Raw genomic sequence first — 94,669 nt, forward strand, 5'->3', positions numbered from 1 at the left:
CGTGCATTGCCACGGCAAGTTTATACTTCTCAAACTCGCAAAAACTAACCCCAAATAGATCTTCAAGAAAATGGTTTAACTCTTTCACGACACCCAAATAGTCCTGAAAAAAAGGGCTTCTACGATCCAACTCGTGCCCTTCTTCCGGCCACCATTTGGGTATTTTCCTGCCTTTAGATGATTGCATTCGCCTAAGCGTGGCGTTTCGCGAGGAATCCAGTTCGTCAATCATATCATAAAGCCGCTCAGAATTTGGCGAAGCGAACATATCCATTCCAACTCTCCATCAGTTCACGACGTTTGTTCAGCAGGTCCGACCGTGCATAAGCCCGCTCCACCTCTGACCCGACCTTGTGTCCCAAGCTCATTTCCGCCACCTCGCGAGAGTGGTTGCCCACATCAGACGCCCAGTCCCGAAACGCTGATCTAAACCCGTGAACGGTCACCCCTTCGATCTCCATGCGCCGCAGCAGCATCAGCATTGACATGTTCGAGAGCGGCTTATGCCGCCGCTGTCCTTCGAAGACACACTCAGACCGAAGTGCCTTCAGTGGCTCGATGATTTCCAACATTTGGTCCGTCAGCGGAACACGGTGCTCGGCCCCCGTTTTGGTACGCTCGTCGGGGATCGTCCAAATCAGCTCATCGAAATCAAACTCCTCCCAAACGGCTTGCAGAACCTCGCTGGTTCGGCAGCCCGTCAGGCAGGTGAACATCAACGCCTTCGCCGCCATCCCACTTTGCGCCGAGAGCTGCGCGTAGAATGCGGGCACATCCTGCCAGCGCATTGCATTGTGGTGCTTCACCTTGGCCTTCACGCGCGGCAGAACGCGGGCATCCATCACGACTGTCACAGGATTTTCACCCTCGCGGTAACCGTGCGACCGAGCGACATCGAGGACGGCCTTCATTCGCTGTGCGACGCGCCGCGCGGTTTCGTGCTTCGTGGTCCAGATGGGTGACAACACCTGCAATATTTCCGGCTGATCGATATCCGAAACTGGCATTCGACCGATCTTGGGAAAAGCATAGTCTGCGAGCGTATTGATCCACTGCTGTCCGTGTTTAGGATTCTTCCAGGTCGGCAAGCGTTCGATATGGACCTGCCGAGCGACCTCTTCGAAACAAGGCACATCTTGGTCCTTGTGGTATTTTGGATTAAGCCCTTGTTTGGCAAGGCGACGATACTCAAGGGCGCGTTCTCGCGCGACTGTAAGCGTTATGATGTCAGCGCCGCCTAGCCCGAAGTCGGTTCGGTTTGGCTTGCCCTGTCGATTGCGCTGGCCTTTCACAGTTACCCGCACGATCCAGCGCCGAGCGCCGGATGGGTCCACGACAAGGTAGAGACCATTTCCGTCGCCATGCCGCCCTGGGCCAAGGGTTCGGACGAGATTCTTTGTCAATTTTCCTGAGGTGTAGGCCATGGAACGTACCACCTTTCATACCACGCAACGAACAGAACCGAGCGCAATCGAAGTGAAACGAACACAATCAACGAATGAAAATAAGCGCATAAGTCCATATACTTATACGCTAACAAACGCCCCAAGGCCATTCAATGAAAATGGTAGGTGGCGGAGACGAAGGGATTCGAACCCTCGAGACCCTTCCGGGCCTACTCCCTTAGCAGGGGAGCGCCTTCGACCACTCGGCCACGTCTCCGCCGACCCGTGTAATGGAGGCGTTTCAGAGACACAAGATAAAATGACACCCTATGAGCGCATGTTTTTCTGCATGCGATCTGCGTGCCAGGGCGGCGATCACTTGTCGTAATACTGCCGATACCACCCTACGAATTTGGCAACGCCGTCTTTCACTGCAGTTTTCGGCGCGTATCCGGTGAGTTTTTGCAACAGATCGGCATTGGCCCAAGTGGCGGGCACGTCGCCGGCTTGCATCGGCATGAGGTTGCGCGTGGCTTTTTTGCCGGTCGCGGCCTCGATGGCTTCGATGAACTCCACCAATTGCACGGCGTCGGAGTTGCCAATGTTCACCACCCGGAAAGGCGCAACTGGCGACAGGCTGTCGCCCTCCTCCACCACGCCATCCTCGGGCCGCACCGGCACCGTATCGATCAACAGGCGGATGGCATGCACGAGGTCTTCGACATAGGTGAAATCGCGCTTCATATCGCCGAAATTATAGACGTCGATCGGCCTGTCCTCCAAGATCGCCTTGGTGAATTTGAACAGCGCCATATCGGGGCGCCCCCAGGGACCATAAACGGTAAAGAAGCGGAACATGGTGATCGGCAGGTCAAACAAATGCGCGTAGGAATGCGCCATATTTTCCGTGGATTTCTTGGTCGCGGCATAGAACGACATCTGATGGTCGGCCTTGTCGGTCTCGCGGTACGGCATTTCGGTATTGGCACCGTAGGCCGATGAGGTGGAGGCCAAAAGCATGTGTTTGGGGGGAAAGGCGCGCGCCGCTTCCAACAATTCAAACGTGCCGATGAGGTTACTTTCAAGATAGGAGCGCGGATTCTCGATCGAATAACGCACCCCCGCCTGAGCCGCGAGATGGATCACCACATCGGGCTTTTCGTCTTCGAACAGCGACATCAATAGGCCCGGTGTTTCGACCTTATCATGCACCGCGCGGTAGCCATCATAGGCCAACAACGTGTCTTCACGGCGCTCCTTGAGGGCCACGTCATAATAATCGGACAGGCAATCCAGACCGATCACACGAAAGCCGTCCTCCAAAAGAGTGCGGCAGACAAAAGAGCCGATAAATCCGGCCGCGCCGGTGACGAGAGCTGTGGGCATAGGGTCTGTCCTCAATCCGCGCCAAACAGGTCGCGGGTGAAAATTTTCTCAGAAACATCAGAAATGTCATCGGTGACGCGGTTGGCGACGATCACGTCCGCCTCGGCTTTGAACGCGGCCAGATCATTGACCACACGCGAGCCAAAAAACGCGCTCTCCGTCATCACCGGCTCATAGACAATGACCTCGATGCCCTTGGCTTTGATGCGTTTCATGATGCCCTGGATCGAGGATTGGCGGAAATTGTCGGACCCCGCCTTCATCACCAAACGGTACACGCCAACCACTTTTGGACGCTTCGCGATGATCTGATCGGAGAGGAAATCTTTGCGGGTACGATTGGCATCCACAATGGCGCGAATGAGGTTTTGTGGCACTTCCGAATAATTCGCCAAGAGTTGCTTGGTGTCTTTCGGCAGGCAATAACCGCCATAGCCAAAACTCGGATTGTTGTAATGCGACCCGATGCGCGGGTCCAAACCGATGCCCTCGATGATCTGGCGACTGTCCATCCCGCCAGCCATCGCATAGCTGTCCAATTCGTTAAAAAACGCCACCCGCATCGCGAGATAGGTGTTGGCAAACAGTTTGATCGCCTCGGCCTCATCCGCATCGGTGAACAGAACCTCAACGTCCTTTTTGATCGCACCCTCAAGCAGCAAATCCGCAAACACCCGCGCCCGATCCGAACGTTCGCCAACGATGATCCGCGAGGGATACAGGTTGTCATAGAGCGCACGGCCTTCGCGCAAGAACTCAGGGCTGAATATCACCTGATCGGTATCGAATTCCTCTCTGATCCGGTTGACAAAGCCTACGGGAGTGGTCGATTTCACCACGATCGTTGCCGTTTCATTAACGGCGAGCACCTGTAAAATGACTTTCTCCACGCTCGACGTGTCGAAATAATTGGACTTGGCGTCATAGTTCGTTGGCGTCGCCACAATCACAAAATCTGCGTCCGCGTAGGCCGCTTTTCCATCCGTCGTCGCCCGCAATTCAAGAGACTTATGCGCCAGAAACTCTTCAAGTTCGGCATCGGCGATGGGGGATTTGCGCGCGTTGAGCATATCGACACGAGAGGGAGAAATATCCACGGCCACAACATCATGGTTCTGCGCCAACAAAACCGCGTTCGACAACCCAACATACCCAATACCAGCGACTGCGATCTTCATGGGGACCCTTTCGTATGAGAGGACAAACCTCAGACACGAACGTGATAGAGGAAGCGCACGCGCCTATCTAGCCCAGATCGTCAATGCCCTCATATATGAGACAAATCCGGCACGTCATCGGCCGATCACACTCAAAATATTGCGCCTGTAAGCGGGTCGAGGCGGCATAAAACCCCCAAGCGCCTCACTTGGGAAAAGGTGAAATTTCGCCTTCTCCACGCCCGACACTCACGGGCGGTTGATCCACAGGATCGCCCATCGGCACAGCCGCGCGGTTTTTCAGATTTGGAAACGCCGCCAGTGCCACCTGCGGCGCACTCACCGCCATCACACCCAAAAGCATCAGCATCCCAAGGCGCGGACACACCGGGCGTGAGAACAGGCTTTTTCCGATCTTTGACATGTTTTCACCCCACGTGACAAAACTGCGCCCACAGGCACAAAATCGGCCCCCGCCAATCCATGCCGCCACAAAACCACAAAGCTCCTAATGAAACGTTGAAACAGGTGATTTTTTGGGCGCGCCCCTGCCCCATCTGTCACGCAATCGAGACAATTTAGAGGTAACAGGGGCATATGAGAGACAATCAGGCGTAGGAACCTGCAACATGACCGAGATCAGACCTTTCGCATTCGTTTTGGCATGCCTGTTGGAACCGTCGCAAAACGGCATTCGCGCCACAATGCGCCGCCTTTTGGGCCTCTGACGTCACGACACAACGCATCTGCCGCCTTCCTATGGCTCCTGTTTTCTGGCTCAATGCCGAACAGACCGGGGGAGACGACATATGAATACCGAGATGCCATCCGTTTTCGAGGCCATGCGCCGTGCCCATCGCGCGGAACCAGTGGTATCCTATGAGGTGCGCCTCGACCGTCTCACACGGCTGGAGAACGCCCTGACCAAAGCGGAGCCCACGCTGCTCACCGCCATGTCCGACGATTTTTCCCATCGCAGTGCACAGGAAAGCCGGACCTTTGACATCGACGTGAGTTTTGGCGAGATTCGCACCGCCAAACGCCACCTGAAAGCCTGGATGAAAATCCGGCGCATCCGTACGCCGTTGATTTACAAACCTGCTCGCGCTGAAATCCGACCCCAGCCCTTGGGCGTGGTCGGCGTGATCGCACCGTGGAATTTTCCGGTGATGCTGTCGCTTGCGCCCATCGCGGCTGCTCTGGCTGCGGGCAATCGGGTGATGCTGAAACCTTCGGAATTGACGCCGCGCACCTCCGCCGCCTTGCGCGACATGATCACCGATGCCTTTGCCCCCGACGAAATCAGTGTGATCACCGGCGGCCCCGATGTGTCGGCGGCGTTTTCCGACCTGCCCTTTGATCACCTGTTTTTCACCGGCTCCACCGCTGTGGGCCGCAAAGTGGCCGAGGCGGCGGCGCGAAATTTGACGCCGGTGACCTTGGAATTGGGCGGCAAATCCCCCGCCATTCTGATGCCCTCCGCCGATCTGGACCGCGCCGCGCGGCGCATCGCCTGGGGCAAAACCGCCAATGCCGGTCAGGTCTGTGTCGCGCCCGATTATGTCTTGGTGCCGCGTCATAAAATTGGCCCCATGGCCGACGCGGTGATGGGCGCGATGATGCGGTTCTATCCGCAAGGCGCGCAAAGCCCTGATTTTGCCGGGATCATCACGGAGCGTCATCTGGCCCGGCTTGACGCGCTGTTGTCGGAGGCAAAAATGCGCGGGGCCGAGGTGATCCGGCTTGACGGCGGAACCGGGAATGCCCGCAAATTCGCCCCCGCCCTCGTGCTCGACCCGCCTTTGGACATCGCCTTGATGCAGGAGGAAATCTTTGGGCCAATCCTGCCGATCCTGCCCTATGACACGCCGCAAGAGGCGCTTGATTTTGTCGCCGGGCGCGATCATCCGCTCGCACTTTATGTCTTTGCCGAGGACCGCGCCGAGCAGAACCTGTGGCTCGATCACTCCATTTCGGGCGGTGTGACAGTCAATGACACGGTGATCCATGTGGGCTTTGACACACTGCCCTTTGGCGGTGTCGGTGCCTCTGGCATGGGCGCCTATCATGGCCGCGCCGGTTCGAGACGTTTTCCCATCTCAAACCCGTGGTCCGCCAAGTGAAGTGGAACGGGATGGCTTTGGTGGAGCCCCCATTCAAAGGCCTCAAAGCCCGGCTTCTCAAACGTTTGCGCAGCTTTATGTAACATAAAGGACCGCCCAAACGGACGGCCCTCAAAGATTTTAGATCTGCTGGAAACTGCCTCAGCGGCTGAACAAAAAATGCATCACATCGCCATCTTGGACGATGTAGCTCTTGCCCTCAGCGCGCATTTTGCCGGCTTCTTTCGCGCCAGTTTCGCCTTTAAATTGCACAAAGTCTGCAAAAGCGATGGTTTCCGCGCGGATGAAGCCTTTTTCAAAATCGCCGTGGATCACACCCGCAGCTTGCGGTGCGGCGGTGCCTTTTTGAATGGTCCAAGCGCGGGCCTCTTTCGGACCGACGGTGAAATAGGTTTCCAGATGCAGCAACTCGTAGCCTGCGCGGATCAGACGGTCGAGACCGGCTTCTTCCAGTCCCATTTCTCCCAAGAACATCTCGGCTTCTTCCGCCTCAAGCTGAGAAATTTCTTCCTCGATCTTGGCCGAAATCACCACCGCGCCCGCACCCTGCTCCGCAGCCATTTTGGCGACCGCTTCTGAGTGCGCATTGCCCTTGGCGGCGTTTTCTTCCTCAACGTTACAGACATAGAGGATCGGCTTTTGCGTCAAAAGTTGCAGCATCCGCCATTGTTTCAGGTCATCCGGGTCGATCTCGACGGACCGGGCCGGTTTGTCGGCCTCAAGGGCGGCTTGGGCAGCGGCCAGAAGGCGGTCTTGCTGAAGCGCCTCCTTGTCATTGCCTTTGAGTTTGCGCGCCAAATTGGCCCGGCGTTTTTCGATGCTTTCCAAATCGGCCAACATCAATTCCATCTCGATCACTTGCGCATCATCGACCGGGTCAACCCGGCCTTCGACATGGGTCACATCGCCGTCTTCAAAACAACGGACCACATGGGCGATGGCGTCGCATTCGCGGATGTTGGCCAAGAATTGGTTGCCAAGCCCCTCACCCTTTGAGGCACCTTTGACCAGACCCGCGATGTCAACGAATGTCATCCGCGTTGGAATGATCTGCTTTGACCCGGCGATCTCGGCCAAACTGTCCAGACGCGCATCCGGCACTGCAACCTCGCCCACGTTGGGCTCAATCGTGCAGAACGGAAAATTCGCCGCCTGCGCGGCTGCCGTTTTGGTCAGAGCATTAAACAGCGTCGATTTGCCCACGTTCGGCAGCCCGACAATTCCCATTTTAAAGCCCATATCGCGTCCCTTTGTTCAGATTCCACGCGTGTCTAAGGCGCAAAGAGGCCTCGCGCAAGCCTTCGCCATTGCACTTGGCGCAAAGATCGGCCAAACCCGGTGAAGACTTGCAAGCCGGAGGCCCCTATGACCCGCATCGACGCCAAATTCGCAGAGCTCAAAGCTCAGGGCAAAAAAGCCTTTGTCGCCTATGTGATGGCAGGCGATCCCGATGTTGAAAAGTCGCTTGAGATTGTCAAAGCCCTGCCCGGTGCGGGCGTGGATATTATCGAGCTGGGCCTGCCCTTTACCGATCCGATGGCCGATGGTCCGACCATTCAACTGGCCGGTCAGCGCGCGCTGGATCACGGCATGACCTTGCAAAAGACCCTTGATATGGCAGCAGAATTTCGTAAGGGCGATGACACCACCCCGATCGTTTTGATGGGCTATTACAACCCGATCTATTCGCGCGGTGTCGATAAGTTTTTGGTCGATGCGGTTGAGGCCGGGATTGACGGGTTGATCATCGTCGATCTGCCGCCCGAAGAAGATGACGAGCTGTGCATTCCGGCGCAAAAGGCCGGAATGAACTTTATCCGTTTGGCCACGCCGACCACCGATGACAAACGCCTGCCGAAAGTGCTGACCAATACCTCGGGCTTTGTCTATTACGTCTCGATCACCGGGATCACCGGCGCCGCCGCCGCCTCTGGCGCCGACGTCGCCCCGGAAGTGGCGCGGATCAAGGCCAAGACGGACCTGCCAGTGATCGTGGGCTTTGGCGTTCGGACCCCCGAGAAGGCCCAAGAGATCGCAAGCGTGGCTGACGGCACCGTGGTTGGGTCCGCGATTGTCAATGAGATCGCACAGGGCAAGTCGGTGGATGAGATCATCGCCTATGTCGCCGCCTTGGCCGAAGGCGCACATCGCGCCTAACCCGTTCTTTAATACGCCAAAAACGTAGCGCATTTCTGGTCGGGGGAGCGCAATGCTTTACCCGGTCCACCTCCCAATACGGATATGAGAGCAGAGGCGGTACATCCGTATTTTCCTTGCCCTAGAGGATGAATCGCCCTAAGTGCCCCTCACACCGTTCATCCCTTTTGAAACCGTGAGGGGACCCACGATGATCCAGACGCCTTACTACCTCATCGACAAGGCGCGCCTGTTGCCCAACATGGAAAAAATCGCCCGGCTGCGTGAGCGCTCCGGTGCCAAAGCGCTTTTGGCGCTCAAATGTTTTTCCACATGGCCGGCGTTCGATTTCATGCGCGATTATATGGACGGGACGACCTCGTCGTCACTCTATGAGCTGAAACTCGGGGCGGAGAAGTTCGGCAAGGAAACCCATGGCTATTCCGTCGGCTGGGCCGATCACGAGATTGACGAAGCTGTCAGCCATGCTGACAAGCTGATTTTCAACTCTCTCGGGCAGTTGGATCGTTTCGGAGCCAAGGCGACAGGCATTGCCACCGGACTGCGCCTGAACCCACGGTTTTCGACCTCGGGATTTGATCTTGCGGACCCGGCGCGGCCCTTTTCGCGGCTGGGCGAATGGGACATGGATCGGCTTGAGAGCGCATTGGATCGCATCACCGGCGTGATGATCCACTATAATTGTGAAAACCGCGATTTCGATCTGTTTTCCGATCAATTGACCCGGATCGAAGCCGAGTTTGGCACGTTTTTGAAACGTTTGGACTGGGTCTCTTTGGGCGGCGGCATTCATTTTACCGGCGATGACTATCCTTTGGACAAGCTCGCGGATCGCCTCAAAGCCTTCTCGGATGCGATGGGTGTTCAGGTCTATCTTGAACCTGGCGAGGCCTCGATCACCGGCTCGACCACGTTGGAAGTGTCCGTGCTCGACATCATCGACACCAAAAGTGAAGATCGGGGCAAAAAAGTTGCCATCGTCGACAGCTCGATCGAGGCGCATATGCTGGATCTGTTGATCTACCGCGAGACGGCGAAATTGCCGCAAAACGGCACGCATGCCTATCAAATCGCGGGCAAAACCTGTTTGGCCGGGGACATCTTTGGTGACGCCTTGTTCGACAAACCGCTCGAAATTGGCGATAAAATCTCGATTCAGGACGCCGCTGGTTACACAATGGTTAAAAAGAACTGGTTTAACGGTGTGCAAATGCCCTCCATCGCCCTGCGCGAATTGGATGGGTCCATCACCATAGCCCGCTCCTTCGGGTATCCGGATTTCGTCGCGGCGCTCGGCTGAGGCCGCTTTCACTCACCACCCAAACGATAGGGGGTCTCGACCGTTGAAACGGAACGTACTCATCATTGGCGCTGGCGGCGTCGCTCAGGTCGTGGCGCATAAATGCGCTCAAAACAACGATGTGCTGGGGGATATTCATATCGCCAGCCGGACGCTTTCGAAATGCGAATCCATCCTTGAGACCGTGCATGCCAAACGCGCGATGAAACAAGAGGGCGTTCTGGCGGCCCATCAGGTCGATGCGATGGACAGTGCGGCGGTGGCGGCCCTGATCCGCGAGACCGGTGCCCAGATCGTGATCAACGTCGGCTCCGCTTTTGTCAACATGACGGTAATGGATGCCTGCATTGAGACGGGTGCGGCCTATATCGACACGGCGATCCACGAAGATCCGGCGAAAATTTGTGAAATCCCGCCATGGTATGGCAATTATGAATGGAAAAAGCGCGATCTGTGCGCCGAGAAGGGTGTCACCGCAATCCTTGGGGCCGGGTTTGATCCGGGTGTGGTCAACGCCTTTGCCCGCTTTGCCGCCGATCAGATGGACGAGGTCAAATCCATCGACATCGTCGACATCAACGCCGGGTCGCATGGCAAATATTTCGCCACCAATTTCGATCCCGAAATCAACTTTCGCGAATTCACCGGCACGGTCTATTACTGGGAAGACCAGCAATGGAAAGAGACGTCGATGTTCGCCTCCGGCCGCGAATGGGACTTGCCGGTTGTGGGCACGCAAAAGGCCTATCAATCGGGCCATGATGAGGTGCACAGCCTCGCCGCCAATTACCCCAAAGCCGATGTGCGGTTCTGGATGGGCTTTGGCGATCATTACATCAACGTCTTTACCGTTTTGAAAAACCTCGGCCTTTTGTCCGAAAAGCCGGTGATGACCGCGGAAGGCCAAGAGGTTGTGCCGCTCAAAGTCGTCAAAGCCGTGTTGCCCGACCCGTCCTCCTTGGCCCCTGATTACACCGGGAAAACCTGCATCGGCGATCTGGTGAAGGGCGTGAAAGACGGCAAGGACATCGAGATATTTGTCTACAACGTCGCCGATCACAAAGAGGCCTTTGACGAGGTCGGATCGCAAGGCATCTCCTACACGGCAGGCGTACCGCCCGTGGCCGCTGCGATGTTGGTGGCTTCTGGCGAATGGGACGCGAAAACCATGAAAAACGTTGAGGAAATGGATCCGAAACCGTTCTTTACGCTGCTGGACAAAATGGGCCTTCCGACCCGTGTTCAGATCGGCGGCCTTGGCGGCGAAGACAAGGCCTGGGATGCCTAAACCTACCTCTCCGAGCTGAAAAAGCCCGCTGTTTGGCGGGCTTTTTATAGTCTCTGATCGCAATTTAAGAGAATGGAAAGGCGAATCGCACAAGGTCAGCGCAGTAAAACCAGCGAGACGCCCATGCCCTTCATCCGCCTCCTCTTTGTGATTTGTTTAACAGTGGTCGCCAGTATCGGCCCCCTGCACGCCGCGGAGGTAGAGACATCATATGACCAACATGTGCTCTTGATCGGGGAGCAAAGCGCGCTTGGTCACCGTCTTGTCAGAAGTATCTGTTTCGCGCAGGCCGGAATTGATGTCGCACGCAATCGTCGGGTGATCGAACAGACCCGCACGGAGATTTCTCTAGCTCTTGTGGCCCTCACTGAGGGCAACGATGCCATCTCCCCGATCACAAACGGCAACATCCGCACCCAAATTGGCTCTGTTGAGATGGTTTGGAAAGGACTCGACAAAAAAGTGGCGGCCTTTCTCTCGGATACAGGTCTGACAGATGAAGAGGTGCTCAAACTCACGTTTAAATCGCAATCTCTGGAAAAACTCTGGCGCAATGTTTCACAATCTCTGGAACTTCAAACCTCGGTGAACCAAGCGCCGGAAAAACTGGTCCGAACCCGGATCATTGCCACTGCCACAAATCAAAGCCGACTGTTGCAAGAGGCGGGCAAAGAGGCCTGTCTCCTTCATCTCGCGCACGGGGCGCAAGCAGGTGCAGCACAAGTGGAGAAGCTCAAAGACATCCTTGCGACCTTCGATCAGAATATCTTTGATCTGACTTTCGTGCGCCCGGCACAATCCCCTATTGCGCAGCCAGATGTGCTTGAACAGGCGGCGTTCAACACATGGCAGGACTGGGTCGGGCTCGAAACGCTGTTTGAAGGGGTCATCGAGAATCCGAATGGTCAAGACATGATCGACCTGCTGCCAGACATGTCCTTTGGCATTGAGTTTGTGGACACGAAGCTGCACGAAAACATTGCCATTTTTATGAGCCTGTAATCGACCGCGCCCCCTCATAGACATCAGACTTTGGGCAACACAACCATATTGAACCTAGGCTGATCCGATGTGCCACTGTGCCCGCACAAAACGCCGCAGCAATTGGCCTTGGCTTTGGCCTCAATATGTGCAAATTGGTTAAGTTAGAAAACCAATTCCACCATCTAGGATCAGCAATGCCTGTCATCACCAATATTTATGACCTCAAACGGCTGCATAAAATACGTACGCCAAAGATGTTTTATGACTATTGCGAAAGCGGGTCCTGGACCGAGCAGACCTTTCGCGAAAATGTCACCGATTTTGACAAGATCCGCCTGCGCCAACGCATCGCTGTGGACATGACGGGCCGCTCGACCGCCTCTAAAATGATTGGGCAAGATGTGGCCATGCCCGTGGCCCTTGCCCCTGTGGGACTGACCGGGATGCAACGCGCCGATGGCGAGATCAAAGCGGCGAAGGCGGCGGCGAAATTTGGCGTGCCTTTCACCCTGTCGACCATGTCGATCTGTTCCATCGAAGACGTCGCCGAACACACGGACAAACCCTTTTGGTTTCAGGTTTACACCCTCAAAGACGACGACTTCATGCGCCGCCTGATTGCCCGTGCCACAGATGCCAAATGTTCCGCTTTGGTGATCACCGTTGATTTACAAATCATGGGCCAGCGCCACAAAGATCTGAAAAACGGCCTCTCCGCCCCGCCCAAACTCACGCCCAAATCCATCGCCAATATGATGACCAAGGCGCAATGGGGCCTTGAAATGCTCGGCACCAAACGACGCTTTTTTGGCAACATTGTCGGCCATGCCAAGGGCGTCACCAACCCGTCTTCTCTGAGCGCATGGACTGCGGAAGCCTTTGATCAGTCACTCGACTGGAACCGGATCGCAGAGCTGCGCCGGATGTGGGACGGTCCCGTCATCCTCAAAGGCATTTTGGACGCGGAAGATGCCAAACAGGCAGCCAATATCGGCGCGGACGCCATTGTGGTCTCCAACCACGGCGGACGCCAACTTGATGGCGCACTGTCTTCCATTCGGATGCTGCCCGAAATCATGGACGCGGTCGGCGACAAGATCGAAGTGCACCTCGATAGCGGCATTCGCTCGGGGCAAGACGTGCTCAAAGCCTTGGCTCTGGGCGCAAAAGGCACCTATATTGGCCGCGCGTTTGTCCATGGGCTTGGTGCCATGGGCGAAGCTGGCGTGACCAAAGCTCTTGAGGTGATCCAAAAGGAAATGGACACCACCATGGCGCTTTGCGGCCGCAGAACCGTGGATCAGGTCGACCGGGATATGGTTTTGGTACCTGAAGATTTCGCCGGTCGCTGGGCGTAACCCCAGTCAGTTCCGCGCACGGGTCAATGAAAGCACCGCGGGGATGATCAGAGCAAGCATCCCTGCGACGCATAAAAACGCCACGCGCAAGCCAAAATGATCAGACACGAAACCGATGGTTGAGGGGCCGACAAAGAAACCGACAAAGCCCAACATCCACGCGCGGGAAATGGCGAGACTGCGATGGCGACGCGACACGCGTTTGCCCAAAAGAGAGGTCGCGGTTGGCACGATCACCGCCATACCGATTGCGGTGACGGCGATCCCAAACAGCGCGATCGGTTGGGTTTGGGCCTGAGACAGGATCAGCGCCCCGATCACCCCCAAAACGCCTGACCACAGCACCACGCGTGCCTCGCCGAGCCGCTGTGTACCCAAATGCCCCAAAAGACGAAACGTGGCCATGGTAAAGCCAAGGGTGGAGGGACCGAAACCGCCCTGCCCCGCCGCACCGCCAAGCTCGCGTTCAAGAAACAGCGCCGACCAGGATTCGATGGCGTTTTCGCCCACAAAGGACACAAACAACATCAAAGCGACCAACAGGATCGGACGCCATGGCAAACCGGGCGTCTCATGTGCGTCGTCTTCGTCGGTGTCCGGGACAACCGGATCGCGCGCTTCAAATGTGAGAAGACCCAACACCAAGACGACCCCACCCATGAGAGGCAAGACCTGCGCGATGCTCCAGCCGGACTGTCGCAACGTCGCCACAAACAGCGCTGCCGTACCGAAACACAGGGAAAACATCGCGTGATTGAGGTTCATGAGGTGCAGGCCATGGCGCTCTTCAAGTTGCGAAATCCGCAGGTTGGCGTTGATGTCGAGGCTGGCCACGGCCATGCCAAGCGCAACCATCACGGGGAAAAGCAGGGCGGTTGATGCGGCAAAAATCGGCAATTGCAGCACCATCATCGACAGACCTGCCAAAAGGGGCAAGACAAAGCGCCCAAGGGTCTCAGAGAGTTTGGGGGCAATATACATGGCCACCATCCCCCCAGCCGCAGACCCCAAAAGGGCTGCGCCAAAGGCAGCATCACTGGCTTGTGCCTGAATTTTAATGACAGGGACCATCGCGGCGAACGTGCCCCAGACCACGCCGACGGCGCCCAGCGCCAAAATAGGACCGCGCGAAACCGTAAGCGCGCGTAAAAAGGTCTTTGCCATATCAGGCTCCAAAGCTGTACTGAATCGGATTGGATGCGCTTTATTCAAAGCGCTTTGGATAAGGTATATCGCAAGCAGCCCGGGCCACAAGTCGCATTTGCACCCTCGCGTGCCGGGGCAAGCAAGATGGGGCTTTCAATTTGGGAGAATCTCGCCTATACGCGCGACTTCATGCGGGACTACAGCCTTGGAGGAGTCCCGCCCTAACATTTGGAGACTTAAAATGGCTGGTGAGATTCCTGATCTTATTGCCACGGTACGCGCGGGGACAGGCAAGGGCGCCGCTCGCCAAGCTCGTCGTGACGGGTTCGTACCGGGTATCGTTTACGGTGACGACAAAGAACCGATGCCGATCAACCTTCCGTTCAACGTGCTGTTGAAACGCCTGAAAGCGGGCCGTTTCTTGTCCACGCTGTTCAACCTCAAAGTTGAAGGCCAGGACGACGTGCGCGTGATCTGCCGTGGCGTTCAGCGCGACGTGGTGAAAGACCTTCCGACTCACGTCGATTTCATGCGCCTGCACCGCAACTCCCGCATCAACCTGTTCATTCCGGTTGAAATCGTCGGCGAGGAAGTGTCCCCGGGCATCAAAAAAGGTGGTGTTGTCACCCATGTGCGCACCGAGGTTGAACTGATCGTGACTGCGGCGGATATCCCCGATCACATCACGCTCGACATCTCGAAAGGCACCATCGGCGATGTGTACCACATTTCCGACATCGAACTCCCCAAAGGCACCAAAGCCGTGATCGACCGCGATTTCGTCATCGCAAACATCACCGCACCGGCTGGCCTTGGCAGCTCGGATGATGAAGAAACCGAAGAGGCCGCTGCAGAGGAATAATCCTCAGCCGCCCTGTTCAGGCATGGAAACGCGGGTCCTTTGGGGCTCGCGTTTTTCGTTTTGCCCCCCATTTCCACGCCAAACGTCATGCCCCTGTGATCTCGCCCATTTAGCACGGGCGCATGATGACACAGATTGCCTGCCACCGCGGCGCACGCCTCAGCGCGCCTGAGAACACATTTCCCGCCTTCGAGGCTGCCTTGGCGCAGGGCGGGGATGTTCTTGAATTCGACGTGCGCCAAACCCGTGATGGCGTGCTTTATGTGATGCATGACGAGACCGTGGACCGCACCACCAACGGCACCGGCCCGATCGCCGACATGACATCGAAAGAGGTCGATGCCCTGGATGCGGGCGCTTGGTTCGATGCTCGATTTGCGACAACGCCCGTTCCCCGTCTCGATGCGTTTTTGGACGCCTTCAAATCCCGCGCAGCCTTCTACATCGAAGTCAAATGGGCCGATTGCGACGCCATCGCCCAAATCATCCATCGCCTCGACATCGCCGCACAGTGTTACACCTGCTCCTTTTCGGAACAGATGCACCTCGACATGCTGCGCGCGGCCCCCGATGTCGCCCAGATGGTGCATTGGCGGCGCGCAACGCCTGAGACGCTGATCGACAAATTTGACGCCACCATCGTCGAATTCTATGCCTGCGATGACGCCAAGAATGATTTCACCCTTGAAAACGTCCGGGCGGCACAGGCGGCAGGGTTGGCCACGCAGGTCTATTCCGACGCAGTCTCGCCCGCGCTTTTTGCCCAGATCCGGGATTGGGGCGTTGGGTGCCTCAACACCGATCACGTCTCGGCCTTTCATGCCTTTCGCACCTCTCAGGACTCGCCAAAAGCGCCATGACACGCTAGGTCTTCGCCAAAGGAGACTGTCATGCGTTTGTTTGTCGGCCTCGGAAATCCGGGCACGAAATATGCGGGAAACCGCCACAATATCGGCTTTATGGTTGTGGACCGGGTCCAGGAAGATCACGGGTTTGCGCCGTGGCGGTCCAAATTTCAGGGTCAGGTGTCTGAGGGCAAACTTGGGTCCGAAAAGGTGATCCTGATCAAGCCCGAAACCTTTATGAATCTCTCCGGCCAATCGGTGGGCGAGGCGATGCGGTTTTACAAACTCACCCCGGCCGACGTGGTGGTGTTTCATGACGAGTTGGACCTCGCGCCCGGCAAGGTTCGGGTCAAAACCGGCGGTGGCCATGCCGGGCACAACGGGTTGCGCTCTATTCATCAACATATCGGGGCGGACTATGACCGGGTGCGTTTGGGCATTGGCCATCCGGGCCACAAGGACCGCGTTGCCCCCTATGTCTTGTCGGATTTTGCCAAGGCTGATCAGGACTGGCTCGACGATGTGATCCGGGGCTGTTCCGATGGAACGGCCTCTCTGGCGGCTGGTGATACTGCAAAGTTTTCCAATGCCGTCGCCTTGCGCACAAGCCCGCCCCGGCCCTCGACCGGGACCAAAGCCCGCGCTCCCAAAACCGATGCGCCTGCCCCAAAATCAAAAGCGCCTGAGGCACCAAAATCGCCCTTCGACACGCTGCGCGACAAATTCCGCTGATCCTCTCCCCTTGACCACGGCGCCATACCCTCTACCTTGACCCGAAAGGAGATGCGCGATGGTCACCCCCTCCCCTTCGGTCAATGTTTTGGGCGGCATTTTGGCGCCCTGCTCCACCGATCCGATGACGGGCTATTTTCGCGATGGCGCCTGCAACACCTGCCCCCAAGACAGCGGATCTCACACGGTCTGCGCGGTGATGACCGGGGAATTCCTCGCCTATTCGAAATATGTTGGCAATGACCTCTCGACGCCGCGACCGGAGTTTGGCTTTGCCGGCCTCAAACCGGGGGATGCATGGTGCCTCTGTGCCGCACGGTTTTTTCAGGCCCATGATGAAGGCTGTGCGCCCAAAGTCTCTTTGGCCTCGACCCATGTCCGCGCGCTTGAGATTGTGCCTCTTGAGGTGCTCAAAGCCCACGCCATTGAGACGCTCTAGGCGGCTTCATCGTCGCGCAATGTCTCGACCGTGACGCCATCCATCAGATCATCGATGAACAAGCTCAACAGTTGCGCAGCACCACTTACGCCCGCTTTGCGGTAGACTGCGCCCATCTGTGCCTTGACCGTGCCTTCCGATGTGGCACGCACTGCCGCGATATCAGAAATGGACAGGCCCTTGATCAAAAACAACGCCACATCGCGTTCGGCGGGCGTCAGCGACCAGATCGCAAACCGTTCCTCCAACACATCAACAAAGGCCGATGAGGCGCGGCGCAATTTATCCTCGGCCCTTTGCCGGTGACGCAATGAGCGATTCAGAGCAATGCCCCCCAGCCCAAGGCCAAGGAGTAGCCCAACAGCGGCCAAAATTTCAATAAGCTCACGGGTTTGCCATGCGATCGGGCTGGCACGAAGGCCGATCACAGATCCAAGAATGTCCGACACAAAGAAAAACGCGCAGATGGCCTGCACGATGAAAATGGTCAAAATTATGTAGCGTTCTTGCAAACGCATCCCTCCCCTTGCCGCATAAATGGCTGTGCGGCCCCTGCTCAGTCCTCGCTGTCGTCGTCAGACTCGTCGTCGTCTCCACCATCATCCTCTTTGTCGCTCTCGTCGCGACTATCCTCGCGGTCTTCGCGGTCTGAGGAGCTTTTGTCGTCGTCCTGATCGTCGCTGTCCTGATCGTCGTCGTCCTCGGCCTCATTGCCTCATCAGGCGATGTATCGTCCTCCCGCCCGTCACCGGCATCACGCGACCCGGAACTGTCAACAATCCGCGGGGCTTTGTTCCCCACCTCATCCTGCCAGAAATCACGCAAAATTTCGCCAGTGACCGGATTGAGAATGATCTCACGCCTTTGCCCGTTGCCCGTCGCGACAAAGCGCGTCCGCCCCAATAGGGTGCGACCGACTGTGATTTTTTTGAACCCCTGCTGACGCAATTGCGCGAGGATCATATCTTCGGCTGGCTGCGCCAATGCGGCCCCGCCCATGGTGAGCGCCGCAGACAACCCTATGAAAAAGCGTCTTCGATTCATCGTCTATCCTCACCTTGAAAACGTCTCCCGCGCGGTTTCGCGGGGGACGTCATTTTTATCATCTGGCGCGGGGATGCGCCGTGCGACAGGCAGATTGTCTGCGCGGCTTAGCGATCATCCCCTTCGTCATCATCGCTGTCATCGCCACCATCATCGTCACTGTCGTTATCGCTGTCATCGTCGTCACTGTCACTCTCGTCACTGTCACTGTCACTGTCATCATTGTCATCATTGTCATGAGAGCTGCCACGATCATCATCGCTGTCATCATCGGCCTCATCACGATCATGATCTTCGTCAGCGTAAGTATCGCCGTTATGCTGCTCAATGTCATCAAGCTCATCGGCCAAATCATTGTCAGAAAGCCGCTCGGTCTCACGTTTGCGGATTTGGTTCGTGGCATTGTCAAATGTCACTTCGATCTTTTCACCATCCACAAGCACTTCCACTTTGGTGGTGTTGGCACGGCGTTTGATTTCGATTTTTTGCGCGCCGGGGAACATATCGACGATTTCTTCGGTGGTCATCTCGCAAATGCCGTGACGGGTACGCCTGCAGCGAGAAAGGCGATGGAGGTCAAAAGTACTTTATGCATGGTCGTTCCTTTCGGAGGAATCAGGTTTCAATGAACGGGGTACGAGAGCACCCCGGAACGACTGCACTCTCACCGACAAACCTTACCGAGTTCTACCAACCACGGGCCTAAACCCGGCCCCATAAACCCCCGCCCCACGACCCTAAACCTGAGTTTAGGGCATGAAAAAGGGCCGCCCCCATTGGAACGGCCCTCATAGCGCATTGATCTCTTTATCTTATTTAAGATCGCGACCTTCAGAGCCTGCGATATTCACGCCCAGGTGGCGCGCCACAGTAAAGATGTCTTTGTCGCCGCGCCCACACATATTCATCACGATGATATGGTCTTTGGACAGGGTCGGAGCCAATTTCATCACATGCGCCAGCGCATGCGACGGCTCAAGCGCCGGGATGATCCCTTCGGTGCGGCAGGAAAACTGAAACGCTTCCAAAGCCTCTGTGTCGGTGATCGAGACATATTTGGCGCGGCCGATGTCATTGAGCCAGGCGTGCTCTGGCCCGATGCCCGGATAGTCCAAACCGGCAGAAATCGAGAAGCCTTCGAGAATCTGCCCATCGTCGTCCTGCAACAAATAGGTGCGGTTGCCATGCAACACGCCCGGACGCCCGCCCGTCAGCGAGGCGCAATGTTCCATCTTCTCGTTCACGCCTTTGCCACCCGCTTCGACGCCAATGATATTGACGCTCTCGTCATCGAGGAACGGGAAGAACAGCCCCATCGCGTTGGAGCCGCCGCCAATCGCCGCGATCACCGTATCGGGCAAACGGCCTTCGCCCTCTTGCTCGGGCAACTGCCACCGGACCTCTTTGCCGATGATGGATTGGAAATCACGCACCATCGCCGGGTACGGGTGCGGCCCCGCCACCGTGCCGATGCAATAAAACGTGTCGCGCACATTGGTCACCCAATCGCGCAGCGCATCGTTCATCGCATCTTTCAACGTGCCGCGACCGGATTTCACCGGAACCACTTCGGCCCCCAAAAGCTGCATCCGGAACACGTTCGGCATCTGCCGTTCGACATCATGCGCGCCCATATAGACCACGCATTTCAGGCCAAATTTGGCACAGACCGTCGCCGTGGCAACCCCGTGTTGACCCGCGCCAGTTTCGGCGATGATCCGGGTTTTGCCCATGCGCCGTGCCAAAATGATCTGGCCCAGCACGTTGTTGATCTTATGTGCACCAGTGTGGTTGAGCTCGTCACGCTTGAGATAAATCTTCGCGCCGCCCAACTCTTCGGTCATTTTTTGCGCGTAGTAAAGCGGGCTCGGGCGACCGACATAGTGTTTCCACAGATCTTCCATTTCGGCCCAAAATTCGGGATCGACCTTGGCTTTCTCATATTCCTCTTCGAGTGAGAGGATCAGCGGCATCAGTGTCTCAGACACGAACCGCCCGCCGTAATTGCCAAAGCGGCCCTTTTCGTCAGGGCCATTCATGAAGCTGTTGAAAAGATCGTTCATCGCGATGCTCCTTTGCGGATCCACATGGATGTAGCTCACAGGCGCGGGCCGGTAAAGCGCGCCCGTCTTCATTGCAGGGAAAATACTCGAAAAAGCCGGTCAGGCGTCCCGAATGGCGGCCATAAAGGCACGGATTTTGGCGGGATCCTTCACCCCCGGTGCGCTTTCAACACCGGACGAGAGATCAACCTGTTTCGCGCCGGTCGTTTGGATCGCAGAAACCACATTCTCCGCCGTCAGGCACCGGCCAACATCCATGGCGCATTCCAGGCACGTTTGGAAATCAACCGCCAATCAAAGGAAAGACCATTTCCGCCGGGAATAACCGCACCTTTCGGGGCTTTGGTGTCGACCAAAATCTGATCCGCTACCATGCCATAGGCATCCAAGGCGGCCAAATCTTCAGGTCCAGAAACCCCCACAGCCTTCATCACCGGCAAGCCATAGCGCGCACGGATGTCCGACACCCGCTCAAGGCTTTCCGTGCCGTGAAGTTGCAGCATATCGAGCGGCACCTGATCGGTGATCCGGTCCAGTTCCGCATCGGTGGCATTCACCACCAAAGCGACCTTGGCCACGCCCATAGGCACCTCAACCGCCAGCGCGCGCGCTTTGGGGATATCGACATAGCGGGGGGATTTCGGAAAAAACACAAAGCCCAAGTATTGCGCCCCGGCCTCAACAGCCACGTCGACCGTCTCGGGCGTGCTCAGCCCGCAAATTTTGACGCGTGTGTCCATGGACCTGTTCTAGTGCAATCAGTTTTCCAAAAGTGCCAGGACTTCGTCGCCCTCACTCTTGGCTTTGGCTGTTTTCAGCTTGTCGACTTCACGCGCCAGTTTTTCTTTTTCGCGCTTGTGGCCCGAAGCCGCGGAGCGGTGTTTATACTCGCGCATATATTCCCAGACAAACCCGATCAAAAGCCCGGCCACGATCGCGCCAAAGATCACCACAAACATCGGCAAGCTCAAGGTCAGGGACAGGCCTGTGAGGCTGGCCAGATCTGCGGGCAAAAGGTGGAGCACAACGACATCGCGGTTGGCCAAGGCCACAGTCACCAGCACAACGGCAAGCGCCGCGAGAAACGCGTAACGGATGTAGCGCATCAGCGCCCCCTTCCTCTATGTCAAAACTCACTCGCCGTTTAGACGATCGCGCAACAGCTTACCAGTTTTGAAAAACGGCACATGCTTTTCATCAACCGGAACGCTTTCGCCAGTGCGCGGATTGCGCCCCAGTCTTGCATCCCGCTTCTTGACGGAAAAGGCGCCAAATCCGCGCAGCTCGACTCTGTCGCCACGCGCCATCGCTTCGATGATCTCTTCAAAAATCGTGTTCACGATCCGCTCAACGTCGCGTTGATAAAGATGCGGATTCTCATCAGCGATCTTCTGGATCAGTTCAGACCGGATCATGAAGTCCCCCCTTGGTTTGGGCACGTTTCTTTCAAGCGTGACGCCTTTCGTCTGAGATATAGGATCATGCGAAGCGCTGACAACAAACATTGTCATACGGCATTGCACCAAAGCCCAGTTTTCGATTTTTGGCGGAACGCTTTGACGTTCTCATTTGTCCAACGACTATAGGATGGGATCGTTTTGCGGGGAATAGGCTCCGAGACACGGAATGAATTTTTTTACCCCTAATGTGCTGAGATTTAGCCCAAAAATTCGAAAATCTCAGAATTTTTCCCGCCGGGGGCACATCCGGAGGAACGCTGCGCCGCGGCGTGGCCAAGGCGATTCGGGAGAGCTGCCGCAGGGGAAGGCGCCCATCGCGCTCATGCAAAAAGGCCCCGCGATAAAGCAGGGCCTTTTCAAAGTCTTGGTCGCACTTAAGCGATGTGATTATTCGTCGCCGGACTTCAGAGCCGCGCCGAGGATATCGCCCAAGGACGCGCCAGAAGCGGAGGAGCCATATTGTTCGACGGCTTCTTTTTCTTCGGCGATTTCGCGTGCTTTGATCGACAGACCCAAACGACGGGTTTTCTGATCAACGTTGGTCACGCGCACATCGAGGTGATCCCCGATCTGGAAGCGCTCAGGACGCTGATCGGCACGATCACGGGAGAGGTCGGAGCGGCGGATGAAGGATTTCGCGCCTTCATATTCCACTTCGATTCCGCCTTCTTCGATCGCGGTCACAGTCACGGTGATGATCGAGCCGCGTTTCACGCCCTCAACCGCACCGGAGAAGCTGTCGTCGAGACCTTTGATGGAGAGAGAGATACGCTCTTTCTCAACATCGACCTCGGTGACAACGGCTTTGACCATGTCGTTCTTGTGGTAGTTCTGGATGGCGTCTTCGCCACGCTCGTCCCACGAGAGATCGGACAGGTGAACCATGCCGTCGATGTCGCCCGGCAGACCCACGAACAGACCGAATTCGGTGATGTTCTTGACTTCGCCTTCGACAACGGTGCCTTCCGGGTGGGTCTCAGCAAAGAGTTCCCACGGGTTGCGCATGGTTTGTTTGAGACCGAGGGACACGCGACGTTTCGCGGTGTCGATTTCGAGAACCATGACTTCCACTTCTTGGCTTGTGGACACGATTTTGCCCGGATGGACGTTTTTCTTGGTCCAGGACATTTCGGAGACGTGAACAAGGCCTTCGACGCCCGGCTCAAGTTCCACAAATGCGCCGTAATCGGTGATGTTGGTCACGCGGCCCATGTGAACGGTTTCGAGCGCGTATTTGGTCTCAACAGCATCCCACGGATCGTCCTGCAGCTGTTTCATGCCGAGGGAGATACGGTGGGTTTCTTTGTTGATCTTGATCACCTGAACCTTGATCGTTTCGCCAATGGCGAGGATCTCGGACGGGTGGTTCACGCGACGCCATGCCATGTCGGTGACGTGCAACAGGCCGTCAACGCCGCCGAGGTCCACAAACGCACCGTATTCGGTGATGTTTTTGACCACGCCGTCAACTTCCTGACCTTCGGTCAGACCGCCAATGACTTCTGCGCGCTGTTCTGCACGGGATTCTTCAAGGATCGCACGACGCGACACAACGATGTTGCCACGACGACGGTCCATTTTGAGAACCTGGAACGGCTGCTTGAGACCCATGAGCGGGCCAGCGTCGCGCACGGGGCGCACGTCAACCTGGCTGCCCGGAAGGAACGCAACAGCGCCGCCGAGGTCAACCGTGAAGCCGCCTTTGACGCGACCAAAGATAACGCCATCGACGCGCTCTTCGGAAGCATAGGCTTTTTCCAAACGATCCCAGGCTTCTTCGCGGCGGGCTTTGTCACGCGAAATGACAGCTTCGCCACGGGCGTTCTCGACACGGTCGAGGAACACTTCGACCTCGTCACCAACGGCAACGGAGGGAGCTTCACCAGGATTTGCGAATTCTTTAAGATCGATGCGGCCTTCCATTTTGTAGCCGACGTCGATGATGGCTTGGCCTGCTTCAATCGCAAGAACCTTGCCGCGGACAACCGAGCCTTCTGCCGGGGTGTCAATTTCGAAGCTTTCATTCAAGAGGGCTTCGAAGTCCTCCATAGATACGTTCTGAGCCATGTGGTCTCAATTTCCTTTTCAAACGTTTATACGGGCCATGCGGTTGTCTCCGCCGGTCTTCAATTACGATTTGCCTGCTCATTCTTCGAACACGAAACCATCAGGGTGAGTATCGCCCCAACCCCGATTCATTGGCTTTGTGCTACCTGATTGCCTCGTTAACAGTCGCGCGTATAGGAGAGTTTCTCCGGTTTTGCAAGAAAGGATGCCCCGCCATGCGATCTACAGCCTGATGGCACATCCAATCCTCTTGACCCCCGTGCTGAGAATCAATGCCAGATAGACGCTCAGATAAACACATTGGGGATTCACCGTGCGGGTTCACTTCGCCCAAAATGACTATAATAATGCTGAAAATTTATCTCAAAAACAACAAATTGCTTAGATTTATGACCAATCAACAGTTGCGCGCCATAATTTCCAATATGGAAACAACCCAGAGAATACAATTTAACCAATTGTTTTATAATACAATTTAACAGTAATTACATTCGAATCCAGAATCCGACGCTCAAATGCATTTGACTCGCCCAATACGTGTAGTCACAGTGATTGTATTCAGAATGAATTTACCATGGAGCACCCATGCCCAGTTCTACGATTGACGCAGTCGCATATAACGGCTCCCTCCTCTCCTTGGATTTGCTCTCGGGATCGCAAACGCTCGTGCTTTCTAGTTTTGGCGGCACCTCTACAGGAACCTTCACAAACGACGACGCGACCTTCGATTCCAATGATGATGGCGTGGCCACGTTCAACGGTGAAACCGTGACGTATATCGGGTCTGGGACAGCCACCCCAGGCGTTGAAGTGCTGGGCGTGGTCATCCCGCTTGGTACATCCGTGGACGTCGTCGTTTTTGAAGCTGGCGGCCAAATCTATTTCAGCTACCCGGACGGCCCCCCCAACCTGCTTTCTGCTGTGGCAGTCGTCATTGACCTTTCCCCTGCGCCATACTCGGACTTCACCCCGGTATGTTTTGGCGCTGGCACGCTTATTCTCACCCCCAGTGGAGAGCGTGCCGTGGAGACCCTTCAACCCGGTGATTTCGTACTTGATATTGATGGGTCTCCACAAGAAATCAAATGGATCGGTAAAAAAACGATCCCCCTGCGTGAGATCACCTGCCATGAAACGCGCAAGCGTCTGGCTCCGATCTGCATCCACGCAAATGCGTTTGGACCGGGCCGCCCCCATACGGACCTCTACGTCTCGCCACAACACCGTGTCCTCATCGAGGGTCACGCGGTCGAATTGCTTCTCGGGATGGAGGAAACCCTGTGCCCGGCAAAATCCTTCATCGGGCATCAGGCATCCCAACATCTCGACGCAAATGAAGTGACGTATTACCACATCCTCTGCGACGCCCACTGCGTGATCCACTCAAATGGCCTCGCGACCGAGACCCTTCTCTTGGGTCAAGTTGGCCTTCGTAGCCTCACTTCCGAAGACATTGCAGAAATCATTGCCATTTTCCCGGACATCAGAGGCCTTGATGCCAAATATGTGCTCCCAGCCTACGCTCTCGCAACGAATCGCGAGGCCCGTTTGCTCAGCTGTACAGTCATTTAGAAATAGGCGGCATCTCGCCCACACTCGCAAGATGCCGCCGACACGTCGCCACCCTATAGCCAATTTCAAGCTTTACTCTACCCAATCGAGCAAAAAACAACTATAGGTTTATTAGTTGTAGAATATTATAGTGCAGCTATATCAAATACGCACAGAGAGATCTGCCCAGCTAGGAAAAGTGATCAAATGTGTTTTGATCCAAATCAAAGTCGTGATACGCATCTTGACTATATTTTTATAGGCCTAAATTCGAGGCCAGTACATGTCAGATGGTTACTAAGGCTTGTTGGGAATGGATCAGACTATTTTTGCACAGATCGCACAATTGCGAATTTTACTGCACAATATGGAAACGGATTTGGGCCTCAGCACCCTGTCACGGAACGAAAAAGATATTTTTCTTGCGTTCTGTGCCGCATCAAATGCCGGAACATGTACAACCGAACGCGTGCGAGCTCAACCCACAGTGCGGGATGTATCTCAGCCGACATTTCACCGCGCTCTCAAACGGCTGATCGAAAAAGGATTCATCGAAAAGTCCGACGATCTCCCGCACGGAGCTTACCGGATCAAAGGTCAAAACGTACAAAACACATAACGGCCTTTGTAAAAAATCCAATTGTCAGGGGATGCGCATGTTGAGTTCGACCCGCGTCACCTACTTTGCCATTCTGTCCGTATTGCGCCCGGTCGCGGTTCATAGCGGCGCGTTGTTTTTGGCCATGGCGATCACTTGGCTTGTGATCTCGCCACTCCAAAAACTGATCCTGCCTCAAACAAAGGTGCAAAACATCAGCGCCACCTTGATCTACCTCCCCTTCGGGATCAAAATCATCTCGGCCTTTTTCGAGGGGTGGCGTTCGGTTTTATATTTGCTCCCCGGAGCCGTTCTCTCATCGGTCTTGTTCATGGATTTATCGTGGGCTACAAGCTACGCCTATATTTCCTTATGCATCAGCTATGGAACCGCCCCCCTCATCTTTTCAGCCGTAAACTGGGCATCACACTGCGCGCATCATCCGGCCCCAAGCCCGGAACTGAGCTGGCGCAAACTGATCGCTGTGGGGTTTTTGTCCTCCGTCATGATCAGCCTCCTCATCCATATTTTCTACATCTATCCCAACACGCAGTCAGTCGACATTCGGATCAATGCCATCAAGTTCGCGCTGGGTGACATGCTTGGGCTTATTACCGTTCTGCTGCTTCTGCCACCTGTCTTGAATTTCGTGCTGCATCATCGCATAAAATCAAGATAACCCCTCTTAATCAGAGGGCCCCGCACAAAAAGGCCGGGACTGATACCATCAGTCCCGGCCTTGTCGCATCTTGGATTCAATTGATCTCGGTGATCAAATCTTCCGCCAGTTTGCGTACTTTTTTCATCGGAGCCAACCAGTCGCCCTCCTCAGCACGGGTGCCCAGCGGCAGAATCACAACGGTTTTCAGACCCTTGTCTTTCAGCCCGAGAATCTCATCGAATTGCGCCGGGTCAAAGCCTTCCATCGGCGTGCTATCGACGCCCAGTTCGGCGGCAGCGGCCAAGGCAAAGCCCAATGCGATATAGGTCTGACGCGCGGCATGTTCGAAGTTCACATGATCTTCACGCGGCAAATACATGGATTTGAGGTTGTTGTAATAGCCTTCCAACATCTCGCGGGTGCCGGGACGCTCATCCGCATGTTGGTCCACAATGGCGTCGATGCGTGCATCGTTATAGCCATCAAAAGCTGCAAAAACCAAAAGATGCGAGCCATCGGTCAGTTGTTCTTGACCATAGGCCGCGGCTTTGAGTTTTGCACGCAGCTCCGGATTGCGGATCACAAAGAGGTGGAACGGCTGAAGCCCGGAAGAGGTCGGCGCTTTACGGATCGCTTCGACGATCTGGGCAACCTTGTCTTCGGAGACGGGTTTGGACGGGTCCATTTTTTTGGTGGCGTAGCGCCAGTCGAGCTTATCAAGAAACATCAATTCAGTCCTTTGGTGGGTGGAAATGGCACGCGTGCTCTGCATGTCTTACGCTCAAATATGGGCCAAATACCCCATCATACAAGCGCACATCCCTCACAGAGCATCACGTCCAGAAACCCACTAACAAATTGATACCAAAAGAAAAAACCGACAATGGTGCAAGCGCGCTCAGTCGCTGCGCGCCAATGCGCAGGCCGCAAACACCCCTCTCCCCATCTTATCCCCTACGGCGGGCCTCAATCAGCGCCACGACCTGTGCCACCGCCTCGTCAATGCTCATCTCTGAGGTGTCGATCAGCACCGCATCTTTGGCCGCTGTCAGTGGGGCAGTGGCCCGCGCACTGTCACGCGCATCACGTTCGCGCAGGTCCTCAAGCACCTGTTCCAGAGTGACCCTTTCACCCTTCCCCCGCAATTCCGCATGACGTCTTTGCGCACGCACCTCATCGGTGGCCGTGACGAACAGTTTCACTTCCGCGTCCGGGCAAATCACCGTGCCAATGTCGCGCCCGTCCAAAACCGCACCCCCTTCACGCCGCGCAAACGCCTGTTGAAAATCAACCAATGCCGCGCGCACCTCAGGTTCCGCCGCCACGCGGCTTGCCGCCTGCCCCGCGTCGCCTGTGCGCAAATCATCGCGTTTGAGATCCTCGGCGCGCAGGTTTTGCGCCGCCTCAAGCGGTGAGAGACCCTGAAAGGTCTTCACCCCTGTCGCGCGATAGAGCAAGCCGGTGTCCATATGAGCAAAGCCAAAATGATCTGCGACCGCCCTGGCGATCGTGCCTTTTCCAGCGGCGGCGGGTCCATCAATTGCGACGCAAAAACTCATGGCGTTTTCCTTCTAAGGGAGGTTCACGCTGCCCGCTCACGCGGGCAAGGTCAAGGGCCTCAGTTGTTCCGTGTGATCGCAGCACCTAGTCCCGCCATCAGTTTTTCAAACACCGGGAAAGAGGTGGCAATCGGGCTGCCGTCATCCACGGTGACAGCCTGCTCAGAGGCCAGCCCCATGACCAAAAACGACATCGCGATCCGGTGATCGATATGGGTGGCACAGGTCGCGCCACCTTTGACGCCCTTGGCGCCACGCCCATGCACGATCAGCGTGTCGTGATCCTCTTCGATCTCCACACCGCAGGCCTCAAGCCCGCGCGCCATGGCATCAATCCGGTCGCTTTCCTTCACCCGCAATTCCTTGACGCCGCGCATCACCGTCGTGCCTTCGGCAAAGGCCGCAACGACGGAGAGGACCGGGAATTCGTCAATCATCGAGGCGGCGCGGTCGGGCGGGACTTCGATGCCTTTGAGTTTGGAATATTTCACCCGCAGATCGGCAACGGGTTCGCCGCCCTCGGTCCGTGGGTTTTCAAAGCTGATATTCGCGCCCATTTCAACCAATGTGGTGTAAAGCCCGTTGCGGGTCGTGTTCTGGCTGACCCCCGGCACAAACACTTCGGACCCCTCGACGATCAGCGCCGCGCAGACCGGGAAGGCGGCGGAACTTGGATCACGCGGCACCGCGACCTCTTGCGGGGTCAATTCCGGCCGACCCGTCAGAGTGATCTTGTGATAACCCTCCGGTGTGGTCTCGGTGCTAAGTTCTGCGCCAAATCCCACCAACATCCGTTCGGTGTGATCGCGGGTCATTTCCTTTTCGATCACCACGGTCTGCCCCGGCGCGTTCAACCCGGCCAGCAACACCGCCGATTTCACCTGTGCGCTTGGCACCGGCGTTTCATATTCGACCGGCACAGGCTCCGCCGCACCGATCAGCGTCAGCGGCAGCCGCCCCTGCGAACGGCCAACGGAGCGCGCGCCAAACAGCGCCAAAGGATCGGTCACCCGCCCCATCGGACGCTTGCGCAACGATCCATCTCCGGTGAACGTGGTGCAAAAATCATGGGTCGCGACCGCCCCCATGATCAGGCGCACGCCAGTGCCGGAATTGCCGCAATCAATCACATCGCTGGCTCGGTAAAGCCGCCAACGCCGACCCCATGCACGGTCCATTCACCTGCACCTTCGCGGACCACATCCGCACCCAGCGCCTGCATCGCTTTGGCGGTGTCCAACACATCCTCACCCTCCAAAAGCCCGGTGATCTTGGTCTCGCCCACGGCCATCGCGCCAAAAATCAGCGCCCGGTGGGAAATGGATTTATCCCCCGGCACCGCCGCCGTGCCCTTGAGGGGGCCGGATTTGCGCGCGGTCATCGGGATCGGGGTGCCATGGCTCGACATGTGTCTCTCCTCACATTCTTCGCAGACCTGATAGCGCAACCCTGCGGCCCGGTCTACCGCGTCTTCGTCAGGGCAGGCCGCTTGCGCACACCCAAGCGAAACCGGCGCGAAATGACTGCGCCTCAGACCTTGCGAAATGTCATGTAATGTGGCGTGCGACCTTCGCGAATGGCCTTTTGTTCATAGCGCGTTGAGGGCCAATCAGCCCATGGTTTACGCCACTCCTCCGGGCCCTCGGCCAGCCATTCAAACCCGGCTTGCGGCACCTCTTCCATGGTTTGACGCACATAGTCCGGGATGTCGGTCGCGACCCGGAATTCGGCACCGGGTTTGAGAACCCGGTGCAGCGGTTCAAGATGTTCGGCGGTGACGAAACGGCGACGATGGTGACGCTTTTTCGGCCAGGGATCGGGGTAATTCAGGAACGCTTTTTCAATGCAACCATCAGGCAACACGTCAAACAGATCGCGGACATCGCCCGCATGGATTGAGGCGTTTTTGACCTCAGGCGCGCGCCGCAGCCGTCCCAAAAGCGCCGCCACCCCATTCACATAGGGCTCGCAACCGATAAGTTCGACATCGGGATAGGTCTTGGCCATATGCACCAAATGTTCGCCGCCGCCAAAGCCGATCTCAAGCCAGATCGGTTTGCCGCCATAGCGCGCGGCCAAGTCAAGCGGCGTGCGGTCGGGGTTCTCTTCCCAAGTCACTGGGCCGGGCGACAGGCCGTCTAGGTCCTCGACGAGGTAATCCTTTTGCGCCTGATTGAGCGTCTTGCCATGGATGCGACCATAGAAATTGCGCCACGGCGCGCCAGAGTCATGCGTAGCGGAGGCATGTGGATCATCGGACTGTGCCATCGTCGGATCGTCAGACTGGCCGTCAGATTGGACCCCGGATGTGTGTTTGCTCGTATCAGACATGAAAACCCCGCCTCTTTCAGCCGGGCTTTTGCCAAGTTTTCGCCGCGAGAGCAAGCCGGGACACGGCCGTCACCCGCGTCCGCGATAGGGTGGCACGCCTTGTTCGGGGATCCAAACGTCTTTTGGCTCCGGCCCGGTGGCCCAAAACACATCAATCGGAATGCCGCCACGCGGATACCAATAGGCACCGATGCGCAACCATTCCGGGTCCAGAAGCTCGGCCAGACGTTTGCCGATATAGACCGAACAATCCTCATGAAACGCGCCGTGATTGCGAAATGAGCCGAGGAAAAGTTTCAGCGATTTGCTCTCAACCAACCAATTGCCGGGAATGTAGTCGATCATCAGATGACCGAAATCCGGCTGCCCCGTCATCGGGCAGAGCGAGGTGAATTCCGGCGCGGTGAACCGCACCACGTAGCGCTCACCCGCGTGGGTGTGCGGCACCCGCTCCAACACCGCCTCTTCTGGCGAGGCGGGCAATGCGGTTGCGCCGCCAAGTTGAGTCAAATGCGATGTATCGGTTGTGACCATGAGGTGCCTCCCATCAAAAAGGGGCGAGAAATCCCGCCCCGTTGATTTTATATTTCAAAACGTCCCGGCTCTCAAACAGCGTTTGCCAAAGCCTCTGCCAGATCGGTGCGTTCCCATGAAAACCCGCCATCCGCGTCCGGCGCACGGCCGAAATGGCCATAGGCCGCGGTGCGTTGGTAGATCGGCTTGTTCAGATCGAGATGGGTACGGATGCCGCGCGGAGTGAGGTCCATGACCTTTGGGATCGCCGCTTCGATCTGAGACGGCTCGACCTTCCCCGTGCCATGCAAATCGGCGTAAATCGACAAGGGCGCGGCCACACCGATCGCGTAGGAGAGCTGAATCGTGCATTTGTCGGCAAAGCCTGCGGCCACAACGTTTTTCGCCAAATAGCGCGCGGCATAGGCGGCGGAGCGGTCCACTTTGGTTGGATCTTTGCCCGAAAACGCGCCGCCGCCATGCGGCGCGGCACCGCCATAAGTGTCGACAATGATTTTGCGTCCGGTCAGACCCGCATCGCCATCGGGGCCGCCGATGACGAATTTCCCAGTCGGGTTGACGTGCCAGATCGTGTTGGCGGTGAGCCACCCGTCGGGCAGCACCTCTTCGATATAAGGGGCCACAAGCGCGCGCACATCGTCCGAAGTCATGGTCTCGTCCAAATGCTGGGTCGAGAGCACGAGGGAGGCAATTTCCACTGGGAGACCATCGCGATACCGCACTGAAAGCTGGGCCTTGGCGTCAGGGCCAAGCGCGGGTTCGGTGCCGTTTTTGCGCACTTCGGCCAAACGGCGCAGCATCGCGTGGGAATATTGGATCGGCGCGGGCATAAGCGCCTCTGTTTCATTGGTCGCGAAACCAAACATGATGCCCTGATCGCCCGCGCCCTCATCTTTGTTGCCAGAGGCATTGACGCCCTGCGCGATATGAGCGGATTGTTCGTGGAGGTAGTTTTGCACCTCCAGCGTTTGCCAATGGAATTTATCCTGCTCATAGCCGATGTCGCGCACGCAGTCGCGCACAATGCCATCGACCTTTTCCATATACGCGTGGAGTTTATCCTGATCGGACAGGCCCACTTCGCCGCCGATGATCACACGGTTGGTGGTGGCAAAGGTTTCACAGGCGACCCGCGCTTCGGGTTCCTCGGCGATAAACGCATCTAGCACAGCGTCGGAAATACGGTCACAGACCTTATCAGGGTGACCTTCGGACACAGATTCCGAAGTGAAAACGAAGTCTTTACGGGACATGTGGGTGGTGCTCCATTGGTTCATGTGTCCCGCACGCCAGGAAGCCGTTGTGCGGGTCGATACTTAAAATGCGATATAGTTGCCCTACGCAAGGGTCAATCGGTTTTTCGGGTTCTGCGATCACGTTGTCCCTGTCCTGTGCCCAGTCTTGAGACGCTCAGACCTGATACCATCAAAAGAGTTAACAAACCCAAAAGGGCCGTCTCACCATAGCGCATATAGAGCGTTTTTGGTAAAGCCCCCGGTAGGGTGGAAGTTACCGCCCCCGATGTGCCCAATGGGATCGCAACACGGATGTCGCCATGCGCATCAATCACCGCAGAAATTCCGGTGTTGGCGGCACGGACCATCGGCAGGCCGGTCTCAATCGCGCGAAACCGGGCTTGGGCCAAGGCCTGTTGCGGGCCGGAAAACATGCCGAACCACGCGTCATTGGTCATTTGCAGTAGCCAGTCCGGGCGCTCATCCGTGCGCAGATCACGCGGAAAAATCGCCTCATAACAGATCAAAGGCAGCGCCAAACCGGTGCCGCCCGTGTCGATCAGTCGCGGTCCCGGCCCCGCCGAATAACCATAGCCCTCCTGTGCGGTAAAGGCGCGCAGACCGATCCGCTCCAACAGTGCGGGCATCGGCATATATTCCCCGAAGGGCACGAGGTGGTGTTTGTCGTAAATCTCTTGCGGCTGGCCATCATGGCCGACCAGAATGGCGGAATTATAGCCCTGATAGCCCTCGACCCGGTTCAGCCCGACAATGGCGCGTGCGGGAGAAACATTCTGAGCGATTTCAGTAAGATAAGGATCGGCGGCCCAAAGCGGCACAGAAACGGAGGTTTCCGGCCAAATCACCAGATCGGCCCCCTCTGGCGCACTTAATGTCAGGGCGCGTTCATAAAAGGTCCAGACCAGTTCGGGGTCCCATTTCTCCCGTTGTGGCGCATTGGGTTGCACGACGCGGATCGACTGTGGCCGATCCTGTGGCAGCGGCTGTGACAGGCGGGCCCATCCGTATCCATAGGCCAAGATCATCAGGATCAGAGCCGCCCCGCCGGTGAGACCCGAGCGGCGCAGCACCGCACGCGCCACCAGTGCCGCCCAAGCGAAGGTCAATGCAGTCAGAGCATAGGGGCCGATGAGGCTTGCAAGCTGCGCCGGGGCTTGATCAAGCCAGATATAGCCGGGCATTGCCCATGGAAATCCGGTGAACAGATGCCCGCGCGCCAATTCGGCCAGCCCCCAAAATGCCACCAAACCGGGCAAGCCCAGCCTGAGCCTTTTGGCCGCATAAAAAGCCAGCGCCCAAAACAGCGCCAAGCCGCCACACATGAAAAACAGCGCGAAGGGGATCATCCCTGCATGGCGCACGGGATCGACGAGAAAGGGATTCACCAGCCATGTGAGCGACATCAAAAAGGCGCCAAAACCGACCGTCCAGCCGCGCCACGCCGCCTCTCCCGCAGTGAGCGCCTTGGACCACGACAGCACCGCCATGACCAATCCCGTCAGCGCCAATGGCCAGGCGCTTAACGGCGCCTGCCCCAAAGCCACCAAGACCCCCGCCGCCAAGGCAAACAGCCGCTGCGGAGCAACCCGCGCCGCAGCACAGGGATCACGCGCATGGTTTAAGCCTCTGCTTTCGGTTTGACCGCCGAGGGCAAGCGCACGCGAATGCGTTTGATCCGTCGTGGGTCGGCGTCAATGATTTCAAACTCCGCACCAGAGGGATGCGGGATCACCTCGCCACGCGCCGGTACCCGACCGCAGAGCAAAAAGACCAAACCGCCCAAAGTGTCGATCTCTTCTTCGTCCTCTTCCGTCGTCAGGCGCATGTCAATCGCGGCTTCGAATTCATCCAGCGGCGCTTTGGCTTGGGCGACAAACACCCCCGGCGCGGATTGGGTCCAAAACACATCCTCGTCGATGTCATGTTCGTCCTCAATCTCGCCAATGACCTGTTCGACCAGATCTTCGAGCGTGACCAACCCGTCCACCCCACCATATTCGTCAATCACCAAGGCCATATGCATCCGGTCGCTTTGCATTTTCTGCAACAGCACACCGATCGGCATGGAGGGTGGCGCGTAGAGCAGCGGGCGCAGCATCTTTTTGAGGTTGAAACGCTCGCCCTTGCCATTGAAGCCGTGATTAAGGGCAAAATCTTTCAGGTGAACCAAACCCACCGGCGTGTCCAACGTGCCCTTATAGACCGGCAATCGCGTCATCCCGCTCTCGCGGAACACCTCGACCAGATCGTCCTTTTTGATATCAGATGGCACAGCAACGATTTCGGCCTTTGGAATGGCCACGTCATCGACGCGCATCCGGCGCAGGTTCATCATGCCGGGACGCGGGGTCAGTGCCGTTTGGGGCACAGATTTTGCCCCGGCTGCATCCGTTTGTGTGGCGGGTTTGGAAGAAAACGCCTTTGCCATCCGACCCAGCCATTTTGAGCGTTTGCGCGCCGTGGCTCGGGGTGTGGTCTGCGTTCTACTTATGGGGTCCGTCGGCGCGCTCTGCGCTGCCGTAGAAGACCCAGGCTCGGTGTCGCCCATGCGTCCTTTCCAGAAATCAAATCTATCGGTTTGCGGCCCAAATCGACCGTTCGCCTAATATGGGTCTTTGATACCCATGGTTGCAAGTATCTCGGTCTCAATGCCTTCCATAATCGCGGCATCTTCGTCCGTTATGTGATCATAACCCAACAGATGTAACAGTCCATGAACAAGCAAATGGGTCACATGATCGTTAAATGGCGTGCCGCCCGCCTTGGCCTCAGCGGTGCAGGTCTCATAGGCGATGGCAATATCTCCCAGTTCGATTTCCATGCCCGGCATGTCAGGTTCGGGCACATCGGGACGCACGCCGGGGGTGGCGCGCTCCTCAGAGGGCCATGACAAAACATTGGTGGGCGTCGGTTTTTCGCGAAATTCGGCGTTCAATTCGGCAATGCGCGCATCATCACAGGCCAAAACCGCAACCTCGCAGAGATCCGGGTCCAACCCGAGAAAAGCCAAGGTCGCATGTTCTGCGGCCTCGGCCAAATCATCCAACCCCGCCTCTTGCCAGCGCGGGTCTTCATATACGACGTCTATGGTCATCTTTTGCGGTCATCTTGCCCAAACGAGGTGCGCGTTACTGCGCTTCATCTGCCTCATAGGCCTCAATGATCGCGGCGACAAGCGGATGTCGCACCACATCCTTGGAGGTGAAATAATTGAACGACACTTTTTGAATGCCCGCCAGCACCCGCTCGGCATCTCGCAGCCCAGATGGCACACCGCGCGGCAGGTCGACTTGCGAGCGGTCGCCGGTGATCACCATGCGAGAGCCTTCGCCCAGACGGGTGAGGAACATTTTCATCTGCATCGTGGTGGCGTTTTGTGCCTCATCCAAGACCACAAAGGCGCGGCTCAGTGTGCGCCCACGCATAAACGCCAAAGGCGCAATCTCGATGGTCTTTTCTTCGCGCATCTTCGCCACTTGTTTGGCGGGCATGAAATCGTTGAGCGCATCGAACAGCGGCTGCATATAAGGATCGACTTTTTCGTCCTGCGTGCCCGGCAAAAACCCAAGCCGCTCGCCCGCCTCAACCGCAGGGCGCGACAGGATCATTTTATCGACATGGCCGTTGATCAACATGTTCACGCCGACCGCGACCGCCAAATAGGTTTTGCCCGTGCCCGCAGGCCCGATGCCAAAGGCCAACTCATGGTTGAACAGGTTTTGCACATAGGCTTTCTGACCCGGTGTGCGCGGCTCAACCAGTTTTTTGCGGGTCTTGATCTCAACGTCGCTGCCGCGGAACATCTCAATCTGATCGCCCGGCAAACCCTTTTCGACCTCGGCATTGCCCAAGGTGATCATACCGTCGATGTCCCCCGGCTCCACGTCACGCCCGGCTTCCAATTTGCTATAAAGTTCCTGAAGCACCGCCGCCGCGCGACCGCGCGCAGACCCCGTTCCCATCACCGACAACATGTTGCCGCGTCGCACGATCTGCACTTCCAACTTATGCTCGATCTGAGCGAGGTTTCGGTCGAACTCCCCACACAGGTCAATCAACAACCTGTTGTCGTGAAATTCGAGAAGCGTTTCGTGGACTGCGTCCTGCGATTTCGGGGGTGTCAGCGCGCTTAGGCCCAAATAATATCTCCGACTCTAGAGGTCCCTATACCCTCATGGTGCCAAGCGATTGCGGTTCTGGCAAGCGGGGACACAAAATCTTCGCATTAGGCCCGGCGGAACCGCGCCCAAAAAACATGCCTGCGCCCAAAAAACATGCAAAAGAAAAGCGGCCACCCCGTATAGGATGGCCGCCATAGATTTTAAATTTTTAGAGGCTTTAGATCGGGTCGCCAAACTTGGAGCCATCTTTATACGGGCCAACGGCTGTGTTAGGCGACGCAATGCCGGAACAGACCGGTTTGCCGTATTTGTCGACGCGTGCGCTCAAATACCCTTCGACACCATCATCGATGATCCAGTGATCACAGCCCTGCGGGTCGATCCAAATCCCGGCCTGAAGCTGCGACAGGTGTTTGCTGTCAAAGCCGCGGTCGACGGTTTTGTCTTTCTTATGGGATTCGTACCCCATGTTGCCAAGGGCAGCTTCCGTACAGGCGGATGTCGCGCCCAAAAGGCCGAGAAGGGCGATTGCTTTCAGTGCTTTCATCGGTCCACTCCTCACTTGATACAGATGATTTCGACGCGGCGGTTTTTCTGCATCCCGGCAGCCGTCGCATTCGAGGCCGCAGGCATACGCTCGCCGTAGCCACGCACATCCGCGATACGCGCGCCGGTGCTTTGGGCGATTTTTGCCACAGCATTGGCGCGGTTGTAGGAGAGTTTCATATTATACTCATCCGAGGCACGGCTGTCGGTGTGACCAATGATGATATAGGCGGTGGCCCCCGCCTGAGCAAAGAAATCGGTCAGACGTTTGCGGCCCGATGCTGAAATAGTGTAGCGGTCGGTGGCAAACAACTGATCCGAATTCATCACCGCACAGGCCTGAACCGGATGACAGGTTGGAATGCCCTGACGATCGACTTTGAGGTCCATATAGCCCTCAACGCCATCGTCCATGACCCAATGCTCACAGCCATCCGGGTCAATCCAGATTGTCGGCGCATAGCGTTCGCCGTTGACCACACCTGAGATCATTTGCGCCTGAGCGGCAGTGCTGAGCGAGAGCCCGGCGATGGCAGCACAGGCCATCACCGCCCGCCCTTTTTCAAGAAATGCGTTGATCACGTCTTTCGTCCCCCAATGGTCCCGTTTTCGGGCCAATTTAACCCCACCCGAGCGGCACTTTGGTTGCCGCGCGTTATTCACCATAAATATGTCTAAATGATAGCAAACTTCGTTGGTTTGTGAAGGAAAAATACCATATATTGTATCTTCGCCCGCAACGAAGCGTGCATTTTTTGGCGATTGTTGCGCACATGGTGCGCCACGCGCCAAAAAAACTATCGTAACGTCAACGGCTTGGCTTAACCAAGAACAACACCGGACAAAGAATTGGTCCGACTCTCGATGATTCTCACCCGGCGCATCTCACCGATTTGCACCGTTGGGTCGGTGACATGGACCGCGTGAAGATACTCGGATTTGCCGCCCATTTGATCGGCCTGCCGTCCGGTTTTCTCAAACAAAACCGACACATCGCGGCCAATCATCGCGTCTTGGAACGCGCGTTGCTGCTGTGTGATCAGCTCTTGCAGGCGCTGAAGCCGCTCTGAGGCGACATCGAAATCGACCATCTTATCGCCCTTCTCAGCGGCGGGCGTACCGGGGCGCGGCGAGTATTTGAACGAATAGGCAGAGGCGTAATTGACCTCGCGCACCAGATCCATCGTTGCCTCAAAATCCGCATCCGTCTCACCGGGGAAGCCAACGATAAAATCGCCAGACAGCGCGATGTCCGGCCGCGCCGCGCGGATGCGCTCGATCAGGTGTAAATACGACTCTGCCGTGTGCTTGCGGTTCATCGCCTTGAGGATTTTATCCGAACCCGATTGCACCGGCAAATGCAGGTAAGGCATCAATTTTTCGCAATCGCCATGGGCGGCGATCAGGTCGTCTTCCATGTCATTCGGGTGGCTCGTGGTAAACCGAATGCGCTCCAATCCATCGACCTTGGCCAACTCGCGAATGAGCTTGGCCAGCCCCCAAGTCCCGCCCTCGAACGCGCCATGATAGGCGTTCACATTCTGGCCCAAAAGTGTGATCTCGCGCACGCCCCGTTCGACCAGATCGCGCGCCTCGCTCATCACGCGCTCCGCCGGGCGCGACACTTCGGCCCCACGCGTATAGGGCACAACGCAGAAGGCACAGAATTTGTCACAGCCCTCTTGCACCGTCAAAAACGCCGCAGGCGCGCGTTTGGCTTTGGGCCGGGCTTTGAGATGTTCAAACTTGTCCTCTTCGGGGAAATCGGTGTCGAGCGCGGTTTGACCATTCCCGGCTTTCGCCTCCATCTCTGGCAGGCGGTGATAGGATTGCGGCCCCACCACCAGATCGACCATCGGCTGCCGTCGCATGATCTCCGCGCCCTCGGCCTGTGCCACACACCCGGCCACGCCGATTTTCAAATCGGGATTGGCGATCTTGAGGTCTTTGTAGCGCCCCAATTCGGAATAGACTTTTTCCGCCGCCTTCTCGCGAATGTGGCAGGTGTTCAACAGGATCATGTCCGCCTCTTCCGGGCTCGACACTTCGACATAGCCCGAGCCGCCAAGGCTTTCGGCCATGCGTTCGCTGTCATAGACATTCATCTGACAACCATAGGTCTTGATATAGAGCTTTTTGGTGTTGGCTTTTGTGTCAGACATGACCTTGGGTCCAGGATGATTGGGGAATTTAAGTCGCCTCTCTAGCCCATGAGGGGTGCGGGAGCAAACGGGTTTGTGGGTTGTGGGCGTAGGATCATGCGCCTGACAGGTGCGACCGATCTGCCGCCCTGTCGCGACAACCGCCCAAACTGTTTCCTCAATCCTTGCAATCCCCTCTTCTTCATGGCTTTTTTACTGCTATCGGGGACAGTCACACACACCGCCACCCCGAATAGGGACAGTTTATGCGTTACGATAGCCTCGACACTTTTCTTTCCGATGGCAAAGAGGCCCTGATCAAAGGGCCGGTCGCGATGGTCTTTGCCGAAGATCTGGTCGAGGTGGACACGACCCTGCGCCATCATATCACGCTTGGGTTCAAAGCCGTGCTGTTGTTTGCGCCCGATGAGCTGACGCTGCCTGAGGGGCTTGAGCTACAAATTCACCGCATCCGCTACGCCACCCGCGCGCCCAATATGCTGACCCAAGCGGTCAATCGCCTCATCGCGGCGGCGCCGGGGATTTGGATGTATTATTGCTACAACGCCGAATACCTGTTTTTCCCGTTTTGCGAGACCCGCAGTATCACCGACATGCTGACCTTCCACACCGAGGAACGCCGCGGCGGGATGTTGACCTATGTGGTGGATCTTTATGCGGGTGATTTGCATGACGCGCCCAATGCGGTCTCGCTCGAAGATGCCTGTCTCGACAAATCCGGCTATTACGCTTTGGGCCGCATGGACACCGCAGGTCATCCAAAAGAACGCCAACTCGACTTTTTCGGCGGGCTGCGCTGGCGGTTTGAGGAACATATTCCCGCCAACCGCCGTCACATCGACAGGATCGCAATCTTCAAAGCGAAAAAAGGCCTCACCCTGTCGGAAACCCACCTGTTCAGCGAGGAAGAATACAACACCTACGCCTGCCCCTGGCACCATAATCTCACAGCGACCATCGTGTCCTTTCGCACCGCCAAGGCGCTCAAAACCAACTCCGGCTCGACCTATGACATCGACAGTTTTCGTTGGCACAATTCGACCGAATTCGAGTGGCACAGCCAACAGTTGCTTGATCTGGGCCTGATGGAGCCGGGACAGTGGTTTTAATGGGGTTTTAACGGGATTTTAGCCGCTTTGGCGACGGAACCCACCCTTTACATCTGCTTCAAAGCCCTTATCTTGAGCCGCAATCGACGAGCACCCGCGCCCAACAGGACCAAAGCGGCCTCAAAATTCACCCGAAATCGCCCAAAATCCACCCGAAATTAAAAGAGTTTTCTGATGTCCGAAGTCAAATCCGGCGACAAAGTTCGCATTCACTACACAGGCACCCTCAAAGACGGCACCGTGTTCGACAGCTCGGCGGGTCGTGATCCGCTTGAGTTCGAAGTTGGGTCCGGCCAAATCATCCCCGGCATGGACAAGCACCTTCCGGGCATGACCGTGGGCGAGAAAAAAACCATCGTGGCCGTGGCGGACGAGGCCTATGGCCCGCGCCATGACGACGCGCAACAACCGGTGCCGCGCGCCCAAATCCCGGCGGAAATCCCGCTCGAAGTTGGTCTGCAACTTCAGATGCAAAGCCCGCAAGGCCAAGTGATCCCGGTCACCGTGGTCTCCATCACAGACGAAGAGGTCATTCTGGACGCAAACCACCGTTTGGCCGGCGAAGACCTGACCTTTGACATTGAACTGGTCGAAATCGTCTGAAGTCGGCTGAGTATTCTCGCAGCAATGAAGATCAAAGAATGGACAAGGCGGCACCCGCGTGCCGCCTTTTTCGTTGAATTGGCGCGGCTTTAGCGTCAAATGGCGGCATGGGAAAACCGGATCTCTTTTCTGCGGACTGTAGCCGCTGCGCCGCGCTGTGCTGTATGGCCTTGGCCTTTGATCGCGGCGATCATTTTGACCATGACAAAGCGGCAGGTGTGGGCTGTCACAACCTTGCGGGGTTTACCTGTGGCATTCATGGCGATCTGGCGGAGCGCGGCTATTCCGGCTGTATCGCCTTTGATTGCCTAGGCGCAGGGCAGAGGGTCACGGAGCTGTTTGAACACGATTGGCGCAGTGACCCGTCCCTGACCGGGCCGATGATCGAAGCGTTTCGCAGGATGCGCGAGGTGCAGGAATTGCGCCAGCTTTTGGTGGCAGCGGCCACCCTGCCCCTCACGGATGCGATAGATGACAGGCGGCTCGACATTTTGGACCAGCTTGCGGATGCGGCGGGCGATCTGGACCGTCTCGAAGAGGTGGACCCGCGCGCCATCCGAGCATGGCTGCGCGGATTGGCGGAGGTGATTACCCCAGTGACGGAGGCGTAAACGCCGCACGTTTTTGATCCGCGATCTCGCGATGCACACAGCCCGTCGCGTGATCGTTGATCATTCCCATCGCCTGCATGAAGGCAAAACAGGTGGTCGGGCCGACAAAGTTCCAGCCGCGTTTTTTCAAGTCTTTCGAAAGCCGTTTTGAGGTCTCCGAAATCGACGCCGTTTGCGGTGCGCCGTGTTCGTCAGGCATGGGCTCAAAGGACCAAAAATAGGCAGCAAGCGAGCCTTCGTTCGCTACCATCTCGACCGCGCGGGCGGCGTTGTTGATCGTCGCATTGATTTTGCCACGGTGGCGCACGATGCCTGCATCGGCCAAGAGCCGAGTCACATCCGCCTCACCAAACTGCGCGACTTTGTGAAAATCAAACCCGGCGAAAGCGGCGCGAAACCCTTCGCGTTTGCGCAAAATCGTCCACCAAGACAGGCCGGATTGAAACCCCTCAAGGCAAATTTTCTCAAACAAACGGATGTCATCGGAAACCGGATAGCCCCATTCTTCGTCATGATAGCGAATATATTCGGGATCACTGGCGCACCATGCGCAGCGCGATTGACCATCAGGTCCGGTAAAAAGCTGTGTCACATCGGTCTCCTAAAACGAGTTGCCCCCAAGCATAGAGGGGACCGTGAAATGCCGTGCATGGCCGAAACCTGTCCGCGTTTTGGGACAAACTCAAGTCCCAACAGCCCACTGAGACGCTTTATTTTTGCGGATAGGCGTCCCAAAACGTCTGTGGTGCCTGCCCCGGATTGGAGACACAGACCACCTGATCCGCTTCAAAGGCGTAGCGCGCCAGAAACACCGTCAAATCGGCGGAATAGGCGTAATCCTGGACCGAAATCACCGCTGCCTCATAGGCGCTTTCGCAACTGCCGGAAACGAACCAGACTTGATCAGCGGAATATTGGAGGTCGGTGAAATAGATCGTAAATTCGCCGGGTGTGGTGAGCGTTTCGAATTGAATCGGAACCGCACCTTGCGCCCATAGCGCCATTGGCACCACCAGCATACACAACGTCACGACGCCTGCGCAGATCGCAAATAAGCGCACAAAAACAAGCCTATTCAATAGAAACGCCCGATAGCCCGGCACAGCGGTCAGTGCGAACTCTGAGGTTTGGGGCGCAGACGGATCACCACATCGACAGAGGCGATTTCCATGCCTTCGGGAGCTTTGGGCAGGCGCGCGATTTTCAATTCATCGCTGGGCGCATCGGTCAATGCGCCCTGATCTTCCCAAAAGAAATGCGGGTGCTCATTCATATTGGTGTCAAAATAGGAGCGCGACCCATCAACGGTCACCTCCTGCATCAATCCCGCCTGACAAAACGCCCGCAGCGTGTTGTAGACCGTCGCCAAAGACACTTTTTCGCCCGCATCGCGCGCAGCGGCAAACAGGCTTTCGGCGGTGACATGACGATCATGGCCATCGCCGACCAACAATGTTGCCAAAGCCACCCGTTGACGGGTCGGTCGCACCCCCGCCTCACACAGCCACGCCTCACCGCGACGCGGGTCGCGCTTTGTCTTGTCTTGCATTGCCTGGCACGTCGGCTCGGGGGCTGGGGACTGGGTCATCGGGGTCCGTTTCGTTGGTATAAGTGCCAATATAAGGCGATGGCGGGGTTAAATTCAAATGAAAATAGATCGCAACAAGGAACGGCCAGCCGTGATCAGGCGTCGTTTCGGGTCAGCTCGGTTGATTTTCACCCGCTCCCGCCCATCCGACTTTGGCCGCTCTTGCGCCTTGCGTGGTTGGGGGGCGGGGTGATAGAGGGGATGCGACTTTGAAAGATTGCAGGAAGGCAAGGGTTCTATATGGCCGAGTATCCCACGAGTTTCACCAAGGAAGATCTGCTTAAATGTGCGGCGGGCGAATTGTTCGGCCCCGGCAATGCGCAGCTTCCCGCCCCGCCCATGTTGATGATGGACCGGATCACCGAGATTTCGGGTGACGGGGGCGCACATGGCAAAGGTCATGTTGTGGCGGAATTCGACATCACGCCGGACCTTTGGTTCTTTGAATGCCACTTCCCCGGCAACCCGATCATGCCCGGCTGTCTGGGCCTTGATGGTCTGTGGCAACTCACCGGATTTAACCTTGGCTGGCGCGGCTGGCAGGGGCGCGGTTATGCGCTTGGCGTGGGTGAGGTGAAACTCACCGGCATGGTGCGGCCTGATCGCAAGATGTTGACCTATAAAATTGATTTCACCAAAGCGATCCAAACCCGCCGCCTGACCATGGGTGTCGCAGACGGGATCGTCGAGGCCGATGGCGAAGTGATTTACATCGTCAAAGACATGAAAGTCGCGCTCTCCGAGAGCTGATCCCAAAGCGGGTCGAAACGAACACCACAGGGAAGGAACACGCCATGCGTCGCGTCGTCGTCACAGGTCTCGGGGTTGTCTCCTCGATTGGCAACAACTCTGAGGAAGTGCTTGCCTCTCTCAAATCAGGCACCTCCGGCATCACTGCCAATGAAGACATGAAAGAGTATGGGTTCCGTAGCCAAATCGCCGGGAACATCAAACTCGACATCAAAGATCACGTCGAAAAACGTGCTTTGCGGTTCATGGGTCCGGGGGCGGCCTATGCCTCCATCGCCATGGACCAAGCGATCAAGGACTCGGGCCTTGAGGAAAAAGACGTGATCAACGTGCGCACCGGCTTGATTGCCGGTTCGGGTGGCCCGTCCACCTCCGCCATGTTCACCGCGCATCAATCCGTCTTGGCCACAAAAGCCACCAAACGCGTTGGGCCGTTTGCGGTGCCGAAATGCATGGGGTCAACGATTTCCGCCAACTTGGCGACCGCCTATCAGATCAAGGGCATCAACTATTCGATCACCTCGGCCTGTTCGACCTCGCTGCACTGTATTGGTGCGGCGTCTGAACAGATCATGATGGGCAAACAGGACGTGATGTTTGCCGGTGGTGGCGAAGAATTGGATTGGACCCTGTCCTGCCTGTTTGATGCGATGGGCGCGATGTCGTCGAAATTCAACGACACGCCAACCAAAGCCTCGCGCGCCTTTGATGCCAACCGCGATGGATTCGTGATCTCCGGCGGCGGCGCGATTTTGGTGCTCGAAGAGTTGGAACATGCCAAAGCGCGCGGCGCGAAAATCTATGCCGAAGTGACCGGCTTTGCCGCCACCTCGGATGGCGCGGACATGGTGGCCCCCTCTGGTGAGGGCGGTGAACGCGCGATGCGGCTTGCCCTCTCGACCTTGCCTGAGGGTCGCAAAGTCGGCTATATCAACGCCCACGGCACATCGACCCCGGTCGGTGACGTTGGCGAAGTCGAGGCCGTGCGCCGGGTCTTTGGCGAAGGCAACACTCCGGTGATTTCCTCGACCAAATCCATGACCGGCCACTCCCAAGGCGCCACCGGCGCACAGGAAGCGGTCTATTGCCTCTTGGCGCTGCAACATGATTTCATCATTCCGTCGATCAACGTCGAGACGCTTGATCCGGCGATCCACGCCAATGAAATCGCCACAACTCTGGTGGAGAACGCAGGGCTTGATACCGTCATGACCAACTCCTTTGGCTTTGGCGGCACGAACGGGTCTATGTTGTTGTCGAAATACCGCGACTGATCTGGTTTCAGGGTATGATTTTGAACGGCCACGTTTTACGAGCGTGGCCGTTTTGCTTTGTGCGCGGCTGGACCGAGAATTGCCAAGGTCGGCACTGAGTCCAACCTGCCGAACTGGGACTATTCGTTGCGAACCAAAAGGATCACGCCTGCCGGGTCAGACGTCCAATGACCATTCACATCATCCAGCGGTTCCAACTCGTCGCGGACTGGACTTCCCAATGTTTCGATAGCCTTGTCGGGATCGTCAGTGAAGAGTTCCAGCCAGATGTCCACTTGGCTCTGCTGTTCAACTCTATCTATCCATAAAGTCATATTACCAAAAGAAAAGCCGATGCTGTTCTTGAGTTCTTTAGTAACCTTCAGACCAACGCGGTCGCGGTAGTAGGCTACCGTTTCTTCCCACTTATGGAGTGGCACTTTGATTGCAATGTTCTTGCCGGGTTCAATCATAGATCAATCTTTCATGTTGGTCATGCCTTTGGTTTCAGTGTAGCACATCCGATCAGGCTGGGGGTAATCGCAACGATAGCTTCGTGCGCACAGCCGCACTCGGGTCTCATTGCCGAGACGCCTCCATTCCACAAACACCTCAAAAACTTGACCTAGCGTCGCAAAACGGTCAAATACCGGCAAAGCAAAAAGGGCATTTCATCCATGGCAGATCTTCTTAAAGGCAAACGCGGGCTTATCATGGGCGTCGCCAACGAACGTTCCATCGCATGGGGCATCGCCAAAGCCTGTGCCGCCGAGGGCGCGGAGCTTGCGTTTACCTACCAAGGCGAGGCCTTTGGCAAACGGCTGCAACCGCTGGCTGAAAGCGTGGGTTCGGACACGATGGTCGACGTCGACGTCACCAACCCGGAGCAGATGGACGAGGCTTTCGCGGCGCTGAAAGCCAAATGGGGCAGCCTTGATTTTGTCGTGCATGCCATCGCCTATTCCAACAAAGACGAACTCACCGGCCGGTTCCGCGACACCTCTGTCGAAAACTTCAAAAACTCGCTGCATATCTCGTGCTACAGCTTCATCGACGTCGCCAAACGCGCCTCCGAAATGATGCCCAATGGCGGCACTTTGATGACGCTGACCTTTGAAGGCTCCAACAAAGTTGTGCCCAATTACAACGTGATGGGCGTGGCGAAAGCGGCGCTCGAAAGCTCGATCCGCTACCTCGCCAATGACCTCGGCCCCGAGGGCATCCGCGTCAACGGCATCTCGCCGGGTCCGATGAAAACGCTGGCTGGCTCCGCCATCGGTGGCGCGCGCCGCACCTATAAACACGCCGAACAAAACGCGCCGCTGTTGTCGAATGCAACGCTTGAGGCCGTGGGCGGCACCGCCGTCTACCTCGCCTCCGATGTGGGCGCGTATACAACCGGTGAAATCATCCGCGTTGATGGCGGCTATCACATCATGGGCATGCCCCGGATTGAAAATCTCTGATCCGATCCAGATTGCCACAGCTCCAAGCCCCGCCCCCGTGCGGGGCTTTTCTTTAAGTATTTGTATCACGGGTAAAGCCACGGATGTGACGCGACGTCTCACCTGACAGGCCGCACGGCTGATGTAGCCTCTCCTCAAGGGAGAGAGCAGCATGTTTGATTATATCATTGTGGGTGCGGGGTCTGCGGGATGCGTGTTGGCCAATCGCCTGTCGGACGATCCAAGCAAACGGGTTTGTTTGATCGAAGCCGGGGGCAAGGATCGCTCCCCCTTCATTCATGTTCCTTTGGGGCTGGCGGTTTTGGCGCGCCTCAAAGGCTATAATTGGAATGATCACACCGCCCCGGACCCAAACCTGAACCACCGCCGCCTGTTCTGGCCGCGCGGACGGGTTTTGGGCGGGTCGTCTTCGATCAATGCGATGATCTATATGCGTGGCCACCCGGAGGATTACCGGGCTTGGGCGCGGGCGGCAGGTGCAGCGTGGGATTGGCCGCGCGCGTTTGAGCTGTTCAAACGATTGGAAGGCAATGCGCAGATTTCGGATGCGTATCATGGCGTGGATGGCCCTCTGTCCGTCTCCGATCTGCGCAGTCCAAACCCGCTGTCGCATGCCTTTGTGCGGGCCGGTGTTGAGGCGGGATTGACAGAGCGGCGCGACTTTAATGGCGTGGATCAGGAGGGAGTGGGCCTGTTCCAAGTCACTCAGAAAGACGGCAAACGGTTCTCAGCGGCGCGGGCATTTTTGGCCCCGGTGCGCGGTCGGGCCAATTTGACGATTTTGACCGGAGAACAGGTCACGCGGGTGATGTTCAAGGGCGTAGAGACCCATGGCGTTGCGCTGCGGGATCGTGAGATTGTGCTCAATCCCGGTGGCGAGGTGATCCTCAGTGCCGGGGCGATTAAATCTCCACATCTGTTGATGCTCTCGGGCATCGGTCCGGGCGAGATGTTGCGCGCGCAGGGGATCGAGGTGCGGCATAATGCACCTGAGGTGGGCGAAAATCTGGCCGATCATCTCGACATCACGGTGATGTCTGCCGCCCGCAATCGCCTGCCGATTGGTATTGCGCCCACCTACCTGCCCCGCGCCTGCGCGCCGCTTGGGACTTTGGCCGCAAACGACGTGGGGAACTGACCTCCAACGTGGCTGAAGCAGGTGGTTTCGTGCGCTCGGGTCCCGATCAGCCGCGCCCCAATCTGCAATTCCATTTCATCCCGGCCTATCTGCGCGATCATGGGCGCAAGACCTCCTTTGGCTACGGCATGACGTTGCATGTCTGTGACCTTTTGCCAAAATCGCGTGGGCGGATCACTTTGGCCTCCAGTGATCCAAGGGCCGCGCCAGTGATTGACGCCGGCTATCTGAGCCACCCCGAGGATGTGGCAACGCTTTTATCCGGCCTCAAAATCGCCCGTTCGGTGATGGCCGCGCCCGCCCTCGCATGCCATGTCGCATCCGAGGTTCTGCCTGGTGCGTCCCTGCAAAGCGACGAAGCGCTCATAAAGGATATTCGTGCCCGCTCAGAGACGATCTATCACCCGGTCGGCACCTGTCGCATGGGGATGGACGCGGGTTCTGTTGTGGATGCGCAAGCACAGGTGCGCGGCGTGTCGGGGCTGCGCGTGGTGGATGCCTCGATCATGCCGCAGATCATCGCGGGCAACACCAATGCGCCCACCATGATGATCGCGGAGAACGTGGCGGATATGATGCTTCGCCCCTGACGCTTTAGTGACAGCCCCCGCTACAGTCCTCGCAGGCGCGGGCTTTGCCTTTCATTTCAATGAATTTTTCATCCCACGCCTCGCCATCACCGAACTCCAAAAAATTCTGATATTGCTCGTGACGACCGGACAGATGGCTGGCGTGTTTGATCGGACACCAATAATATTCGGTGCGCCCGGCGACTTCTCGGACATAGGCCAAAAGCCCGTTGCCATAGCCGCAATAAACGCAATTGAGCTTTTGCATAAAGTTCAGATAGGTCAGTTTGTGCCGATCCACGGCGATGTATTTTTTGCGTTCAACTTTTGGCAAGCCATAGATCGGGAAACAGATCGCCTGATAGACGGTGACGAAGAGATCAAGGATCACGAAGGGCACGATCAAACTGTAGATGATCGGGGCGGTGATCACCTCCCAAGGGCGGGCGCGACGGATAAATACCGACAAGCGCACCCGCAAAAGCCGACCGCGTTTGCGCGCCTCTTCCTCAAACACTACCCGCCCGTTGGTCAGACGATACTGAAACTTTTCACGCGCCGCCAAGGCATCCCGTTCCAATTGATCCTGAAGTTGCCGCAGGGAGTCGCGGAGTTTCTCAACCGTGCTGTTCATCATTATCTCCAAACAGGGGCACCCAAGCTATAGACTTAGCAGGCGGAACGGACAAATCATCCCCTGTTCTGAAATTTTGCATTTTCATGGATTTTTTGACGAATTTGAAAGCATTTTTAAACGTTTTCATTTCAGAAACACAGTGTTGAACGTTGAGTTATCCCCAACCAAACCTGCCATCTGCCACAGTGTCGCCATATTTCCGCCCCATCAAAAACCCAAAGACCAACGCCAAAGGGCCCGCCTCACATCGCTATGACATTCCTTTTCCTCGCCATCCTTTTGGGGATATTTTCCCTGCCTCTGCTCAAAGGGGTGTCACCCAATCAGGGCCGGATGACCACAAGCGGGTTTGATGGCACGGGCGTTGTGATTGGATTTGCATTCACCGTCGCGGTCGCGGCACTGACCTCGCCTTTGCTTGGCATTGGCTTTGTCTTTGCCGCTCTGTTGCATGAGTTGGGGTCCGCACTGGCCTGTCGGATCATCGGCCATGAGGTGGCGCGGGTGCGGCTGATCCCCCTGCCCTTTGTGGCAGCACCTCGCTCGGATCGCCCCTTTGATCACGCGCTTGAGGAAAGCTTTGCCGCGCTCTATGCCCCTGCCTTGGCGATTGTGCCGATGATCCTCGCCTTTGGCCTGTTTCACAGCTTTGCCTTGGCCGCCCCCCTCTTTGCCGATGTCATGCGCAGCACCGCAATCATGTTGGGCACGTTCAATTTCATCATGCTTTTGCCCTTCCTGCCCTTTGGTGGCGGTCGGGTTGTGCGCGCGGTTTCAGATGCGTTTTGGCCGCGTCTCGGGCGTGTCATCACACTGTTCATGACCGCCGCCTTTGCCTCGGCGGCTCTGCGCGATCACTCGGTGGCGATGATGATTCTCGCCGCCGCGGGCGTGCAAAGCCTGTTCCACATCCGCCGCCCCAACCAAAGCCGCCTGACGCCAAATCAGGCGCTTTTGGTGATGGCAAGCTATGCCTTTACCCTGACCGTGCATTTCACCGGCGGGTTCTGGCTTTTGACCGGATTGCTCTGAAACCCGCACCATCTCCTCTTTCCTCAGGGCACGCTCCGTGACAGTCTGAGCCGACGACAAGGGAGGCTCATGTGACCATCACCACCTGTATTTTCGACGCCTATGGCACGTTGTTCGATGTCACCTCCGCCGCCCAGCGCGCCGCGCATGACCCCGAGTTTTCGCGCCTTGCGCAACTGTGGCCCCAACTGGCGCAGGATTGGCGCGCCAAGCAGTTGGAATACAGTTGGCTGCGCGTAATCATGGGGGATCACACGCCGTTTTGGACCGTCACCATGGATGCGCTCGATTGGGCGCTGGCGCGTGCAGGCCTTGAGGATGATCCGCCGTTGCGGGCGCGATTGTTACAGCTTTATCAGGAACTGAGCGCCTACCCAGAGGTACCCATCATGCTGCAAACTCTGAAAGACAAAGGATTTTCCACCGCGATCCTGTCGAACGGCTCGCATGACATGCTCGATGCCGCGGTGTCATCGGCGGGGCTAGACCGCCTGTTGGACGATGTGCTCTCAGTCGACACGGTCGGCATCTTCAAGCCTTCCGATCAGGTGTATCAAATGGTCCCGGATCGGTTCCAATGCGCCCGCGACGAGGTGTTGTTTGTCTCCTCCAATGGCTGGGACATCGCCGGGGCGGCACGGTTTGGCTTTGTCACCGCCTGGGTGAACCGCGCAGCCCTGCCCGTCGACCGGATGCCCGGACAGCCCGCTCATATCCTCTCTGATCTGACCCAAATCCCGGAGATCGCCGCCCATGCCTGAGACCTTCAAAACCTCCGATGGTCTATCGTTGGCCTATGACGTTCAGGGCAAAGGCCCCGCCCTGTTGTGCCTCGCGGGACTGACCCGCAACATGGATGATTTCGAACCTGTGGTGGCGCATTTTGCAAACCGGGCCACGATCATTCGCGTTGATAGTCGCGGGCGCGGGGCGTCGGAGTATGACCCGAATGTCCTCAATTACACGCTACCGCAAGAGGGTGCGGATGCGCTGACCCTTTTGGATCATCTGGGGCTGGACCGCGCGGCCATTCTGGGCACCTCGCGCGGCGGGTTGATTGCCATGGTCTTGGCGATCAGCGCCAAACATCGGCTCTCAGGCGTGTTGCTTAATGACATCGGGCCAGAGATGGATCCGCGCGGGCTGAGCCACATCATGGACTATCTCGGTCGCCGCCCGGCCTACCGTTCGTTTGAAGATGCCGCCGACAAATTGCCCCGCGCTTTGGGAGATCAATTCCGCAATGTCAGCCGGGATCAATGGCTAAGCTATGCGCGGCGGATTTGGACCGAGGGCGAGGAGCGGCTTGAGTTGCGCTATGACCCCAAGCTCAGGGAGGCAATAGAGGCGCAAAGCGTGACCGGGGCCGTACCCGATCTTTGGCCTTTGTTCGAGGCGCTTGACGGGCTGCCCTTGGCGCTGTTGCGGGGTGAAAACTCCACGCTTTTGCCCCGCGCCTGTATGGACAAGATGTGCGCACGCCGTCCGGATATGATCTGCGCCGAAGTCAAGGATCGCGGCCATGTGCCGTTTTTGGATGAGCCTGAAAGCCTTGATGTGATCGCGCGATTTTTGACCCGCCTCCCCCATTGAGACCCACCGCCCCGCCCTCTATGATCTGCCCGCACCCCTAAAGGAGCGATCAGATGCGGGTTGATCTCGGCGACATTACTCTCAACGTGGAAGACGACGGGCCGCGCAGTGGCCCGCCCATCGTGTTCTGTCATGCCTTGGGCACCCATTTGCACCTGTGGGATGACGTCCTGCCGCTTGTGCCCACAGGTCTGCGGATCATCCGCTATGATCTGCGCGGGCATGGGACCTCTGACGTGCCGAAAGGCCCCTATTCGATGGGCGCTTTGGTGCGCGACGCCGAACGGTTGCTGGATCATTTGGCGGTGCGTGATGCGGTGTTTGTCGGCATTTCCATCGGCGGGTTGATCGCGCAGGGCCTGGCGGTCAAACGGCTGGATCAGATTCGTGCGCTGGTGCTGTCCAACACGGCGGCCAAAATCGGTACCCGCTCGGTCTGGGACAAACGCATCGCCGCGATTGAGGCACATGGGCTTGAAAGCATCGTCGCGCCCACGCTTGAACGATGGTTCGCCCCCGGATTTCGCAAAACCGAGGTGGCCAAACGCTGGGGCCAGTCGATTTTGGACACCTCTGTGGAGGGCTATTTGGGGTGCTGTGCCGCGATCGCGGGCACGGATTTTTATACGCCGACCTCGGGCTTACGTCTGTCGTGTTTGGGCATTGGCGGCGGCTATGACGGATCGACCCCCGCCGATTTGATGCGCGAAACTTTGGATGTCATCCCCGGCGCGCGGTTTGAATTGCTGCGGCGTTCCGGGCATTTGCCGCCCGTGGATGCGCCCGAGGCCTTTGCCGCGCTTTTGACGAGATTCTTACAGGAGATCGGCCATGTCTGAGCTGGGCACGTCTGATCCGGTCTTTCTTTTGGTCCACGGCTCCGCCCATGGCGCATGGTGTTGGCGCGATCTGGTCCCGGCGCTCGGCGCGCGCGGGGCCACGGCTCACGCGATGGACCTGCCCTCTCATGGCGATGATCCCACGCCCTATACCGAGGTGACGCTTGATCTCTACCGCGATGCGATCCTCCATAAGATCTCCGAGATCGGCGCGCCGGTGATCCTAGTCGGCCATTCCGCCGGTGGCTATGCGATCACCGCCGCCGCCGAGGCGGCGCCCGAACGCATCGCGCAGTTGATCTATGTGTGTGCCTATGTGCCCGAGGATGGCAAAAGCTTGGTGACATGCGCCGCAGTGCCCGTGCTCATCCGGTGTTGGCCGCGATTGCAAAAACCCCGGACGGCAAGGCTTTCACCTTTCGCCCTGACACCGTCGAGGCGACGCTGTTTCATGATTGCCCAGCTCAAGCCGTGGCCTATGCCCTGCTGCATCTGGGACCGCAGGCGATCCGCCCGCAAGAAACGCCCCTGACGATCACCGCGCGCTCCACCACCCTGCCGCGCGATTATGTGCTTTGCACGGATGACCGCACCATCCCGCCGGAAGAGCAGGAAAAAATGGTCAAAGACTGGCCTGAGGGCCATGTGCATCGCCTCGCTGCGGGCCATTCCCCCTATTTCTCTCACCCGGACAGCCTGGCGGATCTGCTCATCAAGGCTGTGCGCAAAGACGGATAGACAGCGGCGGCTTTGACGGTCAAAAAGGCGCAGTCTGTGTCAGGGGCCCGTCATGTTGCGTCATCTTCCGATCTTGTTCATCGTGTTCACCGTCTTGATCGACGGCATCGGCATTGGCCTGATCTTTCCGGTCATGCCCGATCTGATCCGTGACGTGACCGGGCGCACCTTGGCCGATGCGGCGCTTTGGGGCGGGGTTTTGGCCACGGGTTATGCCGTCATGCAGTTTCTGTTTGGGCCGATTGTGGGCAATCTGTCGGATCGGTTTGGCCGTAAACCTGTTCTGATCTCAGCGCTGTTCGTGATGATGCTCGATTATCTGGTGATGGCGGTGGCGCATACGATCTGGCTGTTGCTGATCGGGCGGCTGATCGCCGGATTGACTGCGGCGACCCATGCCACGGCCGCCGCCTATATGGCCGATATTTCCGCGCCTGATGAGCGCGAAAAGCGCTTTGGCCTTGTCCATGCGGCGATGGGGGTTGGCTTTGCCGTGGGGCCGATGATTGGCGGGCTTTTGGCCGGAATTGATACGCGCGCGCCGTTTTATGTGGCGGCGGGCATCGCCGGGCTCAACATGGTCTTTGGCCTTTTGGTCATGCCCGAGAGCCTGACCCGCGACAAACGCCGCCCGTTTCATTGGCGCCGCGCCAATCCCTTTGCCGCCTTTCGCGCCATTGGATCACTGTCCGGGGTAAAGCCGCTTTTGCTGGTCTTTGGCCTCTATGAGATGGCCTATTTTGTCTATCCGGCGATCTGGTCGTTTTATGGCGTTAAAAAATTCGGCTTTGACGCGCGGATGATTGGCCTGACGCTGTTTGCCTTTGGCCTCTCCATGGGTCTGGCGCAATCGGTGTTGATCGGACCGCTCGTGAGCCGCTTTGGGGCGTATCGCGTCACCATGGGCGGCATTTTGGCCGACATCGTTGTGTTTGCCACCTTGGGCGTGACCAGTAGCGTGCCGCTGGTGTGGATCGTCACCGTGCTGTCGGGGATTTCCTCGGTCACCATTCCTGCCCTGCAAGGCACGATGAGCCGCGCCACGCCCGACACGCAACAAGGCGAATTACAGGGCGTGATCGGCTCCATCGCCGCCATGGCGACCATCCTCAGCCCCTTGATCATGACCGAAACCTTCGCAGTCTTTTCACGCCCCGGCACGGCACATTACCTGCCCGGCGCGCCGTTTTTGTTGTCGATGGCGATCGTCATCGTGGCCGGGGTCGTGCTGTGGCGCTGGCGGGTGCGGCAAGATGCGGCGTGAGCCAAAGCCCGCTTGGGGATTACTCTCAGCTTGCAAGACCTGACAAAATGCCGATTTTCTGCTAGGCTTTTCGTCCAAGAGGAGGACTTTTGATGACCCACAACACTGTTTTTGACGCCCATCATCGCCACCACGATCCGCTGAAAAACCACCGCCTTGTGCAGTTTGCAAAACTGGATTGCACCGCCCGCAGACATCCGATGTGGGATCAGCTTAGCCGCGCGGACCGGCCAGACACGCAGAGCGCGCACACTGCGTCGCGTGTGGTTCACTTCCTGCGCGTGGCGCGTGGACACCGGGCCTAAAGCGACGGTTGAGCGCGCTCAAAACCGCGCCTAGAAGCTCTGCAAAAGGCATTTGCAAAATCGGTTCAATTGATCGGTTTTGCAAATAAATTATCATATATCTGTGCGAATGTGCATAGCGGGGTTGCATCACAAGAATGTGCTGGACCCTCCTTCCATCGAAGGCGTAGATGCGAGAAACATCGGGCGCTGATGGAGGGAGGGGACCCCATTTGCCGTGATACTCCCACATCACGCCCGGAATCCGTGTAAAATGGAGACCGGCCTTGACCCAGCCCTCGCGCATCGCGCCACAATCGCTTCACTCCAAAATCATGAGCGCCGAAGACGCCGCAAGCCTTGTTCACAATGGCGCGGCGGTGGGCATGAGCGGATTTACCGGCTCGGGGTATCCCAAAGCCGTGCCGCTCGCTCTGGCCGCGTGCATTGAGGCCGAGCATAGCGCAGGCCATCCGTTTCGGATCAAAATCTGGTCTGGCGCATCGACGGGGCCGGAGCTTGACGGTGCTTTGGCCAAGGCCGATGGCATTGATTTCCGCCTGCCCTACAACTCCGATCCCATCGCGCGGCAAAAAATCAACGCGGGTGAGATGAACTATGTCGACATGCATCTGTCGCAAGTCGCGCCGATGGCATGGCAGGGCTTTTTGGGCCCGCTCGACACCGCAATCATCGAGGTGTCCGGCATCACACCCGAAGGCGATTTGATCCCCTCCTCCTCCATTGGCAACAACAAAACATGGCTGGAACGTGCCGACAAAATCATCCTTGAGGTCAACAGTTGGCAAAGCGAAATGCTCAACGGGATGCATGACATTTACTACGGCACAGCCTTGCCGCCGAACCGCGTGCCGATCCCGTTGAACAAGCCCGACGATCGCATCGGTCAGCCGCATTTCAAGGTCGATCCCTCCAAAATCGTCGCCATTGTCGAAACCGACGCCCCCGACCGCAACGCACCGTTTTCCGCCCCCGGCGACACGGCGGAAGCGATTGCCGATCACATCCTTGAATTCCTGATGTGGGAGGCCAAACGCGCGGGCCTGCCGCCCAGCCTGTTGCCATTGCAATCGGGCGTCGGCAACGTGCCCAACGCGGTGATGGCCGGATTGATCAAAGCGCCGTTTGAACAAATGACCGCCTTCACCGAGGTGATACAGGACGGCATGCTTGATATGATCGAGGCGGGCACCTTGCGCGTCGCCTCCGCCACCGCCTTTTCGCTTTCACCCGAAAAGGCCGAGTATTTCAACACCCATGCCAAGCTGTTCCGCGACAAATTGATTCTGCGGCCGCAAGAAATTTCGAACCACCCCGAACTGGTGCGCCGCCTTGGCTGTATCGCGATGAACGGGCTGATCGAGGCAGATATTTACGGCAATGTGAACTCGACCCATGTCATGGGGTCGCGCATTCAAAACGGCATCGGTGGCTCGGGCGATTTTGCCCGCAACGGCTATTTGTCGATTTTCATGACACCCTCGACCGCCAAAAACGGTGCCATTTCCGCGATTGTACCGATGGCGAGCCATGTCGATCACATCAACCAAGACGTGCAGGTGATTGTCACCGAACAAGGCTTGGCCGATTTGCGCGGTTTGGACCCGAAAAAGAAGGCCGCTTTGATCATCGAAAACTGCGCCCATCCGATGTATCGCGATGCGCTGCGGGAGTATTTCGAGCGGGCGAAAAAAAGCTCCTTTGGCGGCCATACGCCGCATGATCTGCGCGAGGCTCTAAGTTGGCATCAAAGGTTTATTGACACTGGCTCAATGCTGTAATCCTCTGCCGTTCCGCTTGTCGCTCTGCTAAGGAGGCCCCTGATGCGCCAGATTGAAATACCCGCCCAATTGGCGCAAAAGCTGGCCATGACGTTGCGCGATGCGCCGGATCTGCACCGGGCGATTGTCGCCTGTCTCGACGGGGTGTCTGTGGCAGGCGTGTTTGTGGCGGAAGATCAGGCAGACAGGCTTTATGATCATGTCCGCGCCGCTCTTGATCCAATTGAGGATGCCGCCCTCATTCAAAGGCTTGAGGCGCTGGACCCGGCGTTCTTAACCGCTGTGATCCGCTATGGGCTGGGCCATGCACCGATCCCCCATGCGGCGGCCATTCGCGCCGATCTTGCGCGCGTGGCGGTGGCTCCGGTGATGCGCCCTGACCCCAATGGCACGGCATTCCTGCCGCTGCCTTCGGATCGCGTCGGGATGCCCGCCTTTTCCGACCGCGCCTTTGATGCGTGGTTCGCCGGGCAACGCGCGCCCGATCTGCCCGCCGACCAACCGCTTTACGGCTATGGCCTCTATGGCGAACAGCGCAGTGTTTATATGGCCGATCAATACCGCGATGCCTCGGGTCCCGAACCACGCAGCCGTCATTTGGGCATCGACATTTTCGCGCCCGCTGGCACGATGATTTGCGCGCCTTTGCCCGGACGGGTGCATCGCCTGGCCTATAATGCCGATCCTTTGGATTACGGCCATACGGTGATTTTGGAACATAGGACGGCGGAGGACCTGCCGTTTTGGACCCTTTATGGGCACCTTGGCGTCCCCCTCCCCGGCCTCGCCGAAGGGGCAGAGATTACCATCGGTCAAGACCTTGCACCGCTCGGGGACTGGCATGAAAACGGCGGTTGGGCACCGCATTTGCATGTTCAGATCATCACCAGCCTCTTGACCCAAACCGGCGGCAATTTCTTTGGCGTTGGCCATGATAGCCTTTGGTCCGTTTGGTCAGACATCAGCCCGGACCCCAACCTGATCCTGCGTCTGCCGGATGCTGTCTTTGGGCGATAATCCCTCCGGTGTGTGCCTGCCTCTGGGCACTGCGCCCCAGTTGGCGGGGGCTTTAGACCCGCATGCGGGCAAAGCTCATGGAAATATGGCCACGGCGGATATGGCCGACAGCATCCAGATCGCCGAGCTCCAGCGCCCCCAACAGGTCTTGGAGTTCGCGGGCGTAAATGTCGATTTCCTGCATCAAATCAATATGCGAACTGGTCACCTGTTGTAGCCAAATGCGGGCAGTGCGAAAATACAGCCGTTCCGCCATTGTCCGCAGCGGGGCATTGGCGGTGAGGTCTAACAAGGTCAGAAACGTGTCTTGGTCCAAAAGCGAAAAGTCGCGTGCCGATGGGGCGGTTTTGAGGGCCTCGGAGCGGGTATACAAGGCCTGAAACCGTTGCAAAAACGCGGCATCGGGTTGAATCGGATCGAGCACGGTTTGCAACAGCACCAATTCTTTGCGCAGGCGATAAACCTGTGACATCTCGCTATAATCGACATTGGTGACCATGGTGCCGACCCCATGAACCGAGGTCACGAGCCCCTCATCCTCAAGCCGCGCCAAAACGCGGCGGATGGGGGTGCGTGAAATGCCAAGTTCGGCGGCCAGCGCCGTTTCCGAAAGTTTCATGCCCGGCGGGTAGTCCAACATGCAGATGCGGCTGCGGATGTCCGCATGGATGCGCTCGGCACGTTCGCGGGCCCGCAACGGTTCGGGCATCATGTCCATCGGTTCAGTCTCTGTCGTGTCTGCCATAGGTCTCCCCAAGTCGATCCAGCACTGCCATGGCTTGGCAAAGCTGATCGCGTTCAACATATTCGTCGGGCTTATGAGCTTGGTCAATGGAGCCGGGACCACAAATCACCGCACTCATGCCGATCTCTTGGAAAAGCCCGGCTTCGGTTCCAAACGGCACAACATCGGCGGTGTTGGCCCCGGTGAGGCGATACAAAAGATCGCGCGCGGCGTTCTCGTCCATGGGTGTGAGGCCCGCAACCTCACCAATCACCTCGGTGGTGATCTCCGCCTGCGGTGCGATCGCCTGCATATCCGGCAACAACACGTCGCCGACATATTGCGCCAGATCTCGCTGCACCAAATCATAATCCGCCAAAGAGGTCGGGCGCATTTCCCATTCTAACGTGGCTTTGCCCGCGATGACATTATGGGCATGACCACCCTTAAGGCCGCCGATGTTGATCGTCGTGTGCGGCGGGTCAAACCGCGATCCCGGCGGGCAGCGGTCGATCAAGGCCTGTCGTAAAACAAGCAGCCGGTTGATGTAGCGCACCGCATATTCGATTGCGTTGACGCCTTTCTCCGGGGCCGATCCATGCCCCTCCGCGCCGGTAAAGGTCACGGTATACTCGCAACAGCCCTTGTGCCCTTCGATCACCCGCATCTGCGTCGGCTCACCAATCAGCGCCATCGCGGGCCGGATGTCGCGCGCCTTGAGCACATCGACAAGATCGCGCGCGCCGAGACAGCCGACCTCTTCGTCATGAGTAAAGGCGAAATGGATCGGGTGGTCGCATGTCGCCGCTTTGAGCGTGTCGAGTTTGGTCAGACAGGTGGCGATGAACCCTTTCATGTCACAGGTGCCGCGGCCATAGAGCCTGCCGTCCCGCTCCACCATTTTAAACGGATCGCTGCGCCACGGTTGATCCGCCACCGGCACCACATCGGTGTGCCCGGACAGGACCAACCCACCCGCACGCTCCGGCCCGAGCGTGGCAAACAGATTGGCCTTGGTGCCGCTCGGGTCTTTGAGCACCTCCACCCGCGCGCCCGCACGCTCCAACCTGTCCGCGATATAGTGGATCACGGACAGGTTGCTCTCGGAGGACACCGAGGGAAAGGCGATGAGATCGGCCAGCATGCTTTGGCAGCGGTCGAGATCGGACATGATCAGTCCTTCACAAACAGCTTGCGCGGCACGTTGCACAAAGGCTCCGCTGGCCCGTCATCGCGGATCAGGATCGTCTCCGTCGTCTCCATGCCCCAGCCGTCCATCCACAGCCCCGGCATGAAGTGAAAGGTCATGCCCGGCTCCAAAACCGTTTCATCAAAGGCGCGCAGGGAGACCGTGTGTTCGCCCCAATCCGGCGGATAGGACAGACCGACTGCATAGCCGCAGCGGTTCGGACGCTCGATCCCCACTTTGATCAGTTCCGCATCCAAAGCGCGGGCGATGTCACAGGCCCGGTTGCCGGGGCGCGCCACCTCGATCCCGGCGTTCAACCCTTCGGTTAGCGCCTCTGCCGCGTCGCTCATAAAACGGGGTGGTTTGCCGAAAAAGATCGTCCGACACAGCGGCGCGTGGTAGCGGCGATAACAGCCGGATTGTTCGATAAACGTCGCCTCGCCCCGCTTCAGCGCCTCGCCATTCCATGTCAAATGCGGCGCAGAAGCATCCGCGCCCGAGGGTAAGAGCGGCACGATGGCCGGGTAGTCGCCCCAACTGTCGTTTTCGCCCTGCACCGACGTTTTGAACATCTCGCCGACAAGATCGTGTTTACGCATGCCCGGTTCGGCCAATTCAATCGCGCGCTCAATCACCAGTTCGGAAATGCGGGCGGCCCGGCGCATGAAATCCAATTCCTCAGAGGATTTGATCAGCCGATTCCAGTTTACCAAACTGGAGGCATCTACCAGTTCGGCCTCCGGCAACCCCTGCGCCAAAACGGCAAAGGCGCGGGCGGTGAAGTAATAGGTCTCCATCTCGATCCCAATGCGTTTGTCGCCATATCCCATGATCCGCAGATGCGAAGCGAGGTCTTCCATCGGATGGATGTCGGTGGCCTGAATATAGCGATCCGCGTAGTGGAGGATGTTCTCGTCTTCCATCCAGACGGTGCGTTTGGCGCCATTGGCATCTTGCATCCGTCCCCACCAGATCGGGTCGCCCTCGAGACTCAAAATCACGCCTTGATGCACATAAAATGACCAGCCGTCATATCCGGTGAGCCAGTTTTGGTTCGACGGATTCGTGACGAAAAGAATGTCGATTCCAGACGCACTCATCGCCTCGCGTGTCAAATGGATGCGCCGTTCATACTCGGAACGGGAGAAAGGGGCATTCTCAATAGGCATGTACTTCTCGCTTATTGTGCACATCTTGTGCGATTCTATAGGACGTTTCCGCATGTAAAGCCGAAAAATAAGGATGTTTTTGGGCCGTTTTCCTTGACACTCAGGCGATTCGCCTAATGTTGTATACATCAGTTGAGGGAAGCCCTGTTTCCTCGTCAATGAAAATAATCGGGAGTGACTTATGAAACCTATCCTTAAAACCGTCGCCGCTGCGGGTCTCACGCTGGGCGTAAGCGCGACCGCCCTCATGGCCGGGACGTTGAGTGACCGGATCGCAAACGGTGATCCGATCCGTATCGGCTTTGCCAACGAAGTGCCTTGGGCCTATCCGGGTGAAGACGGCGCTGCCGAAGGGTTTGTGAATGCCTATGTCATCGGCGTGCTCGAAACGATGGGCTATGACAACATTGAGCCGGTCGTCACCGAATGGGGCGGCCTCATCCCTGGCCTCAACGCGGGCCGTTTCGACATTGTGACCGGCGGGATGTATATCCTTGGTTCGCGCTGCGAAAACATGACGTTCTCCGAGCCGATGGCCAAAGTGGGCGATGCCTTCATCGTGCCTGCAGGCAATCCCAAAGACCTCAACAACTACGAGCAGCTTGCCGAAAAAGACGCGATTTTCGTGACTGGCGCGGGCTACAACCAAATCGAAGCGGCGGAGCGCGGTGGCGTTGATGACGACAAAGTCATGACTGTACCCGGCCCGACCGAAATTCTCGCCGCTGTGCGCGCCGGACGTGCCGATGCCGGTGGGGTGACCTATTTCACCGCGCTCAATTTGGCCGAACAATCCGGCGGCGATGTCGAAGTCTCCGACGTCAGTCAACTCCCCGACTGGACCCAAAACTGGGTCGGCATCGGCTTTCGGGATGAGGACGCGGATTTCGTCGAAAAATTCAACGCCGCCCAAGCCGAATACCTTGGCTCCGATGCGATGATGGGGGCCGTGTCCGCCTATGGCTACTCCACAGGCAACCTGCCGGGGGAAATGAAAACCGCAGACGCCTGCGCCATGAAGTAAGTGATCGACGCTCTCTTTGATCCATCCAAGTGATTGATGCGGGCCGGGACAACGGTTCCGGCCCGCACGTCATTTTCAGCCTCGGGAGATGCCCTTGAGCCTCTGGGAATTTATCGCGACGTATTGGCCCGATTTCCTGAAAGGAACCGGGATCACCGCCGCCCAATTCATCCTTGCCACGATGCTCGCGATCGGGATCGCATTGGTGGCCGGATTGATGAAACTGTCCCACAATGCCGTGATCCGCGGCGTGTCGGTGACCTATATCGAAATTTTTCGTGGCACCTCGCTTTTGGTGCAACTTTACTGGATTTTCTTTGTGCTGCCGCTGTTCGGCGTGACGCTGGATAAGTTCACCGCGGGTTTTGTTGCCGTTGGGATGAACTTGGGCGCTTACGGCGCCGAGCTTGTGCGCGGCGGCATTCAATCCGTGCCAAAAGGGCAATGGGAAGCCGCCTATGCGCTCTCAATGAGCCCGGCCAAACGGATGTGGCGGATCATCTTGCCGCAGGCTCTGGTCAATATGTTGCCACCCTGGGGCAATCTTTTGATCGAGCTTCTCAAAAACACCGCCCTCGTGTCGCTGATTTCCGTCACCGACCTGATGTTCGTGGCCAAACAGATCAACGGATCGACCTTCCTCTCGGCTCAGGCCTTTGGTCTTGCGCTGATCGTTTATTACGTCTTCGCGCGGTTCATCGTCACGCCCTTTATGCGGTGGCTCGAAGGTGTCATGCGCCGCAAGTTGGGGAGGGCCTAAGCCATGGGATTTCATTGGAAATGGGATTTCACTTGGGAAATCCTGCCGCGTCTGCTTGAGGCAACGCTCAACACCCTGATCGCAGCGGGGGCGGGCTATGCCATCGCCATCGTGTTGGGGCTGGTCCTGGCACTGGCGCAGCGCACGCCGTACCGGGCACTGACCTTTGTGGTGCGCGAATTTGTGGAGTTCATCCGTTCGACACCGCTGATCCTTCAGATCTTTTTCGTGTTCTACGTTGGTCCGCAATTCGGAGTGCGGATGAGCCCGTGGACCTCTGGCATGATCGCCATCGGGTTGCATTATTCGGCCTATCTCTCCGAGGTCTATCGCGGTGGCTTGAACAGTGTGGGCAAAGGCCAATGGGAGGCCTGTACAGCGCTCAACATGAGCACGCGCCAGGCCTATACCCGGATCATCATTCCGCAGGCTGTGCCGCCCGCTTTGGCGGGTATGGGCAACTATCTTGTGGGGATTTTCAAGGACACGCCAATGCTCTCGGTGATCGGCGTTGCGGAACTGATGCACACCGCCAATGCGATCGGATCTGAAAGTTATCGCTTCCTCGAACCCTACACCCTCGTCGGCGTGATTTTCCTCGCCATTTCCCTTCCTGCCGCCGGTTTCATCCGTGTGTTTGAAACCTATGTGCGCCGCAAACTTGGACTGAAATAATGGAAGATATGTCGCAATACCCGCTGGAACTGACCGGCGATGATATCCCGATGGTGCGGTTCATGAACGTCACCAAACGCTACGGCAAACTGACCGTTTTGGATCGGCTTAACCTTGATGTGGCAACGGGCGAAATGGTGACCGTGATCGGTCCGTCTGGCTCGGGCAAGACCACTGTGTTGCGAATGCTGATGACGCTTGAGACCATCAATGAAGGTGTGATCTACGTCGATGGCAAACCGCTGACCCATATGGAGAAAAACGGCACACTCGTGCCCGCCTCCCCCAAGCACCTGCGGATGATGCGCAGCCAGATTGGCATGTGTTTTCAGCACTTCAATCTGTTCCCCCACATGACCGCCTTGGAAAATTGCATGGAAGGGCCGGTTCAGGTTCTGGGCATGTCCAAAGCCGAGGCGCGCAAGCGCTCTGAGGACCTGTTGGAACTTGTCGGCATGATCGAAAAGAAGGATCAGCACCCCTCGCGTCTTTCGGGCGGGCAACAACAACGTGTTGCCATTGCCCGCGCTTTGGCGATGCGGCCCAAGGTGATGCTGTTTGACGAAGTCACATCCGCGCTTGACCCTGAGGTGATCGGTGAAGTGACCAATGTGATCCGCGATCTGGTGAACAAACACAACCTCACCATGTTGATGGTCACCCACCAAATGGGCTTTGCCAAAGACATCTCGGACCGCATTTGTTTCTTTTTCGATGGCTCCATTGAGGAACAAGGCGCGCCTGACGCGCTGTTTGGCAATCCGCAAAGGGAGCGGACGCAGCAATTCCTCAGCGCGGTCAAAGAGGCGGGCTGATGCTGGCCTTAACGGATGTTTTGGCCGCGCAAGAAGTGATCAAAGGCGTGGCCGATGGCACGCCACTTGTGCCCTCGCACCTGTCGCAAAAGCTCGGGGGCGATCTCTGGCTCAAACTTGAGATTTGCCAGCCGATGGGGGCATTCAAACTGCGCGGGGCGGTCAATGCGATGGCGCATGTGCCGGATGGGGCCAGAGGCGTGACCTGTTGTTCCACTGGCAATCATGGTCGCGCTGTGGCCTATGCTGCGGCGCAAAAGGGCCTGCGCGCCGTGATCTGTATGTCCGACCTTGTGCCGCAGGCCAAAATCGACGGCATCCGCGCGCTTGGCGCAGAGGTCCACATCCACGGCCGCTCGCAAGACGAGGCCCAAACCCATGCCACACAGTTGGCGCGCGACGATGGGTTGATCGACATTCCGCCCTTTGACGATCCGCATGTGATTGCCGGACAAGGCACCATTGCGCTGGAAATGCTGCGCGCCCGCCCCGATCTCGACACGTTGATGATCCCGCTCTCCGGCGGGGGTTTGGCGGCGGGTATGGCAGTTGCGGCCCGTGCGATCAAACCGGACATCCGCCTGATCGGCGTCAGCATGGATCGCGGCGCGGCGATGGCGGCCTCGATCACAGCGGGCCGGCCGGTTGAGGTCGAAGAGGTCGCCTCCTTGGCCGACAGTCTGGGTGGCGGGATCGGGCTGTCAAACCGGTTTTCCTTCCCGCTCTGCCGCACTCTTTTGGATGAGGTGGTTTTGGTCACGGAAGACGATATTTATACCGCCATGCAGGCGCTTTATTACGAGGACCGTTTGGTCGCCGAAGGGGCCTGTGTCGTCGGCATCGCCGCGCTTTTGGCGGGCAAGATCGCGCCAAGCCGACAAATGGGCATCGTGATCACCGGGCGCAATGTCGATATGGCGCAATTCACCCGCGTGGTGACGGGCCAAGATGTGCGGCTTGGTGATGTGATTGTAAAAGGAACGCCCTATGACGACTGAGGCACAGGCCAGCGCGCCCCGCCCCGACATCCGCATCCTTACAGAAGCGCAATTGCGCGGGGTTGTCTCGCTTGATCTTGAGACCATTGATGTGATCGAAAACGGCTTTCGCGCTCTGGCCGAAGGCGGCGTGGTGATGCCGCCGGTGCTGTCCATGGCGATTGCGGCCCATCATGGCGAAGTCGATGTCAAAACCGCCTATGTGCCAGGTGTGGACGGCTTTGCCTTGAAAGTCTCGCCCGGATTTTTCGACAATCCCCAATTGGGCCTGCCCTCCCTCAATGGCTTGATGATCCTGCTTTCGGCCAAAACCGGGCTGGTTCAGGCGGTATTTTTGGACAACGGCTACCTCACCGACATCCGCACTGCGGCGGCGGGCGCGGTGGCCGCGCGCCATCTTGCGCCCGATGTCGAGACGGCGGGGGTGATCGGCACTGGCGTACAAGCGCGGTTGCAAATGCAGGCGGCGCATCTGGTGCGCCCGTTCAAACGCTGTCTCGTTTGGGGGCGTGATGCGCAAAAGGCCAAAGCCTGCGCTGTCGATATTGCCGCGATGACCGGGGTCGAGGTGGCGGTGATGACCGAGATCGCACCGCTTGTGGCGCAAAGCCAGCTTGTGGTCACCACAACCCCTGCGACGACGCCGTTGATCACCGCCGACATGCTCCATGACGGGGTGCACATCACCGCCATGGGATCGGATCAGGCGGGCAAAAACGAGATCGCGCCAGAGGCCTTGGCCACCGCCGATCTTTATGTCTGTGATCGGGTCAGCCAATGCGAGGTGCTGGGCGAATTGCGGGCGGCACGTGCGCAAGGGCTGATGCGGCATACTCCGCCGGAATTGGGCCAGATCATCACGGGAGTCGCCCAGGGCCGCACCGATCTGCGTCAGATCACAATCTGCGATCTGACCGGAACCGGCGTGCAGGACACTGCCATCGCCAGCCATGTCGCGACCCGTTTGGGGGATGCGGGCACGGTGATTTCCGCGTAACCTTGCCCCATGATCAAACTGGACGCCCGTGATTTCGACATTCTGCGCGCCCTGTCTCGGGAGGGACGGATGTCAAAGACGCGTCTGGCCGAGGCCATTGGCCTCTCACCCACGCCCGCATGGGAGCGGTTGAAAAAGCTGGAAAAAGCCGGGTTGATCGAGGGCTATCACGCCGAAATCAACCTGCGCAAATTGGGTTCGACCGTGACGGTGTTCGTCGCCGCCGAACTTGCCGACCATACCCAAGCCTCGTTTCAGACCTTTGAATCCTCGGTGCAATCGCATGAGGAAATCCTGGGCTGTTGGGCCTTGGGTGGTGGGTTTGACTACCTGTTACAGATCGTCACCCGCGACATCGACGCCTATCAACGGCTGATCGACACGCTGTTGGACGCGCGCATCGGCATTGCGCGCTATTTCACCTATATTGTCACCAAACAGGTCAAAGGCGGTGGCACCCCACCGCTTGGGCTGTTCACAGACCATTTGGACTAGAACATCCCACCCCGGCAGTCCGAATACCGCGCATTCACCCGCACTTTGGTCTCTCCCTCTGCCGTGATCCGTCACAGTGACCGGGGATAAGGAGGCCAACATGCGTGACACTGCGATTTCTGCCCGTACTGATATTGGCGACAAACGTCTGTTGCGGGGCTTTTCCTATGTGAATGGCAAATGGACCTCCGGCGAGGCTGGCGCCTGTTTTGCCGTGACCGATCCGGCCACAGGGGCGCATTTGGGCGATATCGCCGCACTGAGCGCCGCGCAATCCGCCGCCGCGGTTGACGCCGCTCAAGCGGGTTTTCCCGCCTGGTCACAGCGTTTGCCGCAAGAGCGCGCTATGGTGCTGCGCCGTTGGCATGATTTGATGATCGCGGCCAAAGAGGACCTCGCGCGGATCATGGTGCTTGAGCAGGGTAAACCGCTGTCGGAAGCGCGCGGCGAGATCGACTATGCCGCAGCGTTCATTGACTATTACGCCGAAGAGGCAAAACGGCCGAATGTCGAAGGCGTGACCTCGCATTTGCCCGACGCCGAGGTGGAGCTTTGGCTCGAACCCGTGGGCGTTGTCGCCCTGATCACGCCGTGGAATTTTCCCTCCGCCATGCTGACACGCAAAGCGGCGGCGGCTTTGGCGGCGGGCTGTACCATCGTGGCGCACCCTTCGACTGAGACCCCTTATTCGGCATTGGCATTGGCCGAATTGGCCGAGCGCGCCGGGATGCCCGCGGGCGTGTTCAACGTCGTGACCGGAGATGCGCCCACTGTGGTGGAACCATGGACCAAAGACACCCGCGTGCGGGCGCTGTCGTTTACGGGGTCTACCGAAGTCGGGCGACTTTTGTATCGCCAATCGGCGGAGACGGTGAAAAAATTGGTGCTTGAACTCGGTGGCCACGCACCGGTGATCGTGTTCAAAGGCGCCGATTTGGACCGGGCTGTGGCGGAGGTGATCAAAGCCAAATTCGCCACCTCGGGTCAGGATTGCCTGGGCGCGAACCGGATTTATGTCGAACGTCCGATCTATGACGCATTTTGCGTGAAATTCGTGGCGGCGGCCAAAGCGCTGACTCTTGCGCCCGGCATGGAGGACGCCGATCTCGGCCCCTTGATGAACGCCCGCGCTGTGGCCAAACAACAGGCGCATGTCGACGACGCTCTGGCCAAGGGTGCGAGACTGGCCTGCGGCGGTGCGCCCGCAGATCTTGGCCCGTTGTTCTACCCCGCCACCGTGCTGACTGACGTGCCTGACAGCGCCAAGATCATGCATGAAGAAAGCTTTGGCCCCGTCGCGCCGATCACGCCATTTGACACCGAAGACGAGGTCATCACACGCGCCAATGATAGCGAATATGGCCTTGTCGCCTATGTTCATTCGCAAGACCCGAAACGCATCTATCGGCTCTCACGGGCGCTGCACTACGGCATGGTCGCGGTCAATCGGACCAAGGTCACCGGCGCGCCGATCCCCTTTGGCGGCGTCAAACAATCCGGTCTGGGCCGCGAAGGTGCGCGGATGGGGATGCAGGAGTTTATGGACCTGAAATACGTCTGTCGCGATTGGGGCTGACCCCGCACACGGACGCAAAGACTTGAACGGAAAAGGAAATAACATGCTGACAAATGATCAACTTGGCCAATGGGACCGCGAAAACTTCTTTCACCCCTCCACACATTTGGCACAACACGCGCGCGGTGAAACACCGACGCGGGTGATCAAAACCGCCAGGGGCGTGCATATTGTGGACCGCGATGGCAAGGAAACATTGGATGCCTTTGCCGGGCTGTACTGCGTCAATGTTGGTTACGGACGTCAGGAAATTGCCGAAGCGATTGCCGATCAGGCCCGCGAATTGGCCTATTATCACGCCTATGTCGGCCACGGCACCGAAGCCTCTATCACGCTGGCGAAAATGGTGCTGGACCGGGCGCCGGATCACATGTCGAAAGTCTATTTCGGCCAATCCGGCTCAGACGCCAACGAGACCAACATCAAGCTGATCTGGTATTACAACAACATCCTTGGTCGCCCTGAGAAAAAGAAAATCATCTCGCGGTGGCGCGGGTATCACGGCTCTGGGTTGATGACTGGCTCTCTCACCGGGCTTGAAGCGTTTCAAAAGAAATTCGACCTGCCGCTCGACCGTGTCGTGCACACAGAAGCGCCGTATTATTTCCGCCGTGCCGATCTTGCCATGTCGGAGGCGGCGTTTGTCGCCGATTGCGTCGCCAAGCTCGAAGAGCTGATTGCCCGCGAAGGCGCGGACACGATTGCCGCCTTTATCGGCGAGCCGGTGTTGGGCACGGGCGGGATCGTGCCGCCGCCTGCGGGCTATTGGGACGCGATCCAAAAGGTGCTCGACAAACACGACATTTTGCTGGTCGCGGATGAGGTGGTCACGGGCTTTGGCCGTTTGGGGTCCATGTTTGGATCAGATCACTACGGAATGAAACCCGATCTCATCACCATCGCCAAGGGGTTGACCTCCGCATATGCACCACTGTCCGGCTCCATCGTCTCCGACAAAATGTGGCAGGTTCTGGAGCAAGGCACCGATGAAAACGGCCCCATCGGGCATGGTTGGACCTATTCGGCGCATCCGATTGGTGCGGCGGCGGGGGTGGCCAATCTTAAGCTGATTGATGATTTGAACCTGATTGAGAATGCCGGAAGCATTGGCAAATACCTCGACGACACCATGAAAGCCGCCTTAGGCGATCACCCGCATGTCGGGGACATTCGCGGCGAGGGGATGCTCTGTGCGGTCGAGTTTGTCAAAGACCGCGACACACGCGCTTTCTTCGATCCGGCGGATAAGATTGGCTATGCGCTGGCCGCGGCCTTGTTGTCTGAGGGCGTGATCGGACGCGCAATGCCGCAAGGCGACATCCTTGGCTTTGCCCCGCCTTTCTGCCTGACGAAAGAAGAGGCCGACAAGGTGGTCGATGCCACAACAAAAGCGGTGACATCCGTTTTGGGCTGAGGCAACACTGTCAAATGCGCATCCTGGTCCGAGAAGGATGTTACACGATGATCTCCAGCTCGGCGATCCTGTCCCCTTCAAGGACAAAGAAGTAACGCAAATCCACTGGGCTGCCGGGAAAGTTTCCCACGAGATGGCTGCTGACGACAGTTTTCCCGCCCTCCTCATGGATGGAAAAGGGCTCGACCGTATAGGTGTACTGTGTGGACGCATTCGCCATCCATTGCCGGATGGCATCGCGGCCCATATATGTATTGCCCTCATCCATGACGACGGCGTCCTGCGTGAAGCATTCGGAAATCGCCTGTGCAGTGCCTTTTTTGTCCGTGGCGAAATATGCGGCGATCGGGGGTGGGAGGTCGATGGACATGACGTGTCTCCTTTGAATTGGGGGGATCAGCGGCGGCCGCCAACGGGGCCGTCCGATCTTTTGGTGCGGGTCGAGATTTGCGCCTTGGGCACGAAGGTCAGAGCAGCAACCGCGTCGACGGTTTCGGGCTGGGCATCTGCGTCGCGGCCTTCAAAGGATGCATCAAGCAACAAACGCAGGGATCTGTTGGTCTCCATCGGCAGGAAGGAGATCATGCAGACCTCTTCAAGCGAAGCTGCTTCGGCCACCTCGATGAGCTCATCCTTAAGATCTTCGCGTGTGTAGGTGATGATGTATTTGTAGTCCTGATCAAGGGTATAGAGCTTGGACTTTCGCAGGCTTGCCGACACATCGCTGTCCCTGAAGTTCCACAAGAACTTTGCGGGACCGCCAACCACCGGACCGCCAAACACAAGTTGCTTGGCGATGAGTGCATCGAGAATTCGATATGCCTGAGCGGTTTGTTCGGCACTGATGAAGGCTTGGTAATACTGCATTTTCTTGCTCCGTTTCTGTGTGCTTACAACTTAGGGTCTTGATTGAATCCTGATAATAGGGACAAATATGGATGAGGAATTTCGATTTTCGGGACAATGGGCAGCTACAATCTCACAGATTTCGATGCAGTGATTGCAATTAGCCGCAGAGGCTCATTCCGTGCCGCTGCGCTTGACCTCGGACTGTCGACCACGGCTCTGAGCAATGCGATTGCCAAGCTGGAGGGGCAGTTGGGCGTGCGACTTTTCAATCGGACGACGCGCAGTGTCTCGCTCACCGATGCGGGGCGCAGATTTGTTGATCAGATGACACCTGCCCTGAAGGACATCTATCAAGCCCTCGACACTGTGCGCTCCGAACAAGAGACACCGTCGGGCACATTGCGCATCAATGCCTTCGCGACGGCCGCGCGCGAGATCATCGAACCCTTGATCATCGCGTTCCTGCGACGGTTTCCCGAAGTTCACATTGATCTGGTGACCGAAGGCAATTTCGTCGACATCGTGGCCGAAGGCTTTGACTTCGGGGTGCGCAGCGAACATCGCGTCCCCGCGGATATGATTGCGATCCCTCTTGGTCCTGCGCGGCGATACGCGGTGGTCGCAACTCCCTCTTATCTCGCAACTCGCGATCAGCCCCGCGTGCCCTCCGACCTTCTGGCACACGCTTGCGTCTGCACACGCTTGCCAAATGGAGCGATGTTTCGCTGGCAGTTCAAAGACCACGATCAACTTTTACAGGTAGATGTGCGCGGCCCTGTCACTTTGGACGAAGCCAGTCTGGCGCGCACGGCTGTGCTGAATTCGGTGGGCATTGGCTTTTTCATGGAATCCGATGTGCTCAATGACATCGAGGCCGGACGGGTGGTGCGGCTTCTTGAAGACTGGACGCCCAAAATCGCGCCACTGTGTCTTTACTATCCCAGCCGTCGCAATCCGCCTGCGGCCTTCAAGGTCTTTGTCGACCTTGCGCGCGAACTCGCCCGCTCATCCCAGGCGCGCTGAACGATCCGACATGCCGGGAAGCAGAAGTACGCCGATCTCAACCATCCCCCGGTCTGATCACGAGACAGAAATAGCAACGGCTTCTACATTCAAACGGCCTGGATCAAGGAGATGGATCATACTCTGGACCGGCGCGGAGCTGAAGCTGTTCGCGACGCCATTGCTAAATCCCTACAGAATCTGCCGGGCCATTTGTGCAAGTCGTTGCCATGGGATCAGGGGGCGGAAATGGCCCAACACGAAAACTGACGTCAGTCCCCGGCATCAATGTCTGCTTCTGTGTTCCTCAAAGTCCGTGGCAACATCGAAGCAATGAAAATACGAACGGGCCACTGCGCCCATACGTCCCAAAAAACGCACCATTCAGCACTCGGATGCAATCCCGGTCGGCCTTCGAGCGACAGGTGGCCTCAACGGGAACTTGGGACGGCACAAAAGCGCGACAGGCCCAAAGTCACTCAAGCGGCTGAGTGTGACTGTCGGGGCGCGCGAGATTGAAACGATCTGACGTTCTGCAATAGAGGCCCGCGCCTCCCATGCGCGCAATGGGGGTATAAGCATCAAGGTCAATTGTGGCCGTGCGTGAGTCGATCATCAACTCATCTTGAACGTAAAGCGACAGGATTTCTCCCAGGACGATTTTCTGTTGCGTGCGCGTCGATATGATTTGCATCAACTGGCATTCCAACCGGACGGGAGAGGACGCAATGCCTGGAACCCCATTGGTGGCGGCCGGGCAAAGCGCAACCGCGGCCATATCTGCTTCGCTCTCGGCATAGGGCAAATCTGTTGCGGTTTGGTTCATCAACGGAGCAAGCTCTTCGGTCACCAAATTCACCGTAAAGCGCTCGGTTTGCGTGATGTTGCGCACCGTGTCTTTGAGCGATTTTTCGGGATGTTCCAAAATCCCAAGCGCAACCACGGCAGGATCGTGGCCCATCACGTTGAAAAAACTATAGGGAGCAAGATTGACAACGCCGGAGGGAGAAAGGGTGGAAACCCATGCGATCGGGCGCGGCACCACAAGGGAAGACAGGAGTTTATATCGCTTCCGGGCCTCTAAGGATGTCATATCGTATTGCATTGAAAACCCTCTGAAAATATGGCTGCCCTGGCATCTGAATGACAGGGCAGCGCGATCTTATTGTGTTGCTGTGCGGTCTGCAGCGTCAAGCAGGACCGCGAGCATTTCGGCGGTTTTCGGATCGTCGTTCAAAAGCTCAAGAACGGCCACCCGCATCTCAGAAAGAAGGGCATCGCGCTCTTCTTTGGGGAGGTAGTGGACGGTGCCACCCATCTCTTCCCAGGTTTTGTAAGCATTGGCCTGATCTTCCAGAACATAGTCGTAGAGTTCCGGCTCGAGCGCGGTGGCCTCCTCGCGCAGCATGGTTTGCAGGTCTTCCGGCAAAGTGTCCCACCAGATTTTGCTGACCATCATGACTTCGCCCATCACGCCATCTTCGGTGGCGGTGATGTGTTTGACGATGTCGTAAAGTTTGAGCGACGTGAACGCAGGCGGGGAGCTTTTCATCCCATCGACGGTGCCTTGCTGCAAGGCCGTCGCGACTTCGCTGAAGTCAATCGGGACAGCGGTCGCGCCCATGAGTTCCACGCCTTTACGCTCGACCTTTGAGGCGAGCACGCGGAGTTTTTTGCCGTTGAAGGCCTCAACCGTATCGCCGGGAAAGGCGGTCGCAAAGGCGGTGTTGCCGTAGATATAGGTGCCGAGACCAACGAGGCCCTTGTCGGTGCCGAGATTGAGAAATGTCTCTCGGAATGTCGGATCGCTGAACACCCGTTGGGCGTGGCGGGCGTCTTCAAAAATCGCGGGAAGATCGGTGACCTGAAAGCGCGAGTCGACGCCAACGAGATAGGCGGCGGGGCCGGTGTAGAACTCGACGGTGCCGAATTGCAGGCCCTCGATCATACGGGCGTTCGAGCCAAGCTGTGCGGCGGGATAAAGCTCGGTTTTGATCCGGCCTTCGGAGCGCGCTTCGACCCGTGCGGCAAAGCGTTTGATGGCTTCGGTTTGCACGTCATTCACTGTGGCCGTGGCAAGTTTCATTGTGAACTCTTGTGCAAGGGCAGGTGTGGCCCCGAGGGTAGCGAGCAAGAGGCATGCGCTTGCGGCTTTGACCACATTGCGACGGTTGGGACGAAAAATTGACATAGGAGAGCTCCATTCATGTTGAGGTTAGGGAGGGTGTGTCAGGTCAAAACAAGAGTTGGGGGAGGGAGATCGCTGGCACGTAGGTGATCAGAAGCAGCGCCAGCGTTTGCAGGATGATAAAAGGCACCAACCCGGCGCTGATGCGCGAAATCGGAACGCCGAACAGGGCGTGAGAGGTGAAAATGTTCAGGCCGAAGGGCGGTGTGAACATCCCGATGCTCAGGTTCACGGCCATGATGACGCCAAAGTGGACGAGGTTCACATCAAGATGCGTGACCACAGGCACCAGCATCGGCGTCAAGAGAACGATCGCGGAAACCGGGTCCATCAGACAGCCGACGATCAACAAGAACACGTTGATGGTCAGCAACACCACCCAGGGTTCACTCGATGCGGCTTCGACAAAATTGACGAGTGTTTGTGGGACGCCGCTGGTCGTGAGCACCCATGAGAATACGCCGGAGGCCGCGACGACGAGCAGGATTTGCGCGGTCAGATGGGCGGAGCTGAGCACGACGCTCCAAATTTCGCGCCAAGTGATTTCGCGATAAAAGAACCGTGCGACCAAGACCCCGTAGACGCCAGCCATGCCCGCCGACTCCGTCGGTGAGAATATACCCGAATAGATGCCGCCAAGGATGACCACAGGTGTACCAAGCGCAGGCAGAGCAGCAAGAAAGAGCGAAAGCGCCTCGCCTTTTTGCGGTTTGTTGGCGGTGGAGGGGGTCATTTTGCGCGACACCCAAAGGATGTATCCGGCAATCACAAGGCCGAGCAACAAAGCGGGCACGATCCCCGCGGCAAAGAGCGCGGTGACGGATTGCTCAGACGATGCCGCATAGAGAATCATCAAGATGCTTGGTGGCATGACACTGGCGATGCCGCCCGCAGAGGTGATGAGGCCAAGCGAAAATTTCTCGCTATATCCCCCTTCGCGCAGGCTAGGATACATCAGTCGGCCGATGGCTGCGACAGTCGCGGGGCTTGACCCGGAGACCGCCCCGAAAAACTCGCTCGCTCCGATGGCGGTCATCGGTCGGGCGGATTTCAATCCACCGCAAAGCATCAAGATGCAATTGACAATACGGCGCGAAACGCCGCCGCGCGACATGATTTCGCCTGCGAAGATAAAGAACGGCACGGAGAGCAGCGCGAATTTATCAAGACCGCCGAACATGATTTGCGGCACCATCGTGGCGGGTACGCTCATCTGTGTCATGATTGCGACGCTCGCGGTGGTGAGCAGGACCAAATAGATTGGCAGACCCACGATCAACAAAAGCAACGGCAAGCCGCCGAGGATAGCAATAAGTGTCATTTGGAACCTGCCAGTGCATCTTGGACCTCAACCGGGTCAGAGGCGTTAAGGAGTTTGTCTGAGACGAGAAGCGAGAGGCTGCGCGTCATGCCGCCAAGGCACGCCAGCACGAAGGCGGCGAGGATAGAGCCATTGACATATTGCTTGGGGATTTCGGCCACATTGGTCACTTGTGAAAAGCGGGCGACCAGTTCGACAACGAGGTATGCGTTAAAGGCGAAATATCCGCACAGGGCCGTACCGGCAGCGGCAAGGCCAAACGCGACCCATCGCTGTGCGGAGTGCGGCAGCAGCGGTTTGAGAATTTCAGCGGACAGGTTTTCCCCGCGCAAGGTCAGCCGATATGACATCAGGCAGACCGACCAGATGATGAGTAGGGTTGTGACCTCCTCGGCCCAGAAGATCGGGCTGTGAAACAGGTAACGCCCCGCAACATTGGCGGCGTTGATCAACAGGGCGGCGGCGAATGCGCCCCCCGAGAGCAGGTCGAGCGTTTGGATTATAAAGGTGGACAGGCGCTGCATCATCGACCCCTCACCCATCAGCTTTGGAATAGGTGACAGGCGCGCGGGCTGTCGTATTCACCCGCAGTTCGAAAACGTCCGGGCGCGCGTAGTGCCCTGCGGCGTCAAAATCGAGTTTGGCCCGTGTCACAGCGTCAAGGTCGATCTCCGCGACAAGGATGCCCTCTTCGTCAAACAACGGCCCGGCAAGGACATTGCCCAAGGGGTCAAGGATCACGCTGCCGCCCCGCATCATGATGCGCTCGGGGTCGGTGCGGTTGAACGCATAATCCTCAGGGAAATCTTTTTCCCAAAGCACTTGGCAGCTTGAAAACACAAAGGTACGCCCTTCGAGGGCGATGTGTTTCATCGTGGCTTGCCAGCTGTCGCGATCATCGGCGGTGGGGGCGCAATACAGGTTGATGCCCTGCCCATACATGGCCATGCGCATCATCGGCATATAATTTTCCCAACAGATCACCGCGCCGAGTTTGCCGATTTCGGTATCAAACGTGGGCAAGGTCGAGCCATCGCCAAAGCCCCAAACAAGACGCTCTGCGCCCGTCGGCATCAATTTGCGATGCTTGCCCAAAAGCTGCCCGTCGGGACCAAAGAAAACGACCGTACAATAGAGCGTGCCCACGTCGCGTTCGATGACCCCCATGACGAGATGGAGCCCGGCTGCGGCTGCCGCCTGCCCCAAACGATCCGTCTCGGCGCTGGGGATTTCAATGGCGCTGTCGGCATAGCGACGGAACTCTTCGCGGCCCGTCTGGGTCCGGACGCCGACAGAGATGTCGTAGGTCTGCTCTTTGGGATAGGCCGAAATATAAGCTTCGGGGAAGACGGCAAGGTGACAGCCCTGCGCTCCAGCCTGGGCAATCAACGCCTCCGCTTTGGACAGGCTCGCCTCGATATCGAATGGCACAGCCCCTGCCTGAATCACTGCCGCTTTGAAAGTCATCCGTCACCTCATTTAGTCGATAATTATAGACACTCCTATTTTGTGCTAATTTTGAGGCTTCGTGTCAATTCCACACATGAAATTCGGAAATAACTGGGTAAATTGGCGTATATATCGCCAAATCATAATATTTTTGCTCACTTATTGTGCAATATTTTTACGAATTTAAAATTATGTCGATCATTTTCGACAAGAATATCTCGAAACATGTCGAGTAATTTCGACAGGAAAGATTCCCTTGTATGCGATATGAAGCCACATTATTTTATAGACTTAGAGGATTGAGGAGTGCCTGATGTATGATTTTCAAAGCAAACTGTCGAAGCTGGGCATTAGTGGCACGCTCTACCGGTTATATGTGGCAGCCATCGAATTGGGTGAGGCGCCGATCTCCGATGTTGCGACACGCGCGGGGTTGGTGCGCACCACGGCATATGACGCGCTTTCTCGTTTGGAAGAGGAGGGCCTCGTTGCCATCGTAAAAAGCGGCAACAAGCGCATCGTCGTCGCCGAAGATCCATCTGTGTTGCTGGAGCGGATAGAAGCCCGCAAACAGATGCTCAGCGAGGTGATGCCGGAGCTGCGGTCGCTTTACAATCGCGCGAAAGGCAAACCGCGCATCCGGTATTACGAGGGGCGTGACGGTATTTTAATTGCGCTGAAAGACACATTGACCATCAAAGGGGCACAGCCGACGTTGATGGGGATTTTGTCCATGGATGAGCTGCGCGACGTTCCGGGACTTGAGGAAATGGAGCAATTTATCGCCTCTCGGATAGAGAAGGGGATTTGGCTACGGGTGATCAGATCCCGCACGAAAGATGTGGCCTCCATTTGGCCTTCCGACCCAAGCGACCTACGCCACCTCCGCTTCGCGCCCGAGAACGTTCTCTTGTCGATGACCACATTTATCTATGACGACAAAGTCTGCCTCATCTCATCCATGCGCGAAAACTATGGCATGATCATTGAAAGCGTAGAGTTCGCGGCAATGCAGCGGCAATTGTTTGAAGCGTTGTGGGCGACCTCTTCCGACATGTGATCTGTGCCATCCCCTTCCCAACAGGCATGGAAAACGTCAGGGTATGACGCGTACTGCAAGCCTCAACATATGCATCGCGCCGATGTGCAGGTGCCACGTTCAAAACAATTGCCTTATCCGAGCCAACAGCTGCCGCTCTTATCACCATCTTGGATCGTCCGGGTGAACCAGCCATAATATCTTGCGCTCATGGATTCGGAGTTCTACCTTCAAGGCCGCCTGCCCCACTGGCCGGTTGGCGCGGCCTTGCAGACAGCGACGGGGTCTGTCGCGGCTGATTTGCCGAACTCTGTGGCTGTCATTTCGTCAGGCGCAGCAGGATTGCCTCGACATCGTCCAGCAGGCCCGTCCAGACTCCATCTTCGTCAATCCCATTGATCCGCATTAGGAAAAGGCCCTCGACGGCCAGAAAGGCCACACGCGCAGCCTGCGCGTCAGGGGTCGCCTCGGCAAGGCGCGCGAAGATGCTCCGATACCAGTCACGTGTTTCCTGCAAATTGGCCGGGTCCTCCAGATAGCTGACCAAAAGCGCCGCCATCTTCGCATTCATCGCCTGCTGCGACGCGCGGGTCGCCGCGATATAGCGCTGGACGAAACTGATCGGATCAGTCGCCTCCACATCACCCAGCAGGGATTCGAACTGTATGGTCCAGCGGTCGATCAGGCCGCGCACAAGCGCGTCCTTGCTGGCGAAAGAATATTGCACGCCGCCTTTCGAGATACCGGCCGCCTGCGCCAATGCGCCAATGGTCAACGCCGCGCCGCCCCCACTGCGCACGATCTCGTCTGCCAGATCTAGCAACCTGTCGCGACTGATTGTCGGTGTCCTACCCATCTGTCCCCTGATCCGTTCACATCTCCATTGAAATCCATACGTATGTATTTATATCGACGGATGCAACCGAATCCTGAGGTGAATCATGCCTGCCCATGCCCCCGATCCGAAACGCTGGCTTGTGTTGCTGGCGGTCATGCTGGCCTTTCTGCCCGTGGTGCTGGACATGACGATCCTGCATGTCGCGGTGCCCAGCCTGACTCTGACACTGAACGCCTCGGGGACCGAGGTCTTGTGGATCATCGACATCTACCCCCTGCTGATGGCCGGATTACTGGTGCCGATGGGTACGCTGTCCGACCGGGTCGGCAATCGCCGGATCCTACTGACCGGGCTGACCCTCTTCGCCGCCGCCTCGACCTGGGCAGCCTTCGCCCAAAGTGCAACCGCCCTGATTGCCGCGCGGGTCTTCCTTGCGCTGGGGGGATCAATGATCATGCCTTGCGTTCTGGGCCTGATCCGCAAGACCTTCGAAGAGGAAGGCGAGCGCGCTATGGCGCTTGGACTCTGGGGCACGGTCGGCGCGGCAGGAGCCGCTGTCGGGCCGCTGATCGGCGGGGCCCTGCTGGAACAGTTCTGGTGGGGGTCGGTCTTCTTGATCAACGTGCCGGTCATGCTGATCGTGGCCCCGACGTGCTGGCTGTTGTTGCCCCGCATCGAACAGACCACGCCGGGCAAATGGCCCATCGGTCAGGCGCTGTTGCTGATTGTCGGCATGATATCGGTCGTCTACGCGATCAAGGCCGGTTTCGGCGCCAAGCAGCCCCTGCCGGTCGTCGTCCTTGTACTCACTTTCGGCATTGCAATTCTGACGCTATTTGCGCGCAAGCAATTGCGCGCGACTGCGCCCATGTTGGACCTTTCTCTACTGTCCCATCCCACCATTGTCGCTGGTCTGATGATGGCGATTGTTGCCTCGGGCGCATTAGCCGGGGTCGAACTGACCCTGGCACAAGAACTGCAATATGTGCTGACAAAGACCCCACTGCAGGCTGGCCTGTTCATGATCCCGATCATGGCCGCGGCTGCCCTAGGCGGGCCGGTCGCAGGTTACCTGTCCAATCGTTTCGGCTTGCGCCGCGTTGCCAGCCTGTCACTGTTGATCTCGGGGGCGGCGCTGCTGTTTCTGGCGCAAAGCGATTTCCACCAGCCAGGCGCTCTGGTGCCGTTGGCACTTGCCGTCCTTGGGCTGACGCTCAGCATTGGGCTAACCGCCTCGTCCATCGCGATCATGGGTGCAATCGAGGCCAGCAAAGGCGGCGCCGCCGGGGCGTTGGAGGCAACCGGATATGAACTGGGAACCGGTCTGGGGATTGCCTTCTTCGGGATGTTCATGTCGGGCGTGTTCAGCCGCGCGATAGAGCTGCCCGACACCCTGCCATCTGCCTTGGCTGCACAGGCCGCCCAGACAATCGGTGATACTTACATCGTGGCAAACCAACTGGGCCCCGAACAAGCCGCGGCACTGATCGAGGCCGGCAAGACCGCCTTCAGCCAGACCCATTCGGTGCTGCTGACCACCTCGGCCATTGTGATCGCGACGCTGGCGGTCGTGGTCTTCATCATCATTGCACCGGACCGTAGATTGCCTGTGACATCGCATCATTGATCGTCAGAAAACCCCATAAAATCTTGGAAAGGCAACGAGATATGCAACCCATCAAAACAGAACGCCTTATTCTCAGGAATTTCAGAGAGAGCGACGCGGAGGCCCTCTACGCTTATCTGCGCTCGCCCGTTTCCAACTGTTTTCTGTCTCTCAAACTGTCGGATATGGATGCCGCTTTGGCCGAGGTGAGAAAGCGCAGCCAAGATAATGAACAGATCGCCGTCTGCCTCAAGGAGACCGATACGCTTATTGGCGATCTTTTCGCGCATGCCGAAGAGGATACGATCTCGGTCGGGTGGAACTTCAACCCGGCGTTCTCAGGGAAAGGCTATGCGACGGAGGCCGCGCGCGCACTCTTTGCGCATGTGTTCGACACAGCGGAAGCACGCCGCGTCTACGCCTATGTTGAAGATCACAATCTCTCCTCGCAGCGCCTTTGCGAACGGCTGGGAATGCGGCAGGAGGGTCTCTTTGTCGAATATATCTCATTCATCAATGACCCCGCAGGTAATCCAATCTACGAAAATACCATGCAATACGCCCTCCTGCGGAGTGAGTGGATGATCCGCAGTTCTCACCGATCCTGAATAGCCCCGAGTTTATTCGACGCGTTACAGCTTCCGTTGCTGTTGCCTTTCAAAGGCTGCAAACGACAACATCCCATTCCTGGCGGGTTTGCGCTTTGGATTGTAGAACATCTCGATGCAGTCAAACCCGCCTGATCTTGTGTCTTCTCTGGTTTCGTATGTCCTGAGGCGAATGCGTTCGCGTTTCAACAGGGTGAAGAAGCGTTCAGCAACCGCGTTGTCATGGCAGTTTCCGCGCCTCCTCATACTGTGTTCAAGATTGTGCTGCCTGAGAAATGATGCCCAATCTATGCTGGTGAACCGTGAACCCCGATCAGAAGGCACTAAGACTTTGCGCGTTGGCTTGAGCCGCCAAACAGCCATGAGCAACGCCTGCAATATGAGGTCTGTTGGTTGTCGGCTCTGCATCGCCCATCCGACAATACGTCGCGAGAACAAGTCGATCACGACCGCCAGACACGAGATCCCTTCCCGGGTCTTGATGTAGGGAATATCTGTTCCCCAGACCTCGAAAACTTCGCAGCATTTGCCAAGCTCCTTGAAAACCGACTGAACGGAGTTCCGCCCGAGAATGTCGACCTCCGGGCATTCCCCTGACCGGATATGACATCAAAACCCGCGAAACTGACGAAGGTGGAAAGGATAGCGGCAAGACCGCCAAAGATGACGGCATCTTGAAGCCGGTCGGTGCCGGTGGGGCTGCTGCTCCGGAGCTCTTCCTGTCTACATTCAGGAAATCATCAACAAGCTGAATGGCATTTTCGGCGACGCGATGCCCTTGAACGATCAAGGAATTACATCATGAAAAAGCCGTTTTTTCACGTCTTGGGTCTCTCGCGCTTACTTCATGCGTCATCGCTGAAGGCAGTAAGCCTGTCGTGGCTGCCTTCAACGGCGACAGCGTGGAGATTATTCAGCCATTCCTCGCCTCGTATTCGATGAATGAAATGACTGCGGAGGCCACTCGTGTTTGCCAGCAGGTAAACAGGCGCATCGCTGATGCATGTTTCATAACGCACCCTGAGCAACACGTATGAGACAGTTCATCTTTTCCTCTGCCTTGAACCTGGTGATCGCGTCTTCTAGGAAAAGGCACGCCGTCCCGCTGCACGCGACGGTTCGTACCTCTGAGGTCGAAAGCCTCCGCTTCAACTATTTCGCAACCAATATCGTGCCGCGAGCGTGGGGTGCTTCAGGTCTGGCTGCAACCACCAGATAGGCGGAAATAAGTGCGAGAGTGTGAACTTTAACAACTGAAACGTGACGCAGAATGCTCTTTGTCTCTGCTCTTCTATCCTACCGCCAAAACATTCCGTCTTACGTGGGCAAGCAAGGCTGAAGCGTGATGCCGAGATTGACCACGACCAAGGATCCCGCAGTCGCGACGTGGGCCATCCCGAACCGAGACGATATGACTCTTTCGAGACGTTGGTACGCGCCGTTGAGCAGCTCCCGGAGGCTGGTGCCAACTCCTTCGTGATGAGCGGCATGTCGATCAGCTCCGCCATGTCTTAGACCCGGACTTCGGACAGCGGCCCTTGCGGAGCACCGACAGCGACAACGGATCATCCATCAACGGGTGAAATGTCAGCCGCATCCGGGCCGACACGGCGCCCGTCTAAAAATGGAACGTCAAGACACACACTGATGTCGCGCAGTAAAGCCATCCAATTCATTCAAAACCTTTAAGAGTATGGTTGCGAATACTGTCGACATTCCGGTCAGTTTCACGTGCAATGTTTTGCAGCCAGTTCACAAAAACCTTTGTTGCAAGCTTGGCGCGAGAGACATGATTGACCGTGAGATAGTATTCGAAACCATCAATACACGTCTCTCCCAGCCTTTGGTGCGTCCCTGCGGCAAGCCGGTCTGCGACAAGGATGTTACTGCACAACAGCAACCCTAACCCTTGATCCAGCGCCTCGAAGGCCGCAGATTCGTCGCTGCATTTCAAGACGCTCGCCACCTTGAAACTCTGCGCGGCGTCATCCGCCCAACGCGCCCAGACCGGACCGCCCAGCTCTTTGTTATTCCAATGAAACCCGATGACCGGATAAGCGCCTGACTTGTTCTGTATAACATCGTTGCGCCCGACTGGTGTGTAGGTGTCTGCAAACAAAATGCCGGATGTCGCGTCCCGCGGGCAATGGCCATAACGGATCGCCACATCCAGCCGGTCCGAAGACAGATCGCGCACCGCATCGTCGGTAACAAGCTCGACCTCGATCTTAGGGTTCTCGGCCAGAAAACCCGACAGCCGTGGCAGCAGCCAGTTGTCGGCAAAGGCGCGGGTTGTCGTGACGCGCAGGACGTTCTTTTCGATGTCCACATCCAGAACCGAAAAGGCCTCGGCCAGCAGGTCGAACCCGTCGCGCAATTTCGGAAACATCTCTTCACCCGCAGGGGTCAGCGCGATGTCGCGGGGGTTTCGCACGATCAACTTAAAGCCCAGATAGCTTTCCAGATGCCGGATCTGATGGCTGACCGCTGTCGTGGTCACGCCCAGCTCGTCGGCTGCAGCCGAAAAGCTGAGGCAGCGCGCAACCGCTTCAAAGGCACGGATCGAATTCAGGGGCGGAAGCCGTCGCATCCTCTGTCCTTCGTGAGTTTTGCTCAAGACCCCCTGAGATAAACGAATTTGTAGCAAACAGGACGTTTCGCAGAAGATGGAAGACACAAAACAGGGAGAAAAACGATATGTCAAATTTTCAATATTCACGCCGCGCGCTGCTGAAAAGCGGTCTGGCTGCGGGTGCCGTGCTGGCCACACCTGCGATTGTAAGGGCGCAGGAGGTGCGCGAGCTGACCATGCTGACATGGGCAGGCCACGCCGACCCGGAGGTCGTTGGCCCGTTTGAACGCGCGCACAATGTCCGCATCCGCGCCAAGGAATACGTCGGCGGGGACCAGATGCTGGCGCAGTTTGCGCAGTCTCCGGTCGGCACCTACGACGTTATCCTGGCCGACGCTGAATATGTCTCGCAGCTGTATCAGGCCGATTACATCGAACAGCTCGACCTGGCAGATTATCCGTTTGACGACTTTTTCCCCGAGTTCCAGAGGTTCGAGGGCCATTGGTACGATGACGGGCTTTACGCGGTGTTCCTGCGCTTTGGCTTTCTAGGTCTGTCGCATAATCTGGACGCGCTCAGCCGTTCGGAGGCGCGCAACTACAGGGCGATGTGGCAGGAAAATCTGCGCAGCAAGGTCGGGCAATTCGACTGGCATCTGCCCAACTTTGGCACAATGAGTCTGATCGAAGGCAATCCGGCCCCCTTTGATCTGAATGCCGCGGCGTGGCAGCAGGTGCAGAATACGGCACTGACGCTTCGGCCACAGGTGCGGGGATTTTATGATTACGGCGGCACGCTGTCTGCCCTGCGCTCGGGTGAAGTGGCTGCGATGCCGGGGATTGGCGACTGGATCACCGGTGTCTTGCAACGCGACGGCGCCAATGTTGCCACCACCATTCCCGAACAGGGCGGGCTGCAATGGACCGAGTCGCTGTCGATCGGCAAGGGGTCCCGCAATCAGGATCTGGCCCGGGAATTCATCCGCTACATGATGAGCCCGCGCGGGCAGGTGGCGACGGCCACGCTCAAGGCGTACCCCGCGATGGTGCCGACCCGGGCGGGCTGGGCGATGCTGAACGAAATCAACCCGAATGAGGCAGCACGCCAGAACATGAGCCTGAGCGGGGCGAACGCGCTGGATGAAATCCGCGCCGGGCGCATTCAGTTGCGCCGCCTGCCCGTCCAGCAATCATTGGAAAGCTGGAACGACGCCTGGGTGCGCTACAAAAACGCCTGAGCGACACCCTCAAGAGTCTGTCTTCACGCCGCCACTGACGGGCGCGGGGCGGGCCGCGCTTCATTCAAAGGAAATCCGATGTCCGTCTTATCCGCAAAGGTGCGACTGCGCCGGCGTGCCTGGTTTGCCCTTTGGGCCGCCCCGCTACCGATCTGGTTTGCGCTGTTCTTTATGGGCCCGATGCTGCTGCTGATCGCCATGTCGTTCTGGTCGGTCCAAAACTACCGTCTGACCCCCGACTTTTCGCTGTCGGCCTGGTCTTATGTGCTGTCGCTCGATTTTCTGTGGTCCACGTTCTGGCGCAGCTACGGGCTGTCCCTGATCAGCGCCGCCTTGGTGTCACTGCTGGCCTTTCCGGCCTCTTACGCGATGGCGTTTCTGATCACCCCGGCCAGACGGCTGACCTTTTTGGGCCTCGCCCTGGCACCGTTTTTCACCAGCTATCTGGTCAGAATTTATTCCCTGCAGGTGTTTCTGGGCGAAGGCGGCGTGCTGCCGCAACTGTTTCACAGCGTCGGTCTGTCCGGTGCCAGTCTGCTGAACAGCTACACGGCGCTTTTTCTGGGCCACGCCACCCTGACGCTGCCGGTGGTGCTGGTGCTGCAAACGCTTGCGCTGGGCAATGTCGACCGCACCGAGATGTCGGCAGCCGTCAATCTGGGCGCGCGCCCGCAGCACGTCTTGCGCCACATCATCCTTCCCGCTGCCGTCCGGGTCTGAGCCTTGGCGTGCTGTTCGCCTTTTTGCTGAGCTATGCCGAATTCGTCAGCGCCACCTATCTGGGTGGCGGCGTCTTTCAGACCCTGCCGATCCTACTGACCGACCTGATCAGGGGCGGCCAACAATGGCCCCGCGCGGCGGTGGTGTCACTGCTGATGATGGCGGCCTTGTTGCTGACGTCTCTGGTCGCCGTCGCCTGGGCCTATCGCCAGAAAGGAAACTGAGATGAACACCCATCTGAAACACGCATTGCCCGCATGGATCTGGTTCGCGGGGCTGACGCTGGTCTTTGTGATCCTCTATGCGCCGATCCTGTCTGCTCTGGTTTTTTCCTTCAGCGTCGACAGGTTTCCGAGCCTCGACATCACGCGGTTCAGCACGAAATGGTACGCACAGGTCTTTGCAGATGCCCGCATGCTGGAGGCGCTGAAAAACAGCCTGACCATCGCGCTGAGCACGGCGCTGGTTGCCACCACGCTGGGCTTTGCTGCCGCCTATGCCGACTTCCGGTTCCGGTTTTTCGGGCAGCGCATGGTGCTGGCTTTAGCCCTGCTGCCGCCGACGGTGCCGATTGTGGTGCTCAGCCTAGCCATGCTGGCGTTCTTCTCGCGGATCGGGCTGTCAGGCACGGTGGGTTCGATCATCGTGGCCCATGTGGTTGTCGCCACGCCCTTTGCAATGGCGATCTGCCGTCTGCGGCTGGAACAGTTGCCGCGGGAATTCGAAACCGCCGCGCAAAATCTGGGGGCCACGCCGGGGCAAGCGCTGCGCCTGATCGTGCTGCCGCATGCGGCACCTGCCATAGGGGCGGCGGCGCTGATCGCCTTTGCCGTGTCGCTTGATGAATATGCCATCGCCTGGTTTGTCGGCGGGTTGGAACAGACCGTTCCCGTCACCGTGCTGAACACCCTGCAAGGACAGGTCGACCCGACCATCCACGTGATCGGCACGCTGGCCTTTGCCGCCACCCTCAGCTTGGTCTTTGCCGCGCAGATGTTGCTGTTGCGCAGCACAAAATCCCACAAAAACAAAGAGGTGTCGCCATGACCCAACCGCTTCTGGAATTGCACAACTTGAACAAATCCTACGGCACCTTCGAGGCCGTCAAGGACATCGACTTGACCGAGGATACCGGCGAGTTTCTTGCCATCATGGGCCCCTCGGGCTGCGGCAAAACGACGACATTGCGCATGATGGCCGGTCTAGAGGAACCGACGCGCGGCGACATCCGGCTGGAGGGTCAGCAGATCAACGACCTACCGGTCTGGCAGCGTGAGACGCCGCTTGTCTGGCAGAACCTGGCACTGTTTCCCTATATGACCGTGCGGGAAAACGTCGAATTCGGCCTGCGCATGAAAAAGGTGCCTGGCCCCGAACGGCAACAGCGCTGTGCCGAATGGCTGGAACGGCTTGGCATTGCAGGGTTCGCCGACCGCAATGTGGCCAAGCTGTCCGGTGGGCAGCGGCAGCGCGTGGCGCTGGCGCGGTCACTGGTGTTGCAGCCCAAGGTGCTGCTGCTGGACGAACCGCTGTCGGCGCTGGACGCGCATATGTCTATCCGCATGCAGGGCGAGCTGAAGCGGTTGCAGCGCGAGCTGGGGATCACCTTTGTCTATGTGACGCACAGCCATTCGGAGGCCTTTTCTTTAGCCGACCGCGTGGTCATCATGAATGCGGGCCGGATCGAACAACTGGGCACCCCGCAGGATATCTTCCTGCGCCCCAAGTCGCGCTTTGTCGCACAGTTTGTCGGCGGTATCAGCCTGTTCAGCGGGATGTTGAAGACCACCAGAGAGGGCAAGGTCGGGATCGACAGCGCAGACGGGTTGCTGCAAATCGCAGATCCTGCCAGCGTTCAAACGGGAACCAAATGCGACCTAGCGGTGCGTGCAGACCGGATCAATGTGACCACCCAACCCGGTTGGGGCACAAACGAGGTGCCCTGCACTTTGATGTCCGAAGAGTTTGCAGGCGCGGTCGTCAACCTGCATCTGGAAACGGCCGCGGGCACCGGGATTGTCGCGCAGCTTCAGCAACGAGATCTTGAGCGGCTGTCGGCAAGGGCGGGGCAACAGGTCTATGCCTCCTGGCACCCCGAGGACGGCGTGCTGCTGGGGGTCACTGCGTTGAAGGCGGCGGCGTGATGGCCATGCCGCTGGACCGGACCCTGGCGGCGGCATCGGTGGCACATGGCATGGTACGGCTGGCAGTGGGGACCAATACCGCCGGGTCGTGTCGCGTTCCGGCAGCATTTCACGGGCTGTTCGGCTTTCGCCCAACGCGCGGGCGCTATCCGATGACCGGCGTACTGCCGCTTGCGCCTGATTATGACACCGTTGGGCTGATCACGGGAACCGCCCGCGATCTTTGTGATCTGGACACGATCTTGAGCGGTGAAGCGGAGGAGCCGGAAAGCAGGCCGCAGATCTGGCTGGACCAGTATGCGACGGCGCGGGCCACCTTCGAGGTTTCCGATACGGTTCGCAACGCAGTGGAAGCCGCGTGCGGCCAGGGGTACACAGGCCACGCAGCCTGTTGGCGGATGCGATGGAGCTGATTGCCGCGCAGGGCTGGCCCGGTGGTGCCGATGCCGCCGAATTGTACCACGACCTGATACAGTCGGAGGCCTTTGCGCTGGTCGACCCGCTGGTGGCCGCGCGGTTGCAGAGGGCGGCGAGACTGTCACCGGACGCCATGGCAAAGGTCCGCAGCAGTGCGGCGCATCTGCGCAGACTCTGGCCGGCCCCTGATGTCATCATCGCCTTGCCAACCCTGCCCTTTGGCGCACCACTGGCTGAACCCTTGCTGTCCGATCCCGAAGCCTATGCGCGGACAAATCAGCAGGCGTTGAGCCTGATCATGCCCGCCAGCTTGCTGGACCTGCCCGCTGTCACGCTACCTGTCGGGCAGACCGCTGCGGGGCAATGGATCGGCCTGCAACTGGTCGGCGCGCCCGATTGTGACCGTGCCCTGTTGATGGCCGCCCGCAAGCTGGAACACTCCCTTGACCTGAAAGGACATTGCCCATGATCCGCAACCCGATCCCCTGGCCCAACGGCGCGCGCTGCGCCTGTGCCATCACCTTTGACGTCGATGCCGACAGCCTGATCCACATCGCGCGTCCAAACGACAGCCACCGGCGGTTGTACCCCATCAGCATGGGCCGCTATGGCCCCAACGCCGGGGTGCCGCGCATTCTGGAAACCTATCGCCGGCTGGGATTGAAACAGTCGTTTTTCATGCCCGGATGGGTGATGGAAACCTATCCCGAAACCGTTGAGGCGATTCTGAAAGACGGCCATGAAATCGGGCTGCATGGCTATCTGCACGAAGACCCCACCGAGATGTCCGATGCCGAGCAGACCTATTGGTTCGAGCGGACGCTGGACGTTCACAAACGCGCCACTGGCCAGACCCCGCGCGGTTACCGCGCACCAGCCTACAACGTCACGCCACGGGTCATCGACCTGGCGATCGCCCATGGGCTGACATATGATTCATCCATGATGGCCGACGACCTGCCCTATGTCCTGTCCGCCGCCAAAGGGGATCTGATCGAAGTGCCCGTCCACTGGGGCAGCGACGACTGGCCGCCCTTCGCCCACTATGCCGAGATCGGCTATATGATGCCAGTGATGAGCCCCGCGCAGGGGCTGGAAGCCTCCTTTGCCGAGTTCGAGGCGCAATATGAAGCGGGCGGATTGTGGGTCGGAATCTGGCACCCGTTTCTGACCGGGCGGCTGGCGCGCTGGCGCGTGGTTGATCGCTGGCTGGAGACCGTTCTGTCCCGCCCCGATGTCTGGTTCGCCCCGCTGGAAGACATCGCCGCACATGTCCGGCAGTTGCGCGACAGCGGAGCTTGGACTCCGCATGTGGAACCCGCAACCCCTTATCCCACTGCCGTCTTTCAAGGAGTATCAAGATGAGCGATTTCCCCCTTCCCTTCGACTCCGCCCGCTCCGATGGCAGCAACCCTTCAGCATTTGAGACCGTGGGCGATCTAGGCCAGCCGCACCTGGACATTGTCTATGACGTGCCCGCACGTCAGGGCCGCGCCATCCGTGTGGAACAAGGGCAGATGCTGACCGTCACCAACTGCCACGGCAGTCAGGTGGCCGATTTCTGGGCGTTCAGCGCCGCCGACCCCGGCGAGCATCTGTCGATGGAGCATATGCGCCCGAACCTGCGCAAACTCTGCCCCTCTGCCGGTGATGCGCTGGTGACCAACCGCAGGCGGGCGATCCTGACGCTGATCTCTGACAGTTCCGAGGGGGTGCATGACACGCTTGTCGCCTCTTGCGACATTCACCGGTATCACGAGCTGGGCCATCAGGGGTATCATGACAATTGCACCGACAACCTACGAATGGCTCTGGCGGCGATTGGCGTGGCCTTGCCGCAGGTGCCCTGCCCGTTCAACCTGTGGATGAACACGCCCGCCCGCGCAGGGGGCGAGATGGTCTGGCTGCCGCCGGTCTCGCGGGCCGGTGACGCGGTTATGTTTCGCGCCGAGATGGACCTGATCGCCGTGGTCTCCGCCTGTCCGATGGATCTGTTGCCGATCAATGGCGCAGACGCCGTGCCGCGCGGCCTGTCGGTGACCGTCTCGGCCGCCTGATTCAGCTTTGCTGGCGCATCCAGTCCAACAGTTGCGCCAGCCGGTCCTGATCCGAATGAGTGGACAGGAACACCGCCCAATAGGTCAGGCCCGGCAACGCAATGTCGGAGAGCTGCACGAGCTGACCGGCGTTGAGCAGATCCGCCACCAGCTGTTGTGAGGCCAGAACCGCGCCCTGCCCCGACACCGCCGCGTCAATCGCGTGAATCTCTTCGGAAAAGGTCTGGGCCACAGCGGGCAGTGATGCCTTGACGTCGGCACGGGCGTGCCAGCGCTGCCAGCTGGGCGCGTTCTGCGACGCGGATTTCCAACGGTAGTCCAGCAAAGGCAGCGCCATGATGCCATCCGGTGTCAGCGGCAGGTTCACCAGATCCGGCGCACAGACCGGAATGATCGCATCGTCAAAAAGCCGGTGCCATTCCGCCCGGTCATCGGGCTGGCCCGCATAGCGAATTGCCATGTCGATATCCGACGCATGCAGATCGGCGGGCAGGTCGGCGGCCTCTACCGTGATTTTCAGCCCCGTTTCTGCACCCAGACGCGGCAAGCGCGCCATCAGCCAGCGGCTGGCAAAAGCCATGGTCACTGACAGGCGCAGTGGTGTTTCGGCGGTGGTAATGGCCAGTTGGTCGATTGTGCCTGCAATCTGGTCCAGCGCCCGGCGCAGCACCGGAAACAGCTTTTCCCCCGCTGCCGTCAAACGCACAGGCCGGGGAAAGCGGTGGAACAATGTCACTCCCAGAATGTCCTCCAACTGCCGCACCTGATGGCTGATCGCGGTCGGCGTCAGGCCCAGTTCCTCTGCCGCATCGGCAAAATGCAGATGCCGGGCGGCGGCCTCAAAAGCGCGCAGGGCGTGTAAAGGTGGCAATTTCCGCATCGTTGTCTCGCAGGGTGAATCTCATTCATCTTATGCCTGAAATATTCGCTTTGGCCAAAGGTTTTGGCCACTGCTACCTCCTGCTGCGACGGGGCCATACCGGCCCCTACACAGGAGAAACCTATGACGACCTTGCTTCGTATCGACGCCAGCGCACAGCTGGAAGACCGCTCGCTGACCCGTATGCTGACAACGCTGTTCATCTCCGAATTTCTAGCCGCCAACCCGGATGCCAATGTGATCACCCGCGACATCGGGCGCGCCCCCGTTCCGGCGATTGACCACCGATTTATCCACGCGGCCTTTGCCCCGCTTGAAGCCCGCGACGATTGGATGGCCGAACGGCTGGCCTTGTCGGACAGGCTGATTGACGAGGTCGAGGCCGCAGACATCATCGTGCTGGGCGCGCCGATGTACAATTACGGGATGCCTGCTGCCTTGAAGGGCTGGATTGATCACATCGCCCGGATCGGGCGGACGTTTTCCTTTGACCTGGCGCGGGGCGATGTCCCAATCCAGCCGATCCTGAAGGGCAAAAAACTGGTCGTCCTGTCATCGCGCGGCGAGTTCGGATTTGACGCCGGCGGGCCGCGCGCGCACATGAATGCGCTGGACCCTGCAATCGCCGCCTGCGCACATTATCTTGGTGTTGATGCGGCCGACATCGAAACAATTGCCATCGAGTATCAGGAATTCAAGGACGCGCGACATGACCGTTCGGTAATCGCGGCAAAAGAGGCGACACGCGATCTTGCGGTGCGGTTTGGACAGGGCACTGAACAAAATTTTCTGGAGGAATAGGGCTGCCTGAGAACGTACTCGATGTGACGTAAAAGGCAAATTTGTCTGACCTCCCACGCTGAATACCGAACATCTTACATGTTTTCCTCCATGCGGCGGATTTTCTGAATGCGTACAGCGGGCTGCGTCAGGAAACTTTGCGCCAATCGTCAAGCATCTCTGATCCAAACCGGGACTTTTATACCATTACCAACAACAGGCCTTGGTCACCTTAAACGGTGTCTGCAAACATTGTTGAGATAAGTTTCCCGATTGGCCAAGGCGGTGACTGCAGGAGTGGAGAGGATCAGGCCATGTGGGTTGCAATCCTCGGTCCGGCAAAATCGAGGAAAGCGCGGAGTTTTTGAGGGATCAGGGCGCGCGGTTCGTAGAGAAGATGGACGGGCCAGGCTGCGGGTTCGAATTCCTGCAAAAGCGGCACCAGCTTCCCGGCCTTGATCGCCTCGGCGGCCTGATAGGACAGAACGCGCGTGAAACCCAACCCGTCAATAGCAGCATCAATCGCCGCTTCGGCTGTGTTCACAATCAGGCGCGCGCGCATCGGCATGACTTTCTGCGGTTGCTCGGAGTCAAATTGCCAGTTCTGCGGCGGCAGGAGGCTTTGGAATGTAATGGCATCCAGCTTCGCAAGATCGCCGGGATTTTTTGGGGGGTCGTGTTTCGCCAGATAGGCGGGACTGGCGCAGATAATGCGGCGCACCTCGCCCACTTTGCGCGCAATGAACATACTGTCCGAAAGCGGTCCGATGCGGACCGCCAGATCAAGGTGTTCCTCGTGCAGGTTGACTGGACGGTCCGTCAGTTCCAACCGTATGTCGATATCCGGGAAGCCCTTTAGAAAGGCGGTCACCACGGGCAGCACGTGCAACCGTCCAAAAACGATGGGGGCGGTCATCGTCAGCGTCCCCCGAGGAGCGGTGAATTCACCGCTGGCGTTGCGCTCTGCTTCTGCAACCTCTTCAAGTATCCTGCGGCAGGCCGCGATATAGGTTTGGCCGGTATCCGTAAGTGTCAACCCCCGTGGGGACCGCAGCAACAACTCGGCCCCAAGTTTGTCCTCCAGTTCGGAAATCCGGCGGCTAACCGTCGCGATTGGCATCGCCAAGGCACGGGCGCCGGCTGTCAGGCTGCCTTCGTCCACGACGCACACAAATATGGACATGGTCTCAAGGCGGTCGGTCATATGCTTTCCAAAATTTGAGAATCTTTATCTCATTTTTATGATCTATCGCCAAAATATGGAAGCTCCTAAATCTACCTCACACCACAAGCAAAGGAGCTTTTTCATGTCCCGCATTCCCTATCCCATCAACATCGCAGCCGCGCCTGACGCATCGCAACCGCTGTTGCAAGCCGTCGAAAAACAGCTTGGCTCGGTCCCCAACCTGTTCCGTCTTGCCAGTGTCAGCCCGGCCGCGCTGGAAGGGTACCTCGGCCTGTCCGGAGCCCTTGACAAAGGCCGTCTGCCCGCCGCAACCCGCGAACGGGTGGCCTTGGCAGTGGCGCAAGCGAACGGCTGCAACTACTGCCTTTCTGCCCATACTTACCTTGGCAAGAACCTCGCCAAACTCGACGAGGCCGAGATCGCGGCCAACCGTGCCGGGCGCTCCAACGACGCCAAGGCGGACGCCGCCGTGCGGTTTGCCGTCAAGGTGGTGGACGCGCGGGGACGCGTCGCCGTAGAGGATCTGCGCGATGTCCGTGAGGCCGGGTATGACGACGGCCAGATCATCGAAATTGTGCAGCATGTCGCCTTGAACGTCTGGACCAACTACCTGAACGAATTGGCCCAGACCGAGATCGATTTCCCGGTGGTCGATTCAACCGAGATCGCAGCCTGACTCTGGTAGTGCGGCCGGGCCCTATCCGGCCGCCTGCCTCTCCCCCCTCAACTGAAAAAGGACATGCCAATGTGCCGCCCCCCGCTTCCCCCATTCACCGAAGACAGTGCCAAGGAAAAGGTCCGCCTGGCCGAGGACGGCTGGAATTCCCGTGATCCAGCGAAGGTGACGCTGGCCTATACGCAGGACAGCCGCTGGCGCAACCGCGCCGAATTTCCGGTGGGCCGCGCCGAGATCGAGGCCTTTCTGACCCGCAAATGGGCACGCGAACTGGACTATCGCCTGATCAAGGAGCTTTGGGCCTTTGCCGGCAACCGCATCGCCGTGCGCTATGCCTATGAATACCGAGATGACAGCGGGCAATGGTTCCGGGCCTATGGCAACGAGAACTGGGACTTCGCCGAAGACGGTTTGATGGCGCACCGTCATGCCAGCATCAACGAGCATCCGATCCGCGAAGATGAGCGCAAGTTTCACTGGCCACTCGGTCGGCGCCCTGACGATCATCCGGGCCTGTCCGATCTTGGCCTTTGACCTGTGCAGGACAGCTCCATGACCCGGCCTGATTACGTTTTCCACGCGGGCGAACGCGCAGTGCAGGACCGCACCGGTGTTCCGGCAGAGTATCGCGAACGCGCTGCCCGCGCCATCCGGGCGGAGATGCCCCCGCAACATCAGGCTTTCTTTGAAAGCCTGCCGGCGCTGTTTGTCGGCCTGCGGGATATGCAGGGCCGGCCTTGGGCGACAGTTTGCCCGCTGCCAACCGGGGCGCAAGCAACACCCACACGGCTGATCGCCCACACCTACCCAGTGCTTACCGACCCGCTGGGTCTGGACCTACGACCAGGCAGCAAGGCGGCGGTGCTTGGGTTGGACTTTGCGACCCGTCGGCGCAACCGTGTGAATGGGGTCATCACTGCCGCAACAAAGAACGTTCTGTCGATAGATGTCGAACAGAGCTATGGCAACTGCCCGAAATACATCCGGACGCGCGATATCCGACCGCCTGCGACGTCATTTCCGCCTGACGCAGGTAAACGCGTTGCAATCGACGATGTGACTGCACAGCGGATTATCTCTTCGGCGGACACCTTCTTCATCGCGACCTACGCAGAAGACGGTGCGGATGTTTCCCATCGCGGGGGCATGCCTGGTGTCTTGCGTCTGAATGCGGACGGCTCACTTTCCTTTCCGGATTATGCGGGCAATCGATACTACAACACACTTGGCAACATCGAGGTTTGCGGCCGCGCAGGATTGTTCATTCCTGATTTTGCCACAGGCGAGGCACTCTTGCTGACGGGCAGGGCCAAAATCGACTGGTCCCGCGCCCGCGCCGCAGAATTCGAGAGGGCGGAGCGCGTCGTGGACATCCAGCCCGAGGATGTCTGGCATACGCGGTTGCCGAATGCGGATGTAACGTTGCCGCTCACACGCTCGCAGTTCATGTCGTCAACGCCGCCCGATAGGTCCGTCAAAGGCCGATCTTTGCTATTATGGTCATCGGTCCTGGACACAGGAAGCACCCTAAAGCGCTACGTTTGTTGCGGCCGGCCCAGGCTCTTGTGCGCCTTCCCGCGAGGAGCGCCTACTTATCCTTAAACAGAACCAGCTCGTCATATTCCGCGCTGCTGACAAGCGCTTCGATGATCATCGGCCCCTCAGCCCTGAACCCCTCTTCCAGCATCGCCCGCAACCGTCGGGTAGTCAGTCAGCCGCCTTTTGTCCGCAACAGGGCGGAGATCGGCAAGGGCACGGAGCACGGCATCGAACATGCGTCAAAGACAGTAGCGCAAACGAGAAAAACAGGATTAAGTTATTGAAGTAAAAAGAAATTATCGGCAACTTGGGTTGC

101 protein-coding genes, 1 tRNA gene, 4 pseudogenes and 1 riboswitch (1 of these 107 cut by a window edge) are annotated in these 94,669 nt (G+C 57.9%); of the genes and pseudogenes, 58 read left to right on the forward strand and 48 right to left on the reverse strand.

All coding sequences use genetic code 11. The features are described from left to right. The 6 genes from C8029_RS06415 to C8029_RS06440 form a co-directional block, all read right to left on the reverse strand. A protein-coding gene (locus C8029_RS06415; protein ID WP_152002506.1) for a hypothetical protein crosses the window boundary here: on the reverse strand, positions 1 to 274 show its 5' end (the start). Its footprint begins 518 nt before the window's first position; 274 of the gene's 792 nt are visible here — the first part of the coding sequence; its start codon is at positions 272 to 274; the stop codon falls past the left edge of the window. Further along, the gene (locus C8029_RS06420) at positions 246 to 1,424 is read right to left on the reverse strand and encodes a tyrosine-type recombinase/integrase (protein WP_152002507.1); all 1,179 of its coding nucleotides are present in this window, start codon (positions 1,422 to 1,424) and stop codon (positions 246 to 248) included. The genes C8029_RS06415 and C8029_RS06420 overlap by 29 nt, the downstream gene beginning before the upstream one ends. A gap of 148 nt (positions 1,425 to 1,572) precedes the next feature. Next, a tRNA-Ser gene (locus C8029_RS06425) sits at positions 1,573 to 1,662 on the reverse strand. A gap of 98 nt (positions 1,663 to 1,760) precedes the next feature. Beyond that, positions 1,761 to 2,771: an NAD-dependent epimerase/dehydratase family protein gene (locus C8029_RS06430; RefSeq protein WP_152002508.1), complete on the reverse strand. Its 1,011-nt coding sequence runs from the start codon at positions 2,769 to 2,771 to the stop codon at positions 1,761 to 1,763. Between the two features lie 11 nt (positions 2,772 to 2,782). After that, positions 2,783 to 3,949, reverse strand: coding sequence for a nucleotide sugar dehydrogenase (locus tag C8029_RS06435; RefSeq protein WP_152002509.1), 1,167 nt, complete (start codon positions 3,947 to 3,949; stop codon positions 2,783 to 2,785). 184 nt (positions 3,950 to 4,133) lie between these two features. After that, positions 4,134 to 4,352, reverse strand: coding sequence for a hypothetical protein (locus C8029_RS06440; protein WP_152002510.1), 219 nt, complete (start codon positions 4,350 to 4,352; stop codon positions 4,134 to 4,136). Between the two features lie 385 nt (positions 4,353 to 4,737). On the opposite strand from C8029_RS06440, the gene C8029_RS06445 reads away from it, so the two are divergent. Continuing rightward, positions 4,738 to 6,051, forward strand: coding sequence for a coniferyl aldehyde dehydrogenase (locus C8029_RS06445; RefSeq protein ID WP_226946255.1), 1,314 nt, complete (start codon positions 4,738 to 4,740; stop codon positions 6,049 to 6,051). A 141-nt stretch (positions 6,052 to 6,192) separates the two neighbouring features. Here C8029_RS06445 and ychF read toward each other — a convergent pair whose 3' ends face one another. Then, positions 6,193 to 7,290, reverse strand: coding sequence for a redox-regulated ATPase YchF (ychF, locus tag C8029_RS06450; protein WP_152002511.1), 1,098 nt, complete (start codon positions 7,288 to 7,290; stop codon positions 6,193 to 6,195). A 126-nt stretch (positions 7,291 to 7,416) separates the two neighbouring features. Here ychF and trpA point away from each other — a divergent pair, with 126 nt between their 5' ends. The 5 genes from trpA (at position 7,417) to C8029_RS06475 (ending at position 13,138) form a co-directional block, all read left to right on the forward strand. Beyond that, positions 7,417 to 8,208, forward strand: coding sequence for a tryptophan synthase subunit alpha (gene trpA, locus C8029_RS06455; RefSeq protein ID WP_009572082.1), 792 nt, complete (start codon positions 7,417 to 7,419; stop codon positions 8,206 to 8,208). 190 nt (positions 8,209 to 8,398) lie between these two features. Continuing rightward, positions 8,399 to 9,508, forward strand: a complete 1,110-nt coding sequence (locus C8029_RS06460; protein WP_009572081.1) for a carboxynorspermidine decarboxylase — start codon at positions 8,399 to 8,401, stop codon at positions 9,506 to 9,508. Between the two features lie 43 nt (positions 9,509 to 9,551). Continuing rightward, positions 9,552 to 10,796 carry a saccharopine dehydrogenase family protein gene (locus C8029_RS06465; RefSeq protein WP_152002512.1) on the forward strand — a complete coding sequence of 415 codons (1,245 nt, stop codon included), beginning with the start codon at positions 9,552 to 9,554 and terminating at the stop codon, positions 10,794 to 10,796. Between the two features lie 222 nt (positions 10,797 to 11,018). Further along, entirely contained in the window at positions 11,019 to 11,798 is a 780-nt protein-coding gene (locus C8029_RS06470; RefSeq protein WP_152002513.1) for a hypothetical protein, read from the forward strand. A gap of 176 nt (positions 11,799 to 11,974) precedes the next feature. Then, a complete protein-coding gene (locus C8029_RS06475) occupies positions 11,975 to 13,138 on the forward strand; it encodes an alpha-hydroxy acid oxidase (protein ID WP_152002514.1) in 1,164 nt (387 codons plus the stop codon). A 6-nt stretch (positions 13,139 to 13,144) separates the two neighbouring features. On the opposite strand, the gene C8029_RS06480 is transcribed toward C8029_RS06475, so the two are convergent. Then, positions 13,145 to 14,302, reverse strand: coding sequence for an MFS transporter (locus C8029_RS06480; RefSeq protein WP_152002515.1), 1,158 nt, complete (start codon positions 14,300 to 14,302; stop codon positions 13,145 to 13,147). 223 nt (positions 14,303 to 14,525) lie between these two features. Here C8029_RS06480 and C8029_RS06485 point away from each other — a divergent pair, with 223 nt between their 5' ends. From C8029_RS06485 to C8029_RS06500, 4 genes are all read left to right on the forward strand, one after another. Then, positions 14,526 to 15,146, forward strand: coding sequence for a 50S ribosomal protein L25/general stress protein Ctc (locus tag C8029_RS06485; RefSeq protein WP_009572075.1), 621 nt, complete (start codon positions 14,526 to 14,528; stop codon positions 15,144 to 15,146). 122 nt (positions 15,147 to 15,268) lie between these two features. Then, entirely contained in the window at positions 15,269 to 16,006 is a 738-nt protein-coding gene (locus tag C8029_RS06490; protein WP_009572074.1) for a glycerophosphodiester phosphodiesterase, read from the forward strand. Between the two features lie 30 nt (positions 16,007 to 16,036). Then, positions 16,037 to 16,723, forward strand: a complete 687-nt coding sequence (gene pth, locus C8029_RS06495; protein WP_152002516.1) for an aminoacyl-tRNA hydrolase — start codon at positions 16,037 to 16,039, stop codon at positions 16,721 to 16,723. A 58-nt stretch (positions 16,724 to 16,781) separates the two neighbouring features. After that, positions 16,782 to 17,162 (forward strand): DUF2237 family protein, encoded by a 381-nt coding sequence (locus tag C8029_RS06500; RefSeq protein WP_152002517.1) that lies wholly within the window; start codon positions 16,782 to 16,784, stop codon positions 17,160 to 17,162. Here C8029_RS06500 and C8029_RS06505 read toward each other — a convergent pair. From C8029_RS06505 to rpsA, 7 genes and pseudogenes are all read right to left on the reverse strand, one after another. Next, the gene (locus tag C8029_RS06505; protein WP_152002518.1) at positions 17,159 to 17,680 is read right to left on the reverse strand and encodes a helix-turn-helix transcriptional regulator; all 522 of its coding nucleotides are present in this window, start codon (positions 17,678 to 17,680) and stop codon (positions 17,159 to 17,161) included. The two genes, C8029_RS06500 and C8029_RS06505, sit on opposite strands and share 4 nt — an antisense overlap. A gap of 633 nt (positions 17,681 to 18,313) precedes the next feature. Continuing rightward, on the reverse strand, positions 18,314 to 18,733 hold the full coding sequence (locus C8029_RS06510) for a PepSY domain-containing protein (RefSeq protein WP_152002519.1): 420 nt from the start codon (positions 18,731 to 18,733) through the stop codon (positions 18,314 to 18,316). 285 nt (positions 18,734 to 19,018) lie between these two features. Continuing rightward, positions 19,019 to 20,269 carry a tryptophan synthase subunit beta gene (gene trpB, locus C8029_RS06515; RefSeq protein ID WP_152002520.1) on the reverse strand — a complete coding sequence of 417 codons (1,251 nt, stop codon included), beginning with the start codon at positions 20,267 to 20,269 and terminating at the stop codon, positions 19,019 to 19,021. Between the two features lie 99 nt (positions 20,270 to 20,368). Then, positions 20,369 to 21,009: pseudogene (locus C8029_RS06520) on the reverse strand (phosphoribosylanthranilate isomerase). 18 nt (positions 21,010 to 21,027) lie between these two features. Further along, positions 21,028 to 21,375: a lipopolysaccharide assembly protein LapA domain-containing protein gene (locus C8029_RS06525; protein WP_009572066.1), complete on the reverse strand. Its 348-nt coding sequence runs from the start codon at positions 21,373 to 21,375 to the stop codon at positions 21,028 to 21,030. Between the two features lie 27 nt (positions 21,376 to 21,402). Further along, positions 21,403 to 21,684, reverse strand: coding sequence for an integration host factor subunit beta (ihfB, locus tag C8029_RS06530; protein ID WP_009572065.1), 282 nt, complete (start codon positions 21,682 to 21,684; stop codon positions 21,403 to 21,405). Positions 21,685 to 22,116: 432 nt separating this feature from the next. Next, positions 22,117 to 23,796: a 30S ribosomal protein S1 gene (rpsA, locus tag C8029_RS06535; RefSeq protein WP_009572064.1), complete on the reverse strand. Its 1,680-nt coding sequence runs from the start codon at positions 23,794 to 23,796 to the stop codon at positions 22,117 to 22,119. Positions 23,797 to 24,381: 585 nt separating this feature from the next. On the opposite strand from rpsA, the gene C8029_RS06540 reads away from it, so the two are divergent. The 3 genes from C8029_RS06540 (at position 24,382) to C8029_RS06550 (ending at position 26,624) form a co-directional block, all read left to right on the forward strand. Then, on the forward strand, positions 24,382 to 25,368 hold the full coding sequence (locus C8029_RS06540; protein WP_009572063.1) for a Hint domain-containing protein: 987 nt from the start codon (positions 24,382 to 24,384) through the stop codon (positions 25,366 to 25,368). 292 nt (positions 25,369 to 25,660) lie between these two features. Next, positions 25,661 to 25,966, forward strand: a complete 306-nt coding sequence (locus tag C8029_RS06545; protein ID WP_009572062.1) for a hypothetical protein — start codon at positions 25,661 to 25,663, stop codon at positions 25,964 to 25,966. Between the two features lie 37 nt (positions 25,967 to 26,003). Then, positions 26,004 to 26,624, forward strand: a complete 621-nt coding sequence (locus C8029_RS06550) for a hypothetical protein (protein ID WP_152002521.1) — start codon at positions 26,004 to 26,006, stop codon at positions 26,622 to 26,624. Positions 26,625 to 26,700: 76 nt separating this feature from the next. Here the strand turns inward: C8029_RS06550 and C8029_RS06555 are convergent, their stop codons facing one another. The 13 genes and pseudogenes from C8029_RS06555 to miaB form a co-directional block, all read right to left on the reverse strand. After that, positions 26,701 to 27,333, reverse strand: a complete 633-nt coding sequence (locus tag C8029_RS06555; protein ID WP_009572060.1) for an NAD(P)H-dependent oxidoreductase — start codon at positions 27,331 to 27,333, stop codon at positions 26,701 to 26,703. Between the two features lie 220 nt (positions 27,334 to 27,553). Next, positions 27,554 to 28,165, reverse strand: coding sequence for a (d)CMP kinase (locus C8029_RS06560; protein WP_152002522.1), 612 nt, complete (start codon positions 28,163 to 28,165; stop codon positions 27,554 to 27,556). A gap of 59 nt (positions 28,166 to 28,224) precedes the next feature. After that, positions 28,225 to 29,573: pseudogene (gene aroA, locus C8029_RS06565) on the reverse strand (3-phosphoshikimate 1-carboxyvinyltransferase). Between the two features lie 122 nt (positions 29,574 to 29,695). Next, entirely contained in the window at positions 29,696 to 30,433 is a 738-nt protein-coding gene (gene trmB / locus C8029_RS06570; protein WP_051130620.1) for a tRNA (guanine(46)-N(7))-methyltransferase TrmB, read from the reverse strand. Between the two features lie 132 nt (positions 30,434 to 30,565). Continuing rightward, a complete protein-coding gene (gene queF, locus C8029_RS06575) occupies positions 30,566 to 31,030 on the reverse strand; it encodes a preQ(1) synthase (protein WP_009572056.1) in 465 nt (154 codons plus the stop codon). Between the two features lie 71 nt (positions 31,031 to 31,101). Next, complete coding sequence (gene metK, locus C8029_RS06580) at positions 31,102 to 32,283, reverse strand: methionine adenosyltransferase (RefSeq protein WP_009572055.1); 1,182 nt, start codon at positions 32,281 to 32,283, stop codon at positions 31,102 to 31,104. Between the two features lie 8 nt (positions 32,284 to 32,291). Then, a riboswitch (SAM-SAH riboswitch) is annotated at positions 32,292 to 32,342 on the reverse strand. A 36-nt stretch (positions 32,343 to 32,378) separates the two neighbouring features. Beyond that, positions 32,379 to 33,830: an apolipoprotein N-acyltransferase gene (gene lnt / locus C8029_RS06585; RefSeq protein ID WP_226946256.1), complete on the reverse strand. Its 1,452-nt coding sequence runs from the start codon at positions 33,828 to 33,830 to the stop codon at positions 32,379 to 32,381. Positions 33,831 to 33,904: 74 nt separating this feature from the next. Continuing rightward, a complete protein-coding gene (locus C8029_RS06590) occupies positions 33,905 to 34,834 on the reverse strand; it encodes a transporter associated domain-containing protein (RefSeq protein ID WP_040402258.1) in 930 nt (309 codons plus the stop codon). A gap of 54 nt (positions 34,835 to 34,888) precedes the next feature. Further along, entirely contained in the window at positions 34,889 to 35,380 is a 492-nt protein-coding gene (gene ybeY, locus C8029_RS06595) for an rRNA maturation RNase YbeY (protein ID WP_152002523.1), read from the reverse strand. Between the two features lie 34 nt (positions 35,381 to 35,414). Beyond that, positions 35,415 to 36,425 carry a PhoH family protein gene (locus tag C8029_RS06600; protein ID WP_009572051.1) on the reverse strand — a complete coding sequence of 337 codons (1,011 nt, stop codon included), beginning with the start codon at positions 36,423 to 36,425 and terminating at the stop codon, positions 35,415 to 35,417. 199 nt (positions 36,426 to 36,624) lie between these two features. Beyond that, positions 36,625 to 36,954: a hypothetical protein gene (locus C8029_RS06605; RefSeq protein ID WP_009572050.1), complete on the reverse strand. Its 330-nt coding sequence runs from the start codon at positions 36,952 to 36,954 to the stop codon at positions 36,625 to 36,627. An 11-nt stretch (positions 36,955 to 36,965) separates the two neighbouring features. After that, positions 36,966 to 37,535 carry an OmpA family protein gene (locus tag C8029_RS06610; RefSeq protein WP_009572049.1) on the reverse strand — a complete coding sequence of 190 codons (570 nt, stop codon included), beginning with the start codon at positions 37,533 to 37,535 and terminating at the stop codon, positions 36,966 to 36,968. A 239-nt stretch (positions 37,536 to 37,774) separates the two neighbouring features. After that, a complete protein-coding gene (miaB, locus tag C8029_RS06615; protein ID WP_009572048.1) occupies positions 37,775 to 39,115 on the reverse strand; it encodes a tRNA (N6-isopentenyl adenosine(37)-C2)-methylthiotransferase MiaB in 1,341 nt (446 codons plus the stop codon). A gap of 245 nt (positions 39,116 to 39,360) precedes the next feature. On the opposite strand from miaB, the gene C8029_RS06620 reads away from it, so the two are divergent. From C8029_RS06620 to C8029_RS06630, 3 genes are all read left to right on the forward strand, one after another. Beyond that, positions 39,361 to 40,224 (forward strand): hypothetical protein, encoded by an 864-nt coding sequence (locus C8029_RS06620; RefSeq protein WP_152002524.1) that lies wholly within the window; start codon positions 39,361 to 39,363, stop codon positions 40,222 to 40,224. A 174-nt stretch (positions 40,225 to 40,398) separates the two neighbouring features. Beyond that, entirely contained in the window at positions 40,399 to 40,827 is a 429-nt protein-coding gene (locus tag C8029_RS06625) for an FKBP-type peptidyl-prolyl cis-trans isomerase (protein ID WP_152002525.1), read from the forward strand. Positions 40,828 to 40,934: 107 nt separating this feature from the next. Continuing rightward, the gene (locus tag C8029_RS06630) at positions 40,935 to 41,438 is read left to right on the forward strand and encodes a hypothetical protein (RefSeq protein WP_152002526.1); all 504 of its coding nucleotides are present in this window, start codon (positions 40,935 to 40,937) and stop codon (positions 41,436 to 41,438) included. On the opposite strand, the gene C8029_RS06635 is transcribed toward C8029_RS06630, so the two are convergent. From C8029_RS06635 to irrA, 3 genes are all read right to left on the reverse strand, one after another. Then, a complete protein-coding gene (locus tag C8029_RS06635; protein WP_152002527.1) occupies positions 41,416 to 42,030 on the reverse strand; it encodes a DNA-3-methyladenine glycosylase I in 615 nt (204 codons plus the stop codon). The genes C8029_RS06630 and C8029_RS06635 overlap by 23 nt on opposite strands. Positions 42,031 to 42,148: 118 nt before the next feature. Continuing rightward, a complete protein-coding gene (locus C8029_RS06640; protein WP_152002528.1) occupies positions 42,149 to 42,457 on the reverse strand; it encodes a hypothetical protein in 309 nt (102 codons plus the stop codon). A gap of 89 nt (positions 42,458 to 42,546) precedes the next feature. Continuing rightward, positions 42,547 to 42,987, reverse strand: coding sequence for an iron response transcriptional regulator IrrA (gene irrA / locus C8029_RS06645; RefSeq protein WP_152002554.1), 441 nt, complete (start codon positions 42,985 to 42,987; stop codon positions 42,547 to 42,549). Positions 42,988 to 43,266: 279 nt separating this feature from the next. On the opposite strand from irrA, the gene fabA reads away from it, so the two are divergent. Then, entirely contained in the window at positions 43,267 to 43,776 is a 510-nt protein-coding gene (gene fabA, locus C8029_RS06650; protein ID WP_009572041.1) for a bifunctional 3-hydroxydecanoyl-ACP dehydratase/trans-2-decenoyl-ACP isomerase, read from the forward strand. 44 nt (positions 43,777 to 43,820) lie between these two features. Continuing rightward, the gene (gene fabB / locus C8029_RS06655) at positions 43,821 to 45,050 is read left to right on the forward strand and encodes a beta-ketoacyl-ACP synthase I (protein WP_152002529.1); all 1,230 of its coding nucleotides are present in this window, start codon (positions 43,821 to 43,823) and stop codon (positions 45,048 to 45,050) included. 119 nt (positions 45,051 to 45,169) lie between these two features. Here the strand turns inward: fabB and C8029_RS06660 are convergent, their stop codons facing one another. Continuing rightward, positions 45,170 to 45,502, reverse strand: coding sequence for a glyoxalase/bleomycin resistance/dioxygenase family protein (locus C8029_RS06660; protein WP_009572039.1), 333 nt, complete (start codon positions 45,500 to 45,502; stop codon positions 45,170 to 45,172). Positions 45,503 to 45,706: 204 nt separating this feature from the next. On the opposite strand from C8029_RS06660, the gene C8029_RS06665 reads away from it, so the two are divergent. The 3 genes from C8029_RS06665 (at position 45,707) to C8029_RS22310 (ending at position 48,223) form a co-directional block, all read left to right on the forward strand. Continuing rightward, positions 45,707 to 46,495 carry an enoyl-ACP reductase FabI gene (locus tag C8029_RS06665; protein ID WP_009572038.1) on the forward strand — a complete coding sequence of 263 codons (789 nt, stop codon included), beginning with the start codon at positions 45,707 to 45,709 and terminating at the stop codon, positions 46,493 to 46,495. A 151-nt stretch (positions 46,496 to 46,646) separates the two neighbouring features. Further along, entirely contained in the window at positions 46,647 to 47,633 is a 987-nt protein-coding gene (locus C8029_RS22305; protein WP_226946257.1) for a GMC family oxidoreductase, read from the forward strand. A gap of 8 nt (positions 47,634 to 47,641) precedes the next feature. Next, positions 47,642 to 48,223 (forward strand): GMC family oxidoreductase, encoded by a 582-nt coding sequence (locus C8029_RS22310; RefSeq protein WP_226946258.1) that lies wholly within the window; start codon positions 47,642 to 47,644, stop codon positions 48,221 to 48,223. Between the two features lie 4 nt (positions 48,224 to 48,227). On the opposite strand, the gene C8029_RS06675 is transcribed toward C8029_RS22310, so the two are convergent. Next, entirely contained in the window at positions 48,228 to 48,836 is a 609-nt protein-coding gene (locus tag C8029_RS06675; protein WP_152002530.1) for a hypothetical protein, read from the reverse strand. Positions 48,837 to 49,091: 255 nt separating this feature from the next. Here C8029_RS06675 and C8029_RS06680 point away from each other — a divergent pair, with 255 nt between their 5' ends. The 10 genes from C8029_RS06680 (at position 49,092) to C8029_RS06720 (ending at position 57,408) form a co-directional block, all read left to right on the forward strand. Beyond that, positions 49,092 to 49,871 (forward strand): zinc metalloprotease, encoded by a 780-nt coding sequence (locus C8029_RS06680; protein ID WP_009572035.1) that lies wholly within the window; start codon positions 49,092 to 49,094, stop codon positions 49,869 to 49,871. A 71-nt stretch (positions 49,872 to 49,942) separates the two neighbouring features. Continuing rightward, positions 49,943 to 50,632, forward strand: coding sequence for a haloacid dehalogenase type II (locus tag C8029_RS06685; RefSeq protein WP_009572034.1), 690 nt, complete (start codon positions 49,943 to 49,945; stop codon positions 50,630 to 50,632). Beyond that, complete coding sequence (locus C8029_RS06690; RefSeq protein ID WP_009572033.1) at positions 50,625 to 51,464, forward strand: alpha/beta fold hydrolase; 840 nt, start codon at positions 50,625 to 50,627, stop codon at positions 51,462 to 51,464. Before C8029_RS06685 ends, C8029_RS06690 begins: the two co-directional genes overlap by 8 nt. Positions 51,465 to 51,517: 53 nt before the next feature. Continuing rightward, a complete protein-coding gene (gene pcaD, locus C8029_RS06695) occupies positions 51,518 to 52,303 on the forward strand; it encodes a 3-oxoadipate enol-lactonase (protein ID WP_009572032.1) in 786 nt (261 codons plus the stop codon). Continuing rightward, entirely contained in the window at positions 52,296 to 52,835 is a 540-nt protein-coding gene (locus C8029_RS06700) for an alpha/beta fold hydrolase (protein ID WP_226946259.1), read from the forward strand. Before pcaD ends, C8029_RS06700 begins: the two co-directional genes overlap by 8 nt. Beyond that, positions 52,775 to 53,041, forward strand: a complete 267-nt coding sequence (locus tag C8029_RS22315; protein ID WP_226946260.1) for an alpha/beta fold hydrolase — start codon at positions 52,775 to 52,777, stop codon at positions 53,039 to 53,041. The genes C8029_RS06700 and C8029_RS22315 overlap by 61 nt, the downstream gene beginning before the upstream one ends. Positions 53,042 to 53,093: 52 nt before the next feature. After that, positions 53,094 to 54,305, forward strand: a complete 1,212-nt coding sequence (locus C8029_RS06705; RefSeq protein WP_152002531.1) for a TCR/Tet family MFS transporter — start codon at positions 53,094 to 53,096, stop codon at positions 54,303 to 54,305. Positions 54,306 to 54,397: 92 nt separating this feature from the next. Continuing rightward, complete coding sequence (locus C8029_RS06710) at positions 54,398 to 54,610, forward strand: hypothetical protein (protein WP_152002532.1); 213 nt, start codon at positions 54,398 to 54,400, stop codon at positions 54,608 to 54,610. A 266-nt stretch (positions 54,611 to 54,876) separates the two neighbouring features. Beyond that, positions 54,877 to 56,391: a succinyl-CoA:acetate CoA-transferase ScpC gene (scpC, locus tag C8029_RS06715; protein WP_226946261.1), complete on the forward strand. Its 1,515-nt coding sequence runs from the start codon at positions 54,877 to 54,879 to the stop codon at positions 56,389 to 56,391. Between the two features lie 42 nt (positions 56,392 to 56,433). Further along, the gene (locus C8029_RS06720) at positions 56,434 to 57,408 is read left to right on the forward strand and encodes a peptidoglycan DD-metalloendopeptidase family protein (RefSeq protein WP_152002533.1); all 975 of its coding nucleotides are present in this window, start codon (positions 56,434 to 56,436) and stop codon (positions 57,406 to 57,408) included. 52 nt (positions 57,409 to 57,460) lie between these two features. On the opposite strand, the gene C8029_RS06725 is transcribed toward C8029_RS06720, so the two are convergent. From C8029_RS06725 to C8029_RS06735, 3 genes are read right to left on the reverse strand one after another with little or no spacing between them, the layout of a single operon-like run. After that, complete coding sequence (locus C8029_RS06725; RefSeq protein ID WP_040402255.1) at positions 57,461 to 58,153, reverse strand: GntR family transcriptional regulator; 693 nt, start codon at positions 58,151 to 58,153, stop codon at positions 57,461 to 57,463. Beyond that, the gene (argE, locus tag C8029_RS06730) at positions 58,131 to 59,303 is read right to left on the reverse strand and encodes an acetylornithine deacetylase (RefSeq protein ID WP_009572025.1); all 1,173 of its coding nucleotides are present in this window, start codon (positions 59,301 to 59,303) and stop codon (positions 58,131 to 58,133) included. The genes C8029_RS06725 and argE overlap by 23 nt, the downstream gene beginning before the upstream one ends. 2 nt (positions 59,304 to 59,305) lie before the next feature. After that, complete coding sequence (locus C8029_RS06735; RefSeq protein WP_009572024.1) at positions 59,306 to 60,490, reverse strand: M24 family metallopeptidase; 1,185 nt, start codon at positions 60,488 to 60,490, stop codon at positions 59,306 to 59,308. Positions 60,491 to 60,671: 181 nt separating this feature from the next. Between C8029_RS06735 and C8029_RS06740 the strand changes: the two genes are divergently transcribed. The 9 genes from C8029_RS06740 (at position 60,672) to C8029_RS06780 (ending at position 69,244) form a co-directional block, all read left to right on the forward strand. Further along, the gene (locus C8029_RS06740; protein WP_009572023.1) at positions 60,672 to 61,514 is read left to right on the forward strand and encodes a transporter substrate-binding domain-containing protein; all 843 of its coding nucleotides are present in this window, start codon (positions 60,672 to 60,674) and stop codon (positions 61,512 to 61,514) included. Between the two features lie 88 nt (positions 61,515 to 61,602). After that, complete coding sequence (ehuC, locus tag C8029_RS06745; protein WP_009572022.1) at positions 61,603 to 62,274, forward strand: ectoine/hydroxyectoine ABC transporter permease subunit EhuC; 672 nt, start codon at positions 61,603 to 61,605, stop codon at positions 62,272 to 62,274. Positions 62,275 to 62,277: 3 nt separating this feature from the next. Continuing rightward, a complete protein-coding gene (gene ehuD / locus C8029_RS06750) occupies positions 62,278 to 62,949 on the forward strand; it encodes an ectoine/hydroxyectoine ABC transporter permease subunit EhuD (protein ID WP_009572021.1) in 672 nt (223 codons plus the stop codon). Beyond that, positions 62,949 to 63,764, forward strand: a complete 816-nt coding sequence (ehuA, locus tag C8029_RS06755; RefSeq protein ID WP_040402252.1) for an ectoine/hydroxyectoine ABC transporter ATP-binding protein EhuA — start codon at positions 62,949 to 62,951, stop codon at positions 63,762 to 63,764. Before ehuD ends, ehuA begins: the two co-directional genes overlap by 1 nt. Further along, on the forward strand, positions 63,764 to 64,762 hold the full coding sequence (gene eutB, locus C8029_RS06760; protein ID WP_152002534.1) for a hydroxyectoine utilization dehydratase EutB: 999 nt from the start codon (positions 63,764 to 63,766) through the stop codon (positions 64,760 to 64,762). Before ehuA ends, eutB begins: the two co-directional genes overlap by 1 nt. After that, the gene (locus C8029_RS06765) at positions 64,752 to 65,759 is read left to right on the forward strand and encodes a cyclodeaminase (protein ID WP_152002535.1); all 1,008 of its coding nucleotides are present in this window, start codon (positions 64,752 to 64,754) and stop codon (positions 65,757 to 65,759) included. Before eutB ends, C8029_RS06765 begins: the two co-directional genes overlap by 11 nt. A 12-nt stretch (positions 65,760 to 65,771) precedes the next feature. Next, on the forward strand, positions 65,772 to 66,254 hold the full coding sequence (locus C8029_RS06770) for an Lrp/AsnC family transcriptional regulator (protein WP_040402304.1): 483 nt from the start codon (positions 65,772 to 65,774) through the stop codon (positions 66,252 to 66,254). Positions 66,255 to 66,354: 100 nt separating this feature from the next. Continuing rightward, positions 66,355 to 67,830, forward strand: a complete 1,476-nt coding sequence (locus tag C8029_RS06775; RefSeq protein ID WP_009572016.1) for an NAD-dependent succinate-semialdehyde dehydrogenase — start codon at positions 66,355 to 66,357, stop codon at positions 67,828 to 67,830. A 43-nt stretch (positions 67,831 to 67,873) separates the two neighbouring features. Continuing rightward, positions 67,874 to 69,244 carry an aspartate aminotransferase family protein gene (locus C8029_RS06780; protein WP_152002536.1) on the forward strand — a complete coding sequence of 457 codons (1,371 nt, stop codon included), beginning with the start codon at positions 67,874 to 67,876 and terminating at the stop codon, positions 69,242 to 69,244. Positions 69,245 to 69,284: 40 nt separating this feature from the next. Here the strand turns inward: C8029_RS06780 and C8029_RS06785 are convergent, their stop codons facing one another. Then, positions 69,285 to 69,614, reverse strand: coding sequence for a nuclear transport factor 2 family protein (locus C8029_RS06785; RefSeq protein WP_152002537.1), 330 nt, complete (start codon positions 69,612 to 69,614; stop codon positions 69,285 to 69,287). Between the two features lie 26 nt (positions 69,615 to 69,640). Continuing rightward, positions 69,641 to 70,111, reverse strand: coding sequence for a hypothetical protein (locus C8029_RS06790; RefSeq protein WP_152002538.1), 471 nt, complete (start codon positions 70,109 to 70,111; stop codon positions 69,641 to 69,643). 96 nt (positions 70,112 to 70,207) lie between these two features. Between C8029_RS06790 and C8029_RS06795 the strand changes: the two genes are divergently transcribed. Both C8029_RS06795 and C8029_RS23090 read left to right on the forward strand, forming a co-directional pair. Further along, positions 70,208 to 71,116, forward strand: a complete 909-nt coding sequence (locus tag C8029_RS06795) for a LysR family transcriptional regulator (protein ID WP_152002539.1) — start codon at positions 70,208 to 70,210, stop codon at positions 71,114 to 71,116. Between the two features lie 135 nt (positions 71,117 to 71,251). Further along, a pseudogene (locus C8029_RS23090) lies at positions 71,252 to 71,484 on the forward strand (transposase); the annotation flags it as partial. A gap of 86 nt (positions 71,485 to 71,570) precedes the next feature. Here C8029_RS23090 and C8029_RS06800 read toward each other — a convergent pair. The 5 genes from C8029_RS06800 to C8029_RS06820 form a co-directional block, all read right to left on the reverse strand. After that, positions 71,571 to 72,188 carry a flavin reductase family protein gene (locus C8029_RS06800; RefSeq protein WP_226946262.1) on the reverse strand — a complete coding sequence of 206 codons (618 nt, stop codon included), beginning with the start codon at positions 72,186 to 72,188 and terminating at the stop codon, positions 71,571 to 71,573. 69 nt (positions 72,189 to 72,257) lie between these two features. Next, positions 72,258 to 73,286 (reverse strand): TRAP transporter substrate-binding protein, encoded by a 1,029-nt coding sequence (locus tag C8029_RS06805; RefSeq protein WP_152002540.1) that lies wholly within the window; start codon positions 73,284 to 73,286, stop codon positions 72,258 to 72,260. A 43-nt stretch (positions 73,287 to 73,329) separates the two neighbouring features. Further along, positions 73,330 to 74,604, reverse strand: coding sequence for a TRAP transporter large permease (locus C8029_RS06810; RefSeq protein WP_009572009.1), 1,275 nt, complete (start codon positions 74,602 to 74,604; stop codon positions 73,330 to 73,332). Next, complete coding sequence (locus C8029_RS06815; protein WP_226946263.1) at positions 74,601 to 75,131, reverse strand: TRAP transporter small permease; 531 nt, start codon at positions 75,129 to 75,131, stop codon at positions 74,601 to 74,603. Before C8029_RS06815 ends, C8029_RS06810 begins: the two co-directional genes overlap by 4 nt. Positions 75,132 to 75,138: 7 nt before the next feature. Next, positions 75,139 to 76,071: a carbon-nitrogen hydrolase family protein gene (locus C8029_RS06820; protein ID WP_152002542.1), complete on the reverse strand. Its 933-nt coding sequence runs from the start codon at positions 76,069 to 76,071 to the stop codon at positions 75,139 to 75,141. Positions 76,072 to 76,366: 295 nt separating this feature from the next. Here C8029_RS06820 and C8029_RS06825 point away from each other — a divergent pair, with 295 nt between their 5' ends. Further along, positions 76,367 to 77,113, forward strand: coding sequence for a TrmB family transcriptional regulator (locus C8029_RS06825; protein ID WP_152002543.1), 747 nt, complete (start codon positions 76,367 to 76,369; stop codon positions 77,111 to 77,113). A 298-nt stretch (positions 77,114 to 77,411) separates the two neighbouring features. Here the strand turns inward: C8029_RS06825 and C8029_RS06830 are convergent, their stop codons facing one another. Beyond that, complete coding sequence (locus C8029_RS06830) at positions 77,412 to 77,948, reverse strand: TetR/AcrR family transcriptional regulator (RefSeq protein WP_009572005.1); 537 nt, start codon at positions 77,946 to 77,948, stop codon at positions 77,412 to 77,414. Positions 77,949 to 78,033: 85 nt separating this feature from the next. On the opposite strand from C8029_RS06830, the gene C8029_RS06835 reads away from it, so the two are divergent. Together C8029_RS06835 and C8029_RS06840 are read left to right on the forward strand one after the other, a co-directional pair. Further along, positions 78,034 to 79,557 carry an MFS transporter gene (locus tag C8029_RS06835; RefSeq protein WP_009572004.1) on the forward strand — a complete coding sequence of 508 codons (1,524 nt, stop codon included), beginning with the start codon at positions 78,034 to 78,036 and terminating at the stop codon, positions 79,555 to 79,557. 41 nt (positions 79,558 to 79,598) lie between these two features. After that, on the forward strand, positions 79,599 to 80,144 hold the full coding sequence (locus tag C8029_RS06840; protein WP_009572003.1) for a GNAT family N-acetyltransferase: 546 nt from the start codon (positions 79,599 to 79,601) through the stop codon (positions 80,142 to 80,144). A gap of 24 nt (positions 80,145 to 80,168) precedes the next feature. On the opposite strand, the pseudogene C8029_RS06845 reads toward C8029_RS06840, so the two are convergent. Both C8029_RS06845 and C8029_RS06850 read right to left on the reverse strand, forming a co-directional pair. Beyond that, a pseudogene (locus C8029_RS06845) lies at positions 80,169 to 80,651 on the reverse strand (IS3 family transposase); the annotation flags it as partial. A gap of 1,165 nt (positions 80,652 to 81,816) precedes the next feature. Then, on the reverse strand, positions 81,817 to 82,863 hold the full coding sequence (locus C8029_RS06850) for a LysR family transcriptional regulator (RefSeq protein WP_226946264.1): 1,047 nt from the start codon (positions 82,861 to 82,863) through the stop codon (positions 81,817 to 81,819). On the opposite strand from C8029_RS06850, the gene C8029_RS06855 reads away from it, so the two are divergent. The 9 genes from C8029_RS06855 to C8029_RS06890 all read left to right on the forward strand — a co-directional run bounded on the left by C8029_RS06855 (position 82,842) and on the right by C8029_RS06890 (position 89,292). After that, positions 82,842 to 83,954: a polyamine ABC transporter substrate-binding protein gene (locus C8029_RS06855; protein WP_152002544.1), complete on the forward strand. Its 1,113-nt coding sequence runs from the start codon at positions 82,842 to 82,844 to the stop codon at positions 83,952 to 83,954. The genes C8029_RS06850 and C8029_RS06855 overlap by 22 nt on opposite strands. Positions 83,955 to 84,032: 78 nt before the next feature. Beyond that, positions 84,033 to 84,674, forward strand: a complete 642-nt coding sequence (locus C8029_RS06860) for an ABC transporter permease (protein ID WP_226946265.1) — start codon at positions 84,033 to 84,035, stop codon at positions 84,672 to 84,674. Positions 84,675 to 84,682: 8 nt separating this feature from the next. Further along, a complete protein-coding gene (locus tag C8029_RS22320; RefSeq protein ID WP_226946266.1) occupies positions 84,683 to 84,898 on the forward strand; it encodes a hypothetical protein in 216 nt (71 codons plus the stop codon). 1 nt (position 84,899) lies between these two features. Next, complete coding sequence (locus C8029_RS06865) at positions 84,900 to 85,721, forward strand: ABC transporter permease (RefSeq protein WP_152002545.1); 822 nt, start codon at positions 84,900 to 84,902, stop codon at positions 85,719 to 85,721. After that, entirely contained in the window at positions 85,718 to 86,818 is a 1,101-nt protein-coding gene (locus tag C8029_RS06870; protein WP_152002546.1) for an ABC transporter ATP-binding protein, read from the forward strand. Before C8029_RS06865 ends, C8029_RS06870 begins: the two co-directional genes overlap by 4 nt. Further along, positions 86,818 to 87,231 carry an amidase family protein gene (locus C8029_RS06875; RefSeq protein ID WP_009571996.1) on the forward strand — a complete coding sequence of 138 codons (414 nt, stop codon included), beginning with the start codon at positions 86,818 to 86,820 and terminating at the stop codon, positions 87,229 to 87,231. The genes C8029_RS06870 and C8029_RS06875 overlap by 1 nt, the downstream gene beginning before the upstream one ends. Continuing rightward, positions 87,222 to 87,704: an amidase family protein gene (locus C8029_RS06880; protein WP_009571995.1), complete on the forward strand. Its 483-nt coding sequence runs from the start codon at positions 87,222 to 87,224 to the stop codon at positions 87,702 to 87,704. The genes C8029_RS06875 and C8029_RS06880 overlap by 10 nt, the downstream gene beginning before the upstream one ends. After that, the gene (locus C8029_RS06885) at positions 87,701 to 88,600 is read left to right on the forward strand and encodes a polysaccharide deacetylase family protein (RefSeq protein WP_152002547.1); all 900 of its coding nucleotides are present in this window, start codon (positions 87,701 to 87,703) and stop codon (positions 88,598 to 88,600) included. Before C8029_RS06880 ends, C8029_RS06885 begins: the two co-directional genes overlap by 4 nt. Beyond that, positions 88,597 to 89,292, forward strand: coding sequence for a DUF1989 domain-containing protein (locus tag C8029_RS06890; RefSeq protein ID WP_009571993.1), 696 nt, complete (start codon positions 88,597 to 88,599; stop codon positions 89,290 to 89,292). The genes C8029_RS06885 and C8029_RS06890 overlap by 4 nt, the downstream gene beginning before the upstream one ends. A 1-nt stretch (position 89,293) precedes the next feature. Here the strand turns inward: C8029_RS06890 and C8029_RS06895 are convergent, their stop codons facing one another. Next, positions 89,294 to 90,172, reverse strand: coding sequence for a LysR family transcriptional regulator (locus tag C8029_RS06895; protein ID WP_009571992.1), 879 nt, complete (start codon positions 90,170 to 90,172; stop codon positions 89,294 to 89,296). A gap of 123 nt (positions 90,173 to 90,295) precedes the next feature. Here C8029_RS06895 and C8029_RS06900 point away from each other — a divergent pair, with 123 nt between their 5' ends. Next, complete coding sequence (locus C8029_RS06900; RefSeq protein ID WP_152002548.1) at positions 90,296 to 90,973, forward strand: FMN-dependent NADH-azoreductase; 678 nt, start codon at positions 90,296 to 90,298, stop codon at positions 90,971 to 90,973. A 286-nt stretch (positions 90,974 to 91,259) separates the two neighbouring features. Here C8029_RS06900 and C8029_RS06905 read toward each other — a convergent pair whose 3' ends face one another. Further along, entirely contained in the window at positions 91,260 to 92,156 is an 897-nt protein-coding gene (locus tag C8029_RS06905; protein WP_009571990.1) for a LysR family transcriptional regulator, read from the reverse strand. A gap of 103 nt (positions 92,157 to 92,259) precedes the next feature. On the opposite strand from C8029_RS06905, the gene C8029_RS06910 reads away from it, so the two are divergent. The 3 genes from C8029_RS06910 (at position 92,260) to C8029_RS06920 (ending at position 94,416) form a co-directional block, all read left to right on the forward strand. Further along, a complete protein-coding gene (locus C8029_RS06910) occupies positions 92,260 to 92,814 on the forward strand; it encodes a carboxymuconolactone decarboxylase family protein (protein ID WP_152002549.1) in 555 nt (184 codons plus the stop codon). Between the two features lie 69 nt (positions 92,815 to 92,883). Next, positions 92,884 to 93,348 (forward strand): nuclear transport factor 2 family protein, encoded by a 465-nt coding sequence (locus C8029_RS06915; protein WP_009571988.1) that lies wholly within the window; start codon positions 92,884 to 92,886, stop codon positions 93,346 to 93,348. An 18-nt stretch (positions 93,349 to 93,366) separates the two neighbouring features. Then, on the forward strand, positions 93,367 to 94,416 hold the full coding sequence (locus tag C8029_RS06920) for a pyridoxamine 5'-phosphate oxidase family protein (protein ID WP_152002550.1): 1,050 nt from the start codon (positions 93,367 to 93,369) through the stop codon (positions 94,414 to 94,416). Positions 94,417 to 94,669: the final 253 nt, after the last annotated feature.

Source organism: Roseobacter sp. TSBP12 (assembly GCF_009129705.1).
GTDB lineage: Bacteria > Pseudomonadota > Alphaproteobacteria > Rhodobacterales > Rhodobacteraceae > Celeribacter > Celeribacter baekdonensis_A.

Coding starts and splice junctions, on each gene's coding strand:
- miaB (WP_009572048.1), bottom strand. CDS start 39,115: ATGTCTGACACAAAAGCCAACACCAAAAAGCTCTATATCAAGACCTAT.
- C8029_RS06895 (WP_009571992.1), bottom strand. CDS start 90,172: ATGCGGAAATTGCCACCTTTACACGCCCTGCGCGCTTTTGAGGCCGCC.
- trmB (WP_051130620.1), bottom strand. CDS start 30,433: ATGGCACAGTCCGATGATCCACATGCCTCCGCTACGCATGACTCTGGC.
- C8029_RS06705 (WP_152002531.1), top strand. CDS start 53,094: ATGTTGCGTCATCTTCCGATCTTGTTCATCGTGTTCACCGTCTTGATC.
- C8029_RS06510 (WP_152002519.1), bottom strand. CDS start 18,733: ATGACCACCGAAGAAATCGTCGATATGTTCCCCGGCGCGCAAAAAATC.
- trpB (WP_152002520.1), bottom strand. CDS start 20,269: ATGAACGATCTTTTCAACAGCTTCATGAATGGCCCTGACGAAAAGGGC.
- fabA (WP_009572041.1), top strand. CDS start 43,267: ATGGCCGAGTATCCCACGAGTTTCACCAAGGAAGATCTGCTTAAATGT.
- C8029_RS06435 (WP_152002509.1), bottom strand. CDS start 3,949: ATGAAGATCGCAGTCGCTGGTATTGGGTATGTTGGGTTGTCGAACGCG.
- C8029_RS06905 (WP_009571990.1), bottom strand. CDS start 92,156: ATGACCGACCGCCTTGAGACCATGTCCATATTTGTGTGCGTCGTGGAC.
- C8029_RS06795 (WP_152002539.1), top strand. CDS start 70,208: ATGGGCAGCTACAATCTCACAGATTTCGATGCAGTGATTGCAATTAGC.
- C8029_RS06915 (WP_009571988.1), top strand. CDS start 92,884: ATGTGCCGCCCCCCGCTTCCCCCATTCACCGAAGACAGTGCCAAGGAA.
- C8029_RS06825 (WP_152002543.1), top strand. CDS start 76,367: ATGTATGATTTTCAAAGCAAACTGTCGAAGCTGGGCATTAGTGGCACG.
- C8029_RS06875 (WP_009571996.1), top strand. CDS start 86,818: ATGGCCATGCCGCTGGACCGGACCCTGGCGGCGGCATCGGTGGCACAT.
- queF (WP_009572056.1), bottom strand. CDS start 31,030: ATGGTCACAACCGATACATCGCATTTGACTCAACTTGGCGGCGCAACC.
- ychF (WP_152002511.1), bottom strand. CDS start 7,290: ATGGGCTTTAAAATGGGAATTGTCGGGCTGCCGAACGTGGGCAAATCG.
- C8029_RS06420 (WP_152002507.1), bottom strand. CDS start 1,424: ATGGCCTACACCTCAGGAAAATTGACAAAGAATCTCGTCCGAACCCTT.
- ehuD (WP_009572021.1), top strand. CDS start 62,278: ATGGGATTTCATTGGAAATGGGATTTCACTTGGGAAATCCTGCCGCGT.
- ehuA (WP_040402252.1), top strand. CDS start 62,949: ATGGAAGATATGTCGCAATACCCGCTGGAACTGACCGGCGATGATATC.
- C8029_RS06740 (WP_009572023.1), top strand. CDS start 60,672: ATGAAACCTATCCTTAAAACCGTCGCCGCTGCGGGTCTCACGCTGGGC.
- C8029_RS06800 (WP_226946262.1), bottom strand. CDS start 72,188: ATGACATCCTTAGAGGCCCGGAAGCGATATAAACTCCTGTCTTCCCTT.
- C8029_RS06625 (WP_152002525.1), top strand. CDS start 40,399: ATGTCCGAAGTCAAATCCGGCGACAAAGTTCGCATTCACTACACAGGC.
- C8029_RS06620 (WP_152002524.1), top strand. CDS start 39,361: ATGCGTTACGATAGCCTCGACACTTTTCTTTCCGATGGCAAAGAGGCC.
- C8029_RS06725 (WP_040402255.1), bottom strand. CDS start 58,153: ATGGCAGACACGACAGAGACTGAACCGATGGACATGATGCCCGAACCG.
- eutB (WP_152002534.1), top strand. CDS start 63,764: ATGCTGGCCTTAACGGATGTTTTGGCCGCGCAAGAAGTGATCAAAGGC.
- C8029_RS06605 (WP_009572050.1), bottom strand. CDS start 36,954: ATGAAAGCACTGAAAGCAATCGCCCTTCTCGGCCTTTTGGGCGCGACA.
- pth (WP_152002516.1), top strand. CDS start 16,037: ATGCGTTTGTTTGTCGGCCTCGGAAATCCGGGCACGAAATATGCGGGA.
- C8029_RS06830 (WP_009572005.1), bottom strand. CDS start 77,948: ATGGGTAGGACACCGACAATCAGTCGCGACAGGTTGCTAGATCTGGCA.
- C8029_RS06720 (WP_152002533.1), top strand. CDS start 56,434: ATGCGCCAGATTGAAATACCCGCCCAATTGGCGCAAAAGCTGGCCATG.
- C8029_RS06910 (WP_152002549.1), top strand. CDS start 92,260: ATGTCCCGCATTCCCTATCCCATCAACATCGCAGCCGCGCCTGACGCA.
- C8029_RS06855 (WP_152002544.1), top strand. CDS start 82,842: ATGTCAAATTTTCAATATTCACGCCGCGCGCTGCTGAAAAGCGGTCTG.
- C8029_RS06900 (WP_152002548.1), top strand. CDS start 90,296: ATGACGACCTTGCTTCGTATCGACGCCAGCGCACAGCTGGAAGACCGC.
- C8029_RS06555 (WP_009572060.1), bottom strand. CDS start 27,333: ATGTTTCTTGATAAGCTCGACTGGCGCTACGCCACCAAAAAAATGGAC.
- C8029_RS06865 (WP_152002545.1), top strand. CDS start 84,900: ATGAACACCCATCTGAAACACGCATTGCCCGCATGGATCTGGTTCGCG.
- C8029_RS06500 (WP_152002517.1), top strand. CDS start 16,782: ATGGTCACCCCCTCCCCTTCGGTCAATGTTTTGGGCGGCATTTTGGCG.
- C8029_RS06870 (WP_152002546.1), top strand. CDS start 85,718: ATGACCCAACCGCTTCTGGAATTGCACAACTTGAACAAATCCTACGGC.
- C8029_RS06660 (WP_009572039.1), bottom strand. CDS start 45,502: ATGATTGAACCCGGCAAGAACATTGCAATCAAAGTGCCACTCCATAAG.
- argE (WP_009572025.1), bottom strand. CDS start 59,303: ATGTCCGATCTCGACCGCTGCCAAAGCATGCTGGCCGATCTCATCGCC.
- C8029_RS06640 (WP_152002528.1), bottom strand. CDS start 42,457: ATGCTGGTGGTGCCAATGGCGCTATGGGCGCAAGGTGCGGTTCCGATT.
- C8029_RS06475 (WP_152002514.1), top strand. CDS start 11,975: ATGCCTGTCATCACCAATATTTATGACCTCAAACGGCTGCATAAAATA.
- C8029_RS06480 (WP_152002515.1), bottom strand. CDS start 14,302: ATGGCAAAGACCTTTTTACGCGCGCTTACGGTTTCGCGCGGTCCTATT.
- ybeY (WP_152002523.1), bottom strand. CDS start 35,380: ATGACCATAGACGTCGTATATGAAGACCCGCGCTGGCAAGAGGCGGGG.
- irrA (WP_152002554.1), bottom strand. CDS start 42,987: ATGCAAGACAAGACAAAGCGCGACCCGCGTCGCGGTGAGGCGTGGCTG.
- pcaD (WP_009572032.1), top strand. CDS start 51,518: ATGCGGGTTGATCTCGGCGACATTACTCTCAACGTGGAAGACGACGGG.
- C8029_RS06810 (WP_009572009.1), bottom strand. CDS start 74,604: ATGACACTTATTGCTATCCTCGGCGGCTTGCCGTTGCTTTTGTTGATC.
- C8029_RS06545 (WP_009572062.1), top strand. CDS start 25,661: ATGGATCAGACTATTTTTGCACAGATCGCACAATTGCGAATTTTACTG.
- fabB (WP_152002529.1), top strand. CDS start 43,821: ATGCGTCGCGTCGTCGTCACAGGTCTCGGGGTTGTCTCCTCGATTGGC.
- C8029_RS06680 (WP_009572035.1), top strand. CDS start 49,092: ATGACATTCCTTTTCCTCGCCATCCTTTTGGGGATATTTTCCCTGCCT.
- C8029_RS06690 (WP_009572033.1), top strand. CDS start 50,625: ATGCCTGAGACCTTCAAAACCTCCGATGGTCTATCGTTGGCCTATGAC.
- C8029_RS06590 (WP_040402258.1), bottom strand. CDS start 34,834: ATGGGCGACACCGAGCCTGGGTCTTCTACGGCAGCGCAGAGCGCGCCG.
- C8029_RS06840 (WP_009572003.1), top strand. CDS start 79,599: ATGCAACCCATCAAAACAGAACGCCTTATTCTCAGGAATTTCAGAGAG.
- C8029_RS06780 (WP_152002536.1), top strand. CDS start 67,874: ATGCTGACAAATGATCAACTTGGCCAATGGGACCGCGAAAACTTCTTT.
- C8029_RS06835 (WP_009572004.1), top strand. CDS start 78,034: ATGCCTGCCCATGCCCCCGATCCGAAACGCTGGCTTGTGTTGCTGGCG.
- rpsA (WP_009572064.1), bottom strand. CDS start 23,796: ATGGCTCAGAACGTATCTATGGAGGACTTCGAAGCCCTCTTGAATGAA.
- C8029_RS06860 (WP_226946265.1), top strand. CDS start 84,033: ATGTCCGTCTTATCCGCAAAGGTGCGACTGCGCCGGCGTGCCTGGTTT.
- C8029_RS06540 (WP_009572063.1), top strand. CDS start 24,382: ATGCCCAGTTCTACGATTGACGCAGTCGCATATAACGGCTCCCTCCTC.
- ehuC (WP_009572022.1), top strand. CDS start 61,603: ATGCCCTTGAGCCTCTGGGAATTTATCGCGACGTATTGGCCCGATTTC.
- C8029_RS06490 (WP_009572074.1), top strand. CDS start 15,269: ATGATGACACAGATTGCCTGCCACCGCGGCGCACGCCTCAGCGCGCCT.
- C8029_RS06885 (WP_152002547.1), top strand. CDS start 87,701: ATGATCCGCAACCCGATCCCCTGGCCCAACGGCGCGCGCTGCGCCTGT.
- C8029_RS06785 (WP_152002537.1), bottom strand. CDS start 69,614: ATGTCCATCGACCTCCCACCCCCGATCGCCGCATATTTCGCCACGGAC.
- C8029_RS06550 (WP_152002521.1), top strand. CDS start 26,004: ATGTTGAGTTCGACCCGCGTCACCTACTTTGCCATTCTGTCCGTATTG.
- C8029_RS06440 (WP_152002510.1), bottom strand. CDS start 4,352: ATGTCAAAGATCGGAAAAAGCCTGTTCTCACGCCCGGTGTGTCCGCGC.
- C8029_RS06630 (WP_152002526.1), top strand. CDS start 40,935: ATGGGAAAACCGGATCTCTTTTCTGCGGACTGTAGCCGCTGCGCCGCG.
- trpA (WP_009572082.1), top strand. CDS start 7,417: ATGACCCGCATCGACGCCAAATTCGCAGAGCTCAAAGCTCAGGGCAAA.
- C8029_RS06430 (WP_152002508.1), bottom strand. CDS start 2,771: ATGCCCACAGCTCTCGTCACCGGCGCGGCCGGATTTATCGGCTCTTTT.
- C8029_RS06485 (WP_009572075.1), top strand. CDS start 14,526: ATGGCTGGTGAGATTCCTGATCTTATTGCCACGGTACGCGCGGGGACA.
- C8029_RS06735 (WP_009572024.1), bottom strand. CDS start 60,490: ATGCCTATTGAGAATGCCCCTTTCTCCCGTTCCGAGTATGAACGGCGC.
- C8029_RS06880 (WP_009571995.1), top strand. CDS start 87,222: ATGGAGCTGATTGCCGCGCAGGGCTGGCCCGGTGGTGCCGATGCCGCC.
- C8029_RS06505 (WP_152002518.1), bottom strand. CDS start 17,680: ATGCGTTTGCAAGAACGCTACATAATTTTGACCATTTTCATCGTGCAG.
- C8029_RS06805 (WP_152002540.1), bottom strand. CDS start 73,286: ATGTCAATTTTTCGTCCCAACCGTCGCAATGTGGTCAAAGCCGCAAGC.
- C8029_RS06920 (WP_152002550.1), top strand. CDS start 93,367: ATGACCCGGCCTGATTACGTTTTCCACGCGGGCGAACGCGCAGTGCAG.
- C8029_RS06710 (WP_152002532.1), top strand. CDS start 54,398: ATGACCCACAACACTGTTTTTGACGCCCATCATCGCCACCACGATCCG.
- C8029_RS06790 (WP_152002538.1), bottom strand. CDS start 70,111: ATGCAGTATTACCAAGCCTTCATCAGTGCCGAACAAACCGCTCAGGCA.
- C8029_RS22305 (WP_226946257.1), top strand. CDS start 46,647: ATGTTTGATTATATCATTGTGGGTGCGGGGTCTGCGGGATGCGTGTTG.
- C8029_RS06525 (WP_009572066.1), bottom strand. CDS start 21,375: ATGCGCTACATCCGTTACGCGTTTCTCGCGGCGCTTGCCGTTGTGCTG.
- C8029_RS06665 (WP_009572038.1), top strand. CDS start 45,707: ATGGCAGATCTTCTTAAAGGCAAACGCGGGCTTATCATGGGCGTCGCC.
- C8029_RS06560 (WP_152002522.1), bottom strand. CDS start 28,165: ATGAGTTTTTGCGTCGCAATTGATGGACCCGCCGCCGCTGGAAAAGGC.
- C8029_RS06445 (WP_226946255.1), top strand. CDS start 4,738: ATGAATACCGAGATGCCATCCGTTTTCGAGGCCATGCGCCGTGCCCAT.
- C8029_RS06890 (WP_009571993.1), top strand. CDS start 88,597: ATGAGCGATTTCCCCCTTCCCTTCGACTCCGCCCGCTCCGATGGCAGC.
- metK (WP_009572055.1), bottom strand. CDS start 32,283: ATGTCCCGTAAAGACTTCGTTTTCACTTCGGAATCTGTGTCCGAAGGT.
- C8029_RS06765 (WP_152002535.1), top strand. CDS start 64,752: ATGACGACTGAGGCACAGGCCAGCGCGCCCCGCCCCGACATCCGCATC.
- C8029_RS06675 (WP_152002530.1), bottom strand. CDS start 48,836: ATGAACAGCACGGTTGAGAAACTCCGCGACTCCCTGCGGCAACTTCAG.
- C8029_RS06460 (WP_009572081.1), top strand. CDS start 8,399: ATGATCCAGACGCCTTACTACCTCATCGACAAGGCGCGCCTGTTGCCC.
- C8029_RS06775 (WP_009572016.1), top strand. CDS start 66,355: ATGCGTGACACTGCGATTTCTGCCCGTACTGATATTGGCGACAAACGT.
- C8029_RS06815 (WP_226946263.1), bottom strand. CDS start 75,131: ATGATGCAGCGCCTGTCCACCTTTATAATCCAAACGCTCGACCTGCTC.
- C8029_RS06700 (WP_226946259.1), top strand. CDS start 52,296: ATGTCTGAGCTGGGCACGTCTGATCCGGTCTTTCTTTTGGTCCACGGC.
- C8029_RS06820 (WP_152002542.1), bottom strand. CDS start 76,071: ATGACTTTCAAAGCGGCAGTGATTCAGGCAGGGGCTGTGCCATTCGAT.
- ihfB (WP_009572065.1), bottom strand. CDS start 21,684: ATGATCCGGTCTGAACTGATCCAGAAGATCGCTGATGAGAATCCGCAT.